The sequence below is a fragment of the Serratia sp. DD3 genome, assembly GCF_000496755.2.
This window is the reverse complement of sequence record NZ_AYKS02000123.1, coordinates 114,683-204,497: the sequence shown is the minus strand read 5'-3', so window position 1 is coordinate 204,497 and position 89,815 is coordinate 114,683. Positions and strand designations below refer to the sequence as shown.

The window sequence follows — 89,815 nt, the reverse complement described above, 5'->3', positions numbered from 1 at the left end:
CCCCCTCCATCAGGCAGTTTCCCAGACATTACTCACCCGTCCGCCGCTCGTCACCCAGGGAGCAAGCTCCCCTGTGCTACCGCTCGACTTGCATGTGTTAAGCCTGCCGCCAGCGTTCAATCTGAGCCATGATCAAACTCTTCAATTAAAAGCTTGATTTGCTAAGTTAATAGCGATGCTCAAAGATTACTGCATGAATTTTACTTACATGAGTCACTCTTTAAGACTTGATATTTTTTTGTTGCCGAAGCAACTGGATATCGTCTTTGTGAGTGCCCACACAGATTGTCTGATAAATTGTTAAAGAGCATGGTTACCAAAACTTCCTGGTAACGCGGGAGGCAGATAATACGCTTTCCCGCTGAAGAGTCAACCTTTTTCTCTACAAGAGACGGTGTTTTCACCGGGTTGCTTCTTCCTGCCTGGGCGACTTGTCAGCCGTTGTTCCCGAGCAGTGGAGGCGCATTATAGGGAGTTCTCAGTTCACCGCAACCCCTAAATTCAAAAAACATTTCAACCGCGTCTTTTTTCGGCAAAGCGCGCTTTTATTCATCTTTTTATCTCTTTTTATTCGGAAAATAGCCATAAACCAGGCTCGCTCTGACGTAAACTGACGGATAACGATGCAGTCAAAGGAAATAGTTGTCATGCAATTTAATATTCAACAACAGGCCGCACAGCGTAATCTTTCCTATTTGCTTGCGGAAAAGCTTGGCCGAAAAATTCTGGCTGGTGAATATCAGGCTGGCTCTATTCTTCCTGGCGAGATGGAGTTGGGAGAAAAATTTGGAGTTAGTCGCACCGCAGTACGTGAAGCGGTAAAAATACTGGCAGCCAAAGGGATGCTGTTGCCACGTCCACGAATTGGTACTCGCGTCATGCCACAAAACCAATGGAATTTTCTCGATCAAGATTTATTGACCTGGTGGATGACAAAGGAGAACTTCGACCAGATTATGCAGCATTTTCTTATCCTGCGGGCTTCTCTGGAACCCCAAGCATGCTCACTGGCCGCAACTCAAGCGACACCACATCAGAAAACGCAATTAACTCTCTTGATGGCAGAAATGAAAGCACTGCACATTAATTTTGACCGTGACCACTGGATTGATATCGATACCCGCTACCATCAGCTTATATACCAAGCCAGCGATAATCCGTTTCTGATTTCATTTGCCAACCTTTTCAGCTCGGTTTATCGAAACTATTTTCAAGCTATTACCGACAATGAAGTCATCAAGCTACAACAACATCAAGCCATTGTTGATGCCATCATAGCGGGTGACAGTATCTCGGCATTGACTGCCTGTCAGATATTGTTACAAGACAACACTTAAATGAAGATGGGGATAACCCTAGATGGCGGCGATGTTGAACCTTGCAAGGGGTTGGCTGGTCACTTAGTTTGACATCTGTTGAGTTAACGCTGACCAACGGAAGCTCGTTGCATCAATTCAGGTGTCAGCACCAGAAGTTGAGCATCACGCTCAGGATCCTGCAATCGATTGATTAATGCGTCGATCGCCAGTTCTCCCAAGGAGTCTTTCGGTTGATGAATAGTGCTTAGTGGGGGAACCAGATACTGTGCAAGCTCAATATCGTCATATCCAATGACTGCCATATCCCTCGGTACCACAAGCCCCGCCTGATATAGTGCCTGATAAACCCCCACAGCAATGGCATCATTCCCTGCAAATACCGCATGTGGCGGATTATCCAGTGCCAAGAGTTGTTTCATGGCGTTGACTCCACCAGCAAACTCAAAATCGCAATGTACTTCATAGCCTAGCAAAATTTCGAGCCCAGCACGTTGCATGGCACGGCGATAACCTTCCAAACGATGGCCCGCGGTCATTTTATCCTGCGGCCCAGCAATACACGCTATTTGGCGGTAGCCCCTGGCAATCAGATGATCGGTTGCCATTTCGCCCCCCAATAACGAGTTATCCTTAATAATATCGTTGGCTCCATCGAATGGGGACCAATCCATCATCACGATAGGTAAAGAGGGGTAACGGCTAAACGCATCTTGTGAAGTTCGATGATTCTCAGTACACATAACCAACAAACCATCAACACGCTTTTGCAGCAGTGTTTCAATACTGTGGTTCATTCGCTCCAGGTCTTCTTCGGTATTACACAAGATCAAGCTATAACCACGTTCGTAACAGCTTCGTTCAACACCACGGACTACTTCGGCATAGAAAGGGTTATTACTGGATGTCACCAACATACCAATAGTATGCGTGGTGTTAAGTTTCAGGCTGCGGGCCAAAGCGGAGGGAGCATAATTAAGTTGTTCTATCGCCACCATGACTTTGGCGCGCACACTATCACTGACAAAGCGATTATTATTAATCACATGTGACACTGTCGAGGTTGAAACACCCGCCAAGCGGGCGACATCTTTCATGGTAGCCAAAATTTACCCCTGGTGCTGCAGGAAGGTGTCTATCTCTTCTCGCCATGGTACTGAGGGTTGAGCGCCTGGGCGAGTAACCGCTATCGCTGCTGCCGCATGGGCAAATCGCACCGCCTCACTGATTGCTTTGCCTTCAAGTAAAGCGGTAACCAATGCACCATTGAACGTATCACCAGCCGCTATGGTGTCCACTGCTTTAACCTTAAAACCGGGAACCAGTTTGCCACCATCACCCTGTTCACTTAACCACACACCTCGGCTACCAAGGGTAATAATCACACGGCTAATGCCTTTATCATGTAATACCTTGGCAGCTCGGGCGGCATCGTCATCATTATTGATGGCAATACCCGTGAGTCGCTGTGCTTCTGTTTCATTTGGGGTGATCATATCGACCATCGCCAGCAAATCATCAGGTAATTCACAGGCAGGCGCGGGGTTAAGAATAACCTGAGTCTGGTGCTGTTTTGCCAGTTTGGCTGCGGCTATCACCGTTTCAAGTGGTGACTCAAGCTGCATCAATAGCGCATCAGCATCAATCACTGTTTGTTGATAGCGACGGAGATAATCAGGGGTCACGGCAGCATTGGCTCCCGCATCAATCCCAATAACATTTTCACCGTCTTCATTGACAAAAATCAGGGCGACACCAGTGGTGTTACCAGGAATAGCTTCTATTGGTTGGGTATCAATGCGATCAGTAACCAGTTGTTGGCGAATACGTTCACCAATATCATCAGCGCCAACACAGGCAATAAAGGTAATATCAGCCCCACTACGCCCAGCAGCGACCGCCTGATTAGCTCCTTTGCCACCAAAAGCAACTTTATACTGCTTGCCTATCACCGTTTCGCCCGGCAAAGGAAATTGTTTTACATTGAGGATATGGTCGGCGTTGATACTGCCTAACACCACCAACTTGCCAGTTTGCATCGCATTGATTCCAGAAAATTACGCGCCATCGTGATAACCACATTGATGGCGCAGAGATGACTTATTTAGTGATCAGTTTCAAGTCAACCGGAATAGTGGCTGGAACCTTCTCGCCTTTCAGTACTTTGTTGGCAGTTTCAACACCCATAGCACCAATCTGCTCTGGACGTTGCGCCACGGTTGCAGCCATTTTACCGCCCTCTACCGCTTTCACCCCATCATCAGTACCATCAAAACCCACTACCACAACATCCGTTTTACCGGCAGTTTGCAATGCACGTAATGCACCCAGCGCCATCTCATCGTTTTGAGCAAATACAGCCTGCACATCTGGATGAGCTGTTAGCAGGTTTTGCATAACGTTCAGGCCTTTAGTGCGATCAAAGTCTGCAGGTTGGCTAGCCAGTAACTTAAATTTGTGTTGCTCCAGTGCTTGTTTGAAACCTTCGCCACGCTCACGTGCTGCAGAAGTCCCTGCGATACCTTCCAATTGGATAACTTTGGCATCAGCACCCACTTTCTTAGCAATAAAATCACCTGCCATTTTACCGCCAGCACGGTTATCAGAGGCGATATGACTAACAACATCACCTTTAGATGCCATACGGTCCAATGTAATAACCGGGATCTTGTTCATATTAGCCATCTTGATGGCATTACCTACCGCATCAGAATCTGTCGGGTTAATCAGTAATAGTTTTGGGCTCTGTACCACCAGATCTTGTACGTTTCCCAGTTCTTTAGCAGGGTTGTTCTGAGAATCCAACACCACCAGGTTGTAGCCCAGTTTGTCAGCTTCTTTTTGTGCACCCTCTTTCATGGCAACAAAGAAGGGGTTATTAAGGGTAGACACTACCAGAGCAATAGTATCTTTTGCCAAAGCATTAACACTCAAGGTTGCAGTCAACGCAAAAGCTGAAACTAAAGTTGCCAGTTTTTTCATTTTCATGGTCGATATTCCTGTAATGGAGAGGTTACTTGCTACTTTTGTCATCTACCAAAACCGCCAGCAAAATAACCACTGCCTTGACGATCATTTGGTAGTAAGAAGAAACACCCAACAAATTCAAACCATTGCTCAAGAAGCCAAGGATCAGCGCCCCGATCAGTGTACCAACGATCCGCCCTTTACCACCCGCCAGGCTGGTTCCCCCCAAAACGACCGCAGCAATGGCATCCAGTTCATAACCGGTACCTGCCGTGGGTTGTGCCGAGGATAAGCGTGCTACTTCTATCACTCCCGCCAGGGCAGCTAACAACCCGCACAGTGAGTAAACGATGATTTTCACTCTATCGATATTAATGCCGGAAAGACGAGTTGCGGCTTCATTGCCCCCCAAAGCATAGATATAACGGCCCAGGCGGGTATGGTGCAGCATATACCATGCAGCAATAAACACGATAGCCATGATCCAAATTGGCGTAGGCACCCCCAACGGGCGGCCAATACCAAACCAGCCAAAGGCATCAGCAACATCAGTAAAACCGGTGTTGATCGGGCTGCCATTGGTGTACACCATGGTGACACCACGGAGTAACAGCATCATCACCAAGGTTGCAATAAATGCCTGAACTTTACCTTTGGCTACAATAAACCCGGTACCGGCGCCTACAAGAGCACCTAATGCCAGCGCAGCAGCAACCGCAGCGACGGCATTGATTTCAAGCCCTACCATAGAGGCAGCTATCGCACCAGTCAGCGCCAGTAATGAGCCTACTGAGAGATCAATACCAGAAGTGAGGATCACCAACGTCATCCCGACCGCCATAATGGCGTTCACTGATGTCTGCTGTAGGATATTGAACAGGTTATTGACAGTGAAAAAATTCGGGCTCATTGAAGAAACCACGGCAATCAGCACCAGCAGCGCTATCAGTGATTTTTGCTCCAACAGCCACTCTTTACTAAACCAGCGCTTAGCCGCGACAGTCTGTGAACTCATATCTGATTACTCCTGCTTTACGCCGTATTGCTTGCCGACAGCGGCAGCCATCAGCACTTCCTGGGTAGCCTGTTCAATTGGGAACTCTCCGGTGAGATGACCTTCATGCATAACCAAAATGCGATCACTCATTCCCAGTACTTCAGGCATTTCCGAAGAGACCAGAATGATGCTCAACCCTTCCTGCTTAAACTGATTAATTAACTGATAAATCTCTTTCTTCGCCCCGACATCGACACCACGAGTAGGTTCATCAAGGATCAACACTTTTGGCCGAGTCATCAAACCGCGAGCTATCGCCACCTTTTGCTGATTTCCGCCGGAAAGTAACCCAATAGGCTGTTCCATTGAAGGGGTTTTTATATTGAACAAACGGATAAAATCACTCACGGCGACTTGTTCATCTGAATGCTTCAAGCTACCACCAGCACGGCTGAAATAACGCAGGGCAGTAAGCGACATATTTTCCTTTACTGACATCCCCAGTACCAGGCCATCACGCTTACGGTCTTCAGAAATATAGACGATGCCGTTTGCCAGACCATCTTGGGGAGAGTGGGTGATCACATCATGACCATCCAGATTCACTGTGCCACTTTTGCGTGGTGCAGCGCCATATAGGATTTTCATTAACTCGGTACGGCCAGCACCCATCAAGCCAGCAACACCCAAAATCTCACCGCTGTACAGAGTAAAGCTGACATCATTAACACCCGGGCCGGAAACATGGCTAACTTGCAGACGTTTTTCACCTCGAGGCAAGTTCAGGCGTGGATATTGCTCTTCCAATTTGCGCCCAACCATCATTTCAATCAGCGTATCTTCCTGCAATTGAACAACCGGCTGTTCAGCAATAAACTGCCCATCACGGAAAATGGTCACATCGTCGCAGATTTCAAAGATCTCTTTCAGTCGATGGGAAATATAAACAATGCCACACCCTTCGGCTTTCAGCTCATTGATCACATTGAACAGAGAGGCAGTTTCAGTGTCGGTCAGCGCATCGGTAGGTTCATCCATGATGATAACTTTAGATTCAAAGCTCAACACTTTGGCGATTTCCACCATTTGCTGATCACCAATCGACAATTCCCCGACCAGACGGTGGCTGCTATAACGCAGGTTGAGGCGTGCCAGCAGTTTGTCCGCTTCGGCATACATACGTTTCCAGTCAATGCGGCCAAACCGATTGACAAATTCACGCCCCAAAAAGATATTTTCAGCAATGGTTAGCTGTGGGATCAGGTTCAGTTCCTGATGAATGATGCCGATGCCCGCCTCCTGCGAATCCTTCGGCCCATTGAAGGTCACTTCTTTACCAAGATAGTACTGACTGCCAGCATCTTTGCTGTAAATACCAGTAAGCACTTTCATCATGGTTGACTTTCCGGCACCGTTTTCCCCCACCAACGCCATTACCCTACCTGGGTAAACGCTGAGGGCAGCGCCAGAAAGTGCTTTCACGCCGGGAAAGGCTTTATCAATCCCTTTAAGTTCCAGTAAAGGTTGCATAAATGCCTCAGAATGTTACGCCGGCGCAGAGGATCACATTCGCATAAGGCGAACATTCTCCACTGCGTATCACCGCCCGGCTATGTTCAGTTTGCACTTTAAAAGCACTATGGCTGATATAGCTTACACTGATGGTGTTTCCCTGGAGTTGGCCAATTTGTTTTAGTTGAGCCAGTAACATTTCATGGAGCGACGGATTATTTTTAACAATCTCTTCCGCCAGAATAGCGCTTTCTACCTGCATTTCCTGCGTGACCACGCCGACAACCTGTAAGAATGTCGGCACACCTTGAGTCAGAGCCAAGTCAATACGCTGCGTTGTCGCCGGAATCGGCAGTCCCGCATCGCAAATCGTGATCTGATCAGTATGTCCGAGGCGAGATACAACCGCAGAAACATCACAATTCAGTAGTACGCCTTTTTTCATTTTTTAGATTAACTCCAACAGCGAAACGTTTCGCTCACCATAGAGTTTAGAAAAATTTCTGAGAAAGACAACTCAATAATCGAAAAAATGTGATCGCCATCGAAACGTTTCGCTTACCTGGTTAATTTCATTCAAGCTACCGTTTACCTACCTCTGTAACTTGAATGATTCGATGAGAAAATTTGATTTAATTAATAAATTCAGATTGTTATATCTCCACTTGGGTACCCAGTTCTAGAACTCGATTAGGTGGGATCTCAAACTGATCGGCAGCCCTCAGCGCGTTACGGCTTAATGCAATAAACAATTTCCCCCTCAGTAGCAAATACCAGGGGCGTTTACTCAGTATCAGTGACTCATGGGACATAAAAAACGATGTTTCCATCATTCGGCAAGGTAACCCTTCCAATCCGCAACGGTGAAAAATATCCTCAACATTAGGTCTTTCACGCCAACCATAGCGAGCGACAACACGCCAGAAAGTCGGCGATAACTGTTCAATTGTCACCCGTTGGACATTAGGCACATAGGGGGCATCTTCGGTACGCAAGGTAAGCAGGACAACACGTTCATGTAATACTTTGTTGTGCTTTAAGTTATGTAGTAACGCAAATGGAATGACATTAATCGCACGCGACATAAACACCGCCGTTCCAGGAACGCGAACCGGGGGAGATTTCTCCAATGAAGCTATCATTGCTTCAAGAGAGTTACCGTGTTCGTGCATCTGACGCAACAAGCGAAAACGTTCACTTTTCCAAGTTGTCATGATAATGAACATCATCAATGCCATCACCAGTGGCAGCCAACCGCCGGAAAAGAGTTTCATCGCATTGGCTAAGAACATAGGAACATCAATAATCAGCAATATCAGTAAAATACTCAGTACAAAATAGCGGTTCCAATGCCAATTTTTAATCGCAACGCAAGTAATAAGAATACTGGTCAACACCATGGTGCCAGTAACAGCGATACCGTAAGCCGCTGCCAGATTACTGGAGTGTTCAAAACCGACAATCACCAAGATGACAGCAAGATAGAGTGTCCAGTTAATCACCGGGATATAAATCTGGCCAGACTCCATCTCCGAGGTATGAATAATACGCATCGGCGACAAATACCCCAGACGCACCGCCTGACGAGTCAATGAAAACACGCCGGAAATGACTGCCTGAGAAGCGATAACAGTAGCCAATGTGGCAAGAATCAGCAAAGGAATCAGCGCCCAGTCAGGAGCAAGCAAGAAGAACGGGTTTTTGATGGCCTCGGGTGATTTCAGCAACAACGCCCCTTGACCGAAATAATTGAGTACCAATGAAGGTAACACCACCGCAAACCAAGCCAAACGGATTGGAAATTTACCAAAGTGGCCCATATCGGCATACAAGGCTTCCACTCCGGTAATTGCAAGAACCACCGCTCCCATGGCAAAAAAGGAGACTGTCTTATATTCAACAAAGAAGTTGAATGCCCACTTAGGGTTGAGGGCCTGCAACACTTCAGGATTAGCAATAATACTGCGCACACCGAGTAACGCCAACGCGATGAACCACAGCAACATTACTGGCGCAAAAAGTTTGCCGACGCTGCCGGTACCATGCTTTTGGATAGCAAATAATAGAGTCAAAACCAGAATGGACAAAGGAACGATATAGGGTTCGAGTGAAGGTGCGGCGATTCCCAACCCTTCAATTGCCGACATAACCGATATCGCCGGGGTAATTACCACCTCGCCATAAAAGAAGCTGCCACCAACCAAACCCAGAATAACCAATAATGACGTGGTACGTGCCGATGTATTGCGCCCGGCCAACGACATCAAGGTCAGAATACCCCCTTCACCCGCATTATCTGCACGCATAACGTAAGTGAGGTACTTCAAAGAAACGATAACAATCAACATCCAAAAAATAAGAGATAAAAACCCGAATACCACATCAGGACGGACCTCAAAACCATAGTGCCCAGAAAAACACTCTCTTAAGGTATAGAGCGGGCTGGTCCCTATATCACCATAAACCACCCCAATTGCTGCCAGAGTGACTGCCGATAACGGCTGCTTGTGTTCAGTATTCATAATTTTTTTTGCTAGCTCAACCAACTATCCCTACCAAAAAATACCCCAGTTGTTTCACGTTACGTAAAAATCCGCAAACACTAGGGACACACTGTATGCATCATTTAACCTGCATACCTATGCTTATCACTGATGATAAAAATAAACAAAATATGAATAACCCTGTGGGCTCCTACCTTGATGGAGCAGTTACCACTTTGAAGGTAAATACTGGATATAATACAAAGGCATCACCATGTTGGTTTGCTCTAATGGTGAAGAACCTTGCGTACCAGTTAATTTAAATGTTTTTCTTGGTGCGCACTTTTCTATATAGGAGGCCAGCGATTTAGCGCGTGTCCTTTTGCCGCTTTTTACTTCTATTGGGACAATATTGCCCTCATTATTTGAGATAATGAATTCGATTTCTGCGCGAGCATCATTCCACGAATAGCTAGGGTCAACGCCAATGGCAGCAAGCTCTTGTTGTACAAAATTTTCAGCTATATAACCTTTGTACTCATAGTGTTGCTGTTTAATTTCTTTATAACTGCTGCCCAACATATGGTTAAGCAAGCCCACATCAAACAGAAATAATTTAACCTTATTTTCTTTTTTGTAGGCAGCAAGTGGGGCTTTGGGCGTACCTTCAATGGGGTAGTTAGCCAGCGCCAAACGGCAGCATCTTAACCAATGGATAGCGGTTTCAAAATCGCTATAGCGATATTTACGGTTATGGACGTTTTTAAACTTAAAGCGTTTAACCGATTCATCTAAAACCAGGGAAAGCTGCGCGGGTATGCTATTGAACACTGACTCAATCAATGTTGCATCAACCTTACCGGCGTATTTAGCAAAATCACGTTGGTAGCCTGCGACTAAATCAGCATGAATTTTAGCGACCTTTGCAACGCGCTCTAAAATGCCCAACTCTTTGAATTGGTACCAAGCGACAACCGCTTCCGGCATGCCACCAGTAAAAAAGTAATCCGTCAGCTTATCCATCAATTTGCTATGCGCTGCGGGAGTACTAGCTTGCGTATCGAATGCCTTGATCAACGCCGATTCTTTTGAGGCATAAATAAATTCTTGGAAGGTAAGTGGGCGTAAATTGTATTGCTCGACCTTGCCAACAGGAAAGGCGTTAAGCGGTTTGCTAAAGTGGATAACGTATATCAGGAAGCCACTGTGCGATAGCGAACTGAATGAATACGAACCATTATCATCCGTTCTCATTACAAAATAGACAGGGTTGACATCCTCTCCGCCCTAAAGGGCGAAGACCCCTACAACATTCAGACTGAAGTCTGACTCGACTCGGCGGGTTCCTGCCTCATCGAGCGGCCTAAAGCTGCCCTCTCTCCACAGACTAACGCGGCGTGCCCCGCCGCTAAAATATTACGCGCGCCGTTTATATCAGCGTTTTCTGTATATCCACATTCCATACACCTGAACTGACTTTGTGACTGGCGGTTTTCTTTCCTTGTATGACCACAGCAAGCGCATTGCTGGCTGGTGTAGGCCGGATTAATCGCCAGCACATGACCACCCCACCAGCACTGCTTGTACTCAAGCTGGCGGCGCTGATACTTATAACAACCCTTCTACAGTTTCACGCACTTCTGGCGCCCATACACCGCACTGCACCTGACCAATATGTGGCAATTGCAGTAACAGCATCACCAGACGAGATTGCCCAATACCACCACCAATGGTCTGTGGCATTTCGCCACGCAATAATGATTGGTGCCATTCCAACTTCAGACGATCCAAATCGTCAGTCAAGGTCAGTTGACGTTGCAGGGCTTCAGCATCAACCCGGATCCCCATCGACGAAAGCTCAAATGCGTCTTGCAATACTGGGTTCCACACCAAAATATCGCCATTTAACCCAGCACCATTTTCACTATCTGCCGTGGTCCAGTCATCATAATCCGGTGCTCGTACATCATGGGATTTACCATGAGAAAGCTTACCACCAATACCAATCAGGAATACCGCGCCCAATTCTTTGGCAATAGCACGCTCACGGCCTTTGGCATCCAGTTCTGGATAACGTTGCAGTAGGGTTTCGCTGTGAACAAAGTGGATCTGCTCTGGCAGGAACGGTACTAAACCATATTTCTGGCTAACCGCGAGTTCCGTATCCTTTATTGCAGCATAGATCTGCTTAACCGTCTTTTTCAGATAAGCCAGGTCACGCTCACCATCACCCATGACGCGTTCCCAGTCCCATTGATCCACATACACTGAATGAATCGGGGTCAGACGATCTTCGTCCGGACGCAGCGCTTTCATATGGGTATACAGACCCTCACCAGCACTGAAATCGTAGCTACCCAGTGTTTTACGTTTCCATTTAGCCAATGAATGCACTACTTCAAACGTAGATGCAGGCAAGCTTTTCACCTTTACTTGAACCGCTTTCTCACTACCGGAAAGGTTGTCTTGAGTGCCATCACCGAGTCGACTGAGGATTGGAGCCTGAACTTCAATCAAACCAAGCTGTTGTTCCAGTTGGTTGGAAAAGAAGGATTTCACAAAGCTGATCTGTTGCTGTTTTTGAATATACTGCTTTTTCATTACGGTATCTCTTTAATAACCTGTTTAGTTGCCAACGATTAAGCAACAGAATGATACTTGAATTCAATATCCATCAATAAATATTGCCTTTTTCTTTTTAATCGTTCATTTTTAATCCGTAATAATTCAATAATCATCAATTAAAGAGGGTTTTAATGGCAGAAATTTATCAGATCGATAATCTCGATCGCGGCATTCTGAACGCCTTAATGGAAAATGCCAGAACACCTTATGCTGAACTGGCAAAAAACTTTAGTGTTAGCCCGGGCACCATTCATGTACGGGTTGAGAAAATGAAACAGGCGGGGATCATTACCGGTACCCGAGTTGATATCGATCCTAAACAACTGGGTTATGATGTCTGCTGCTTTATCGGCATTATCTTAAAGAGTGCCAAGGATTACCCTTCAGCCCTAAAAAAACTGGAAAATCTGGAAGAGGTGGTTGAAGCCTACTATACCACTGGCCACTATAGTGTATTCATCAAGGTTATGTGTCGTTCGATAGACGCATTGCAGCAGGTCCTTATCAATAAGATCCAGACTATCGACGAGATCCAGTCAACAGAAACCCTGATCTCGCTGCAGAATCCCATTATGCGTACCATCACACCTTAGTACTGATTCTATCCACATTTATCCAAGTTGCGTCCAACCCGCCTACAGCTTGGATAAATGCTAAAACATACACATATTATCCACTGCTAGATCCCAACTAATTCACAGCGTACAATAGCTCCTCTTCAGCAAGGTTAGGATCATTCATGGCAGACATTACTCTAATCAGTGGCAGTACGCTTGGCAGTGCAGAATATGTTGCAGAACACTTAGCCGAACAGCTCGAAGCAGCGGGTTTCTCAACCGAAATATTGCATGGTCCGGAATTGGATGAACTGACGTTATCTGGCTTATGGTTGGTGATATCTTCTACTCATGGAGCCGGCGATTTACCAGAAAACCTGCAATCCCTGGTGGAACAGATTAAACAACAACAACCGGATTTATCCTTGGTGAAGTTTGGCGCCGTGGGGTTAGGTAGTTCTGAGTACGATACTTTCTGCGGGGCGATCAAACAGCTTGATGAGCTTCTGCAAGAAAATGGCGCAAAAAGGATCGGTTCACGTCTTGAGATCGACGTCACCCAACATGAGATCCCCGAAGATCCCGCCGAAAAATGGCTCAGTGATTGGATTATTTTGCTCTAATTGATTAAATAATAAGCGAACGATTGTGTATAACTAGGCTTTAAAGCAGGGGAAAACCCGTAGTTATCCCTATAATAACTTAGGTACTCGGCTAGGCCTGTGTATAACATGCCTTTTAGATCCCAGCTTATACTGACCAGGATCACCGATCATTCACAGTAAATGATCCTCTTTAATTTAATGATATAAATAGAGAATGTTGAGTTATGCACAGAAGATCGTGATCCTAATAAGAGATCTAATAAAGAGATCTTTAAATAAAAAGATCTTCTTTTTATTACCCGTCGATCCTGACCACTTGGTCGATCGTCTAAACTTGAGTAGAATCCCTCCCCCAGGACAAACAATGATTGTTCGCCAGTTCTTTTGAGGTGCTGTTCCATGTTTTATCCAGAGCAATTTGACGTCATTATTATCGGTGGTGGCCATGCTGGCACTGAAGCAGCCATGGCTGCTGCGCGTATGGGGCGTCAAACGTTATTACTGACTCACAATATCGATACGCTTGGACAAATGTCCTGTAACCCGGCGATTGGTGGTATTGGTAAAGGGCATCTGGTTAAAGAAATTGATGCACTTGGCGGCTTAATGGCGACGGCGATCGATCAGGCTGGGATCCAGTTTAGAATACTAAACGCCAGTAAAGGACCGGCTGTCAGAGCCACCCGCGCTCAGGCAGATCGTGTGCTGTATCGCCAAGCAATTCGCACAGCGTTAGAAAACCAACCTAATTTGATGGTCTTTCAACAAGCGGTTGAAGACTTGATTGTCGAAAATGATCGTGTTGTTGGTGCGGTTACCCAGATGGGATTAAAATTCCGCGCCAAAGCGGTCGTCCTGACGGTGGGAACCTTCCTTGATGGCAAGATCCATATCGGGTTGGAAAACTACAGTGGTGGCCGAGCAGGAGATCCGCCATCGATCTCTTTATCACGACGTCTGCGTGAGCTGCCGTTGCGTGTCAATCGTCTAAAAACGGGCACACCACCCCGTATTGATGCGCGAACAATTGATTTTAATCTGTTAGAACCACAGTTTGGGGATACCCCACTCCCAGTGTTCTCTTTTTTAGGGAATGCTAACCAGCATCCGCAACAGCTACCTTGCTATATCACCTATACCAATGAAAAAACGCATGAAGTGATCCGTAGCAACCTTGATCGTAGTCCAATGTATGCCGGGATCATCGAAGGGATCGGGCCACGTTATTGCCCATCGATCGAAGACAAAGTCATGCGCTTTGCTGATCGTAATGCACACCAGATCTTCCTTGAACCGGAAGGTTTAACCAGTAACGAAATTTATCCCAACGGTATTTCTACCAGTCTGCCTTTTGACGTACAGATGCAAATTGTTCGTTCAATGAAAGGAATGCAGAATGCCCGTATTGTTCGCCCTGGTTATGCTATTGAATATGACTTCTTTGATCCTCGGGACTTAAAACCAACGTTGGAAAGCAAATTTATCCAGGGGCTGTTCTTTGCTGGCCAGATAAATGGGACCACCGGTTATGAAGAAGCTGCCGCACAAGGTTTGTTGGCTGGCTTGAATGCTGCACTCCATGCTACGGAACAGGAAGGGTGGTCACCACGCCGCGATCAGGCTTATCTTGGTGTGCTGGTGGATGATCTCAGTACATTAGGCACCAAAGAACCATACCGTATGTTTACCTCGCGCGCTGAGTATCGTCTGATGCTACGTGAAGATAACGCAGATTTGCGCCTGACAGAAAAAGGCCGTGAATTGGGATTGGTTGATGATGTACGTTGGCAGCGTTACTGTGAGAAGTTGGAGCGCATTGAGCAAGAACGTCAGCGCTTGCGTAATATCCTGGTCCATCCGCATTCAGAGCATGTGGAACTGGTTAATGTTCTGTTGAAATCGCCATTATCGCGAGAAACTAACGGCGAAGAGCTTTTGCGCCGCCCAGAGGTCGATTATCGCCTATTAACCTCCGTGGCTGTTTTCGCTCCGGCACTCACTGATTTACAAGCTGCCGAACAAGTAGAAATTCAGGTTAAATACGAAGGATATATTGCCCGTCAACAAGATGAGATCGAAAAACACCAGCGTCATGAGAATACCGTATTGCCGCTGGATCTTGATTATCGCCAGGTTTCAGGTTTATCGAATGAAGTGATTGCCAAACTTAACGATCATAAACCTAACTCGATCGGTCAGGCTTCTCGTATTTCAGGCATTACCCCGGCGGCGATCTCTATTTTATTGATCTGGTTAAAAAAACAAGGGTTATTGCGGCATAGTGCCTAATACTGTTCTATGGTCGTTTCGTTTCTACTGAGAAACGGCCACTGACATCTTTGCATGTCTGAATTATTATTGATTGTCTTAAGAGGCAGTTCCTGATTGGTCTGCTGTTCTGCATCTGTCAGAGGACATTAGTGGTGCAAAAAAAACTGGATTCATTGCTTTCTGCGGCAGGAATTGCGCTTCCCGATCAGCAAAAAAGCCAATTACTGGCTTATGTCGATATGCTCGACAAGTGGAATAAAGCTTACAATCTCACTTCAGTCCGTGATCCACAACAAATGCTGGTTCGCCATATCATGGATAGCATCGTGGTTAATTCCCATCTGACCGGTTCACGCTTTATCGATGTAGGTACTGGCCCTGGTTTGCCTGGTATTCCGTTGGCTATTGTACGGCCTGATGCGCATTTCACTCTGCTTGATAGCTTGGGCAAGCGTGTCCGTTTCTTACGCCAGGTGCAGCATGAACTGGGTCTGAAAAATATCGAGCCAGTACAAAGCCGTGTGGAGGAGTTCATTGCGGATCCGACATTTGATGGTGTAATCAGCCGTGCTTTTGCGTCATTACAAGATATGCTGGTTTGGTGTCACCACTTGCCAACACCAGGCCAAGGGCGTTTCTATGCATTGAAGGGAGTCTATCCCGAAAATGAACTGGCACCATTGCCAGCGGGCGTTTCTTTGGAGTCTGTGGTCCGTCTGCAGGTGCCAGAGTTGGCGGGGGAACGCCATTTAGTTGTACTATCAACCATTGAATAAATATTGGCATCGTTTAAAAGAGATATGCTGCTTGTTTTATAAAGGGATTCATTAATGAAAATATTACTGATCAGGCGAGAAAATATCGGTGACCTGATTTTGACCACCCCGCTTATCTCGATGCTAGCAAAAGATCACCAAGTTGATGTGTTGGTTAACTCTTATAACATGTCAGTACTCGATGGTAATCCTAATGTCGCCAACATTTATTACTACACCAAGTCGCACCATGAACGATCGCTCAAGGCTAAAATGGGTGCCTTTATGCATCGTTTGCAGACCACCTATCGTATCCGTCGAGCTGGTTATGATGCCGCTATCGTTGCTGGGCAGTGGAACAAACGGGCGGTGATGTGGGCAAAACTCTCTGGTGCTAAACGAATTATTACCATTGGTGACGATGCGCCTGATATTGTCACCGACAAAATTCCGTATGTACAAGGGACAAGTCATCATATCGTAGAAGAGTTATCGCTCCTGGCAAAACCGCTCGGTTGTTATCAAACCCCGGGGAAAGCAGAACTGTATGTAACAGCAGATGAGATAAAAAAAGCGGAAGAAAAAGTATCTAAAAATGACAAGATACCGCTATATGGTCTGCAGATCAGTTCTAGAAAAATCAATCAGAGATGGTCAGTTAACCATTTTATTGAACTTGCTCACCGATTAGCCGAGCGTGAACCCTGTAAAATCATGCTTTTTTGGTCCCCTGGTTCGAGTAATAATCCGACTCACCCTGGTGATGATGAAAAAGCAGATTTAGTGGTAGAGGGCTGCCGTGACATAGATTTGATCCCTTACAGAACCAACAACCTTCGTGAATTGATGGCAGGTATGGCTTTATGTGATCAAATTGTCACCAGTGATGGCGGCGCATTACATATCGCTGTGGGGGTAGGTAAACCGGTCGTTGCGTTGTTTGCAGGTCATGACTCCTCATTTTGGGGCCCTTGGCAAGTACCATCACGGGTTCTGGAGTCAATGGATAATGATGTGAAGAGCTTATCTGTCGACAGTGTCTATGATAAATTCGTGGATTTGAGAACTGATATTATTAAATTTCAATAAGTTGTAATTTTTTTGAAGGTAACTGCTGTCAGATAGTATGCGGTTTTTGATAAACCTATCTGGTCACACCTTTAACGACGTGTTTATGTTATTTGCCTGACCCCATTGTTACTCAAATGGTAATTGTTACTCAAATGGTAAACAGTGGGCAGCAACTTGAATTAACCTGGTTATAAATGTCAGTAAAATGTTTTTGCATGGTATTACGATTGTTTTTTAAAAGTTTACTTACAATACTTTGATTTGTAATCTTTTTTATAGCTCGATTAGCTAAAGACAATGGGCGTTAAATTGGATTATAAATTAGCGCTAAAATTTACTGTGATAGACAGCACATTTACTGATGCAATAGCCTAGTAACTAGGCCAGTAAGTGTGATAGAGCAAAGGGCGGTTTCTATTGAAATGTGTCTCAAAGGGGAAAATTTAAATAATTGTTCACCTTTTTGCTACTTATTGATTGAATTCGTTGGAGTGGCCCGTATAATTTGCACGGTTTTTGCTACTTGACTCATAGCATTGAAGGCTGTTTCATTACCCATGTTCATGCAAGTTGCAACTAGACGGCAATGACGCGGGTTTTACAGGAATATGCCACTCAGTTTACCCTTCGGGGTACGGAGAGAACAAACGTCATGTCTGTGTTCCTTTACAATGGAAGAGTAGCACGCAAATTGCTGTTTCTGCAGTTAATGACTTTTGTTCTGATCAGCATGGGTTTCGGGTTGAAAAGCCTGGAATGGGGTGTTTCAGCATTGGCCGGAGGCCTTGCTGCCTGGTTACCCAATGCTATGTTTATGCTGTTTGCCTTGCGCCATCAGGTGCAGACACCAGCACCTGGTCGGGTTGCTTGGTCGTTTGCTATTGGTGAGGGGTTGAAGGTCGTGATCACCATCATTTTGTTGATTGTGGCACTTGGGGTGTTCAAAGTGGCATTTATGCCGTTAGCCCTGACCTATTTAGCGGTGTTAGTGGTGCAGATAGTGGCACCTGCCGTGATTAACAGTTACCGAAATTAACTATACAAAGGGTAGAGGCATCATGTCTGCAGAAGTCTTAACTCCGCAGGAGTATATCAGTCACCACCTGACGCATCTTCAGGTCGGGACGGGTTTTTGGTCGATTAATGTCGACTCGATGTTTTTCTCTGTTGTCCTCGGGGTTGTTTTCTTGGCGATTTTCCGCAAAGTGGCTAAACATGCTACCAGTGGTGTCCCGGGTAAGTTGCAAACTGCGGTTGAGATGATCGTCGGTTTTGTCGATAACAACGTCAAGGATATGTACCACGGTAAGAGCAAGGTGATTGCACCGTTAGCGTTGACAGTATTTATCTGGGTATTTTTGATGAACCTGATGGATCTGCTTCCGGTCGATTTTCTGCCGCACATTGCGACAATGGCAGGCCTTCCTGCACTGCGTGTTGTGCCTACGGCAGATGTCAATATCACCTTATCGATGGCACTGGCCGTATTTATCCTGATTCTGTTCTATAGCATCAAAATGAAAGGTATTGGTGGATTCGCTAAAGAGTTGACCATGCAGCCATTCAACCATCCGGTGTTTATACCTATCAACCTGATCCTTGAAGGTGTCAGCCTGCTGTCCAAGCCTGTTTCTCTCGGGTTGCGACTGTTTGGCAACATGTATGCGGGTGAGTTGATCTTCATCCTTATTGCTGGTCTGTTGCCGTGGTGGTCACAGTGGGTTCTGAGCTTGCCTTGGGCAATCTTCCACATTCTGATCATTACGCTTCAAGCCTTTATTTTCATGGTTCTGACGATTGTCTATCTGTCGATGGCGTCTGAAGAGCACTGATTTTCTTAAAACACTTGCACTTTTATAAACTGAAATAAACTGGAGACTGTCATGGAAAACCTGAATATGGATCTGCTGTACATGGCTGCCGCTGTGATGATGGGTTTAGCGGCAATCGGTGCTGCGATCGGTATCGGCATCCTGGGGGGTAAATTCTTGGAAGGTGCTGCACGTCAGCCTGACTTGATCCCTTTACTGCGTACACAGTTCTTTATCGTTATGGGCTTGGTTGACGCCATCCCGATGATTGCTGTGGGTCTGGGTCTATACGTAATGTTTGCTGTTGCGTAAGCAGAGTTCACTCGCTGCGAAGAAACCACATTTTAAACTTTTATAGAGGCATTGTGCTGTGAATCTTAATGCTACAATCCTCGGCCAGGCTATCGCGTTCATCCTGTTTGTCTGGTTCTGCATGAAGTATGTATGGCCGCCAATTATGGCTGCCATCGAGAAGCGTCAGAAAGAAATTGCTGATGGCCTCGCTTCTGCAGAGCGTGGCAAAAAAGATTTGGACTTAGCGCAAGCCCATGCGACCGAGCAGTTGAAAACTGCCAAAGCGGAAGCCCAGAAAATCATTGAGCAGGCAAACAAACGCAAAGCTCAGATCGTGGACGACGCCAAAGCGGAAGCCGAGCTGGAACGCAACAAAATCGTGGCGCAGGCCCAGGCTGAGATCGATGCCGAACGTAAGCGCGCTCGTGAAGAGTTGCGTAAGCAGGTGGCGATGTTGGCCATTGCAGGCGCCGAGAAAATAATCGAACGTTCCGTGGATGAAGCTGCTAACAGCGACATCGTTGATAAACTGGTCGCTGAACTGTAAGGAGGGAGGGGCTGATGTCTGAATTTATTACTGTAGCTCGCCCCTACGCCAAAGCAGCTTTTGACTTTGCCGTTGAGAACCAAAGCATAGAACGCTGGCAGAAAATGCTGACGTTTGCTGCTGCTGTTACTGGTAATGAACAGATGGCAGAACTGCTTTCCGGTGATATCGCACCCGATACGCTATCTAAAACATTTATAGCGGTTTGTGGTGACGAGTTCGATGAGCATGGCCAGAACTTTATCCGTGTAATGGCCGAAAATAGGCGTTTACAGGTTCTTCCTGCGGTACTGCAACAGTTTATTGCATTACGTGCCACACTGGAATCAACCGTCGAAGTCGACGTGCTCTCTGCGAGCGCACTGAACGATGAACAGCAGGCCAAGATTGCCGCTGCGATGGAAAAACGTTTATCACGCAAAGTTAAGCTGAATTGCAAAATTGACAAGTCTGTACTGGCCGGTGTCATTATCCGTGCCGGTGATATGGTGATTGATGGCAGCGTTCGCGGTCGTCTTGAACGCCTGGCAGACGTCTTGCAGTCTTAAGGGGACTGGAGCATGCAACTGAATTCCACCGAAATCAGCGAACTGATCAAGCAGCGCATTGCTCAGTTTAATGTAGTGAGCGAAGCTCACAATGAAGGTACTATCGTTTCCGTCAGTGACGGGATCATCCGTGTACACGGTTTGGCCGAAGTTATGCAGGGCGAAATGATCGCACTGCCGGGTAACCGTTATGCCATTGCATTGAACCTGGAGCGCGACTCTGTGGGTGCGGTGGTCATGGGGCCATACACGGATCTGGCCGAAGGCATGAAAGTAAAATGTACCGGTCGTATCCTGGAAGTGCCAGTAGGTCGTGGTTTGCTGGGGCGTGTAGTTAACACCCTGGGCGAACCTATTGATGGTAAAGGCCCGGTTGATAATGATGGCTTCTCTCCCGTTGAAACCATTGCCCCTGGCGTTATCGAACGTCAGTCGGTTGATCAGCCGGTACAGACTGGTTATAAATCAGTCGATGCCATGATTCCAATTGGTCGCGGTCAGCGTGAGTTGGTGATCGGTGACCGTCAAACCGGTAAAACTGCACTGGCTATTGATGCCATCATCAACCAGCGCGATTCTGGTATCAAATGTGTTTACGTGGCGATTGGTCAGAAAGCATCTACCATTTCTAACGTGGTACGCAAACTGGAAGAGCACGGTGCACTGGCTAACACCATTGTGGTGGTTGCTACGGCATCTGAATCAGCCGCATTGCAATATTTGGCGCCGTATGCCGGTTGTGCAATGGGTGAGTATTTCCGTGACCGTGGTGAAGATGCACTGATTGTTTATGATGATTTGTCTAAACAAGCTGTTGCTTACCGCCAGATTTCCTTGTTGCTTCGTCGTCCACCTGGTCGTGAAGCATACCCTGGTGATGTTTTCTACCTCCACTCCCGTTTGTTGGAGCGTGCAGCTCGTGTTAATGCGGAATACGTTGAAGCTTTCACCAAAGGTGAAGTTAAAGGGAAAACCGGTTCACTGACTGCGCTGCCTATTATTGAAACTCAGGCGGGTGACGTTTCTGCATTCGTTCCGACTAACGTAATTTCGATTACCGATGGTCAGATCTTCCTGGAATCCAACCTGTTTAACTCCGGTATTCGTCCGGCAGTTAACCCGGGGATCTCAGTATCCCGTGTGGGTGGTGCAGCACAGACCAAGATCATTAAAAAACTGTCCGGTGGTATTCGTACCGCACTGGCACAGTATCGTGAACTGGCTGCGTTCTCTCAGTTTGCTTCCGATCTGGACGACGCAACACGCAAACAACTCAGCCATGGCCAGAAAGTTACTGAGTTGCTGAAGCAGAAACAGTATGCGCCAATGTCTGTTGCCCAGCAGTCTCTGGTGTTGTTTGCTGCCGAGCGTGGCTACCTGAACGATGTTGAAGTCGCGAAAGTTGTGAGCTTCGAAGAGGCTCTGGTTGCTTATGCTGATCGTGAGCATGCCGAACTACTGAACCACATCAACCAAACTGGTGCTTATAACGACGAAATCGAAGGAAAGCTGAAAGGCATCCTCGATACCTTTAAAGCAACCCAGTCCTGGTAACGCGTAGCAACCTGTCGTTGAATGATGGCAGGTTGCTGGCAATGAGGAGAATCAGAGATGGCCGGCGCAAAAGAGATACGTAGTAAGATCGGCAGCGTGCAAAACACGCAGAAGATCACCAAAGCGATGGAGATGGTCGCCGCCTCCAAAATGCGTAAATCGCAGGATCGCATGGCGGCCAGCCGTCCTTATGCAGAGACCATGCGTGCGGTGATTGGTCACCTGGCGTTAGGGAATCTGGAATATAAACACCCGTACCTGGATGAGCGTGATGTTAAGCGCGTAGGGTATCTGGTGGTGTCAACTGACCGTGGTTTGTGCGGCGGCTTGAATATTAACCTGTTCAAGAAGCTGCTGACAGAAATGAAAGGCTGGTCTGAAAAAGGCGTCGAAGCTGATTTGGCGTTAGTTGGCTCCAAAGCCACTTCTTTCTTCGGTTCTGTGGGCGGTAAGGTGGTTGCCCAGGTCACTGGCATGGGGGATAACCCGACATTGTCAGATTTGATCGGTCCAGTGAAAGTGATGCTGCAAGCCTACGACGAAGGTCGTTTAGACAAGCTGTATATTGTCAGCAACAAATTTGTTAATACGATGTCTCAGGAACCTCAAATTGTTCAACTACTCCCGTTACCGCCTTGCGAAGACGATGAGTTGAAGCGGAAATCCTGGGATTACCTGTATGAACCCGATCCTAAGGTGCTGCTTGATACGTTGCTGCGCCGCTATGTGGAATCACAGGTTTATCAGGGTGTCGTGGAAAACCTGGCCAGTGAGCAGGCCGCCCGAATGGTTGCAATGAAAGCCGCAACGGATAACGGCGGTAGCCTGATCAAAGAGCTGCAGTTGGTATACAACAAGGCGCGTCAGGCCAGCATCACTCAGGAACTCACCGAAATCGTTTCGGGAGCCTCCGCGGTTTAACCAGGTTTACGAATTACGTAGAGGATTCAAGATGGCTACTGGAAAGATTATCCAGGTAATCGGCGCCGTAGTGGACGTCGAATTCCCTCAGGATGCCGTACCAAAAGTGTACGATGCTCTTGAGGTTGAAAACGGTACCGAGAAACTGGTGCTGGAAGTTCAACAACAATTGGGTGGTGGTGTCGTCCGTTGTATCGCCATGGGAACCTCTGATGGTTTACGCCGTGGCCTTCAGGTCACTGACCTGCAACACCCGATTGAAGTCCCGGTAGGTAAAGCTACTTTGGGCCGTATCATGAACGTGTTAGGTCAGCCTATCGATATGAAGGGTGACATTGGTGAAGAAGAGCGTTGGGCTATCCATCGCCCGGCACCTAGCTACGAAGAGTTGTCCAACTCTCAGGAACTGCTGGAAACCGGTATCAAGGTTATGGACCTGATCTGCCCATTTGCTAAAGGCGGGAAAGTAGGTCTGTTCGGTGGTGCGGGTGTGGGTAAAACCGTAAACATGATGGAGCTGATTCGTAACATCGCCATCGAACACTCTGGTTATTCGGTGTTTGCGGGCGTGGGTGAACGTACTCGTGAGGGTAACGACTTCTACCACGAAATGACCGACTCCAACGTACTGGATAAAGTTTCTCTGGTTTACGGCCAGATGAACGAGCCACCAGGTAACCGTCTGCGCGTTGCGCTGACCGGGTTGACCATGGCGGAGAAGTTCCGTGATGAAGGCCGTGACGTACTGCTGTTCGTCGATAACATTTATCGTTATACCCTGGCCGGTACCGAAGTGTCTGCACTTCTGGGCCGTATGCCATCGGCGGTAGGTTATCAGCCAACACTGGCGGAAGAGATGGGTGTTCTGCAAGAACGTATCACCTCTACCAAGACCGGTTCTATCACTTCCGTACAGGCGGTTTACGTTCCTGCGGATGACTTGACTGACCCATCACCAGCCACCACGTTTGCTCACTTGGATGCGACTGTGGTACTGAGCCGTAACATTGCTTCTCTGGGTATCTACCCGGCTGTTGATCCGCTGGATTCTACCAGCCGTCAGCTTGATCCTTTGGTAGTAGGCCAAGAGCATTACGATGTTGCGCGTGGCGTGCAGTCTATATTGCAACGCTATCAGGAACTGAAAGATATTATCGCCATTCTGGGGATGGACGAGCTGTCAGAAGATGACAAGCTGGTGGTATCCCGTGCGCGTAAAATCCAACGTTTCCTTTCTCAGCCGTTCTTCGTGGCAGAAGTCTTCACCGGTTCACCGGGCAAGTTCGTATCGCTGAAAGATACCATTCGTGGTTTCAAAGGCATTATGGCTGGTGACTACGACCACCTGCCGGAGCAGGCGTTCTACATGGTTGGCACCATTGAAGAAGCAGTGGAAAAAGCCAAGAAACTGTAATGCCTTGAGAGGAGGTTGATATGGCTATGACTTACCATCTGGATGTGGTCAGTGCGGAAAGAGAGATGTTTTCCGGGCTGGTACAGAAAATCCAGGTGACTGGTAGCGAAGGTGAGCTGGGGATTTACCCTGGTCATGCGCCGCTGCTGACTGCCATCAAGCCTGGTATGGTGCGTATTGTTAAACAGTTCGGTGAAGAAGAGTTTATCTACTTATCTGGCGGTATCCTTGAGGTACAGCCAAGTATGGTCACCGTGCTGGTAGACACAGCCATCCGTGGATCGGATCTTGACGAAGCGAGAGCGCTGGAAGCTAAGCGCAGAGCTGAAGAGCACATCCGTACTTCTCATGGTGATGTCGACTATGCTCAGGCCTCCGCTGAACTGGCGAAAGCGATTGCAAAATTGCGTGTTATCGAGCTCACCAGAAAAGCGATGTAATGGTGTACACCACATCCAGAAATCAGAAAGCGGCCTTTATGGTCGCTTTTTTTTTGTATTAAAATAAGCGGCTCAATCAGGCTGATATTGCTATCTATCGCTACTTACAGAGGAATAAAAACGTCTCTGATCGCCGACAGTTTTTTCGTTGTAAAATAGGTTTGGTTTAATTAGCGTCAGGTCAGAGGCCTTCTGACAGCGTTCAGATTTTTGTAGAGAAATATGTAGTAATTCCGCCAGTAAACGGTTTTACTTTTGTCCATCGAAATGGAGTTATCAGGTTACTTATGTCTAACAGCGCAATGAGCGTGGTTATCCTTGCCGCAGGCAAAGGAACACGCATGTATTCTGACCTTCCCAAAGTATTACATCCGTTGGCGGGTAAACCTATGGTGCAGCATGTTATTGATGCTGCCATGAAGTTGGGCGCAAAAAACGTCCATCTGGTTTATGGCCACGGTGGTGAATTGCTGAAAAGCACCTTAAAAAACGATGCACTAAATTGGGTGTTACAAGCAGAACAGTTAGGAACTGGCCATGCCATGCAGCAAGCGGCACCGCATTTTGCTGATGATGAAGATGTGTTGATGTTGTATGGCGATGTACCGCTGATTGCAGTGGAAACCTTGACGCGCCTGTTGGCAGCCAAACCTCAAGGGGGGATTGGATTGCTGACCGTGAAGCTTGAGGATCCTAGCGGATATGGCCGTATCATGCGTGAAAATGGTGAAGTCGTTGGTATTGTTGAACATAAAGATGCCAGCGAACAACAACGTCAGATTAATGAAATTAACACCGGGATTCTGGTGGCTAGCGGTGGTGATCTTAAGCGCTGGTTGGGTATGTTGAATAACAACAATGCTCAGGGTGAGTTCTATATCACCGATATCATCGCTTTGGCGCATGCTGAGGGCAACAAAATTGAAGCGGTGCACCCTGCCCGCCTGAGTGAAGTAGAAGGGGTGAATAACCGTTTGCAATTGTCACAATTGGAACGTGTCTATCAAGCTGAGCAAGCGGAAAAACTGTTGCTGGCGGGTGTAATGCTGTTGGATCCCGCGCGTTTTGATCTGCGTGGTGAGTTGGAGCATGGCCGTGATATTACCATTGATACCAATGTGATTATTGAAGGTAAGGTCAAACTGGGTAATCGGGTAAAAATTGGTAGTGGTTGTGTGCTGAAAAACTGTGTTATCGATGATGATTGTGAAATCAGCCCTTACAGTGTGTTGGAAGATGCTGAGCTTAAAGCGGCTTGCACGGTTGGCCCATTTGCTCGACTGCGCCCAGGTGCACAATTGGCTGAAGGTGCTCATGTTGGCAACTTTGTGGAAATAAAAAAAGCACGCTTGGGTAAAGGTTCTAAAGCGGGTCATTTGAGCTATTTGGGCGATGCCGAAATCGGTGATGATGTGAATATTGGCGCCGGAACGATTACCTGTAATTACGACGGGGCTAACAAGCATAAAACTATCATTGGTGATGGTGTTTTTGTCGGGTCGGATACTCAACTGGTTGCGCCGGTTTGTGTGGGTAAAAGAGCCACTATTGCTGCAGGTACTACGGTTACTCGTGATATCGCCGATGATGAACTGGTCCTCAGCCGTGTCAAACAGGTGCATATTCAAGGGTGGCAACGCCCGGTGAAGAAAAAGTAATTTACCATTATTTTTCTGGCTACCTCGCGCCTGAATGCCAACCTTATATTGTTAGCATTCAGGCGAGTGTGACTGAGTGGATAAATCAGTACCGATTAACCAGTGTGTTTTGTATTGGGCTCTTCTACAGAGGTCAGTACAAAACATAATAACCCCACCATCTACAGGCTCGGGGCGCACGGTAAAAAACCGGCAAAATCAGGTCAAGGCATCGCAAGTGCCCTGAAAGGCACTTAATCAGGAATACAAAATATGTGTGGAATTGTAGGTGCAGTAGCGCAGCGCGATATAGCAGAAATTCTGTTAGAAGGTTTACGTCGTTTGGAATACCGTGGATATGACTCTGCTGGCTTGGCGGTAGTGGATAGCGAAGGTCATGTCAGCCGTTTGCGTCGTGTCGGCAAAGTACAAAAACTGGCGGAAGCAGCAAACCAACATCCTCTGCATGGGGGAACCGGTATTGCTCACACCCGTTGGGCTACCCACGGTGAACCATCAGAAGCGAATGCGCATCCTCATGTATCAGATTACATCACCGTAGTGCATAACGGCATTATTGAAAACCACGAACCGTTGCGTGAATTATTGATTGAGCGTGGTTACCATTTCAGCTCTGAAACCGATACTGAAGTGATTACTCACTTGGTTCATTGGGAGCAGAAACTGGGTGGGACACTATGTGAAGTGGTTCAGCGGGTGATCCCACAGTTGCGTGGTGCTTATGGCATGGTGGTGATGGATAGCCGTGACCCCAGCGAGTTGATTGCTGCCCGTTCTGGTAGCCCATTGGTCATTGGCCTTGGTGTTGGCGAGAACTTTATTGCTTCCGACCAACTGGCATTGCTACCGGTAACCCGCCGTTTTATCTTCCTGGAAGAGGGAGATGTAGTGGCTGTGACTCGCCGTACTGTCACTATTTTTGATAAACAAGGTGATGAAATTAAGCGCCCGGAGATTGAATCTCAGGTGCAATACGATGCCGGTGACAAAGGCATATATCGTCATTACATGCAGAAAGAGATTTTTGAGCAGCCAATGGCATTGAAAAACACCCTGGAAGGGCGTTTTAGCCATGGGCAGATCAATCTGAGTGAATTAGGGCCAAAGAGTGATGAATTGCTGGCAAAAGTACAGCATGTACAGATTATTGCCTGTGGCACTTCTTATCATTCGGGTATGGTAGCGCGTTATTGGTTCGAGTCGCTGGCCGGTGTCTCTTGCGATGTAGAGATCGCCTCCGAATTCCGCTACCGCAAATCTGCGGTGCGCCCAGGTAGCTTACTGATTACCCTGTCCCAATCCGGTGAAACCGCTGATACATTGGCGGCTCTACGCCTGTCTAAAGAACTGGGATATCTGGGTTCTTTGGCGGTGTGTAATGTGGCAGGTTCTTCTCTGGTTCGTGAATCCGATCTGGCGCTGATGACGAAAGCAGGCGTTGAAATCGGTGTGGCATCCACCAAAGCCTTTACCACCCAGCTTGCGGTGTTGTTGATGCTGGTGGCGCGTATTGGCCATCTGAAGGGGATGCCAGAGAGCGTAGAGCATGAGATTGTGCATGGTTTGCAAGCGTTGCCTGCGCGTATAGAACAGATGCTGTCGCTGGACAAAAAAATTGAGGCATTGGCAGAAGGTTTCTCTGACAAAAATCACGCCCTGTTTTTAGGCCGTGGTGATCAATACCCGATCGCCATGGAGGGTGCGCTTAAGCTGAAAGAGATCTCCTATATTCATGCGGAAGCCTATGCTGCCGGTGAACTGAAGCACGGTCCATTAGCGTTGATCGATGCGGATATGCCTGTGATTGTGGTGGCGCCAAACAATGAATTGCTGGAAAAACTCAAATCCAACATTGAAGAGGTCCGTGCGCGTGGCGGTCAGCTTTATGTGTTCGCCGATCAGGATGCCGGTTTTGTCAGTAGTGAAGGCATGACCATTATCCCATTGCCTCATGTTGAAGAAATTGTCGCGCCAATCTTCTACACGGTTCCGCTACAACTGTTGTCCTATCATGTGGCATTGATTAAAGGTACAGATGTGGATCAGCCGCGCAACCTGGCGAAATCGGTTACTGTTGAGTAATCATTTTAGTTGCAGGATGACCATAAAGTTGTGAACTGAATAAATCCGGTTATGCCCCAAAGGCAAACCGGATTTTTTTATGATTAAGCTCAAGTGATGTTTATCAGAACGCATTATTCTTCACTGATAATGCAATGAAAAAGGAGTTTTTTATGAGCTACATACTGCAAGTTGATTTTCCCTACCATGGCCCTTGGGGGCAGGAAATGGCGCAAGCGATGGAGGGGTTAGCCCACTCTATTGCCGAAGAACCGGGGTTGATTTGGAAGATCTGGACTGAAAACCAGGCCACCCAAGAAGCGGGTGGCATCTACTTGTTCGCCAATATTTCCAGTGCTGAGGCCTATCTGGCGATGCATAGCGAGCGGCTTCGCAATTTTGGTATTCCCCAGGTTAATGGAAAGATATTTGCCATTAACCAAGCTTTGACGCAGATCGATCGTGCTCCAATTTGAATAACAGTTGCGTGAACTTGAAGATTAAAACGTAGGGATCGCGCAGAATCTGGTAATCACTAACCCCAGCAGTTCGAATAACTGCTGGGGGATAAATCGCTATTGCGGTTTATTTACATCAATAACAGAAATAGTGTAGATAACCACAAACTCAGGTTTTTTAGATCCATCCGGAACTTTTATCGCTGAAGGTGGGATCGCGACCTGAATCTCTCCCCCTTTACGAATAAGTTTCACGCTATCACGCAGCAGTGGCGGTATATTATCTACTTTAAATACTTGGTACGAGTTATCAACTTTAGGGCCATCAACCACAGTGCCATCAATCAAGGTACCTTTAAAACTTAACTCAACAACATCGGTACTTTGCAGTGCTGGACCGCTCCCTTTATTGATTATCAAGTAAAGCAACCCTTGTTTGTTTTTCTTGACCCCTTCACGCTGTGCAAATTGCTCCATCCAGGTTTTATCTGCAGCAATTCTTTTATTATTTTTATCTTCTGCTAAGACGTTTATCTGCTCGTCAAGAATGAGTAACGTGTCGCGTACTTCTTTCTCACTCATTTTTTCCTGATTGTTGAAGGCATCAGCGACACCCGCTAACATTATATTTTTATCAAGCGTTATATGGAGTTCTTTTTGTTGAGCAATTTGCGCTTCAATATAGTGCCCTAATGCGATACCACTGGCATAAGCACGTTTTTGCTCTTCGCTATCTAATTTAAATTCTTTTGCTACTGTTGGCGTAGTCGTCACGGCCTCTTTTTTTTCTGCTGTCGCAATATTCTCAGACACGGATGTACTTTCTGCTGTTGCCGAACTCGCGCTAGTTGCAGCGGCTTCACCCGCTTGTATCTCTTTTTTATCCAACTCTTTTGGTTGCTCAGTTATGGATGGAAAGGCGGGTGATGGCTTTGCCGCAGGCGCTACATCGGGTGTTTTGGTGTCTTCTGTTGTTTCTGCTGTCGTTGTTTCGGTTGCTGTTGTTTCGGTTGGAACAGCCACTGTCTCTTTTTGTTGTGGCGTAGTTATATTTTCTGGTGAAGTTATATTTTTCGGCGTAGTGATATTTTCTGGCGTGGTCGTACTTTCTGGTGTCGCCGCATTCACATTAGTTGAAGTCGCCAGGTTCTCTTTTACCTCTTGTTTTGTCTCTTTTTCATCTGTCTCTTTTTCATTCGACATTTTAGGCTGTTCAGTTAGGCTTGGGCCTGTTGACGTGGGGGTGGCTGCGGGTTCTGCCTCTGCTGCTTTAGTGTTGTTTGTTGTTTGTGCAGAGGGAGCTCCGTCTGTCGATGCTGGCAGCGTTGCTGATGGTACTGAGGGAGGTGTTTGTACTGTGGTTGCCGGATCTTCTGCGTTGGCGGTGAGTACATAACCTGACATAATCAGCGAACTCGCAAACAGCACCTTTTGGGTCGTGAGACGAAAAGACATAGGAATACCTTTGGCTTGTCTAAATGAGTAATGATTAACAGAATAGCGGGTGAAAATTTTTTATAAAAGCACCGGGTAAAAATTAATCTTTGTTATCACAGAGAAACGTTAGGCAACAGCCGATTATTTAAGGCCTGTAGTTGTCTGTTGTTGCCTATGGTTAATAGATTCACCCAGCAATGCTTACAGGGTTCACTACTTAGCCAACGTTCAGTAGAGAATCAAAGCGAACAACCAGAGAACCCACAATAACGCCGTGATTAACATGGTGCGCTTGAGTTGGCATAACGCACCATGTTGACGTTGCGGGAATGTCAGTTGGGTTAACCGTTGCCGTTGCCAAATCAATGCCAGCGCTTTCCCGGCTTGTTGATTCTGCGCCTCGTTGAACTGTGTTAAATAACCGACATCCAACCATAGGCGCCAGCAGCCATAAATACATACACCACTCAGCAACGACACCCCTGCCCGCATCAATCCGGGTGATGCAGCAAAAATAACCCATAGTAATGGTGGTACCACCATCAACAGCAAAAAACGCCAGCTCAGCAGAGTTCGTTCAAGCAACACGGTGGTTAGTTGTTCGGTTGCTGTTATTTCCTGATGTTCATTCGCCATTGTTCTAACAGCTCCAGATGTTGAGCGTTTAAGACTACCTGCGGCCGCTTCTGCCGAATATAGGCGACGGCTTCCATTACCGTGAGTGACGGTTGTTTATAGAGTAGCCAGGCGGCTGCCACTAAAGCACTGCGTGACAAGCCTAATGCACAATGGATAAGCACGCTACCTTGTGTACGCTGCAACTGTTCCAGCATGAGAACCGCCTCACGGAGTTGGCTCGCTTGCGGGTTGACCAAATCCAACATCGGTACACAATAATAGGCGACTCCGGTTATGTTGCGCGCTCGGGGAAACTCACTGGTAACATCCAACACTGCCCGTTGTAATGGCTGGTTACGGGGGTAAGAGCCCAGGAACACCTCATCCGTGAGCGGGCTAACCGCAGGCAAACGGCGGGTGTAATAGCGTAGAGAAATAAACATCCCCAACCGCCAGGGCATCAGTAACCAGTAGGCGGCAGGGGTGAGTTTTCCTTGTTCATTTTTTTGCAACACGGTGACGCCAAACCCGGCATATCCCAGCGTGACAATCATCAACGCTATGGCTGGCCACCACAGCCACGGCAGATAAAAACTTGCTGCTATGGCTATGAGTGAACCGAACAAATAGCGTCTGGTTAATTTCCAGCGGCGGCTATCTGGGCGCTGCCAACGCCATTGCCCCTGTTCTGGTACCAGCCAGTCAATCACCATACCCGCGATCAACCCAGTGATAACGTCGATGAAATGGTGCTGCCAAGTCGTCACAACGGAGAGTGCGATAAGCAGAAACCATGCGGTAAAAATCCGGTGCCCGTGGCCGCCAAGGTGGCGGCTGAAGTGGCGCCAGAGTAACCAGCAAAAAATAATATGCAGAGAAGGTGATTGATTATAGGGTAAATCAAATTGCTCCAATTGTTCGAACAACCAACCGGCAGCACCAGAAATTGGCGGTCTGGTGAAGGAAAATTTCAGCGGAAAGAGTAAAAAACCGATACAGGCCACCAGAGGGGCTAATGCTAACCGGTAGACCAAGCGTCGCTGTTCACTGAGTGTTGTACAGATAAATAGCGACAACCCGTAGAATATATCAAGGCTCCAATAGGGAATTATGGTCAGCGGAATAAAGGGAATATGCTTCTCCCAGTCAAACACCAGGCTGCCCACATCACCCCTGCCAGCGGTAAACTGGTTTACCTGACCATAGGTGAGGAAAAAAAGGGGGGCCAGCAACAGCAGCCAGCCTATCCCGTGAATAATAATAGTACGGCGAGTTACAGAACTGCTCATGCTTAGCGACGCACCGCCAGTGAAACAGTAAAAATCCCCCACTGATCAATTAACTGGGCACATTTATCAAAACCGGCTTCTTGCACCAAGGCATCCATTTCCCCTTGGGTACGTACACGCATTACCCACGCCTTACCATCTTTATGGCTGGTGAGGGACCAGGCGATGGTTTTTAACTGCGGATGCCACGGTTGCCCGGTGTAGATCAATATCCCCCCGGGTTCAATGGCCTCTGCCAACCCAGCTAACGAATTACGTACCAGTGTATTTTCAGGAAATAGCTCGTAAAGCCCAGAAACGATACCCAGCGTTGGGCGTGGCGTTAATGCAGCCAGTTCATCGCGGTTAAAAGCGTCACCACGTTCAAAATGGGCCTTATCTTCCATGCCGCGTGAAGCGATCATTTCCTGTCCTTTCTCGACATTCAGTTCACTGTAATCACGCAGGAGAATATGACTGACGAGGGGTTCACTCGCCAACGCATCCAACACATAGCGACCATGCCCGGCGGCAACATCCACTACACGCACTGGCGTCCCTTGTGTGGCCAACTGCGCTACTGCTTGTTGGATAAGTTGCTGCAGATGAAGTTTACGCTGACGGATCCCTTGCCAACCAATGCTATTGAGGTAGTTCTTATCGATTTGCCGACCTAGCCAGTTACTTCCTTGTGGTTGGTTACGATAGACATAATCCAGGGTGCTACCGGAATCAAAACCAGTCTCAAACCCTAACTTCACGCCAGTTGACTGGGTACCCAGCATTTTCATGCCATAACGCATTGCGCGATAAGCCACATCATCGAGAGAATAGGGAACCGGGCCGCCACTGAGCATTCGCCAAGTATCAGCACTTGGGCTCCAGCGGTCTTCATTACTGTAATCGAAGCGTTGCGGTGGCAAGGCGTACAGGGTGTCGATAAAACTGCGCATTTTGTCGAATGCGATGTGGCGATCCCGCTCACCGAGCGTGTCATGATAAAAACCAGGGAGGATGTGCAATTCTTTTAATTGGCTGCGTAACCCCTGGTAGAAATCCAATTGCGGCTTGCGGTGGACAACATGGTCATTGCCGGAAATCAGTAACTGTACTGGTAGGGTAATTGCAGCGGCGTCGCGTACTACGCGTTCCGCAGTACGGTAGAGATCAAGCAATATATTGACGGCGATTGGCCGGGTAACTAAAGGATCATGATCAAAGCTGGCTACCCGCTCGGGGTCGTGTGTCAGGTATTTGCCTTTGACGTAAGAGTTGACGAAAAACAACCCGCGCAAACGGTGCAAAAGTGCCAGCCCGCTACGTGCAAACGGTACATACAACTTAACCTTAAACGCGGGTGATGCCAGCACCAAGCCGCGAATGGCTGGCGCATAGTCGTGTACCCAGGTCGCAGCCAGTACCGCCCCAACGCTTTGTGCTACCACGGTAATATTCTCCAGGGGCACATTATTTTCGGTAGCAACAAAGCGAACAAATTCATCCATATCCTGTACTGAGCGGGTCAGCGATGGGCTGTAACCGCGTTGACCTGGCGAACGCCCATGTCCCCGTGCATCCCAAGCATAGAATGCGCTATCCGGCATAGCTAATTCATCAACAATGTGTTGCATACGCCCAGAGTGCTCATGGCCGCGATGGAACAAAACGATGATTTTATTTATTTCGCCGTTTTCCTGCGCTGGCCAGTGGCGATAAAACAGTTCAGTCTGGTCGCTGGTCAGAAAACACTTTTCGTCTGGCGTACGGGTATTAATCATGGGATTCATTTCCTTGAGTCTCCTGCCGGAGTTGTAATAAACGCTGTAATAGCGCTTCCTTAAACTGGCTCTTATCCGGGTGAGAGTACAGTGGCTCACCTACATTGACATCAATAAACAACGGCAAAGGAATGCGGTTGCCTTTTGCCATAACCTGTTCTGTCCCTTTCAGCCAGATGGGGATAATCGGTACCTCCGGCAGACTTTGGCTAAGATGCCACAGCCCTGATTTTAGTGGTGCCAATTTTCCTGGTTCACCACGGCTACCTTCAGGAAACAAGATCAGAATCTTATTGTCGCGTAATGCTTGTTCACAAAGTGCCAGTGGATTGGTTTCCCCTCCTTGGCGCGAGACCGGGATAATATTGAGAATATTAAGCGTAAACCACGCCAACCAGCGGTTACGCAGAAAATAGTCTGCAGCGGCCACCGGGTGGACATTGTGTTGTTGATGAATTGAGAACAGTGATAACAGCGTAAACGCATCCATATGGCTGTTATGATTTGCCACGATAATCGCCGGCCCTTGTTTGGGCAGTCGTTGTGGGTGTTTTACTCGTAGCCCAAGCCATAACCAAATTACCGGCCAGACGATACAGAGTGAAAATAGTGTTTTGAGAAGTTTTTTCACCATAATGTCAGTAATAGAAGTAACGAATAAAGTGGAAGAAAACCGGGGCGGTGAAGATCAGGGAGTCCAAGCGGTCAAGAATACCGCCATGGCCAGGGAGCAGTGTTCCGCTATCTTTTACACCGATATCGCGTTTGATTGCTGACATCACAATATCACCGCAGAACCCCGTCACACCAATAATCAACCCGGCCAGCAGCGCCATATTCCAGCTTAATGGGGTGAGTAGCGGGCCAAGCAATACCGCCGCCAACGTGGTGCTGGCGATGCCACCGAGCAAGCCAGCCAGGGTTTTATTTGGGCTGACTTTCGGCGTGACTTTAATCCGCCCCAGAGATTTGCCCCACAGATACTGTGTAATGTCGTTAAATTCTGTCAGACCGACCAGAAATAGCACCAAAAGGGCCCCTGTTTGCTGGCCATTGGCAGGGAGAACCAGCAAAAAGGCCACATGACTGAAGGCAAAGACCGTAGTCATCAGGCCCCAGTGTAACTGCGACACACTGCTTAGAAAGCTATGCGTATCGCCAGAAATCACCATGCGAGCGGGAAGGAATAAAAAGACATAGACCGGAATAAACACAATGAACATGCCATACCAGTTAGCGCCAATCAGCCAATAGTTGATGGGAATGGCGATAAACATCCACAATATGGGCATCCGGTCAGAATATCGGGAGGGAATCAGGGTCAAATATTCCTTCAACGCTATAAAACTGACCAGCGCGAAAAAAGTCAATGCCAGCCAGTGGGGGCTGATCATCGCCAGGGAAAACAAGATGATAATGACCCACCAGGTACGGATGCGCAGCGTTAATTCACGCCAGTTTTTCTCTGGGCGCAACCAGACCAACAGCCCATTAATGAGGGTAGCGATCAGTAACAGGGCAAAAATAACGGCCAGGGATTTTTCCAGCAACATTATTGCGGCTCCTCTACCAAGGCGCTACGGCAGCGATTGATGACCGTCCAGACCAGTAATAACGTTGCTATGCCCCACACCAGATTGTTCCAGCTAACCAGTTGCGGCCAGATAGCCAGCACCAAACCCCAGGAACCAAACATCAACGCCCGGTCACTTTTACCCAGTGGCCCAGCATAGTTACGTGTCCCGTTAATGGTTTGTACCAGAATTCCACAAAATTCGGTTAACACCATGATGAATAACATCACCAGTACCAGCGGTGCGTTACTGTTTGCGAGAAAGATAAAAGGCAGATATAAGGCAACATCAGAAAGGACATCACCTATTTCATTCAGTATCGCCCCGAGGCGGCTTTTCTGGTTGCACTCCCGGGCTAACATGCCATCCAGTGCATTGAGCGCCATACGGATAAATAACACAATCGGAAGCAGATAAAACAGACCAGGTTGCGGAAATAGCATCAGTATTCCGCCAACCAGAAATGAGAGCACCATCGCGGCCAGTGTGACCTGGTTGGCTGTTACATGATGTTTTTCCAGACAATACATTATTGGACGTAACAAGGCCTGAAAGGCAGGCTTAATCCTATAGAGTGTCATTATCATTCCCTGGTATTGATACCCTTCATACTACTTGGGTGTTGGCTATAGTTACACGCCTCATTCAGGAGGCTTGTGCCCGTATCAGGGCAACTGAAAACAGCGTTCAAGTCTGCTTCAGGCGGACTTGAACGCACCAGTCACATAGTTATCTATCACATGGTTATCTATACTCTTTTTATCTTAAAACAGGGGAAATATGAAGTTAATTAGGGCTTGTTGATCTTTGCTGTTCATCATTCAGCCAACCCACATTGGCAGCCACATGAGGCAACAAGCCAAAGCTACTGTACTTGCGTAATTTCGGGCTAACTTATCGTATCTTGTGGCTACTGAGCGGTAATGCTTTAACCTGGCAAAGGCATTCTCTACAAGGTGGCGATATTTGTACAAACACCAGTCAATATCGCCATTCCCAATCTTTGAGTTCCGTTTGCGGGGTATGGTCGGTATTCCCCTTTTCTGCCGAACCTGCTCACGGATTTTCTCACTGTCATACCCCCGATCTGCAATAACATGCTCTGCATCTGGCAACCTATCAAGTAATTCCGGAGTAGCTTTACTGTCATGAACTTCACCGCCCGTGACAATGAAATCTATCGGTAAGCCACAACTATCAACAGCCATATGGATTTTCGTCGTGTTGCCACCACGGCTTTTTCCTATAGACTCTTTGCCCTCAGAGCAAGCGCCTGTCGCATGTTGATGGGCTTTAACAATGCTACCTTCTATAAATTCCCATTCTAAATCAGCCAATTGCCTAAGCTCGACAAAGAGTTGCATAAGAATGCCTTTCTTTGACCACAAGTTAAACCGCCGGTAGATGGCACTCCAATGTCCAAAAGCGGCTGGAACATCACGCCAAGGGCAGCCAACCCGCATTTGATACAAAATCCCTTCTAAAGTATTTCTATGTTCTGGCTTGTCATAGACGCGACCCGTTCTCAGCATTAAGCGGATTAGCTTTGACCAGTATTCATCTGTTAATATCGTTCTTGGCATGTTGGGCTGTCGTGGTTAGTTTTTGGCGAAAGTAATTATACCAGTCCTTCATGCCGCCTAATAATCCACCACGAAAGATCAACAGCCCCTAGTAGAACTCTTCTGTGATGTCGATGATTTTTGCAGGGTCTTCATCCCATTATGGGAACAGCAGTGCCTGGAGAACGGTAGTCGCAAACGGCGGCGTTCTTCCCGCATGAGTCCCAGCGAGATAATGACCATCCTTATTGCTTTTCATATGTCAAACCACAGGAATTTCAAGAGTTTTTATCTGGGGATCATTTGAATGTACCACCGTCAGGATTTTCCGGAACTCCTCAGTTACACCCGCTTTTTAGGCGTCATGTCATCGGTCATGGTGCCCTTATGTAGCTATTTTACATCGATTAAAGGACAACCGACGGGGATTGAATTTATCGACTCGACCAGCATCAAGGTTTGTCACAACATTCGTATCCCACGCAATAAGGTCTTCGATGGAGTAGCCAAACGGGGAAAAGGGACGATGGGTTGGTTTTACGGTTTCAAATTACACATTATTGTCAACTACTTAGGTGAAATGGTGGCCGCCAAGCTGACCACAGCCAACGTTGACGACCGGGTCCCTGTGAAGGAATTGGCGGAAGGCTTAACGGGCCAATTGTATGGAGACAAGGGCTATATTAGCCAGGCTTTGGCGGCAGAATTAGCTTCTGAAGGTGTAAATTTTATCACGGGTGTACGTAACAATATGAAAGCGAAAGCGCAATCCGCGTGGGATAAGGCAATGTTATCAAAGCGCTTTATCATTGAGACTATCAATGACCAACTAAAAAACATCTCACAAATAGAGCATACACGACACAGGAGTTTGCATGGTTTTATGCTGAATATGGTATGCGGACTGGTCGCGTACTGTTTCAAAGAAGATAAGCCATCAATCAAGTTGAGCCATCCCGAAATGATGGTGCTGATGACGGCTTAACCAGATCTCAGGTTAATTATACCAGTCCTTCATGCCGCCTAATAATCCACCACGAAAGATCAACAGCCCCTAGTTTTGGCACAGTTTATGTGTTTGTTTGCTCCTTGGGTTTAAAGCCCGTTCCCCGACTGATAGCTGATCAATTGAGCAACGCATTTGAACCCTGAACAGTTGTCCTGTCCGACCTCATTTCGTATAAGCAATGGGGTAATAATGAGTCTGCCAAATCCACTCTGTGTGGGAATTGATGTGTCTATATCCAAGTTCAATGAAGTTGCAGGTAGGAGGCAAACGAGAGAATCCCGATGATCTTACATGGGTAAGTGATTCGGGTGAACGAGTGTAGTCAACACCGCTGCAGCTTCATTGGCGACGGGTATAAAACCACGCTGGATGTTGCCATCGGTATGGAGATTTCCCTGTTTACTGTCGGTAACAACCTTGATGGTTTCGATGGCATTATGCTGGGGATGATATCGCTTACCGCCTACAATCAATTCGCATGATTTTGGGTATATTTATCATCAAACCAAAATTAATGCTCCAACGCCGAACACCTCACCACTGAGTAATTTGCATGACGCTACGACTCATTAATAATTTTTACCATTTGTTGTTTGTTGTCAGACAACGTAACTTAGACTGGCTTGCTTACATTAATGCAACAAACACTTAAATTTCTATGAACAGGAAGAGGAGTGACATGATGTCATACACAAATCAGGAGTTTATCAATCAGCTAAAAAATATTGTCGGTAGTTCTCAACTGCTCACCAGTGAAAACAGTACCGCTCGTTATCGCAGAGGATTCCGCACCGGCGAGGGCAAAGCTCTGGCAGTGGTATTTCCCAGCGGTTTGTTGCAACTCTGGCAGATTTTACAATTATGTGTTGCTGCCGATACAGTTGTGATTATGCAGGCAGCAAATACCGGCCTGACTGGCGGCTCAACACCGTTTGGCGATGATTATGATCGTGAAGTGGTGGTTATTAATACGCTGCGGCTCGACCATCTGCATCTATTGGATCATGGTAAGCAGGTTGTCTGCTTCCCTGGAAGTACACTTGCCGGGTTGGAAAAAAAACTCAAGCCTTACGATCGCGAACCTCATTCTGTGATCGGATCTTCATGCATCGGTGCTTCGGTGGTGGGTGGTATCTGTAACAGTTCAGGAGGTTCGTTAGTAAAACGTGGCCCAGCCTATACTGAAATGGCGTTGTACGCCAAGTTAGGCGCTGATGGTCAACTGCAGTTAGTCAATGAGTTAGGGATTAAACTAGGCAATACGCCGGAAGAAATCCTTACTCGATTAGAACAACAGAATTACCAACCAGAAGATATAGAGTATGGCACGCTAAGAGCGTCAGACAATGAATATGTTAGTCGGGTACGTGATGTTGATGCAGATACGCCTTCTCGTTTTAATGCAGACAAACGCCGTTTATATGGCGCCTCTGGTTGTGCTGGCAAACTGGCGGTATTTGCTGTGCGCTTAGATACTTTCGCCAAAGAGGGTATTGAACAGGTGTTCTATATCGGCACCAACAATACGGCGGTGTTCACCGAATTGCGGCGCCATATACTCAGTAAATTTGAAAACCTGCCAGTAGCGGGTGAGTATATGCACCGCGACATTTTTGATGTTGCTGAGCGTTATGGCAAAGATACATTTATGATGATAGATAAGTTTGGCACCGAACAGATGCCTCGTTTCTTTACCCTGAAAGGGCGTATGGATACCTATCTGAATAAAGTGCCATTTCTGCCCCGTAATCTTGTCGACCGCATGATGCAGAAAATAAGTGGTTTATCCCCCAACCATTTGCCAATAAGCCTAAAAGAGTACCGCGAACGCTTCGAACATCATCTTATGCTCAAAATGTCAGGCCCAGGGGTAGCAGAAGCACAGAATTATCTACAGCATTACTTTACCCAGGCTGACGGTGACTTCTTTGTTTGCACCGAAGAAGAAGGCAAAAAAGCATTTTTGCATCGCTTTGCTGCAGCGGGGGCTGCCGTGCGCTACCAGGCGGTGCATGCCGATCAGGTACAGGAGATTTTGGCGCTGGATATCGCGTTACGTCGCAACGATTCCGAATGGTTTGAAACCTTGCCACCAGAGATCGACAACAAGCTCCTTAAGAAACTATATTGCGGCCACTTTATGTGTCACGTTTTTCATAATGATTACCTGGTGAAAAAAGGAGTAGACAGCAAGGCATTAAAAGAAGAAATGTTGGCGCTCATTGACCAAAGAGGTGCGGAGTATCCTGCCGAGCACAATGTCGGGCATATGTATCAGGCCAAAGCCGATTTGCAAGTATTTTACCAAGAAGCCGATCCGACCAACAGTTTTAACCCTGGTATTGGTAAAACCAGTAAACAGAAATATTGGGGATAAAAACAAGATACTGTTCCATTACAGGAAAAGGGTTAAGTAGCAATGAATTGATTTTTAAGCAGTTCAAGGATGAACTGCTCTACTGGGAATATTCCTGGTGGCCAGACGACATGACTGCAGCTTGAATATCGACGTGTACAGAACTTGAGTGAGGATCGGTCAGGGCGGGAGCATACTTTGCTTGTTATTTAACCAAAGAATAACTGAGCCCGATAATTGTCATCCCAACCTGCCTTTTTTAGCTTGTTTCTCTGACTCGGCGCACCACAATTGCTCTACTTTATGATATTCAGAACAAACCGCCGGAATAGCGCCATATTCTCGACCGCATCCTCCATCGCTATTCTGGAGGCATCTTCATTGAACACCACATCAAGAATGTAATGCTGGCTGTTCTCGATCCGCCAGTGTTGACGAATATAGTGCCCGAGCAGCTTGTGTTTGGGGGATAACGAGCTGACATAGTAGGCGGTCTCTACCGTTCCTTTTCCGTTGGCGCTGCGGTGACGCTCAACGGCGATGATGCTGCGGATTGTCGGCCATTTCTCCGCCAGCTCGGGCGGTAATTTTGATTTTAATTGAAAGACATAGCGCTCTTCTTGGCGGCCATGACCATTCTCTTTGTGCTCGACGATTATCTTCTCTTTCTGTGCGTCAAAGAGTGCCTGAAATTGCGATTGAACGGCTTGATACAGCTTCGGTTGGTTCTTCTTTACCTGAACCACCACATGTGCCTTCTTCTCGCTGATTTTCTCCAGCGTCTCACGCTGACAATGCAAGGCATCAAGCGTCACAACGGCGCCTTTAAGCTCAAGAATTTCCAGCATTTCTTTGACCGTTTCGAGTTCCCCTTTCTTATTTGGGGTTGTTTTCTGGCTTAAAACCAAACCATTTTCGGTATCGTAGGCTGTGACCAGTTGCAGAGCTTCGGCGGCATTTCCGCGGTAGGAACCGCGCAACACCTTGCCGTCAAAGGCAATGATGGGTTTGCCCTGATGGGTGCGCTGTTCATTGACCCAGCAAAGCAACGCTTCAAGCAGGGTATCGATGACAATGCAGCGCAAAATGCGGGCAATGGTGTGACGGCGCGGGATGCCGTTGGCAAAAGGTCGATACTGACGGAGCCAATCGGCCTTTGAATTGCCATAGGTCTCTATGTCCCGCCAGCCTTCGGCACCACTCATGATGGCGCTGATGACAAGAAACATGACGTCAACAAGGTCATGTTTACGATTGATGTCAGAGCGGGTTTCTTCAACAAGGGTAAGGTGTTCAATCAACGTCATCGAGCGTGCCTCCTATATGGAGACGTGATTAGATCACAGACGATCTGCCCGTTCAAGCTTCATTAACAAAGTGCGATCCCGCCCTGGAGGATCGGTAGGGTTTTACTCAGCTGATATTTTGCATGATGTTTTTTAATATATTGATAATAAAACAAAAAACAAAAAATCCAATCATTGTCATATAACTGTAATATTTTATACATTTTACTGTCATGAAACTGTCCTATTTTCCTTCAATCAGCAATACTTTATTTGACTCAAACAGCCCGAAGTCGATTTTTAAATATCCCATTAGGAGGGATCATGAAACTGATGCGTACCACTGTCGCCAGCATTGTCGCAGCGACTATCTCCTTGGTCTCTGTATCTGCATTCGCTGCTGCGAGCTTGACCGGTGCAGGTGCGACATTTCCCGCTCCGGTTTATGCCAAGTGGGCAGATTCTTATCAGAAAGAGACTGGCAATAAAGTTAACTATCAGGGGATTGGTTCCTCTGGTGGTGTGAAGCAAATTATTGCTAACACCGTTGACTTTGGTGCTTCCGATGCTCCTCTGTCTGACGATAAGCTGGCTGCCGATGGCCTGTTTCAGTTCCCAACCGTGATTGGCGGTGTGGTACTGGCTGTCAACATCCCAGGCATCAAATCCGGTGAACTGACTCTCGATGGTCAAACCCTGGGTGATATCTACTTGGGTAATATCACAAAATGGAATGACCCAGCGATCACTAAACTGAACCCAGGCGTTAAGTTGCCAGATCAGAATATTGCCGTGGTACGCCGTGCAGACGGTTCTGGTACTTCTTTCGTCTTCACCAGCTATCTGTCTAAGGTTAATCCTCAGTGGAAAGAGAAAGTGGGTACCGGTTCAACGGTTAAGTGGCCAACCGGTTTAGGTGGTAAGGGCAATGACGGTATTGCTGCATTTGTCCAACGTTTACCTGGTTCTATCGGTTATGTAGAATACGCTTATGCCAAACAGAATAATCTGGCCTACACTAAATTAGTCTCTGCTGATGGTGAGCCAGTGAGCCCAACCAAAGAGAGCTTTAGCGCTGCAGCCAAAGGTGCCGACTGGAGTAAAACCTTCGCTCAGGACTTGACCAACCAAAAAGGTAATAATGCTTGGCCAATTACTTCCACTACCTTTATTCTGATGCACAAAGAGCAGAAGAAACCAGAGCAAGGTACAGAAGTACTGAAGTTCTTTGATTGGGCCTATAACCAGGGTGCTAAACAGGCTCTTGAACTGGACTACGCTATACTGCCAGATGAGGTAGTTGAGCAAGTCCGTGCAGCTTGGAAGACCAATATCAAAGACAGTTCTGGTAAAGCATTATTCTAAAAACACAAGAGGTGTGGTATACACCTTGCCTGATGTGTCGGGGCTCAGTAAGCTGAGCCCTTTAAGCTTTATAACAGAAGAGTAATCTATGGCTGGGCCTAAACCGACCATTAAAGCACCGAGTAAAAACGGTGACATTATCTTCAGCGCGCTGGTTAGACTGGCCGCGCTGATTACCTTATTGCTGCTGGGCGGCATTATTGTTTCGCTGATTATTGCCTCCTGGCCAAGTATGCAGGCGTTTGGTTTCGCTTTTCTGTGGACCAAAGAGTGGGATGCACCCGCTGAGCAGTTCGGTGCCTTAGTCCCTATTTACGGGACGTTAGTCACCTCTCTGATTGCCTTGATCATTGCGGTCCCGGTCAGTTTTGGTATTGCGCTGTTCCTGACGGAACTCGCCCCTAATTGGCTTAAGCGCCCGTTAGGTATCGCCATTGAACTGTTAGCGGCGATCCCAAGTATTGTTTACGGTATGTGGGGTCTGTTCGTGTTTGCTCCACTGTTCGCCCAATATTTCCAGACTCCGGTGGGCAATGTCCTTTCTGGTATTCCGATTGTTGGTGAATTATTTTCTGGCCCGGCTTTCGGTATCGGTATTCTGGCTGCCGGGGTGATCCTGGCTATTATGATTATTCCTTACATTGCCGCAGTTATGCGTGATGTATTCGAACAAACCCCGGTAATGATGAAAGAGTCCGCCTACGGTATTGGTTGTACTACCTGGGAAGTGATTTCGCGTATTGTCTTACCGTTTACTAAAAATGGGGTGATTGGCGGTATTATGCTGGGTCTGGGGCGAGCTTTGGGGGAAACCATGGCAGTCACCTTCATTATCGGTAACACCTACCAACTCGACAGTTTCTCACTGTTTATGCCTGGCAACAGTATTACCTCAGCATTGGCCAATGAATTCGCTGAAGCGGAGTCGGGGCTGCACACCTCAGCATTAATGCAACTGGGGCTGATCCTGTTTGTTATCACTTTTATCGTCCTTGCGCTGTCAAAACTGATGGTTATGCGCTTGGCTAAAAATGAGGGGCGTTAAAGTGACCATGTTGGATTCTGTAGAGCTGGCGGAAAGCCGCCGTAAAATGCAGGCTTGGCGCCGCCAGAAAAACCGCATTGCACTGTTCTTGTCACTGGCGACGATGGCCTTTGGTCTGTTCTGGTTGGTGTGGATTCTGTTTTCTACCATTACCAAGGGCATCGATGGTATGTCGCTGGCGTTATTCACCGAAATGACGCCACCACCCAATACGGCCGGCGGCGGTTTGGCTAACGCCATTGCCGGTAGTGGTTTGCTGATTCTGTGGGCGACCGTCTTCGGTACACCGTTGGGCATCATGGCAGGCGTTTATCTGGCGGAATATGGCCGTAAATCCTGGTTGGCTGAGGTGATCCGCTTTATTAACGATATTTTGCTGTCTGCGCCGTCAATCGTGGTGGGGTTGTTTGTTTACACCGTGGTGGTGGCTAAAATGGAGCACTTCTCTGGATGGGCGGGGATTATTGCCTTGGCTTTGCTGCAGATCCCGATTGTGATCCGCACCACCGAGAACATGCTCAGACTGGTGCCCGATACGTTGCGTGAGGCCGCTCATGCACTGGGAACACCCAAATGGCGTATTATTTCTGCCATTACCTTGAAAGCTTCTATCTCCGGTATCATTACCGGTGTATTACTGGCTATAGCACGTATTGCAGGTGAAACAGCGCCATTGCTGTTTACCTCGCTGTCAAATCAGTTCTGGAATACCGACCTGATGCAGCCGATTGCCAACCTGCCAGTGACCATCTTCAAGTTTGCCATGAGCCCGTTTGCCGAATGGCAGCAATTGGCTTGGGCAGGCGTATTGTTGATCACCCTGTGCGTACTGTTACTGAATATCCTGGCGCGTGTGATTTTTGCCAAGAAAAAGCATTCATAAAAATTTAAGCGCCGTTGGTTCGGCGCGGTGAAAAGAGAGAAGTCTTGATGAGTATGGTTACTGACGCTCCCAGCAGCAAAATTCAGGTACGCGATCTGAACTTTTACTATGGCAAATTCCATGCGCTGAAAAACATCACCCTGGATATTGCCGAGAATAAGGTAACGGCCTTTATCGGCCCATCGGGTTGCGGTAAATCAACGTTGTTACGTACTTTCAACAAGATGTATCAGCTATATCCAGAGCAACATGCCGAAGGCGATATTATATTGGATGGGCAAAATATTCTGACGGATAACCAGGATATCGCCTTACTGCGTGCCAAGGTGGGCATGGTGTTTCAAAAGCCAACACCGTTCCCGATGTCGATTTATGACAATATTGCTTTCGGTGTACGTCTGTTTGAAAAGCTGTCCCGTGCAGATATGGATGAGCGTGTTCAGTGGGCGCTGACCAAGGCGGCACTGTGGAATGAAACCAAGGATAAGTTGCACCAGAGCGGTTATAGCTTGTCTGGTGGTCAACAGCAGCGTTTGTGTATTGCGCGTGGTATTGCCATTCGGCCAGAAGTGTTATTGCTGGATGAGCCGTGTTCGGCACTTGACCCTATTTCAACTGGTAAAATTGAAGAGTTAATCAGTGAACTGAAGTCTGAGTATACCGTGGTTATTGTGACCCATAATATGCAGCAGGCGGCACGTTGTTCTGACTCCACCGCATTTATGTATCTGGGGGAGTTGATCGAGTTCAGTGATACTGACACCTTGTTTACTGCACCGCAGAAAAAGCAGACTGAAGATTACATTACTGGCCGTTATGGTTGATAAGGGTGCATCATGGACAATCTGAATTTAAACAAACATATTTCTGGCCAGTTCAACGCAGAGCTTGAGTATATCCGCACCCAGGTGTTGACGATGGGTGGGCTGGTTGAACAGCAACTGAGTGATGCTATCACGGCGATGCATAACCAGGATGGTGAGCTGGCTAAACGGGTGATCGAGGGTGATGCCAAGGTCAATATGATGGAAGTAGCCATTGATGAAGCCTGTGTGCGTATCATTGCCAAGCGCCAGCCAACCGCCAGCGATTTACGCTTGGTGATGGCGATTATCAAGACCATTTCTGAACTGGAACGTATCGGTGACGTTGCAGATAAAATCTGCCGTACGGCACTGGAGAAATTTTCTCACCAGCATCAACCGCTGTTGGTCAGCCTGGAGTCTTTGGGGCGCCATACCGTTCAGATGCTGCATGATGTGCTGGATGCCTTTGCGCGTATGGATCTGGATGAAGCGATCCGTATTTACCGTGAAGACAAGAAGGTCGATCAGGAGTATGAGGGTATCGTGCGCCAGTTGATGACCTACATGATGGAAGATTCGCGTACCATTCCCAGTGTATTGACGGCGTTATTCTGTGCCCGTTCTATCGAACGTATCGGTGATCGTTGCCAGAACATTTGTGAATTTATCTTCTATTTCGTCAAGGGCCAGGATTTCCGCCATATCGGTGGGGATGCACTGGACAAATTACTGGCAGAAAGTAAAGGCGAGAAAAAAGAGTAATTTTATTAAAAAATTACTGTTAATGGCGCTGGAAACAGCGCCTTTCTTTTGTTTATCGAATTCACAACAGTTTATCGAATTTACAGCAGTTGGCCGATATTGACGTATTTGGTTTCCTGATATTCATCCAGGCCGATATCCGCCCCTTCGCGCCCCAGGCCTGACTCTTTCACCCCACCAAAAGGGGCGACCTCAGTAGAAATAATCCCTTCATTAATACCTACCATGCCGCTTTCCAATGCTTTGGTAACACGCAAGGCGCGCGCCAAATCACGGGTATACAGATAAGCCGCTAACCCAAAGGGGGTTGCGTTAGCTCGGGTGATGACTTCATCCTCATCGGTAAAGCGGAAACAGGCAGCCAGCGGGCCAAAGGTCTCTTCCTGCGCTAACCGCATCTGCTCTGTGGCGTTAGCCAACACCGTAGGTTGGAAGAATGATCCCCCTAAGTCGGCGCGCTTACCGCCGCACATCAGCTTCGCACCTAACTTCAGGGCGTCCTGTAGGTGTGCCTCCACTTTTTCTACTGCTTTGATATGGATTAGCGGCCCTTGTTGTGCTCCTGGCGTCATACCTGAAGCAACCTTTAACGCTTTTGCGGCATCCGTCAGTTTCTGGACAAAGCGGTCATAAATACCGTCCTGAATGTAGAAACGGTTAACACATATGCAAGTCTGCCCGCTGTTGCGGAATTTGGCGGCCATTGCGCCGGCAATGGCTACATCAAGATCGGCATCATCAAACACGATAAAAGGTGCATTACCGCCCAGTTCCAGAGACAGCTTTTTCACTGTATCTGCTGCTTGGCGCATTAATAACTTACCCACCGGCGTTGAACCAGTGAAAGAAATTTTACGCACTAGCGGGCTCGCCATCAGTGTTTCACCAATGGCGACGGTATCGCCGGAAACCGCATTAATCACCCCGGCTGGAACCCCGGCTTGTTGGGCTAATACAATCAACGCGAAAGCGCTGAGCGGAGTTTCATTGGCTGGCTTAATCACCGCAGTACAACCAGCCGCCAGTGCCGGGCCCAATTTGCGTGTCAGCATGGCTAATGGAAAGTTCCATGGCGTAATGGCCGCAATAACACCCACCGGCTCTTTAAAGGTGAGGATCTGATTGCCATTTTTGGTTGCCGGGATGGTTTTGCCATAGGCACGTTTAGCCTCTTCGGAAAACCATTCAATAAAGCTGGCGGCGTAAGCCACTTCGCCGATGGCTTCGCTGAGGACTTTACCTTGTTCGGTCACCATCAACTCAGCCAGTGCTTGTTGATGCTGCATGATCAACTGGAACCAGCGTCGCAAAATTTCTGACCGTGCTTTGGCGGTTTGAGCACGCCAGGCCGGTAGCGCCGCCGCTGCTGCGGCAATGGCAGCTTCAGTTTCTGCACGGCCAGCCAGGGCAACATCAGCAATTTTTTCACCACTGGCGGGATTATCGACGGGATACGTTTGTGGGGTCGTTTGCCACTGGCCATTGCAATACCAACCGGTACGCAGTAAGGAGGCATAAGCTGTCATGCAATATTCCTTGTTTCTAGGTTATCCACTGCAAAAAAACCGCGTGCTGGGCGGCTGTCACGCAGAATACGCTTGCCCGCGGTGTAGTCATTAATGACATCGCAAGGGGTGTAATTACGCTCCAGCTCATGCTGTTCTTCGTCATTGAGCTGGGTATCTAGTGCGGCAATGGCACTGTTGATCTGTTGTATCGAGTCGGCACCAACTAACATACAATCTACACCTGGGTGGTTAAGTACCCAGGCTTGAGCGACCTGTGCTGGTGGTATACCTCGTTGCTCAGCCACCCGGCTAACCGACTGCGCTATGTTAAGCGAAGTCGCATCAGCATACATTTCTTGGGTAAAAAAATCGGTCTTGTTGCGCACAGAGTTGAAATCGCAACTTAATAGCCCGCGAGCCAATGGGCTGAAGACTGAAATACCCAACCCCTGATCACGGCAAAACGGTATCATTTCACGCTCTTCCTCACGGTAAGCACAGTTGAGTTGCAGTTGCATATTAATGGGTTTGGTATAGCCATTACGCTCGCAATACCATAGGATTTTGGCTAACTGCCAGGTATACATGGTCGATACCCCAACATAGCGAGCCTTGCCAGAATGGACGATATCATTCATCGCTGCCCAGGTTTCTTCAATGGGGGTATTCACATCGAAGTAATGCAACATATAGATATCGACGTAATCGGTGCCCAAACGCTGCAAACTGGCATCGATACTGGCCATGATATGTTTACGTGAATGTCCCTGGTTGTTGAACCCCGCGCCAATCGGGTAGCCTACTTTGGTGGTCAGCACCAGTTCATCACGATTGGCAATGCGCTTGATCACCCGGCCCACCACTTCTTCACCCGCACCACTGGAGTAAAAATCCGCTAGATCAATAAAGTTAATCCCGTTTTCCAAAGCATGGCGGATCAGCGGTTCACTTTGTGCCTCATCGAAAATCCACGGTTTCCACTGTTTACTGCCCATATTCATGGTACCCAAGCACAAACGAGAAACTTTCAAACCACATTGACCCAGATTAATGTACTGCATGCTTCCCTCCTCAGGCTTTTGGGGTGTAGAACGGATTGCCCAACTGTGGCAGGGCTTCAGTCAATTGGTGGCGGGTCGGCAGTTTTTCCATTGCCGCCTGAATAGCTTGGGTACAGGCGAGGTAGTTGTTGTGATAGACCTCGTCAATATTGTTGCAACTGGGGTTGACCCAGTTAGCGGTGACAATACACCATTCATCTTCAGCCTCTGCGGGTAGGGTTCCTGACAGTAGTGCTTCAGTCACCGCCTTAGCGATAGCGGCTTGTGAGGCTCCCCAAGTTGAATTGCCGTGTAATTCACCGCTAATTTCCGCTTTATTGACATACAGCGTCATGGGTTTAGCCGGTACGTTAGGTTTAATTACCACCATAAATGGGCAGTGACCCTGGCTGGGGGATGCCAAGCTGGAAGAGAAAGCCTGGCCGACGACACCATTACGCGGTCCGATCATGATATTGATATGCGAGGCATTTACGCCGTTACCTGCAAACCCTTCTCCGATATACATTTCCACTTAAAGATCTCCTGTTTTTAACATAATGTTATTTAGCCACTGTGGCTAACGTGTTCTCTGTTTGAGGTTGCGAGCCCTGGGCGGCATCCACCAGGGTCAGTCCCTTGGTTTCTGGTGCCCAGGCAATGGAAACAACGGCGCCAATCATCAAGATAAAGGCCAGAATGGCGGTAGTCGTCGGCATGCCGAAATGCACGATAGACAGAGGCAACAGGCCTGTGCCAATGGCGGAGCCTAATCGACTCATGGAGGTTGAAAACCCCACGCCCATGGAGCGGACTTCGGTAGGGAAGCTTTCAGCGGGGAAAACGCCTACCAGATTACTGACTGCTGACATGACTAATGTAAAGGCGGCAAAAATGGCGATCAGCCAGGTTGTTTGGCTACCAGGAAGAATACTTAGCATCACCAGGCAGGCTGCGAGGAAGATAAACGAACCAATCAGGAAACCACGGCGTGAGCAAATCACCGTCAGAACAATTCCCAGCAAGGCTCCGACGATCAACAAGCCGTTAAGCAGCAGGTCAGTGGAGAAGTTATTGTCTAGCCCCATCACCTGCAAAATAGAGGGCAAGAAGGTATAGATGGCAAAGTAAGGGATCACCAGACAAACAAAGAACAGGCTGTTGAACGCGGTACGGCGACGGTATTTAGGCCCAAATAGTGACAAAAAGCGTTGTTTTGATATCACGGGGGCTTCATCAATCAACAGGACATGGGGGCCGAAGTATTTATGTACTATCGCCATGGCTTGTTCCCGTTGTCCTTTCCCCATCAACCAGCGCGGTGACTCCGGTGTACCGATACGCATTAACAGAATTAGCAGGGCGGGTATGGCAGAAGAGGAGAGCAACCAGCGCCAGGCATCGGGCCCTAATGCCGTTAGAAAATGGCCAGCAAAGCCCGCGGCAACATAGCCAAAGGTCCAGATCACACTGAATGAACCGAGTAATACACCTCGATGCTTACGGGGGGCGAACTCGGCCAGCATGGTGTGTCCTACTGAAAAATCCCCTCCTAACCCAATGCCTACCATCACTCGTAACAGAAACAGTTGTTCCGGTGTGGTGGCGAAGAACTGCAGGGCAGAGGCCAGCGTGATAACCACAAAGCTGAAACTGAAGATTTTCTGGCGGCCAATATAATCAGAGATCCAGCCGAGGACCAAACTGCCGATAAATAGCCCAATCAGTGCAGAACTACCAAGCAACCCCTCCCAAAAAGGGGTGAGGCCCATTTGTGGTTTGATTTGTGCCAAGGCGAAGCCGATAACACCGAGTACATAGCCATCCGTAAAATGTGCACCAAAGGTTAGCCCGGCGATTTTGATATGGAACCGATTTAACGGCACATCATCCATACGGATGGATTGTTGGGTTAAAGTTTGCATTTACCTGTCCTCCTGTTGGGAACGGTACGGGTATACCGTTGGTCGGTATTGCTAATTGATTTTTCCTACTCCCATGCATTGACCTTTATGAGTGCCAAAGATGAGAGGAGCGAGTCATCAATTGGCAATGTGAAATGCCTTGATGTTATTTTTTTGTTTTTATTTGGTTGCTAATGTGAGCATAAAGGAAGCGATAGGCGAGTGCGTTTTAGTCATACCCCTCAGCAGAGAATGCATGTGACTCACCTCTGGTTTTATGGAAATAAACGCTGCAAGGGATAAAAACATGCATCAAATTAATAACATGTAATTAACAAAGCGATGTCTGTTGGCGAGGTAAATGGATTGTGAGAAAGCTCCCATCACTCAGCATGTTGCGTGTTTTTGAGGAAACTTGTCGGACATTAAGTTTCAGTAAGGCGGCTGAAGCACTATTCATTACTCAGAGTGCAGCCAGCCGACAAATGAAACAGTTTGAAGAGTTTCTCGGTAAGTTACTGTTTGTACGTAGTCATTACGGTTTGTCACTCACGCAGGATGCCATGTTGTTATTGCCCGTAGTGCGGCAAGCGCTGGATATTCTGGAAGAAGGGATATGTCATGTGCGATTACACAATCCATTGCAGCACTTAAGGTTACAAGTCGCGCCTACTTTTGCTACCCGTTGGTTGGCTCCACGGCTAGTCGAGTTGCGTCAACACAACACCCAGTTACAAATTGCGTTAATCAGTGAGGCTCGACAAAAATATTGTGATTTTGATTGTGCAGTGCGCTTTGGTCGATTGACCGACAGCATTAATGGGGAATGGTTATGCCATGAACAGTTAGTGCTGGTGGGAAGCCCATTATTGATGATCAATGGCGTGTTTCCGCCGCTCAATAGTCAGCCGCAATTACATATTCTTGATGGTGATAGCCGGATGGACACTTGGCAACGCTGGTTGGATGCAGCGGGTCGCAGTGAAGTACAAGATCGTGGGGGATTGGAGTTTAGTACACAGGATCAGGTCATCAACGCCTGTATCACCGGGGCTGGCTATGCCGTATTGGATAAAATGATGATCCATAATGAACTGCATGGTGGCTTGCTGATGTTGTTTTCACCATTGGCAGTTAAGAGTACCCATGGCTATTGGTTGGAGATCCCTCCTGGTAAGCGGGAATTACCACGGGTGGGTTATTTTCGCGATTGGCTATGGTCGGAAATTAGCCGGGCAGAACCGGCTAGAGCATTGGTCGTTAATGGGTAAGTTGCCAACCACGTTGTTGCCACAGAAGGGGTAACTGTGACAGATGGTCAAACATGGTCACCAGAGGATGGTCGATGGGTTTATTGTGTGGATCGGCACAGAAGTAGAACACCGGGATCCCTGCAGCAATACCCGCCTGTGCACCCGCGGCAGAATCGTCCACCAGAATGCAGCGCTCAACCGCCACCTGCATTTGCTGGGCAGCATGGAAAACGATGGCCGGATCGGGTTTCCAGCGTTGGATATCGTAACCGCTGAATAATCGGTCATCGAAATAGGAAAGCATCTGGGTCAGCCCCAGCGAATGTTGCATTTTGCTGACGGGCCCGTTGGATACAGTACATATAGGGGCTTTCATTTGTGCCAATAATGCTTGCGCACCGGCAATGGGTTGCAGCTCGGCATCGAACAGGCGTGCAACCTCTTGGCGATAGATCGGTTCTAATTGTGTTTGCGGCAGAGTCACGCCCTGTTCGGCACTGATTTTTTCGATGATTTCGTTGAGTTTTACCCCTTTGTATTTTTTAAATATTTCTTCTAGCGAAACCTCAATATCATAATGGGCAAACATATGCACATAAGCCTTACTGCACAACACTTCACTGTCTACTAGCGTGCCATCACAATCAAATAAAACACATTCAACCTGACTCATTGGAATATCTGCCTTCGGCTAACTGATGATGGCTGTCACTTTAACTGGATTATTTATCTCCGTCATCATGCAAGCTGAAGGGGAATGTTTTAGCGGTTGCCGCCCAGTGTCATTTACCGCTAACGGTTATGGCTGATGAATATGAATAAATACAATCTGTTGAATTTTTTAGCCGTACAGATGGCGAAAAAAAGCGATGGGTGAGATCAAAAACCCTATTTTTTGTTATAGGATAGCAACCGACACTTCATCCCCCTGTTCGGAATACTGATAATGAGCAAACAAGACATCAGCCTTGATGCTAATCAAGGCTTGCTTGAGCGCGTTTTTAAACTCAAGCAGCATGGAACCACGGTACGCACGGAAACGATTGCCGGAATCACCACTTTTTTAACCATGGTCTATATCGTGTTCGTCAACCCGCAGATCTTGGGGGCGGCGGGTATGGATACTCGAGCGGTATTTGTCACTACCTGCCTGATCGCTGCTTTTGGCAGCATTTTTATGGGTCTATTGGCTAACTTGCCGGTAGCTTTGGCACCAGCAATGGGCTTGAATGCTTTCTTCGCGTTTGTGGTGGTGGGTGCGATGGGCATTTCATGGCAGGTTGCGATGGGCGCTATTTTTTGGGGGGCTGTCGGTTTCTTTTTACTGACGGTATTCCGTATCCGTTACTGGATGGTAGCCAATATCCCACTTAGCCTGCGCGTGGGGATCACCAGTGGTATTGGCTTGTTCATTGCCATGATGGGGTTGAAAAATGCCGGTATCGTGGTCGCTAATCCTGATACGCTGGTGGCGGTAGGGAACCTGACTTCTCACAGTGTTCTGCTGGGTGCGCTGGGGTTTTTTATCATCGCCGTTCTGGCCTCGCGTAATATTCATGCCGCGGTGCTGGTTTCCATCGTGGTCACCACCTTGATCGGTTGGCTATTGGGTGATGTACAGTATGCTGGCATATTCTCTATGCCGCCAGATATCACTACCGTTGTCGGTCAGGTGAATATTACCGGGGCACTGGATCTTGGCTTGGCTGGGGTGATTTTTGCCTTTATGCTGGTTAACCTGTTTGACTCATCCGGTACCCTGATTGGGGTGACCGACAAGGCGGGGCTAACCGATGAAAACGGTAAATTCCCACGTATGAAGCAGGCGCTGTATGTTGATAGTATCAGCTCCGTAGCAGGGGCATTTATTGGTACTTCTTCAGTCACGGCTTATATTGAAAGTTCTTCTGGTGTCGCTATCGGTGGTCGCACCGGTCTGACCGCCGTGATAGTCGGGCTGTTGTTCCTGTTGGTGATTTTCCTGTCGCCATTAGCTTCGATGGTGCCGGCTTATGCTGCTGCGGGTGCTTTGATCTATGTTGGGGTTCTGATGACCTCCAGCTTGGCACGCGTAAAATGGGAAGATATGACTGAAGCGGTTCCTGCCTTTGTTACCGCCGCTATGATGCCTTTTAGCTTCTCGATTACTGAAGGGATTGCGCTGGGCTTTATCTCTTATTGTGTGATGAAGCTGGGTACTGGTCGTTGGCGTGAAATCAGCCCTTGTGTGATTGTCGTGGCGCTGTTGTTTGTGCTCAAAATCGTGTTTGTTGATGGGCATTGATCAAAAAGAATAAGCGGTGCTTGAGCACCGCTGGTTCAAGTCGTCAATCATTGCAGCAGTAAGTATCCCCGTTTTTCTATCAGGCTCCCGGTGATGCATCGGCGCTTTTGCCCATCACCCAACGCAATGGTTGCTGGAAGTGTAGCGGCCAGTTTCCTTGTGTATCTTCTCTCAGGTTAAAACTTGCCGTCTTGGTCAGATTCTGATTACTGAACAGGTTGGTAAAATGCAGAGCCAGAGCTTTGCCATTAAAGTTTTGATGGCCATAATAGGCGATCATAATGCGTTTATTCTCTGCTAATGAATATGATGCTGGCGGGATTTTCCCTTGTGGTGTAATCAGTAAAGCGCCGGCGTAAAATTGCGGGTATTTTGCCATCAGATTACCCGCGTGCAGCGCGCCTTGGCCGCGAGCGGTAAGGTAGACCTGATGAGGGTTAAGCTTCAGTTTAGGGGTGAGCTCCTGCAGGGTACGTTGAATCGCGCTATGGGTGCTCTCTTCGCTATCGATAGACCAGCGGAAGCTATTCTCGGCAAGCATTTGAGTACCGTTTAACTCAATATAGGCAACACCTGCTTCAGCAAAAAGCAATCGATCTTTAGGGGTGATATTAGCGGCTCTGCCATAAGGGTGCAGGTAGATAACGGTTGGCCAACCGGTGGCAGGAGGTGAGCCATTCGGGACAGAATACTGTGCTTTACCCTCAAACGGCGAAGCATATAGCTGATAGCGTGTTTTGGCCTCAGCGAGGATGGAACGATAAGTCTCACTTTGCTGAAGGCTATTGAATGCGTTGTTTTCCAGCAGATTATAGTAATACCACAATCCCCGTTTGGCACTGAGTTGCAAATAGTGTTCCGCCAGTTCTGTTTGGCCTTTTTGTGCAGAGGTAGCGGCCAATTGAAAAGGAACCCAGACATTGCGTTTATCTTCGTGTATCAGTGACAGATACAATGGCATCGTTTCTGCTTTTTTGTCCTCCAGGCTATGGACAGATCGCGGCAATGGCATCATCAGTGAGCTATTGGCTGGCAGGTTCAGCGGTTCTTCCCCGGGGGGATAGCGCATTTCGCTGGCAAGTAATGGACTGGTGATAAAAAATAGCAATAGAGTAAAAATAACAGCATGCATAATATTATTGCTTTGTTTATTAAGAACATTAATTCTAATAGTGATTAAAAATCGGCACATTGGGTTGATACTCCCCTTTATTCAGGCTGAGGTTGTCAGCCATCGAGCGAGATCCCCTAAAGGGTCGAGTTATGCAACCGACACTCACTTGCGGCTTGAATAATGACGGATATCGATAACTCCTACGTCAAGATTGTGCCATACCAATAGTAAATTTGTTTTGTAAAATTTGCCCAAAAAACAGTGCAAAATATCGACAGCTTGGTTAATTTATTGTTTTATAAAAACATATCATTGTAATAATAACCAAGCGAATGAGTAAAAATGTGATCGGGTGCGAACACCCATAGCGGCATAATTGGTTGGTAAGATTGAAGGTATTGGCAGGATAAATGTCAAAACCGAGAACGATGGAACCGATATTGATGTCGGTTCCATGGCTTGTTCAACCTAGGCAGTGTTATTTGTCTTTTTTAACGATTGCCTTGAGGGCCGCGATATTGGCAAGTGCGCCTTCGGCTTCTTTTAAACGGCGACGTTGTTCTGCAAAGCGGTCAAACTCCAATTTCGCCTTGTCATCAGCATCCTTTTTGGAGATTTTTCCCGCTCCGCTTAATACGTCCCGATCATTAAAATTTAAAAACTGATCCAGCTTATCGGCCCAATCTTGCAAGAACACTTGTTTGCGGCGTAGTGCTTGGTCCTCGGCAAAGTCGAGCCACATGTTGACGATGCGATTAAGCTCTTTGATTTCGTCTTCACGCAGATAGTTTTTCGCGATGGTGACATCGGTCTTACGCACTTCATCGCCTTTATAGCTGGTTAAGCCTATGTCCGGCTTATTGGCATCCACACGGCTCGCGATAAGCTCAGCGGCCGTCATATGCGTACAGGCATAATGCAACTTGTTCTGGATGATCTGGAAGAAGCGGTTGGTCTCTTGGTTGGATGGCTCGTAATCGGCAGCCATAGTAAAGATTTCTTTGACTCGCAGATAAACACGACGCTCACTCGCTCGGATATCGCGAATGCGTTCCAGCATTTCATCAAAGTAATCTGGTACCGCAGAATGACCAACGGGGGGATTTTTCAGGCGCTCGTCATCCATAGCGAATCCCTTTATTAGGTATTCTTTCAGGACTTGCGTTGCCCATTGGCGGAACTGCGTACCTCGTTGAGAACGAACCCTGTAGCCAACAGCCAAAATTGCATCGAGATTGTAGTGATCGATTTCGCGAGAAACTTGACGAGTTCCTTCCAATCGAACTATCCGGAATTTCCGGATAGTTGCGTTTTGTACAAGCTCACCCTCGTTGTAGATATTGATTAGATGTTCATTAATTGTGCGAACATCTTTATCATAAAGCTCAGCCATTGCAGCCTGAGAAAGCCACAATGTATCAGATTCAAATCGGCACTCGACGCGTGTTTGGCCGTCAGCAATTGTAAACAGGACAAATTCGCCATGCGGAGCTTGTGGGGTGTTATCTGTCATTGAATCACCTCTTAGTTGGGGTGTTCGCGGCACCTGATTGCTACTATCTCGAAGAGTATGAGCTAGTTCAAGTTATTCATTGTTTGTATCCCCATCACTGAGTGTGTCCGGGTTTTTCAGTGACTTTTTGTCCGCGGATGCTAATTGTCGTTCGACCTTTTTCACATCTTCTGAAGGTGGTAAATGTTCTGGTCGTATACCTCGGCTTAATAGTGTTTGGCGTACAGCATCGTTATTGGTTACATGCTCGATAGATATTTGCTGCTCGCGGGTCATCTGTTGTGTGCGACCAGATAGCAGGCGTAACGAGTAAGCATCACATCGTCGATTTCTCGTTGGCTGCCTGAACCTAGCTCGACCATTTTCCCGACGTCGGCAAAATGGTCTGCAATGGCATGACCGCTGATTTCACTAGCGGTTTTGGCCTTTGATATGACGCTAACTATCTGGTTAACTACCCGATTACCTGAATGTTTTATGTACATCCCAATGAATTACAGTAACTATTGAACGAGTAAAAAGTAGCAAAGGACACGTTAATCAGTAAGGGAAAGAGCACATGCAGATACCCACGTTAAAAACAGAACGTTTGCTGTTAAAGCCATTAGTTGCCGAAGATGCACCTCAGATTCAGGAGCTCTATCCACGCTGGGAAATTGTCCGCTATATGGTGTCATCGGTTCCCTGGCCCTATCCTGACGATGGTGCAGCCCATTACGTTAATAACGTCGCGCTGCCAGCTATGGCAAAAGGACTCGCCTGGGTTTGGACCATACGGCATCAGGATAATCCTGACAATTTAATCGGCGTTATCTGCCTAGACGATGCGGAAAATAATAATCGTGGTTTCTGGTTGGCACCTGAGTATCAGGGGCAGGGATTAATGCGCGAAGCCAGTATGGCGGCGACAGATTACTGGTTTAATACGTTGAACAGGCCAGTATTGCGTGCTCCGAAAGCGACTGAGAATACACGTTCTCTGCACATTTCAGCCAGTAGCGGCATGCGACTAATCAAAACGGAAAAGAGACAGTTTGTCAGCGGGCTTCTGGACTCACAGTTGTGGGAGATTACTCGTGATGAGTGGAATGCCTATCACTCAAGTTAACAGGATATGATGGCCGCTTTTCGTTCATAGTGGCCTAAAACTAAAGGTTCTCCATATAGTGGAACGCTTTCATCAGTTCTTGTTCAGTGAGTGGTGATACCAAACTTGCCCCGGAATCCTTCTCGACTTTTATCAAAAGCTGACGGCGGGTAATCCCCAACTTGTTCGCCACATGGTTAGCACAACTTCGTGCGTGGGAAGCTCGGTGTGCCAAGGGGCTTGTTGTATCCAAAACTTTTGCTCTTGATGATGAATGAGACATTGTTAATTCCTTTAGCAGATATTTTTGCTCATTCTGACACTTTCCGAAAGGCAGAATCATGGAGATTGACCTTCGGCTTCTAGCGGAAATGCGGCAGCCGTTATTATGTAATCCCTTTGAGTTTAAAGGCGAGTGACACCCAACCTTAATCCCCAATTTATTTTTCGGCAGCATTAGGAGAAAAACTGTTTTTTATCGGGATAGTGATCAGAACTCCGGTGAATCATACCTATTCATCGGGCTAGCAATCGTTAACTTTCTTTGCTGAACCTCTCTGCCTGTCGAGTCATGAGGTCCATGCGTTCATGAAAAATCGCTACGACCAATGCGGGCGCACTGCCGCGTGGCAGGCAGAAGACATAGTGATGTTCACAATGTGCCATCCGTAACTCAGGAAAGAGTTCACTCATATCTTTGAAAGCGCCGCGCCCGGCTGCTAGGTTGGCAATGCCATGTTCCAGCCTAGCGATATAGTTGCGTACCTGCGTGGTACCCCACTGCTTACGTGTGTAGCGGATGATGCCGCGTAGATCTGCTTCCGCCTCTACCGTGAGGAGGTAGGTTTTCAAGTATGATCCCCGTCAAGTTCTTCATCAAGAATTTCGCCGATGTCTTTGGTGGACACCTTCCCCGCTAGCCCGTCGTTGATGCGGTTTCCTAGCAGGTTTTTCAGTTCCTTCCATGCCTGATCAGCATCTGTATCGCCGGGGAACAAACGTTCGAGAGCGTATTGCTTGATGGTTTTACCTTGTAGGGCTGCCAGCGCCTTCAGGCTTTGGTGCTGTTGGTCTGTTATGTCTATTGTCAGGCGGCTCATAGGATCATCTCCTTTAAAATACACAAACCCACATTAGCACATATGTGGGTTTGTGGCTAATCACCTTACGTCCTTCCACAATCTGCGCATCAATAAAATCAGCTCAGTATGTTAGATCAGTCTGTTTGATCTTACCCACGAACAATGGACATAAAAATGGTGGATGTGTATGGATGTTTTAGGGGGTGGACAGTAATGCGTACTAACAGCCAGTTTTAGCCATGGCTTATTATACTGTTCCAGAAGTCATTCATGATCAGCTCAATCTCAGCCATATCGTCCACATCAGATTGTCGCGCGATAGCGTCAGTCAGACGTTCTCTATCGAGACTTATCAACTCTGCCAAAGATGAGTGCTCACTAATCGCCGCGATATCTTTGCCCAGCAGAACAGCTCCCATACGTACCGGATTCCAGTCCAAGTTTTCACCTTCAACGGCGGAGGAATAGATACGCTCATCTTCTATAGCGCTATATTCACGAATAATTTTATAGAGATCGGTTGCGTCTTTAGCACTACCATGCCCGCGATCGCGCCAGGCAAAAAGTTTTAACAGCGCTAACCCCGGCAGGGAGCAAAACGGCAGCTTTTCTCCATTCGTCAGTTGCACGGTTACAGTATGAGAAAATGCCTCACTAAATCCATCCACTGACATAATGATTTCACGTTTCAGCGGCCAATGCTCCTGCCGTGAACATGATGGAGCAGAATTTCACGCGCCGTCGCTCCCGCAATAAAAAACGGGATCTCCTGAGCTGCGCAAATTCGCTTTATCTGGGTGAACAGGGCTTCAGTAGCTGAAAAGATCGGATTCACTAAGGTGAAGATATTTGTCATTGATTATCCTTGCTGCTTCCCGGTTTCTATCATCGCCGCTTGCCAGTAGTTCGGCCACACACAACATCGCTTCTGCTTGATGGTTCAGGGTAAAGTTCCCCCAGAAACAGGAAATCAGTTGCAGTTTCCCACCAGGAACAGGTTTTAGTCCTAGTTCCTTTCGTCTTTGTAACAATGGGTGAGGCGTAAAAATCACGCCGTTTTCTGGTAGCAGGTATCCACCGCTCAGTTCTGCGGCTGCAATCTCGCCGCTCCAGTATTCATCGGCCGCAAGTGTTATCTTATCCCATGAAGCAGGCGTAGGTAGGGAAAGAAAATCCAGCTTCGGGCGCAGGGCGGTGGCATAGTCTTTTAGCCACAAAACCTGTAATTCGCCTTCATTCATTAAGCGGCGCCCCTGCTGTGATTTGCGGAAATAGCGACGCGCCTCAAGGAAATTGAAAGCTTTGCTGACCATTCCCAAAGAGATACCCGCTTTCTGCGCCAAGCTGCGGTAAGTATCGTTGAGGCTTTCCGGGCAGGATAACAGCACAAAAAGCAGCTTCATTACTCCTTCAGCAAAATGACTACTGACAGCTACAGGTTTCTTTTCATATCGACCATCAATAAACAGATATAACCCCGGAACCTGGATACGGGCATTCCCGGCGGTATCGATAAAATTAATCTGGTTATCCACGCAATATTCCACCAGTGCGGACGTCAGCCGGTTGCACACCAGTAATATAGGAAAACCCTCAGATAAGAGAGGGGACATTTTACGGATAGCGATCAGCGACTCTTTGCGATGGATATGCTTTACTTCCAGGGAAAAATTCGCCATCTCTCCTCCTAGCCCTATCAGCCTGCCCCAGCCGTCATGTATGTCATGTTTGTTGCCAATTTCATACTGCAATAGGAAGCCTTTTGGCAGGTTTTCTACAGCATCAGACAGAAGCTGTTCTTCTTTCATTTGTTCAGACCTTTATCTTGTTCATGAATCATGAACAAGATAATATTATGAACAATCGGGGAGGGAAGCAACGCAAGTTTAAAAAAAACACAAGTCAGGGATGTTACTCGATCAACCATTCGTACGGTGTTTTCTACTTCATCTGCCGCTCAACTGCTGAATCCCCTGGTATGCACTGATGGGGTGTAGTTGCAGATGTTCTAAACCCTATGTTTTCTGATAAGCATTGAGAATCTGTAATCAGCCCGTAAATTAGGCCCATTCCGGCATGCTTACTTTGCCAGCGTTTGGCGAACGCTTTTCCCGTTGTTGGGGCCATTTAGGAAGTGAGTAGGCAGTAAAAACCCGCATTAACAGGCAGTTAATGCGGGTTAGTGAACATTTATGGAGCAGTATGGATAAGTAATCACTTACCAATGCAAAAGCTGGAAAAGATACGCCCGAGCAGGTCATCAGAGGTAAATTCACCGGTGATTTCGCTTAATGCTCGTTGTGCCAGGCGCAGTTCTTCGGCAAGTAACTCCCCCGCGTAAGCACTCACTAACTGTTCTTTCCCCTGAGCGAGATGTTCGTCTGCTTGTTCCAATGCCTGCAAATGGCGGCGGCGGGCCAGGAAGCCACCTTCGGTATTGTTGGTAAAGCCCATGCTCTGCTTGAGGTGGTTACGTAACAGCTCGAGCCCTTCACCGGTACGGGCGGAAAGACGTATAAGTGAGTGACCATTCACTTCACTCATGCCCAGTTCTTCACCCGTAATATCCGCTTTGTTGCGCACCACGGTGATCGGCAAGCGGGTTGGCAGGCGTGCCATAAACTCAGGCCAAATCTCGCTAGGCTCGGTCGCGCTGGTGGTGGTGCCATCCACCATAAACAGCACGCGGTCTGCTTGCTCGATCTCATTCCACGCACGTTCGATACCAATACGCTCCACTTCGTCCATGGCATCCCGCAGGCCTGCAGTATCGATAATATGTAGTGGCATACCGTCGATATGAATATGTTCACGCAGTACATCACGGGTGGTACCGGCAATATCGGTCACAATGGCGGCTTCACGCCCTGCTAACGCATTCAACAGGCTGGATTTCCCGGCATTGGGCCGCCCGGCAATCACGACTTTCATCCCTTCACGCAATAAGCTGCCCTGGCGTGCTTCTGCCCGCACGTTATCCAGGTCGGCGATAACACGATTAAGCTGCGCTTCGATTTTGCCATCTGAAAGAAAGTCAATTTCCTCATCAGGAAAGTCGATTGCCGCTTCTACGTAGATACGCAGGTGAGTGAGTGCTTCCACCAGTTGGTGGATACGGCTAGAAAACGCCCCTTGTAACGAGTTCATCGCCGAGCGTGCCGCTTGCTCTGAGCTGGCATCGATCAAGTCGGCAATGGCCTCGGCCTGGGCCAGATCCAGTTTGTCATTGAGGAACGCGCGCTCTGAGAATTCACCCGGGCGGGCAATGCGTACACGGGGTAACGCCAGCACACGTTTTAGCAACAAATCGAGAATAACCGGCCCACCGTGCCCCTGAAGTTCCAGGACATCTTCACCGGTAAAGGAATTGGGGGCCGGGAACCACAGCGCAATACCCTGATCCAGGGTACTGCCATCGGCATCGCGGAATGGCAGATAATCGGCATGACGTGGTTTGGGCAGTTTGCCAAGCAGCGCCAGAGCCACCTCTTTGGCGTCATGGCCTGAGATGCGCAGAATGCCTACACCGCCACGCCCAGGTGGTGTGGCAATGGCCGTGATGGTATCAGAGTTGTTCATTGCCGGTTATCTCTCAATAATATGCATGTAAAAAGGCGGCCTAGATGACCGCCTTACATTGGCTTGTTATGCCCTTCGTCAATAAAGCTGCAGCGGTGTTACTGGCTACAGCTTGGATGAACTCAGGGATAAAGCTGTATTATGCCTTTTTGTTATCGCGGCTATGCAGGCCACGTTTTTCCAGCCCGCGATAAATCAACTGCTGCTGGATGATGGTCACCAAGTTACTGACGGTATAGTACAGCACCAGACCAGACGGGAACCACAGGAAGAACACTGTGAAGATCACCGGCATAAAGGTCATGATTTTCTGCTGCATTGGGTCAGTCACAGTAGTAGGCGACATCTTCTGGATGAAGAACATCGTCACACCCATCAGCAACGGCAGGATGTAGTACGGATCCTGTGCTGATAAGTCATGAATCCACAAGATAAACGGCGCATGGCGCAGTTCAACCGAGCTCATCAGCATGTAGTACAGCGCCAGGAAGATTGGCATCTGGATGAGCAGCGGCAAGCAACCCCCCAGAGGGTTTACTTTTTCCGCTTTGTACAGCGCCATCATCTCTTGGCTCATACGCTGCTTGTCATCACCAATACGCTCACGCATTGCCTGCAGTTTTGGCTGCAGCATGCGCATTTTGGCCATCGATGTGTACTGCGCTTTGGTTAGCGGGTACATGATGCCACGTACGATAAAGGTGATGATGATGATTGAGAAACCCCAGTTGCCGATAAATCCGTTGATGAACTTCAGCAATTTGAACAGTGGTTGAGACAAAAACCACAACCAGCCGTAATCCACCGTCAAATCCAGATGGGGTGCCAGCGTGGCCATTTTATCTTGCAGTTCCGGGCCTACCCATAAGGTGGCATTCAGTTGTTTCTCAGCACCTGGCGCTACCACAACCGGCGTTGCTTTGAAGCCGATGGTAGACAGATTATCGCCTGGTTTGGCGGTATAGAAGGTATTTTGACCTTCCGTCTGAGGTATCCAGGCTGTAGCAAAATATTGCTGCAACATGGCAACCCAACCACCCTGGGTGGTGATATTCAGGTTCTCTTCTTTATCAAACGCATACTTTTGGTATTTGTTGTCACTGGAAGAGTAAGCCGCGCCACGGAAGGTGTGCAGTGCAAAATTACTGCTGCCAGTATCGCGGTGTTGCGGCAACTGTGTGGTTTGCTTCAGTTGACCAAATAGCGTCAATTCAAGTGGAGACGCACTTTTGTTAACAATGGAGTAATCCACACCAATGGCATAATGGTTACGCTTGAGCACAAAGGTTTTGGTGAACAACGAGCCGTCTTTACCGGTAAAGGTCAGTGGGATCCGCAGCTCATCCTGACCATCAGCTAAGGTGAAAGTATCTTGTGCGGCTGTGAAGAGAGGACGCTCACCGTTGGCAGGATTATCTGGCCCGTCTCTGCCGGTCAGGCCACTTTGCGCCTGATAAACAAATCCTGGCGTAGTTTCCAGCAATTCGAATGGCGTCACTGACCCCAGGGACTCTGGGTAGGCCAGCAGTTTAGCCTGCTCAATGTCACCACCACGAGTATTGATGGTCAACGACAGCACATCTGTATTAACGGTAATCAATTTACCTTGGCCACTGGCTGGCACAGCCTGGCTTGCGGTATCACCGCTTGTAGGGTTCGTTGTCTGTTGCGTGGTCTGGGGTGCTGGCTGCGGACTGTTATCCTTTTGCCAAGCATCCCAAATCAGAAAAGACACGAACAGAAAAGCGATGAGAAGAAGATTGCGTTGCGAATCCATCGTTAGTGTTCTCTGTTATCGTTGGTTTTCGGTGGTACGGGATCATCGCCACCTGGGTTCAAAGGATGGCATTTTAATACGCGTTTCAATGTCAACCAACTGCCTTTTAACATCCCAAACCTGCTTAATGCCTCAATTGCGTAATGAGAACATGTCGGCTGGAAGCGACAGCGTGGCCCAAGCAGTGGGCTCAATACGAGTTGATAACCCCGTACCACCCCAATCAAGATGCGGGAGCCAAGCGACAATGGCGACGCCATAATTTTTCCAAAACTTCCGTCAGTGCACGGTTATCCAACTCAGCTATCCCCTTTTTGGCAACCACGACAAAATCCATCGCTGGTAATTGGTGCTGGCGTAAACGGAAACTTTCGCGTGTCAGGCGTTTGATCCGGTTACGTTCATGCGCACGCTTGACGTGTTTTTTGGCGACAGTAAGACCGATGCGGGGATGCCCCAGCAGGTTTTGGCGGCCGAGGATGGTGATTTGCGGCGTGCCAGCTCTTTGTGGCTGCTGGAAGACGAAAGTGAAATGAGTGGGAGTTAACAAACGTAACTCCCTGGGAAAAGCGAGCTTAACCACTCAGGGGGTTAGCTTTTATTACTTAGAAACAGTCAGACGAGTACGGCCTTTTGCACGACGGCGGGCCAGAACTTGACGACCATTTTTAGTGGCCATACGAGCACGGAAACCGTGGCTACGGTTACGCTTCAGTACGGACGGTTGGAAAGTGCGTTTCATAGCGATTTCTACCTAAACTTAAATGAATTACTAATATAGTCATCATACTTCAAGTGACCGGGGTGTTGGCTTGTGTCCACTAGCCTCAGTCGCATCATTTTCTATGCTTCTGGCGACTCTCGACCTTGCTGCCTACATCCCACTCGAATTATGTAGAGTATAAGTCAAATGCGTTTGACTACTCGGCGTGAAGATGACCGACGCCTCAATCGCAATATAAAGAGGCGGGATTGTAATAATTGTACAGCCCTGAGTCAATTCACATCGCGCCCCTTTCATCTTTCAGGCCGCAGTTTTGCTGCCTGTCATTTGAAATTGATGGGGGTAGTCTACTTGGTTGTTAGCCAAGTAAAGCACGGTCTTGGCCCATAATCACCGCAGGATCCTGTCTGGTAAATAACCCGACCAATCAGAACCAAGTATCACACGTGGGCGAAGATTATACGGACTCAAGGGTAAATCACAAGGATCTCCGTGCGATCCTCGGCATTTTTCGCCAGGATCCTGGTGGATAACCCAGTACAACGGGCTTATGGTGTGAAAAAGAAGGCGATCGACTACCGTGATTGCAGCGGTTGCTTTCTGTTGGTTAAAATATCACCACACGCTCTTGGCTGTGGATAAAATGGATCTAATCTGTGATGAAGGAGAGGATCTCTTGCTCGGATTGCGCTATGATCCGTCATTCGGATCCCGATCCTAAACAGGGATCATCAGGTTATGCTACCAAGGTGTTCCACATGCTTCTAGCGGTTTTCAGCCGATGAAGGCCTGTGGGCATCATCATGAGTGATAAAAAAGTAACCTGATCCTTTTCTTTTTATTTTTGATCTTGTTCGAGTGGAGTCCGCCGTGTCACTTTCGCTTTGGCAGCAGTGCCTTGCCCGATTGCAGGATGAGTTACCAGCCACAGAATTTAGTATGTGGATACGCCCATTACAGGCGGAACTGAGTGACAATACTCTGGCGCTGTATGCGCCCAATCGTTTTGTGCTGGATTGGGTGCGCGATAAGTACTTAAACAATATCAATGGGCTGCTTAATGATTTTTGTGGGACTGATGTGCCACTATTGCGTTTTGAGGTGGGCAGTAAACCTCTGACACGAACGATAAGTCAGGCGGCTACGGCCAGCGTCAACAATGCACCGGCAGCCCCAGTGGCCCGTACTGCGGCACCTTCTCGTCACAGTTGGGATAATGCCGCACCGCCACCCGAGCTTTCTTACCGTTCCAATGTTAACCCCAAACATACTTTCGATAACTTCGTTGAAGGTAAGTCGAACCAACTGGCGCGCGCTGCGGCTCGGCAAGTGGCAGATAACCCTGGTGGGGCTTATAACCCACTCTTCCTGTATGGTGGAACCGGCTTGGGTAAAACTCACCTGTTGCATGCGGTGGGCAATGGCATCATGGCGCGTAAAGCCAATGCCAAAGTGGTTTATATGCACTCGGAACGTTTTGTGCAGGATATGGTTAAGGCGTTGCAGAATAACGCGATTGAAGAATTCAAGCGCTACTACCGTTCGGTGGATGCGTTGCTGATCGATGACATTCAGTTTTTTGCCAATAAAGAGCGTTCGCAGGAAGAGTTTTTCCATACTTTTAACGCGTTGTTGGAAGGCAACCAACAGATCATCCTCACTTCTGACCGTTATCCTAAAGAGATTAACGGGGTGGAAGATCGTTTGAAGTCTCGCTTTGGTTGGGGCCTGACGGTGGCAATTGAACCACCAGAGCTGGAAACCCGCGTGGCGATCCTGATGAAAAAGGCAGATGAAAACAATATTCGTTTGCCGGGTGAAGTGGCGTTCTTTATCGCTAAACGTCTACGTTCCAACGTGCGTGAACTGGAAGGGGCGTTGAACCGGGTGATTGCCAATGCTAATTTTACTGGCCGCGCCATTACCATTGATTTCGTGCGTGAAGCGTTGCGCGATCTACTGGCGTTGCAGGAAAAGCTGGTCACTATCGATAATATTCAAAAGACGGTGGCAGAGTATTATAAAATAAAAGTAGCGGATCTGCTGTCGAAGCGGCGTTCCCGTTCCGTTGCTCGCCCGCGCCAGATGGCGATGGCATTGTCAAAGGAACTCACCAACCACAGCTTGCCAGAAATCGGCGATGCGTTTGGTGGCCGCGACCATACCACGGTGTTGCACGCCTGCCGGAAAATTGAGCAGCTGCGTGAAGAAAGTCACGACATCAAAGAAGATTTTTCCAATTTAATCAGAACATTGTCGTCATAGCGCATATGAAATTTATCGTTGAACGTGAGCATCTGCTAAAACCGCTGCAACAGGTGAGTAGCCCACTGGGTGGCCGCCCAACGTTGCCAATTCTGGGTAACCTGTTATTGCAGGTAACGGAAGGTTCTCTATTGTTGACGGGAACCGATCTGGAAATGGAGATGGTGGCACGCGTCTCTCTCTCCCAGCCCTATGAAGTGGGGGCGACCACCGTCCCTGCACGTAAATTTTTTGATATCTGCCGGGGTTTACCGGAAGGTGCCGAGATTACCGTCACGCTTGAAAGTGAGCGCATGTTGGTGCGTTCTGGCCGTAGTCGTTTTTCATTATCCACGCTACCGGCGGTAGACTTTCCGAATCTGGATGATTGGCAGAGTGAAGTGGAGTTCACGCTACCGCAGGCGACCTTAAAGCGCCTGATCGATGCGACCCAGTTCTCGATGGCGCATCAGGATGTGCGCTATTACCTCAACGGCATGTTGTTTGAGACCGAAGGGGAAGAGCTCCGCACTGTGGCGACTGATGGTCACCGTCTGGCGGTATGCGCCATGCCGATTGGTCAATCCTTACCGACACATTCGGTGATTGTGCCACGTAAAGGGGTGATGGAGCTGGTGCGTCTGCTGGATGCTGGTGATACGCCACTCCGTGTACAGATCGGCAGCAATAATATTCGCGCCCATGTGGGGGATTTTATCTTTACCTCCAAGTTGGTTGATGGCCGTTTCCCTGATTATCGTCGTGTATTGCCGAAGAACCCTGACAAGACCTTAGAAGCCGGGTGTGACTTGCTTAAGCAGGCCTTTGCCCGTGCGGCCATTTTGTCGAATGAGAAGTTTCGCGGTGTCCGCCTGTACGTCAGTCAAAATCAACTCAAGATCACTGCCAATAATCCGGAGCAGGAAGAGGCAGAAGAGATCCTTGATGTCAGCTATGATGGCAGCGAGATGGAAATTGGGTTTAACGTCAGCTACGTGCTGGATGTATTAAACTCGCTCAAGTGCGAGGATGTGCGTCTACTGCTGACTGATTCGGTCTCCAGCGTGCAGATTGAGGACGCGGCCAGTCAGGCGGCGGCCTATGTTGTTATGCCAATGCGTTTGTAGAAATTATCGGGCTATCTTACTTGCTCCTTTGTGATTGGGCCGTACTCGCAATCCTGACGTACTCTGTGTACGCATCGGTTGCTGGGGGTTTTACGGCACGCAAATGGCTTGCGACGATAACGCCCAGGGTTGTTCGATGATTAAGATAACTGCCGCATGGCGTTAACGCGTTTACTGATTAAAGATTTCCGCAATATTGAAGCGGCGGATCTGGCTCCCGCACCTGGGTTTAACTTCCTGGTTGGGGCCAATGGCAGTGGTAAAACCAGCGTATTAGAGGCGGTTTATACCCTTGGTCATGGGCGTGCTTTTCGCAGCTTGCAGGCTGGCCGAGTGATCCGTCATGATCAGCCGGAATTTGTACTGCATGGCCGGATTGAAGGGGCGGAACGTGAGTTATCAGTAGGACTAAGCCGAAGCCGGCAAGGTGACAGCAAAGTACGTATTGATGGCAGCGATGGTCATAAAGTGGCGGAACTCGCCCAACTATTGCCCATGCAGTTGATTACTCCCGAAGGTTTTACTCTGCTCAATGGCGGGCCAAAATATCGGCGCGCGTTTGTGGATTGGGGATGCTTCCATGATGTACCCGGTTTTTTCACCGCCTGGAGCAACCTGAAACGGTTACTGAAGCAACGTAATGCTGGCTTGCGCCAAGTCAGTCGTTATGCGCAATTGCGCGCCTGGGATCAGCAGTTGGTTCCACTGGCTGAACGCATCAGCGAGTGGCGGGCGGCATACAGTGAGGCCATTGCCGCCGATATTACTGCGACCTGTGCACAATTTTTGCCTGAATTTGCGTTAAATTTCTCTTTTCAGCGCGGTTGGGATAAAGAGAGTGACTATGGAGAGCTGTTGGAGCGGCAGTTTGAGCGCGACAGGGCATTAACCTATACCTCGGTTGGGCCACATAAAGCAGATTTCCGTATTCGTGCCGAAGGCACACCGGTAGAAGATTTATTATCACGCGGTCAGCTTAAATTGCTGATGTGTGCATTGCGCTTGGCGCAGGGTGAGTTTCTCACCCGGCAGAGCGGGCGGCGTTGCCTGTATCTGATTGATGATTTTGCCTCCGAGCTGGACACTGGCCGTCGCCGGTTGCTGGCTGAACGTCTGAAAGCCACTCAGGCTCAGGTTTTTGTCAGCGCGGTAAGTGCTGAACAAGTTACTGACATGATCGGTGAAAAGGGCAGGATGTTCCGTGTGGAACAGGGTAAAATAGAAGTTCAACCACAGGATTAAAATAAGCGAGAAACGTTGATGTCGAATTCTTATGACTCTTCAAGTATCAAGGTATTAAAAGGGCTGGATGCTGTGCGTAAGCGTCCAGGCATGTATATCGGCGATACTGATGACGGCACCGGTCTGCACCACATGGTGTTTGAGGTTGTGGATAACGCTATCGACGAAGCCCTCGCTGGCCACTGTAATGACATTCAGGTGACCATCCATGCTGACAACTCGGTGTCGGTGCAGGATGATGGCCGCGGTATTCCCACCGGTATTCACGAAGAAGAAGGGGTTTCTGCGGCACAGGTCATCATGACTGTTCTTCATGCCGGCGGTAAGTTTGACGATAACTCCTATAAAGTTTCCGGTGGCTTGCATGGCGTGGGGGTTTCCGTCGTTAACGCCTTGTCAGAGAAACTTGAGCTGGTGATCCGCCGTGAAGGCAAAGTGCACGAGCAAACCTATAAACACGGTGAGCCACAAGGGCCACTGAAAGTGGTGGGTGAGACCACCCAAACCGGCACCACAGTACGTTTTTGGCCGAGTTACCAGACTTTTACCAATAACATCGAATTTGAATACGATATTCTGGCCAAGCGCCTGCGGGAACTGTCGTTCCTTAACTCGGGTGTTTCTATTCGTCTGAAAGATAAACGTAACGACAAAGAAGACCACTTCCACTATGAGGGCGGGATCAAGGCGTTCGTTGAGTATCTGAACAAGAACAAAACGCCAATCCATCCAACGGTGTTCTACTTCTCAACGGTAAAAGATGAAATCGGTGTGGAAGTGGCACTACAGTGGAACGATGGTTTCCAGGAAAATATCTACTGTTTTACCAACAACATCCCACAGCGTGATGGGGGGACTCACCTGGTCGGTTTTCGTGCCGCGATGACGCGTACCCTTAACAGCTATATGGATAAAGAAGGCTACAGTAAAAAATCCAAGATCAGTGCCACCGGTGATGATGCCCGTGAAGGTTTGATTGCCGTCGTTTCGGTGAAAGTGCCGGATCCGAAGTTCTCTTCACAGACCAAAGATAAACTGGTCTCTTCGGAAGTGAAAACGGCAGTTGAGTCACTGATGAACGAGAAGCTGGTGGATTACCTGATGGAAAACCCATCAGACGCCAAAATCGTTGTTGGTAAAATCATTGATGCGGCCCGAGCGCGTGAAGCAGCACGTAAAGCGCGTGAAATGACACGCCGTAAAGGTGCACTGGATTTGGCTGGCTTGCCAGGCAAATTGGCGGACTGCCAAGAGCGCGATCCGGCGTTGTCTGAACTGTACCTGGTGGAAGGGGACTCTGCGGGGGGCTCGGCAAAACAGGGGCGTAACCGCAAAAACCAGGCGATTTTGCCACTGAAAGGTAAAATCCTTAACGTTGAGAAAGCGCGTTTTGACAAGATGCTCTCTTCGCAGGAAGTGGCTACCTTGATCACTGCGCTGGGCTGTGGCATTGGCCGCGACGAATACAACCCAGATAAACTTCGTTATCACAGCATCATCATCATGACCGATGCTGACGTCGATGGTTCGCATATCCGTACATTGTTACTGACTTTCTTTTATCGCCAGATGCCGGAAATCATCGAGCGTGGTCATGTGTTTATTGCACAACCGCCGCTATACAAGGTGAAGAAAGGCAAGCAGGAACAGTATATTAAAGACGACGAGGCCATGGACCAGTACCTGATTTCCATTGCGCTTGATGGGGCAACCTTGCATACCAATGAGGTCGCACCGCCATTGGCCGGGGAACCGTTGGAGAAACTGGTGGCTGAGCATTACAGCGTACAAAAGCTGATTGGCCGAATGGAGCGTCGTTATCCGCGTGCCTTACTCAACAACCTAATCTATCAACCTACCTTGAGCGAAGATGATCTGAGTGACCAAGCTAAAGTGAAAACCTGGATCGAGTCACTGGTGAAATTGCTCAACGATAACGAACAGCATGGCAGCAGCTATGATTTTGTCATGGTTGACAACCCAGAACGTCAGATGTTGGAGCCAGTGCTGCGCGTTCGTACTCACGGCGTCGATACTGATTATCCTCTGGACTTCGATTTCATCCACGGTGGTGAATATCGCAAGATCTGTACATTGGGTGAAAAACTGCGTGGTTTGCTGGAAGAGGATGCATTTATTGAACGTGGCGAACGTCGTCAGCCGGTAAATGGTTTCGAGCAAGCGTTGGAATGGCTGGTGAAAGAATCTCGCCGTGGTCTGTCGGTGCAGCGTTATAAGGGCTTGGGTGAAATGAACCCAGACCAATTGTGGGAAACCACCATGGACCCAGAACAACGCCGTATGCTGCGAGTGACGGTGAAAGATGCTATTGCCGCAGATCAACTGTTCACCACCCTGATGGGCGATGCAGTTGAACCACGCCGTGCCTTTATCGAAGAGAACGCCCTGAAAGCGGCGAACATCGATATTTAATGCGTTAATCAGCAACAGAAAATCCGCGCCGGTGCTCCCGCGCGGATTTTTTATCGCTGCGTTTTAGTCTCGCTGAATTCTAGCCAGGCTAGGTTATCGTCTACCAACACCTTGCACCAACCTGATACCTACCAAGGAAACTTACCAAGAGAAATTCGTATGGCGATTGAACTGATAGCAATTGATATGGATGGCACGTTACTCAACCCTCAACACCAGATCACGCCAGCGGTGAAGCAAGCGATTAGTGCGGCGCGCGCTCAAGGGGTGAAGGTGGTGCTGGCTACAGGGCGGCCCTATGTGGGGGTGCAGGATTATCTATGTCAGTTGGATATGCAAGGCGCTGATGATTTCTGTATTACCTATAACGGTGCATTGGTGCTTAAAGCCGCCGATGGAACCTGCATTCTGCAAGAAACCCTCAGTTTTGACGATTATCTCTATTTTGAGCAGTTAGCGCGGCAGCTTGGGGTGCATTATCACGCATTTGATTTCGATACCCTGTATACCCCGAATAAAAACATTGGCAAATATACCATTCGTGAAGCGGGAATTACCGGTATTCCGTTGAAATACCGTAGCGTAGAGGAGATGGATCGTACCCTACGTTTCCCGAAAGTGATGATGATTGATGAGCCTGAATTGTTAGAGCATGCCATCGCTCATTTGCCAGCGGAAGCCGGCGAGCGTTACACCATTATGAAAAGCGCCCCCTTTTACCTGGAAATCTTGCACCAGCGGGTTGATAAAGGCGCTGGGGTGAAAATGCTGGCGGATCATCTGGGTATCAAACAGCAAAACGTGATGGCGCTGGGGGATCAGGGTAACGATATTGCGATGATTGAATATGCTGGTGTTGGCGTAGCGATGGGCAATGCGATCGCGGAACTGAAAGAGATTGCCCAGTTTGTAACGAGTACCAACACCGAAGACGGCGTGGCACGCGCTATTGAGAAGTTCGTATTATAGTTTTGCCAGAATTCCTTTCACAATCTGAGCATCCTGAATGGCTAACCCGGTGAGGTCGGCCAAGGTGATCTGTTGTTCATTCTTTCTAACCCGCTCGCCACGAGCCAGTATTTCTCCGAACTCAACCACAGCTACTGACGCCAGTAAATTTTGCTGATAGGCACGAGCAATTTCACCATACTGACTGCATTGACTGAGTGCATCCACCAGGATGGTGTCAGCTTTGGCGACCAACGCCGTTGCTAACTCCTGTTTTCCCTCAGCGTCTGACCCTACGGCGGTGATATGTGTTCCTGGGCGGATATCCTCTGCTTGCAGCAGGGGTTCACGGCTTGGCGTGGTGGTCACAATCAGATTGCAATGTGCCGCCAGTTCAGCGGCATTTTGGGTGGTATTTACCTGAAAACCTTCCGCTTCAGCCCGTTGACAATAGTCAGCAAGGTGATGTGGGCTGCGACCCCAAAGCCACACTTGGCGACAGTCGGTGACCGTTTTAAGGTGTTGCAATTGTAGCCATGCCTGCATTCCTGTGCCCACGATACCAATGGCCTGCACGTTTTGCGGTGCGCATAATTCCGCAGCGATGCGCCCAGCCAGGGCAGTACGTAATGCTGTCAGCCAGCCTTCATCCAACAGTAGCACCTGTGGTTTGCCAGTTTGCGCAGAAAAGGCCATCATTAAGCCTTGGTTGCTAGGCAGCCCTTGTTGTGGATTGTGGTAAAACCCAGAAGACACTTTCACCACAAAGTATTCTTCCCTTTCCAGCCATGCGGATTTAATACAACAGTCACCTGCCGCAGCTTCAAACCGAAAGTGTTGCACTGGTGGCATCTGTACCTGGCGCGCAGAGTAGGCGATAAAACCGGTTTTTAGCAGTTGGGTGATGCTGTCGGCATCAAAAGCAGCAAGAATTTGTGTTTTATTAATGACTTTCATGGCTGACTGCCTGCAAATATTTTTCCAGCACAATATTTTTACCACATAACACCACGGCCACTTTTTTGCCTAGCAACTCGGGTGCCAATTTGCAGGCTGCGGCTAAGGCCACGCCGGCAGCACCTTCGATAATCCAACGGTCGCTACTGGCAACCAGGCGCATTGCCTGTTTGATTTCCTCTTCGCTGACCAATACTTTACGGTCAATGACCTGTTGGCACAGGGGGAAGGTGATAGCACCCGGTTCCACTCCCCCCGCAGTACCGTCAGAGAGAGTCTCTTGTTCTTCCACTGGGTAGATATGCCCCGCCTCCAGTGCGCTGTACATGCTGGTGGCATTTTCTGGCCAGCAGGCAATAAGTTGTGTTTTTGGCGACAATTTTTTTAGAACGGTACCCATTCCCGCAATATAGCCGCCGCCACCCACCGCAACAAATACCGCATCCAGTTCTGGCTGCTGTTCGATGATTTCCATCCCACAGGTGCCTTGGCCTGCAATTACGTCGGCATCGTTATAAGGGGAAATATAGGTTTTATGCTGTTGGCGTGCGGCCTTTTCCGCAGCCAACTCGGCATTCAATGGGTCACCCGGGACCAATTCCACCTTGCCACCTAAGGCACGGATGGTATCGAGCTTGATGGTAGCGGCACTTTCAGGTGCATAGACGGTGACATTGACGCCCATTAATTTACCCGCGAGTGCAACGGCTTGACCATGGTTACCGGTTGATGCGGTAATCACGCCTTGTTGACGTTGTTGTTCACTCAGTAACCGTAGTTTGTTGCTGGCGCCACGAAACTTAAATGAGCCGGTATGTTGTAAATGATCGCACTTGAGATAGAGCTCGCAGCCTAATTGCTGTGAAAGCAGCACGCTGTGTTCCAACGGGGTGACGCGGACTTGTGGGCGCAATTGTTGATGGGCGGAAACAATGTCATCAAATAGGCTCATACTGTTCTCTTTAGGATTTTAAATGGCATGGAACTATTTCTGGGTCTTCGGGGGGGGTGGCGTTGGCATCCCCTGCCCTAGATTACCGCTCTCAGACAGATTTTTTGCCTCGTCACGTTCGATACGTGCTTTGGGGGACAGGGTGGTTTTATCATCATCCGAACGGAGGTAATCATAAGGTAGCAAAATGGTATCCATCACTGCCGAGAAGGGTAGATCGATGGCTAACAGGGGCATCATGGCCCAACTGGTGTCCTCTTTTTTCATCGTATCTATGCTGGCACGGGTGCCAGGATAGTAACCCTGATCGCCACCGGTGTGGCTCATCACGCTGGAGCAGCCACTGATGAGTAAGCACAGGCCGCTGGTGGTTAGTCTCTTTACTGATTTCATTGACTCATCCTGAGGTGGATTTCTGCCGAAATTTGCTGATTTATGATTAAGTTAAATCAATTTTTACCAGCTCACGAATAGATTGAAAGATATAAAATTTAGCTCTGTGGCGGTTATCTCACTTTATTGTATGTGATGGGCAAATTATCGTCTTTATGTTTGACGATTTTTTTAACCCGGTGAGTTGAAATAAGTGAACCCAGCCCCATTTTCTTGGTAACGCCAATTTAAGAGTTCGCTGAAAAGGGACTCTGGCGTTGAGCTTGTCCACATTTGAGTCTGTCCATAATGGAAGACGTTATTACCCACCTCGCTGAAGTGTTTTAGGAGGCAGTTTTATGAGCAATTTTGATCTTTCCCCACTATACCGTTCTGCTATTGGTTTTGATCGCCTGTTTAATGCTCTGCAAACCGGGCAAAATCAAGGTAATGGTGGCTATCCGCCGTATAACGTTGAGCTGGTTGATGAGAATAATTATCGTATCGCCATCGCGGTGGCCGGGTTTGCCGAGCCGGAACTGGAGATTATCACCCAGGACAATCTGCTGATTGTGCGTGGTGCTCGCCATAATCAGGCCGTTGAAAAAACCTATTTATACCAAGGTATTGCCGAGCGTAATTTTGAACGTAAATTTCAGTTGGCCGAACATATTCAAATTAAAGGGGCTAAGCTGGAAAACGGTTTGCTGTATATCGATCTGCAGCGCATCGTGCCGGAAACATTAAAACCGCGTCGGATCGAAATTAAATAATTCCGTTTCACTGTGGGTGAAACACCACCTTGCCTGCTGATAGTTCGGGGGCAAATTAATACCTATCTCGCTTCTTGGAAGGAGTTAATACCATGCGTAACTACGATTTATCCCCACTTTTGCGTCAATGGATCGGTTTTGACAAGCTGGCCAGCTCAATGGGTGGGCAGGAACCCCAAGGGTTTCCCCCCTACAACATAGAGAAGAGTGACGATAACCACTACCGCATTTCTCTGGCGTTGGCCGGGTTCAAACAGAGTGAGTTGGATATTGAAGTGGAAGGTCCACGTTTATCGATACGCGGTAAACCCACGCCACCAGAAAAACAGGTGGAATATCTGCATCAAGGATGGGAGTGCAAAGAATTCACTTTGACTTTTACCTTGGCGGAACACATGCAGGTTTCCGAGGCCAAATTTGAAAATGGCCTGCTGCATATTGAGCTGGTGCGCCATGTATCGGAAGCCTTACAGCCACAACGGATCAGCATCAGTAGCACTCCAGAGCTAGAAGTCAAGTAACTGGCTGAATAAAAAGAAAATCATGGTGGGGAGGTCTGAATGGCCTCCCCTGTCACATTAATGTGGAATACCCCACATTACCCCCTCAAAGTTTATGCCAGAATCCCTCTAACCTAGTTAGGTTGCGTTTTAAATTGTGATTTTTACCACATATTGGTTATTAAACTTTTGTTAAGGATGTGACGTATGAGTGATATCGCCCTGACCGTCAGTATGCTGGCGTTAGTGGCTATTCTCGGGTTATGGATTGGCAACTGGAAAGTGTATGGCGTGGGTTTAGGGATAGGTGGCGTCTTGTTTGGCGGTATCATTGTCGGGCACTTTGCACAGACTTATCAGATAGACCTCAACGGCGATATGTTGCACTTTATTCAGGAGTTTGGGCTGATCCTGTTTGTTTACACCATCGGTATCCAGGTTGGGCCTGGTTTCTTCTCTTCCCTGCGCGTCTCTGGTCTCCGGTTAAATGGCTTTGCCATTTTGCTGGTGCTTATGGGCGGGGTGGTCGCAGCGGCAGTCCACAAACTGTTTGCGGTACCATTACCGATTATTCTTGGGGTGTTCTCGGGTGCGGTGACCAATACGCCAGCACTGGGTGCCGGGCAACAGATACTGACCGATTTAGGGTCGGATCCAGCACTGGTTGATCGTATGGGGATGGGGTATGCCATGGCCTATCCATTTGGTATCTGTGGCATTCTACTGGTGATGTGGCTTATCCGGCTGTTCTTTCGTATCAATATTGAACAAGAAGCGAAAGAGTTTGAAAACAGCATGGGCAACAATCGCGAACTGCTGCAGACCATGAATGTGGCGGTACGTAACCCTAACCTGCAAGGTCTGGCCATCAAAAATGTGCCATTACTTAACAGCGATGACATCATCTGCTCGCGCCTGAAGCGGGGCGACCTGTTGATGGTGCCATCACCGCAAGAAATGTTGGAGTTAGGGGATTTTCTTCACCTGGTGGGTAAGCGTGAAGAGTTGGAGAACGCGCGCTTGGTGATCGGTGAGGAAGTGGATGTGTCACTTTCTACCAAGGGTACTGCTCTGCAGGTGGTTCGTGCCGTGGTGACCAACGAAAAGGTCTTGGGTAAAAAAGTTCGCGATCTGAATTTTAAGCAGAAATATGACGTGGTGATTTCGCGCCTTAACCGTGCTGGTGTTGAGCTGGTGGCAGGCAGTAATGTCACGCTGCAGTTCGGGGATATTCTCAACCTGGTAGGGCGGCCAGAATCTATCGAGGTCGTGGCGGCGATTGTTGGTAACGCCAAGCAGAAGTTGCAACAGGTACAAATGTTGCCAGTGTTTATTGGCATCGGGTTAGGGGTGCTGCTGGGTTCTATTCCGTTGTTTATTCCTGGCTTCCCGGCGGCGTTGCGGTTGGGGTTGGCTGGCGGGCCACTGGTGGTGGCTTTGATCCTGGGGCGTATTGGCAGTATCGGCAAACTTTACTGGTTTATGCCCCCCAGTGCTAACCTGGCGTTGCGTGAGTTGGGTATTGTATTGTTCCTGGCGGTGGTGGGGTTGAAGTCGGGCGGTAACTTTATTAACACCCTGATCCATGGTGAAGGGTTAGCCTGGATTGGCTATGGTGCGTTGATCACTGCCATTCCCTTAATCACCGTGGGTATATTAGCCCGGGTGATGGGCAAAATGAACTACCTGACACTATCTGGCATGTTGGCAGGGTCGATGACTGATCCACCTGCCCTGGCCTTTGCCAATGGCCTGCATCCCACCAGTGGTGCAGCGGCACTCTCTTATGCCACGGTTTATCCGTTGGCAATGTTCCTGCGTATTATGTCTCCGCAATTGTTGGCCGTGCTGTTTTGGGCCATGTAATGGTGTTTTTCAAGATCATGTAGTGATGTTTTTCAAGGTGGTAGATTCAGGGGCTCTTCAGAGCCCCTTGGTTCTTTAACCCGCTTCTTGATGTGCTCGTTCAACCTCTTCTGCCAAGATCATCACACCCTGTTCAATGCTTGCTGGGTCAGGGATATAGTTCATACGCATACATTGGTGGGTATGTGGCCATTCCTGTTCCAGTCCTGGGAAGAAATAGTGGCCTGGCACCATCAGGACCCCACGTTTCTTCAGGCGTTGGTAGAGTAATTCTGTGGTGATGGGCAGATCCTTAAACCATAACCAGAGAAAAATAGCCCCTTCCGGTTTGTGGATCAGGCAACGTTCTGGTGACAGATAACGGCGAATAATGCCAATGGTCTGTTCAACACGCTGTTTGTAGAACGGGCCGATCACTTCATTAGACAGACGTAACAGATCACCACGCTCAATCATTTCTGCCGCCAGCGCTGGGCCGATGCTTCCTGGCGACAGGCTGATAATGCCATTCATATTGGTCAGGGCGGTAATTACCCGTTCATTGGCTATAACGATGCCACAACGTGAACCTGGCAGGCCGAGTTTAGACAGGCTCATGCACAGAATGATATTGGGGTTCCATAATGGCGTTGCGTCGCTGAAAATAATGCCCGGGAAAGGTACGCCATAAGCGTTATCAATCACCAAAGGTATATCGTGCTGCTGTGCCAATAGATCGAGTTTGTTCAGTTCCTCGTCGGTGATCACATTACCTGTCGGGTTGGTCGGGCGTGAAACGCAGATCATGCCAATATCGTCACCGATCGTTAAATGCTCAAAATCGATGTGATATTTAAATTGGCCGTCTGGCAGGAACTCTATATTGGGTTTGGCGGAGACAAATACCCCTTCATCCAACCCGGCATCAGCATAACCGATGTACTCGGGAGCCAGTGGGAATAACACGCGGCGGCGTTTCCCTTCTGCGTAGCGGCCTGCGAACAAATTGAATAAGTAGAAAAATGCGCTTTGACTGCCGTTTGTTAGCGCAATATTTTGTGGCCCGATGGGCCAATCAAACTCTTTCTGTAGCAGATTAGCCAGTGCTGACAGTAAGAGGTCTTTGCCTTGTGGGCCATCGTAGTTACATAGTGCTTCAGTCAATTTGCCATTTTCGAGCATATCTTGGCACAGTTGCTTGAAGTAACTTTCCATTTCTGGAATTTTTGCAGGGTTTCCACCGCCGAGCATGATGGCGCCTGGGGTGCGCAGACCATCATTCAGGTCGTCCATTAAGCGGGTGATACCGGCATAACGGGTAAATTTATCGCCGAAAAGAGAAAAAGTCATAGGTGCCGCAGAATTGTTATTGGTCAGTAGGGCTCCACCATACCGCCAGATAAAAGCAGGTGCAATTAAGCAGATATTTTATCTGGCGACGTGAAGTATCATGATATGTACTTTTTATAGCATAAAACGCTAATTAATTTTTACAGCTAAAAGAGTAACACGGGTATCTATCACCTTTGTAGTGAATAGAGGTCAAGTCGTTAATAGGGGTTAATCAGTAAATGGGGATTAACGCAATTTTTTGTTACCTGGCCTGTGAGTGCGGCAATCAGGTTATCCACAGCACATTCAGCCATGCCATAGCGGGTTTCATGAGTGGCAGAACCGATATGGGGCACAGCAACCACATTGGGCAATTGCAGTAGTGGTGAATTCACCGATAACGGTTCTTGCTCAAAAACATCCAACCCGGCAGCGTGAATAGTACCGTTCTGCAAGGCCTCGATAAGCGCTTGCTCATCAACCACCGGCCCTCGCCCTGCATTGATCAAAATGCTGCTTTTCTTCATTTTCGCCAACTGTTCATGGCCGATCATATGGAAGGTTTCGCTAGTTAACGGGAGTGTGATGCAGAGAAAATCTGACTCAGCCAGCAGAGTATCAAGATCGCAACGGCGGGCGTTGAAATTTTGTTCGGCCTGTTGATGGGTGCGGCGGGCGTTATATAACACTGGCATGTTAAAGCCTAAGTGTGCCCGTTGTGCCAATGCCAGCCCGATGCGCCCCATACCGAGGATGCCAATAGTTTTATGATGAACATCAACACCATACCACTCGGGCCCAATGTTATTTTGCCACTCACCCGCTTTCACTCGCTCGGCGACTTCAACCACGCGACGTGCCGTGGCCAACATCAAGGCCATGATGGTATCGGCCACGGTTTCTGTTAATACGCTCGGGGTATGCATCAATAATACTTGGTGGGCATTAAGCGCTTCGAGGTCAAAGTTATCGTAACCTACTGTAATCGTTGAAGCAGCACGTAGTTTAGGTGCCCGTTGCAGAAAGGCTTCATCAATTTTGCCGCCAGAACCGATAATCCCTTCAGCTTGTTGTAATGCAGTCTCAAACGCAGGGGTATTATCTGGGGGTAAATCATCGAAAGCATGTACCGTGAAGTGCTTGTCCAGCCGCTGATGCAGGTCGGCAGGAATACTCCGATACAATATGACTGAAGGCTTCATTAAAAACTCCAACGAGAGAACGATATAGCTATAATAAATCAATTAATTAGTGTGAACCAGGGTACCCGGGTACCGTTGCGACTTGAATGGCGATGAATATATAGGGGGAGCGGAGTGGCGACTGATAACATCATTCAGTTTAGCTTTTACTATCATTGCTTAGGAGCAAAAAAACTGATCCCGATTAAAGGATCAGGTGCCAAATTGGCCAACACCAGGGAAAATGATTAAACACTGTTGTAACTTACAGATTGCCTGTGAGTTTTTGAGATTAAGCTGGAAATATTGCCACTGTTATCAGTATCGCCACCATAAATGGAACCGATCCCATTAAAAAGTGACAGAAGAGAAAAATATGATATCAATCACAAAACGGGAAGAATAGCGGGTTGTTTTACGGGAGTGATCAACCTCTGCCAGCTCAGTTCATTCAAGTTCATCCTATCCTAATCGATCAATCTACGGACCGACCCATGCCAGTTTATTGAAATTAAGTAGCAGGCCAATTCATGATCAGCGTATGGGCTTGAGTTTCTTGGTTAAACAGACGCTGCATTTCGCGGAACCCTTGTTTGTAGTAGAAGGCGCAAGCTCGTTGGTTATCCTCATACACTTCCAGGCTAAGCCAACGATAATGATGTTGTACGCAGGCCATTAATGCTGCCCCCACCCCTTTGCCATGAAAGTGATGGTCAACAAACAGAGCGCCAATAAAGCGCTCATCCAATATGCTGATAAAAGCGACAATTTGCTGGTTATGCAGATACACCCAAGTTTTAGCCCGGGGCAAATAGTTATCCCGTACCAGTTGAGCACTTTGCTGCCAATAGTCAGATGGCACAAAGGGATGAGCACGGGTGGTGCTTTCTAGCCAGAGCACCATCAGCACGTCAAGGTCGGCGGACGTTGCGGTGCGTATCATCTTTGGTATTCTCCGGGTGGCAAAAACAACCAGTAACATGGTCGTTTACCAAGCCGCAGGCCTGCATAAAGGCATAGCAGATGGTTGAACCGATAAATTTGAAGCCGCGCTTTTTCAATGCCTTGGACATGGCAACAGAAATCTCTGTTTGAGCGGGCACTTCGTTTAGGGCTTGCCAGTGGTTCAGTTGCGGTTTACCTCCGACAAATTGCCAGATAAAGGTAGAAAAATTTTCCCCCGCTAGTTCCATGGCTTGATAAGCTTTGGCATTGGCAATGATGGCTTCAATCTTGCCGCGATGGCGGATAATCCCGCTGTCTTGCAGCAATAACGCCACATCTTGTTCGTTCATGGCAGCGATACGTGTTGGGTCAAAATTGTGGAAAGCACGGCGGTAGTTTTCACGTTTTTTCAGCACCGTGATCCAAGAGAGGCCAGCCTGTTGCCCTTCCAGACACAACATTTCGAACAGTTCGCGTGCATCCGTGGTTGGGGTGCCCCATTCTTTATCGTGGTACTCAAGATATAATGGGTCAGCGGTAACCCAACCGCAACGTTGATTATCCATGCCGATACTCCTTATTCTTATTTCGTTTTTTACTGACGCAGTGACCCGAGTATATAGCGTTAGTGCACCATTTCTGATGATTGGCTTAGCGGGAAGGCACCATAGATAAGGACTACCTGGTAGTTTGAAGTCGGCATAGGGTGCCACAAACGCTGGTACGGTGCCTGATGCGGGCCTGTTACCGAAAAAGTATAGTGGGTGACTGTACTTTAGTATAACTATCATTCAGTAACAAAAAACTTTATCGTTAGTGCGTAACAACAATAACAAGAATTTTAAGCAAAAAAAACTGATCCCGATTAAAGGATCAGGTGCCAAATTGGCCAACACCAGGGAAAATTCTTAAACATTATTGTAAATCATAGAGTGCCTGTCAACAGTTTCTCTCACCCAATCAAAGAAGGGGTGAGAGTATATTTTTATGCATTTTACCCTCTTCCTTTTTATTTTTTTTAGTCAAATGGTTTTTGAGCAATTTTATCTGAAAGTTTGGCTACATTAGCGAACCGACCTGATTAGCTGCAATTCAACACTGAGCCTTATGGCATGCTTGGCATTGTTAACGCCTAACTTTTTAACTGCATTTCCAATATGAAATTTTACTGTGGTGAGTTTAATTCCTAAGATAAGTGCAATTTCCTGATAGGATTTCCCCATGCTTGCCCAATAAATAATTTCATTCTCGCGAGGGGAAAAGAAATTTCTCTGGTTTATTTTCTCAAAGTAGTTAGCATTATTCAGTTCTTGAGAAGTGTTAATGAGTTTTTCATGCGTTTTCATCAACAATAGCTGTAAACTATCTTGCTTATCTCTAATCAGCGGTTCAACACTATTATCACAATGGCTATCTATGATAATAGATAAAACCGCCAGATGATGAAGATGGTCATGCAACACGAAGGTATAACCATGAGTAACATCATAACTTTTCGCCATATTAAATATTTTTGGCAGTTTAATTCCCGAGTTAATCATGATGTTTTTATCCCAAAAAAATGGGGTAACTCGATGTGATGCAGTCACTAAAACCGGGTCGATATACTGAAAGTTGTTATTGACATAAAAATCAAACCATTCAGTTCTATTTGAAATCACTGAAAAATCAGCAGGGTTCTTTTTATTCATTATGGCATAAGCGTACTTTATATTATTAAACTCTTTTAGTTTTTTTTCTAGATAGCTTTTGATAGATGAATTAATGAGTTCGTTAGGTTTACTCTCTGATAATAAATGACAATCTTTATCAAGGCCTTCTATCATACTTAGCTGTCCATAATGAATTTTAAAATGTTTGACACATTATCCTTGAAGTTACTTGTGTTGGCTACGCTATATCACTTCACTTATAGCGTGGGCTATGCTCCCAAAAACGCTGAGTTTAAAGTGCCGCATTTTGCAAACTCCCTTGATGCCTCGTCAACCTTGAACCTGTTGCTGTCGCTATTCGGGCCTCATGGGGTAAGCTGAATGAACTAGGGTATCGTGCTGAACCGGCTTTTTGCATATCACACCACGGTTTTTATCGGGGGATTGTGACTTGTTGCTGGATTCTGGCTGTATATCTTACGGTCAACAGGTATACTGAGCCCCTCTATTAAATCCACTTGTATCGCGTGCGAATTCAACATGCAAAAGTTTGATACCAAGACCTTTCAGGGTCTGATCCTGACACTGCAGGACTATTGGGCGCGCCAGGGTTGCACTATTGTTCAACCTTTGGACATGGAAGTTGGCGCAGGAACATCTCACCCGATGACCTGCTTGCGTGCTCTTGGCCCGGAGCCAATGGCTGCGGCCTATGTGCAACCTTCACGTCGCCCGACCGATGGCCGTTATGGGGAAAACCCCAACCGCCTGCAACACTATTATCAATTCCAGGTAGTGATTAAACCCTCACCGGAAAATATTCAGGAACTGTACCTGGGTTCATTGAAAGAACTGGGGTTGGATCCTGCTATTCACGATATCCGTTTTGTTGAAGATAACTGGGAAAACCCGACACTAGGGGCCTGGGGATTAGGTTGGGAAGTGTGGTTGAACGGGATGGAAGTGACCCAGTTCACCTATTTTCAACAGGTTGGTGGTTTGGAATGTAAACCGGTCACCGGCGAGATCACTTACGGTCTGGAACGCCTGGCGATGTATATCCAGGGTGTGGATAGCGTCTACGATTTGATTTGGAGCAACGGGCCATTGGGTATCACCACCTATGGCGATGTGTTCCATCAAAACGAAGTGGAGCAATCCACCTACAACTTTGAGTATGCGGATGTAGATTTCCTGTTTTCCTGTTTTGAGCAATACGAAAAGGAAGCGCAAACCCTATTGGCGTTGGAAAACCCCCTGCCATTACCTGCGTATGAACGTATTCTCAAAGCGGCCCATACCTTCAATTTGCTGGATGCGCGTAAGGCGATCTCGGTCACCGAACGTCAACGTTATATTTTGCGTATCCGCACGCTGACCAAAGCCGTTGCCGAGGCCTACTACGCTTCCCGCGAAGCGTTAGGCTTCCCGATGTGTAATAAGAAGTAAGAGGCAGCTATGACTCAACAGACTTTCCTGGTGGAAATCGGCACCGAAGAGCTGCCGCCGAAGGCTCTTCGCTCACTGGCAGAAGCTTTTGCTGCAGATTTTACGGCTGAACTTGATAATGCCGGCTTGGCACATGGCGAAGTGAGCTGGTTTGCTGCTCCGCGTCGCCTAGCATTAAAAGTGGCTAAACTCAGCGCGGCACAGGCTGACCGTGAAATTGAAAAACGTGGCCCGGCCATCGCTCAGGCATTCGATGCCAGCGGTCAGCCCAGTAAGGCCGCTGAGGGCTGGGCGCGTGGTTGCGGCATTACCGTTGATCAAGCTGAACGCCTGGTGACCGATAAAGGTGAATGGTTACTGTATCGCGCCCATGTTAAAGGCCAATCCGCACAGCAACTGTTGGCCGGTATGGTGAGCACGGCACTGTCAAAGCTGCCGATTCCCAAATTGATGCGTTGGGGTGATAAAGAAACCCAGTTCGTGCGTCCGGTACATACGGTGACCATGCTGCTAGGGGCAGAACTGATCCCAGGCACCGTGCTGGGCATCGATTCGGCTCGCACCATTCGTGGTCACCGTTTTATGGGTGAGCCAGAGTTTACTATTGAGAACGCCGATCAGTATCCGCAAATCCTGCAGGAGCGCGGTAAAGTGATCGCCGATTACGCAACCCGCAAGGCGTTGATTAAACGTGATGCTGAACTGGCAGCACAGAAGATTGGTGGAAAAGCCGATCTGAGTGAGAGCCTGCTGGAGGAAGTGACTTCATTGGTTGAGTGGCCGGTGGTGCTGACGGCAAAATTTGAAGAGAAATTCCTGGCAGTGCCTGCTGAAGCGTTGGTTTATACCATGAAGGGTGACCAGAAATATTTTCCGGTCTACGATGCCGCTGGCAAACTGTTACCGAATTTTATCTTCGTCGCCAATATTGAGTCCCGAGACCCGCAGCAAATCATCTCTGGTAATGAGAAAGTGGTGCGTCCTCGTTTGGCGGATGCTGAATTCTTCTTTAATACTGACCGCAAGAAGCGTCTGGAAGATCATTTACCGCGCCTGGAAACGGTACTGTTTCAGCAGCAGTTGGGTACCCTGCGTGATAAGACTGACCGTATTCAAGCCATGGCCGGCTGGATTGCGGGCCAGATTGGTGCTGATGTTAATCACGCAACGCGTGCCGGGCTGCTGTCGAAGTGCGACCTGATGACCAATATGGTGTTCGAATTCACCGATACTCAGGGTGTGATGGGGATGCACTACGCACGCCATGATGGTGAAGCCGAGGACGTAGCTGTTGCGCTTAACGAGCAGTATCAGCCACGCTTTGCGGGTGATGAACTGCCTCAATCGCTGGTGGCTTGCTCGTTGGCAATCGCTGACAAAATGGACACGCTGGTCGGTATTTTTGGTATTGGCCAGCATCCAAAAGGTGATAAAGACCCGTTTGCTTTACGCCGTGCTGCGTTGGGCGTGCTGCGTATCATCGTTGAGAAAAACCTGTCACTGGATTTGCAAACCCTGACCGAAGAGGCTGCGCGCCTGTATGGCAGCAAGCTGACCAATGCCAAGGTGGTGGATGATGTCATCGACTTTATGTTGGGGCGTTTCCGTACCTGGTATCAGGAAGCAGGCCATGCAGTGGATACTATCCAGGCGGTATTGGCGCGTCGCCCAACCCGGCCGGCAGACTTTGATGCACGGGTGAAGGCGGTAACACATTTCCGTACCTTGGCTGAGGCCACCGCGTTGGCTGCGGCTAACAAGCGTGTTTCCAATATCTTAGCCAAATCCAACGATGTATTGCTGGATCAGGTTCAAGCCTCGGTATTGAAAGAGCCGACAGAGCTGAAATTAGCCACTCATCTGGTGGTGTTGCGTGACAAGCTGGAACCTTTGTTTGCTGCAGGTCGTTATCAGGAAGCATTGGTTGAACTGGCGGCGTTGCGTGAGACGGTTGATGCGTTCTTCGACAGTGTGATGGTGATGGCTGAAGATGATGCGGTGCGGGTGAATCGCTTGACGTTGCTGAGTAAGTTGCGTGAGCTGTTCCTGCAAGTAGCGGATATTTCGGTGTTGCAGTAAGGGTAAAGTATTAATGAAAAGGCGCCTGAGGGCGCTTTTTCATCATCATGAGAATCCGTCGGTTATTCTGGGCTGAACGTTGAATCACGTATCCTATAGCAGGGAGTTGATCTATTCTTATCTGCAACGGAGTGCAACATAAGGCATGGAGCCAGATAAAAGAGACATTAATAACGGGAGTTATGTCACATGGCGGTAGGGATCCAAAGCAGAGGCTTTTCGCGTTGGTTGGCACCGGTATTTGCATTGTTGGTCGTGATGCAACTGACCGCCTGCGGCGATAAAGAGCCAGAACAGCGTAAAGCGTTTATTGATTATTTACATAATACGGTGATGCGTAGCGGTGTACACATTCCAACGTTGAGTGAAGACCAAAAACAGAAATTTGGCACTTATGTGAGTGATTACGCCATTCTGGTGGGTTTTTCTCAGCAATTGTCGAAATCGGTTGAGGCAAGTCTGACACCAGCACTGGAACAGATTAATCAAATTCGCACCGCACAAGACTATATCGCTAAGCGCGATACCTTGCAGCAATCGTTGGGTGCATTGAACCTGTTGGGTCAACAGATACAGTCAGCGAAGTTACAGGCGGATAGCGCCCGTGCCGCGTTGAAGCAACCTGATGATTTGAAAGCGGTGTATAGCCAGGTGTATGACAAGATTGTTACCACACCAAGCAATAGCTTGATGCCAGTGATCCCAACCACCAGCAGTTTTGTTCAGGAACTGGTGCTAGTTGGGGATTTCTTGCAGGCTCAGGGTAATCAGGTGAGTTTCAATAATGGCGGTGTACAGTTCCGTACTCAGCAGCAGGTGGCGCAGTACAACACCATGATGTCCAATCTGGTGGCTAAGCAGCAGGATTGGCTCAATGCACAGAAAACGGTGCAGGCAGTGATGCAGTAAGCAAAACTATCCAGGTACATTCGAGCGGCTTTCAGGCTGTAGTTTGAATGTACCTGAGTATGGGTTCCCCTTTTTTCAACGCCTTGTCATCCTTCCGTACCCTGATCTCTATACTACACTTCAGTTATCGGGCCGAAAACGCGTGGTCGAAGCATAACTATGGCCAAGTTCAATTAACTTGCAGGATAAAACATCTGGCTTTTTGAATACCCCGGCGACTTGTTTGACGATGGGTATATTCAACAGCGCCGTAAAATACGGGAACAGAGCCATTCGGTCAGTTGGAGGTCATTATCGTGCCCAGTACTCAACGTGAACAACAGCTTTTAAGGCGCTCAATTTATGGTGCTCTTGGGATATCTTGTTTGAGTATCACCTTCGGTTTTATTACCGGCTCAAGATCGATCATGTTTGATGGTATGTACGCCATATTGGATGCGACCCTATCCGGCTTGGCGTTATTCGTATTACGGCTAATCGGGCAAAACCCGAGCAGTCGCCGTTTTCAATACGGTTTTTGGCACGTAGAACCCTTGGTTCTGGTATTTAACGGCAGCCTACTGTTGTTACTCTGTCTGTATGCTTTTATTAACGCGATTCAAAGTCTTTTGGGAGGGGGAAATCATTTTGAGTTAGGGTGGGCGATAGCCTATGCCTTTAGTATCACCGTCATTTGTTTTGCGATATTTTTGAAACAAAAAAACGCTAACAAAGGGATATCTTCCCCACTGGTCGAGTTGGACGTGCGGGGCTGGATGATCTCCACAGCGATCAGTGCCGCGATCTTTGTCGCTTTTATCCTCGCCTGGTTTTTACAAGACACGCGCTTTGCCTATCTGGTCCCCTATGTGGATTCGATGATACTGGCAGTCCTGATCCTGTTTGTCATGCCAATGCCGGCCAAAATAATCTTTAATGCCATAAAAGAAGTTCTGATGATGACACCTGCAGCATTGGATAAAAAGGTGGAAGAGTTAATGCAACAACTTAGCCGTGAATACGGCTTCATCAAATATTCCCACTATGAAACACGTATAGGTCGCGGATTATTCTTGGAGATCTATGTCGTTCTGCCAGAAAGCATGGAACATATCGGCATCAGCCAGTTGGATTTGATTCGTGAGCGTATTGTCCAGGTTATAAAGGATCCAGAATTGGATTTGTGGATCAGTGTTTCTTTTTGCCGGCATGAAAAATGGCTTTGAGTGTCAGCCAGAGATGTGGGTCGCTGAGTTTGCCTGGTCAGCTCTCTGGCAGAGTGGGTGCCGCAGGGAAGATCCCATTCAAGAGCGCGGTTCGCTTGTGGTGCGTAAAATAAATCGTGATCAATGTATCAATTTAAGAACAAACCCTTCGGCCAATAACGTGATTTTAATCACGTTATTGGCTGGCGGTG

Annotated in this window: 83 protein-coding genes, 1 rRNA gene and 3 pseudogenes (1 of these 87 only partly in view); 42 read left to right on the top strand and 45 right to left on the bottom strand. The window is 48.0% G+C overall.

Going from position 1 to position 89,815, the window contains the following annotated elements:
• A 16S ribosomal RNA gene (locus IO95_RS23385) occupies positions 1–148 on the bottom strand; the annotation flags it as partial.
• A 499-nt stretch (positions 149–647) separates the two neighbouring features.
• Between IO95_RS23385 and IO95_RS23380 the strand changes: the two genes are divergently transcribed.
• Complete coding sequence (locus IO95_RS23380; protein WP_023489581.1) at positions 648–1,337, top strand: FadR/GntR family transcriptional regulator; 690 nt, start codon at positions 648–650, stop codon at positions 1,335–1,337.
• An 83-nt stretch (positions 1,338–1,420) separates the two neighbouring features.
• Here IO95_RS23380 and rbsR read toward each other — a convergent pair whose 3' ends face one another.
• The 10 genes and pseudogenes from rbsR to asnA all read right to left on the bottom strand — a co-directional run bounded on the left by rbsR (position 1,421) and on the right by asnA (position 11,876).
• On the bottom strand, positions 1,421–2,422 hold the full coding sequence (gene rbsR, locus IO95_RS23375) for a ribose operon transcriptional repressor RbsR (protein ID WP_037384916.1): 1,002 nt from the start codon (positions 2,420–2,422) through the stop codon (positions 1,421–1,423).
• Positions 2,423–2,425: 3 nt separating this feature from the next.
• Positions 2,426–3,355: a ribokinase gene (gene rbsK, locus IO95_RS23370; protein WP_023489579.1), complete on the bottom strand. Its 930-nt coding sequence runs from the start codon at positions 3,353–3,355 to the stop codon at positions 2,426–2,428.
• Positions 3,356–3,416: 61 nt separating this feature from the next.
• On the bottom strand, positions 3,417–4,304 hold the full coding sequence (rbsB, locus tag IO95_RS23365) for a ribose ABC transporter substrate-binding protein RbsB (RefSeq protein WP_037384913.1): 888 nt from the start codon (positions 4,302–4,304) through the stop codon (positions 3,417–3,419).
• Positions 4,305–4,329: 25 nt separating this feature from the next.
• A complete protein-coding gene (rbsC, locus tag IO95_RS23360; RefSeq protein ID WP_023490701.1) occupies positions 4,330–5,298 on the bottom strand; it encodes a ribose ABC transporter permease in 969 nt (322 codons plus the stop codon).
• Between the two features lie 6 nt (positions 5,299–5,304).
• Positions 5,305–6,810: a ribose ABC transporter ATP-binding protein RbsA gene (rbsA, locus tag IO95_RS23355; RefSeq protein ID WP_023490700.1), complete on the bottom strand. Its 1,506-nt coding sequence runs from the start codon at positions 6,808–6,810 to the stop codon at positions 5,305–5,307.
• Between the two features lie 7 nt (positions 6,811–6,817).
• Entirely contained in the window at positions 6,818–7,237 is a 420-nt protein-coding gene (rbsD, locus tag IO95_RS23350; protein WP_023490699.1) for a D-ribose pyranase, read from the bottom strand.
• Positions 7,238–7,445: 208 nt separating this feature from the next.
• Positions 7,446–9,314: a low affinity potassium transporter Kup gene (gene kup / locus IO95_RS23345; protein WP_037384911.1), complete on the bottom strand. Its 1,869-nt coding sequence runs from the start codon at positions 9,312–9,314 to the stop codon at positions 7,446–7,448.
• Positions 9,315–9,503: 189 nt separating this feature from the next.
• A complete protein-coding gene (locus IO95_RS23340; protein WP_023492807.1) occupies positions 9,504–10,529 on the bottom strand; it encodes an ATP-binding protein in 1,026 nt (341 codons plus the stop codon).
• 59 nt (positions 10,530–10,588) lie between these two features.
• Positions 10,589–10,879: pseudogene (locus IO95_RS24600) on the bottom strand (zinc ribbon domain-containing protein); the annotation flags it as partial.
• Positions 10,880–10,883: 4 nt separating this feature from the next.
• A complete protein-coding gene (gene asnA, locus IO95_RS23335) occupies positions 10,884–11,876 on the bottom strand; it encodes an aspartate--ammonia ligase (protein WP_037384909.1) in 993 nt (330 codons plus the stop codon).
• Between the two features lie 155 nt (positions 11,877–12,031).
• Here asnA and asnC point away from each other — a divergent pair, with 155 nt between their 5' ends.
• The 17 genes from asnC to IO95_RS23250 all read left to right on the top strand — a co-directional run bounded on the left by asnC (position 12,032) and on the right by IO95_RS23250 (position 28,883).
• On the top strand, positions 12,032–12,493 hold the full coding sequence (gene asnC, locus IO95_RS23330) for a transcriptional regulator AsnC (protein ID WP_037384906.1): 462 nt from the start codon (positions 12,032–12,034) through the stop codon (positions 12,491–12,493).
• 146 nt (positions 12,494–12,639) lie between these two features.
• On the top strand, positions 12,640–13,080 hold the full coding sequence (gene mioC / locus IO95_RS23325) for an FMN-binding protein MioC (RefSeq protein WP_037384903.1): 441 nt from the start codon (positions 12,640–12,642) through the stop codon (positions 13,078–13,080).
• Between the two features lie 381 nt (positions 13,081–13,461).
• A complete protein-coding gene (mnmG, locus tag IO95_RS23320) occupies positions 13,462–15,351 on the top strand; it encodes a tRNA uridine-5-carboxymethylaminomethyl(34) synthesis enzyme MnmG (protein ID WP_037384900.1) in 1,890 nt (629 codons plus the stop codon).
• 134 nt (positions 15,352–15,485) lie between these two features.
• On the top strand, positions 15,486–16,109 hold the full coding sequence (gene rsmG / locus IO95_RS23315; RefSeq protein WP_037385004.1) for a 16S rRNA (guanine(527)-N(7))-methyltransferase RsmG: 624 nt from the start codon (positions 15,486–15,488) through the stop codon (positions 16,107–16,109).
• A 120-nt stretch (positions 16,110–16,229) separates the two neighbouring features.
• Complete coding sequence (locus IO95_RS23310) at positions 16,230–17,177, top strand: glycosyltransferase family 9 protein (protein WP_235186757.1); 948 nt, start codon at positions 16,230–16,232, stop codon at positions 17,175–17,177.
• 634 nt (positions 17,178–17,811) lie between these two features.
• Positions 17,812–18,195 (top strand): F0F1 ATP synthase subunit I, encoded by a 384-nt coding sequence (atpI, locus tag IO95_RS23305; protein ID WP_037384896.1) that lies wholly within the window; start codon positions 17,812–17,814, stop codon positions 18,193–18,195.
• A 22-nt stretch (positions 18,196–18,217) separates the two neighbouring features.
• Positions 18,218–18,991 carry a F0F1 ATP synthase subunit A gene (gene atpB / locus IO95_RS23300; RefSeq protein ID WP_037384894.1) on the top strand — a complete coding sequence of 258 codons (774 nt, stop codon included), beginning with the start codon at positions 18,218–18,220 and terminating at the stop codon, positions 18,989–18,991.
• A gap of 51 nt (positions 18,992–19,042) precedes the next feature.
• Complete coding sequence (atpE, locus tag IO95_RS23295; RefSeq protein ID WP_000429386.1) at positions 19,043–19,282, top strand: F0F1 ATP synthase subunit C; 240 nt, start codon at positions 19,043–19,045, stop codon at positions 19,280–19,282.
• 58 nt (positions 19,283–19,340) lie between these two features.
• Positions 19,341–19,811, top strand: coding sequence for a F0F1 ATP synthase subunit B (gene atpF, locus IO95_RS23290; protein WP_023488956.1), 471 nt, complete (start codon positions 19,341–19,343; stop codon positions 19,809–19,811).
• 14 nt (positions 19,812–19,825) lie between these two features.
• On the top strand, positions 19,826–20,359 hold the full coding sequence (gene atpH / locus IO95_RS23285) for a F0F1 ATP synthase subunit delta (protein ID WP_023488957.1): 534 nt from the start codon (positions 19,826–19,828) through the stop codon (positions 20,357–20,359).
• Between the two features lie 12 nt (positions 20,360–20,371).
• The gene (gene atpA / locus IO95_RS23280; protein WP_023488958.1) at positions 20,372–21,913 is read left to right on the top strand and encodes a F0F1 ATP synthase subunit alpha; all 1,542 of its coding nucleotides are present in this window, start codon (positions 20,372–20,374) and stop codon (positions 21,911–21,913) included.
• 57 nt (positions 21,914–21,970) lie between these two features.
• On the top strand, positions 21,971–22,834 hold the full coding sequence (gene atpG, locus IO95_RS23275; RefSeq protein WP_023488959.1) for a F0F1 ATP synthase subunit gamma: 864 nt from the start codon (positions 21,971–21,973) through the stop codon (positions 22,832–22,834).
• Between the two features lie 31 nt (positions 22,835–22,865).
• Positions 22,866–24,248, top strand: coding sequence for a F0F1 ATP synthase subunit beta (gene atpD / locus IO95_RS23270; RefSeq protein ID WP_023488960.1), 1,383 nt, complete (start codon positions 22,866–22,868; stop codon positions 24,246–24,248).
• Between the two features lie 20 nt (positions 24,249–24,268).
• Complete coding sequence (locus IO95_RS23265) at positions 24,269–24,688, top strand: F0F1 ATP synthase subunit epsilon (RefSeq protein ID WP_023488961.1); 420 nt, start codon at positions 24,269–24,271, stop codon at positions 24,686–24,688.
• Positions 24,689–24,975: 287 nt separating this feature from the next.
• Positions 24,976–26,346, top strand: coding sequence for a bifunctional UDP-N-acetylglucosamine diphosphorylase/glucosamine-1-phosphate N-acetyltransferase GlmU (gene glmU / locus IO95_RS23260; protein ID WP_037384881.1), 1,371 nt, complete (start codon positions 24,976–24,978; stop codon positions 26,344–26,346).
• A gap of 252 nt (positions 26,347–26,598) precedes the next feature.
• Positions 26,599–28,428 (top strand): glutamine--fructose-6-phosphate transaminase (isomerizing), encoded by a 1,830-nt coding sequence (glmS, locus tag IO95_RS23255; protein ID WP_023492579.1) that lies wholly within the window; start codon positions 26,599–26,601, stop codon positions 28,426–28,428.
• Between the two features lie 152 nt (positions 28,429–28,580).
• Positions 28,581–28,883, top strand: coding sequence for a monooxygenase (locus IO95_RS23250; protein WP_023492580.1), 303 nt, complete (start codon positions 28,581–28,583; stop codon positions 28,881–28,883).
• A gap of 99 nt (positions 28,884–28,982) precedes the next feature.
• Here the strand turns inward: IO95_RS23250 and IO95_RS23245 are convergent, their stop codons facing one another.
• The 8 genes from IO95_RS23245 to IO95_RS23210 form a co-directional block, all read right to left on the bottom strand.
• Positions 28,983–30,320 carry an FKBP-type peptidyl-prolyl cis-trans isomerase N-terminal domain-containing protein gene (locus IO95_RS23245; protein WP_037384878.1) on the bottom strand — a complete coding sequence of 446 codons (1,338 nt, stop codon included), beginning with the start codon at positions 30,318–30,320 and terminating at the stop codon, positions 28,983–28,985.
• A 210-nt stretch (positions 30,321–30,530) separates the two neighbouring features.
• Positions 30,531–30,938, bottom strand: a complete 408-nt coding sequence (locus IO95_RS23240) for a hypothetical protein (protein ID WP_037384875.1) — start codon at positions 30,936–30,938, stop codon at positions 30,531–30,533.
• Entirely contained in the window at positions 30,914–32,209 is a 1,296-nt protein-coding gene (locus IO95_RS23235; protein WP_023491144.1) for a phosphatase PAP2/dual specificity phosphatase family protein, read from the bottom strand. The genes IO95_RS23240 and IO95_RS23235 overlap by 25 nt, the downstream gene beginning before the upstream one ends.
• Positions 32,210–32,211: 2 nt before the next feature.
• On the bottom strand, positions 32,212–33,966 hold the full coding sequence (locus IO95_RS23230; RefSeq protein WP_037384872.1) for a bifunctional alpha/beta hydrolase/class I SAM-dependent methyltransferase: 1,755 nt from the start codon (positions 33,964–33,966) through the stop codon (positions 32,212–32,214).
• Positions 33,959–34,600: a 1-acyl-sn-glycerol-3-phosphate acyltransferase gene (locus IO95_RS23225; RefSeq protein WP_023491146.1), complete on the bottom strand. Its 642-nt coding sequence runs from the start codon at positions 34,598–34,600 to the stop codon at positions 33,959–33,961. The genes IO95_RS23230 and IO95_RS23225 overlap by 8 nt, the downstream gene beginning before the upstream one ends.
• Positions 34,601–34,604: 4 nt before the next feature.
• Positions 34,605–35,519: a phosphatidate cytidylyltransferase gene (locus IO95_RS23220; RefSeq protein ID WP_023491147.1), complete on the bottom strand. Its 915-nt coding sequence runs from the start codon at positions 35,517–35,519 to the stop codon at positions 34,605–34,607.
• On the bottom strand, positions 35,519–36,121 hold the full coding sequence (locus tag IO95_RS23215; protein ID WP_023491148.1) for a CDP-alcohol phosphatidyltransferase family protein: 603 nt from the start codon (positions 36,119–36,121) through the stop codon (positions 35,519–35,521). Before IO95_RS23215 ends, IO95_RS23220 begins: the two co-directional genes overlap by 1 nt.
• 240 nt (positions 36,122–36,361) lie before the next feature.
• Positions 36,362–37,123 (bottom strand): IS5 family transposase, encoded by a 762-nt coding sequence (locus IO95_RS23210; RefSeq protein ID WP_037384869.1) that lies wholly within the window; start codon positions 37,121–37,123, stop codon positions 36,362–36,364.
• A gap of 133 nt (positions 37,124–37,256) precedes the next feature.
• Between IO95_RS23210 and IO95_RS23205 the strand changes: the two are divergent.
• From IO95_RS23205 to dld, 3 genes and pseudogenes are all read left to right on the top strand, one after another.
• A pseudogene (locus IO95_RS23205) lies at positions 37,257–38,087 on the top strand (IS982 family transposase).
• A 332-nt stretch (positions 38,088–38,419) separates the two neighbouring features.
• Positions 38,420–38,593: a hypothetical protein gene (locus IO95_RS25760; protein ID WP_160165614.1), complete on the top strand. Its 174-nt coding sequence runs from the start codon at positions 38,420–38,422 to the stop codon at positions 38,591–38,593.
• A 200-nt stretch (positions 38,594–38,793) separates the two neighbouring features.
• On the top strand, positions 38,794–40,488 hold the full coding sequence (gene dld / locus IO95_RS23200) for a D-lactate dehydrogenase (RefSeq protein ID WP_037384866.1): 1,695 nt from the start codon (positions 38,794–38,796) through the stop codon (positions 40,486–40,488).
• 188 nt (positions 40,489–40,676) lie between these two features.
• Here the strand turns inward: dld and IO95_RS23195 are convergent.
• Positions 40,677–41,774, bottom strand: a pseudogene (locus IO95_RS23195) (ISAs1 family transposase).
• Between the two features lie 303 nt (positions 41,775–42,077).
• Between IO95_RS23195 and pstS the strand changes: the two are divergent.
• The 5 genes from pstS (at position 42,078) to phoU (ending at position 46,614) form a co-directional block, all read left to right on the top strand.
• Positions 42,078–43,118 carry a phosphate ABC transporter substrate-binding protein PstS gene (gene pstS, locus IO95_RS23190; RefSeq protein ID WP_023490509.1) on the top strand — a complete coding sequence of 347 codons (1,041 nt, stop codon included), beginning with the start codon at positions 42,078–42,080 and terminating at the stop codon, positions 43,116–43,118.
• 88 nt (positions 43,119–43,206) lie between these two features.
• Entirely contained in the window at positions 43,207–44,163 is a 957-nt protein-coding gene (gene pstC / locus IO95_RS23185; protein WP_023490510.1) for a phosphate ABC transporter permease PstC, read from the top strand.
• 7 nt (positions 44,164–44,170) lie between these two features.
• The gene (pstA, locus tag IO95_RS23180; protein WP_037385002.1) at positions 44,171–45,046 is read left to right on the top strand and encodes a phosphate ABC transporter permease PstA; all 876 of its coding nucleotides are present in this window, start codon (positions 44,171–44,173) and stop codon (positions 45,044–45,046) included.
• A 53-nt stretch (positions 45,047–45,099) separates the two neighbouring features.
• Positions 45,100–45,870: a phosphate ABC transporter ATP-binding protein PstB gene (pstB, locus tag IO95_RS23175; protein ID WP_369794340.1), complete on the top strand. Its 771-nt coding sequence runs from the start codon at positions 45,100–45,102 to the stop codon at positions 45,868–45,870.
• A 12-nt stretch (positions 45,871–45,882) separates the two neighbouring features.
• The gene (gene phoU, locus IO95_RS23170; RefSeq protein WP_023491302.1) at positions 45,883–46,614 is read left to right on the top strand and encodes a phosphate signaling complex protein PhoU; all 732 of its coding nucleotides are present in this window, start codon (positions 45,883–45,885) and stop codon (positions 46,612–46,614) included.
• 80 nt (positions 46,615–46,694) lie between these two features.
• Here the strand turns inward: phoU and IO95_RS23165 are convergent, their stop codons facing one another.
• The 4 genes from IO95_RS23165 to IO95_RS23150 are packed head-to-tail and all read right to left on the bottom strand — an operon-like array spanning position 46,695 to position 51,087.
• Positions 46,695–48,140, bottom strand: a complete 1,446-nt coding sequence (locus IO95_RS23165; protein ID WP_023491300.1) for an NAD-dependent succinate-semialdehyde dehydrogenase — start codon at positions 48,138–48,140, stop codon at positions 46,695–46,697.
• On the bottom strand, positions 48,137–49,183 hold the full coding sequence (locus IO95_RS23160) for an aldo/keto reductase (protein WP_023491298.1): 1,047 nt from the start codon (positions 49,181–49,183) through the stop codon (positions 48,137–48,139). Before IO95_RS23160 ends, IO95_RS23165 begins: the two co-directional genes overlap by 4 nt.
• 10 nt (positions 49,184–49,193) lie before the next feature.
• Entirely contained in the window at positions 49,194–49,697 is a 504-nt protein-coding gene (gene fae, locus IO95_RS23155; RefSeq protein ID WP_023491297.1) for a formaldehyde-activating enzyme, read from the bottom strand.
• Between the two features lie 28 nt (positions 49,698–49,725).
• Positions 49,726–51,087 carry an MFS transporter gene (locus tag IO95_RS23150; RefSeq protein ID WP_023491296.1) on the bottom strand — a complete coding sequence of 454 codons (1,362 nt, stop codon included), beginning with the start codon at positions 51,085–51,087 and terminating at the stop codon, positions 49,726–49,728.
• A 347-nt stretch (positions 51,088–51,434) separates the two neighbouring features.
• Here IO95_RS23150 and IO95_RS23145 point away from each other — a divergent pair, with 347 nt between their 5' ends.
• On the top strand, positions 51,435–52,337 hold the full coding sequence (locus tag IO95_RS23145) for a LysR substrate-binding domain-containing protein (RefSeq protein ID WP_023489084.1): 903 nt from the start codon (positions 51,435–51,437) through the stop codon (positions 52,335–52,337).
• Here IO95_RS23145 and yieH read toward each other — a convergent pair.
• Entirely contained in the window at positions 52,327–52,992 is a 666-nt protein-coding gene (gene yieH / locus IO95_RS23140; protein WP_023489083.1) for a 6-phosphogluconate phosphatase, read from the bottom strand. The two genes, IO95_RS23145 and yieH, sit on opposite strands and share 11 nt — an antisense overlap.
• Before the next feature lie 273 nt (positions 52,993–53,265).
• Between yieH and IO95_RS23135 the strand changes: the two genes are divergently transcribed.
• Positions 53,266–54,603 (top strand): NCS2 family permease, encoded by a 1,338-nt coding sequence (locus tag IO95_RS23135; RefSeq protein WP_023489082.1) that lies wholly within the window; start codon positions 53,266–53,268, stop codon positions 54,601–54,603.
• A 79-nt stretch (positions 54,604–54,682) separates the two neighbouring features.
• On the opposite strand, the gene IO95_RS23130 is transcribed toward IO95_RS23135, so the two are convergent.
• The 3 genes from IO95_RS23130 to IO95_RS26280 form a co-directional block, all read right to left on the bottom strand.
• A complete protein-coding gene (locus IO95_RS23130) occupies positions 54,683–55,735 on the bottom strand; it encodes a hypothetical protein (protein WP_037384997.1) in 1,053 nt (350 codons plus the stop codon).
• Between the two features lie 460 nt (positions 55,736–56,195).
• Positions 56,196–57,230 carry a virulence RhuM family protein gene (locus IO95_RS23125; protein WP_023489080.1) on the bottom strand — a complete coding sequence of 345 codons (1,035 nt, stop codon included), beginning with the start codon at positions 57,228–57,230 and terminating at the stop codon, positions 56,196–56,198.
• Positions 57,231–57,502: 272 nt separating this feature from the next.
• Positions 57,503–57,715, bottom strand: a complete 213-nt coding sequence (locus tag IO95_RS26280; RefSeq protein ID WP_235186756.1) for a hypothetical protein — start codon at positions 57,713–57,715, stop codon at positions 57,503–57,505.
• A gap of 74 nt (positions 57,716–57,789) precedes the next feature.
• On the opposite strand from IO95_RS26280, the gene IO95_RS23120 reads away from it, so the two are divergent.
• On the top strand, positions 57,790–58,338 hold the full coding sequence (locus IO95_RS23120) for a GNAT family N-acetyltransferase (protein WP_023491416.1): 549 nt from the start codon (positions 57,790–57,792) through the stop codon (positions 58,336–58,338).
• A gap of 513 nt (positions 58,339–58,851) precedes the next feature.
• Here IO95_RS23120 and IO95_RS23115 read toward each other — a convergent pair.
• From IO95_RS23115 to rpmH, 9 genes are all read right to left on the bottom strand, one after another.
• On the bottom strand, positions 58,852–59,169 hold the full coding sequence (locus tag IO95_RS23115) for a type II toxin-antitoxin system RelE/ParE family toxin (protein WP_023491418.1): 318 nt from the start codon (positions 59,167–59,169) through the stop codon (positions 58,852–58,854).
• Positions 59,166–59,417: an antitoxin ParD gene (locus IO95_RS23110; protein ID WP_023491419.1), complete on the bottom strand. Its 252-nt coding sequence runs from the start codon at positions 59,415–59,417 to the stop codon at positions 59,166–59,168. The genes IO95_RS23115 and IO95_RS23110 overlap by 4 nt, the downstream gene beginning before the upstream one ends.
• Before the next feature lie 215 nt (positions 59,418–59,632).
• Entirely contained in the window at positions 59,633–60,073 is a 441-nt protein-coding gene (locus IO95_RS24590; protein WP_235186755.1) for a hypothetical protein, read from the bottom strand.
• Between the two features lie 135 nt (positions 60,074–60,208).
• Positions 60,209–61,207 (bottom strand): type IV toxin-antitoxin system AbiEi family antitoxin, encoded by a 999-nt coding sequence (locus IO95_RS23095; protein WP_023492507.1) that lies wholly within the window; start codon positions 61,205–61,207, stop codon positions 60,209–60,211.
• 406 nt (positions 61,208–61,613) lie between these two features.
• Complete coding sequence (gene mnmE / locus IO95_RS23090; protein WP_023492506.1) at positions 61,614–62,978, bottom strand: tRNA uridine-5-carboxymethylaminomethyl(34) synthesis GTPase MnmE; 1,365 nt, start codon at positions 62,976–62,978, stop codon at positions 61,614–61,616.
• 139 nt (positions 62,979–63,117) lie between these two features.
• Positions 63,118–64,755 carry a membrane protein insertase YidC gene (gene yidC, locus IO95_RS23085; protein ID WP_023492505.1) on the bottom strand — a complete coding sequence of 546 codons (1,638 nt, stop codon included), beginning with the start codon at positions 64,753–64,755 and terminating at the stop codon, positions 63,118–63,120.
• Positions 64,756–64,757: 2 nt separating this feature from the next.
• Positions 64,758–65,015 (bottom strand): membrane protein insertion efficiency factor YidD, encoded by a 258-nt coding sequence (gene yidD, locus IO95_RS24585; RefSeq protein ID WP_023492504.1) that lies wholly within the window; start codon positions 65,013–65,015, stop codon positions 64,758–64,760.
• A complete protein-coding gene (gene rnpA / locus IO95_RS23080; RefSeq protein ID WP_072011659.1) occupies positions 64,979–65,338 on the bottom strand; it encodes a ribonuclease P protein component in 360 nt (119 codons plus the stop codon). Before rnpA ends, yidD begins: the two co-directional genes overlap by 37 nt.
• An 18-nt stretch (positions 65,339–65,356) precedes the next feature.
• Positions 65,357–65,497, bottom strand: a complete 141-nt coding sequence (rpmH, locus tag IO95_RS23075; protein ID WP_004093983.1) for a 50S ribosomal protein L34 — start codon at positions 65,495–65,497, stop codon at positions 65,357–65,359.
• 852 nt (positions 65,498–66,349) lie between these two features.
• Between rpmH and dnaA the strand changes: the two genes are divergently transcribed.
• The 5 genes from dnaA (at position 66,350) to yidA (ending at position 73,494) form a co-directional block, all read left to right on the top strand.
• The gene (gene dnaA / locus IO95_RS23070; RefSeq protein WP_023489198.1) at positions 66,350–67,744 is read left to right on the top strand and encodes a chromosomal replication initiator protein DnaA; all 1,395 of its coding nucleotides are present in this window, start codon (positions 66,350–66,352) and stop codon (positions 67,742–67,744) included.
• Positions 67,745–67,749: 5 nt separating this feature from the next.
• Positions 67,750–68,850, top strand: coding sequence for a DNA polymerase III subunit beta (dnaN, locus tag IO95_RS23065; protein WP_023489197.1), 1,101 nt, complete (start codon positions 67,750–67,752; stop codon positions 68,848–68,850).
• A 156-nt stretch (positions 68,851–69,006) separates the two neighbouring features.
• Positions 69,007–70,092 carry a DNA replication/repair protein RecF gene (recF, locus tag IO95_RS23060; RefSeq protein ID WP_023489196.1) on the top strand — a complete coding sequence of 362 codons (1,086 nt, stop codon included), beginning with the start codon at positions 69,007–69,009 and terminating at the stop codon, positions 70,090–70,092.
• Between the two features lie 18 nt (positions 70,093–70,110).
• Complete coding sequence (gyrB, locus tag IO95_RS23055) at positions 70,111–72,525, top strand: DNA topoisomerase (ATP-hydrolyzing) subunit B (RefSeq protein WP_023489195.1); 2,415 nt, start codon at positions 70,111–70,113, stop codon at positions 72,523–72,525.
• A gap of 159 nt (positions 72,526–72,684) precedes the next feature.
• A complete protein-coding gene (yidA, locus tag IO95_RS23050) occupies positions 72,685–73,494 on the top strand; it encodes a sugar-phosphatase (protein ID WP_023489194.1) in 810 nt (269 codons plus the stop codon).
• Here yidA and IO95_RS23045 read toward each other — a convergent pair.
• The 3 genes from IO95_RS23045 to IO95_RS23035 are packed head-to-tail and all read right to left on the bottom strand — an operon-like array spanning position 73,489 to position 75,775.
• Positions 73,489–74,430 carry an ornithine cyclodeaminase family protein gene (locus tag IO95_RS23045; protein WP_023489193.1) on the bottom strand — a complete coding sequence of 314 codons (942 nt, stop codon included), beginning with the start codon at positions 74,428–74,430 and terminating at the stop codon, positions 73,489–73,491. The genes yidA and IO95_RS23045 overlap by 6 nt on opposite strands.
• Positions 74,417–75,382: a threonine/serine dehydratase gene (locus tag IO95_RS23040; RefSeq protein WP_023489192.1), complete on the bottom strand. Its 966-nt coding sequence runs from the start codon at positions 75,380–75,382 to the stop codon at positions 74,417–74,419. Before IO95_RS23040 ends, IO95_RS23045 begins: the two co-directional genes overlap by 14 nt.
• Before the next feature lie 33 nt (positions 75,383–75,415).
• A complete protein-coding gene (locus IO95_RS23035; protein WP_023489191.1) occupies positions 75,416–75,775 on the bottom strand; it encodes a YceK/YidQ family lipoprotein in 360 nt (119 codons plus the stop codon).
• Between the two features lie 338 nt (positions 75,776–76,113).
• Between IO95_RS23035 and ibpA the strand changes: the two genes are divergently transcribed.
• The 3 genes from ibpA (at position 76,114) to IO95_RS23020 (ending at position 78,893) form a co-directional block, all read left to right on the top strand.
• Positions 76,114–76,527 carry a small heat shock chaperone IbpA gene (gene ibpA, locus IO95_RS23030; RefSeq protein WP_023489190.1) on the top strand — a complete coding sequence of 138 codons (414 nt, stop codon included), beginning with the start codon at positions 76,114–76,116 and terminating at the stop codon, positions 76,525–76,527.
• Between the two features lie 92 nt (positions 76,528–76,619).
• Positions 76,620–77,048, top strand: coding sequence for a small heat shock chaperone IbpB (gene ibpB, locus IO95_RS23025; RefSeq protein ID WP_023489189.1), 429 nt, complete (start codon positions 76,620–76,622; stop codon positions 77,046–77,048).
• A gap of 186 nt (positions 77,049–77,234) precedes the next feature.
• Positions 77,235–78,893 (top strand): putative transporter, encoded by a 1,659-nt coding sequence (locus IO95_RS23020; protein WP_023489188.1) that lies wholly within the window; start codon positions 77,235–77,237, stop codon positions 78,891–78,893.
• A gap of 75 nt (positions 78,894–78,968) precedes the next feature.
• Here the strand turns inward: IO95_RS23020 and IO95_RS23015 are convergent, their stop codons facing one another.
• The 5 genes from IO95_RS23015 to IO95_RS22995 form a co-directional block, all read right to left on the bottom strand.
• The gene (locus tag IO95_RS23015; protein WP_023489187.1) at positions 78,969–80,222 is read right to left on the bottom strand and encodes a valine--pyruvate transaminase; all 1,254 of its coding nucleotides are present in this window, start codon (positions 80,220–80,222) and stop codon (positions 78,969–78,971) included.
• Positions 80,223–80,422: 200 nt separating this feature from the next.
• Positions 80,423–81,406, bottom strand: a complete 984-nt coding sequence (gene ghrB / locus IO95_RS23010; protein ID WP_023489186.1) for a glyoxylate/hydroxypyruvate reductase GhrB — start codon at positions 81,404–81,406, stop codon at positions 80,423–80,425.
• 490 nt (positions 81,407–81,896) lie between these two features.
• Positions 81,897–82,328, bottom strand: a complete 432-nt coding sequence (locus IO95_RS23005) for an N-acetyltransferase (protein ID WP_037384854.1) — start codon at positions 82,326–82,328, stop codon at positions 81,897–81,899.
• Entirely contained in the window at positions 82,297–82,896 is a 600-nt protein-coding gene (locus IO95_RS23000) for a DNA-3-methyladenine glycosylase I (protein ID WP_023492868.1), read from the bottom strand. The genes IO95_RS23005 and IO95_RS23000 overlap by 32 nt, the downstream gene beginning before the upstream one ends.
• A gap of 498 nt (positions 82,897–83,394) precedes the next feature.
• On the bottom strand, positions 83,395–84,156 hold the full coding sequence (locus IO95_RS22995) for a LuxR family transcriptional regulator (protein ID WP_051791159.1): 762 nt from the start codon (positions 84,154–84,156) through the stop codon (positions 83,395–83,397).
• 366 nt (positions 84,157–84,522) lie between these two features.
• Here IO95_RS22995 and glyQ point away from each other — a divergent pair, with 366 nt between their 5' ends.
• The 5 genes from glyQ to IO95_RS22965 form a co-directional block, all read left to right on the top strand.
• A complete protein-coding gene (gene glyQ / locus IO95_RS22985) occupies positions 84,523–85,431 on the top strand; it encodes a glycine--tRNA ligase subunit alpha (protein WP_023491270.1) in 909 nt (302 codons plus the stop codon).
• Between the two features lie 9 nt (positions 85,432–85,440).
• The gene (gene glyS, locus IO95_RS22980; protein WP_023491269.1) at positions 85,441–87,510 is read left to right on the top strand and encodes a glycine--tRNA ligase subunit beta; all 2,070 of its coding nucleotides are present in this window, start codon (positions 85,441–85,443) and stop codon (positions 87,508–87,510) included.
• Between the two features lie 189 nt (positions 87,511–87,699).
• Positions 87,700–88,419, top strand: coding sequence for a DUF3053 domain-containing protein (locus IO95_RS22975; protein WP_037384849.1), 720 nt, complete (start codon positions 87,700–87,702; stop codon positions 88,417–88,419).
• A gap of 293 nt (positions 88,420–88,712) precedes the next feature.
• The gene (locus IO95_RS22970; protein WP_037384984.1) at positions 88,713–89,624 is read left to right on the top strand and encodes a cation transporter; all 912 of its coding nucleotides are present in this window, start codon (positions 88,713–88,715) and stop codon (positions 89,622–89,624) included.
• Positions 89,608–89,815, top strand: the 5' portion of a protein-coding gene (locus tag IO95_RS22965) for a hypothetical protein (RefSeq protein ID WP_037384846.1). Its footprint extends 59 nt past the window's final position; only the first 208 of its 267 coding nucleotides appear in the window; its start codon is at positions 89,608–89,610; its stop codon lies beyond the right edge, outside the window. Before IO95_RS22970 ends, IO95_RS22965 begins: the two co-directional genes overlap by 17 nt.

What these genes read in the sequence shown, in the direction of transcription:
- atpG (WP_023488959.1), top strand. Translation starts at nt 21,971, where the DNA reads ATGGCCGGCGCAAAAGAGATACGTAGTAAGATCGGCAGCGTGCAAAAC.
- IO95_RS22975 (WP_037384849.1), top strand. Translation starts at nt 87,700, where the DNA reads ATGGCGGTAGGGATCCAAAGCAGAGGCTTTTCGCGTTGGTTGGCACCG.
- IO95_RS23125 (WP_023489080.1), bottom strand. Translation starts at nt 57,230, where the DNA reads ATGACAGATAACACCCCACAAGCTCCGCATGGCGAATTTGTCCTGTTT.
- rbsA (WP_023490700.1), bottom strand. Translation starts at nt 6,810, where the DNA reads ATGCAACCTTTACTGGAACTTAAAGGGATTGATAAAGCCTTTCCCGGC.
- IO95_RS23245 (WP_037384878.1), bottom strand. Translation starts at nt 30,320, where the DNA reads ATGTCTTTTCGTCTCACGACCCAAAAGGTGCTGTTTGCGAGTTCGCTG.
- phoU (WP_023491302.1), top strand. Translation starts at nt 45,883, where the DNA reads ATGGACAATCTGAATTTAAACAAACATATTTCTGGCCAGTTCAACGCA.
- pstA (WP_037385002.1), top strand. Translation starts at nt 44,171, where the DNA reads ATGTTGGATTCTGTAGAGCTGGCGGAAAGCCGCCGTAAAATGCAGGCT.
- IO95_RS23380 (WP_023489581.1), top strand. Translation starts at nt 648, where the DNA reads ATGCAATTTAATATTCAACAACAGGCCGCACAGCGTAATCTTTCCTAT.
- IO95_RS23150 (WP_023491296.1), bottom strand. Translation starts at nt 51,087, where the DNA reads ATGCAAACTTTAACCCAACAATCCATCCGTATGGATGATGTGCCGTTA.
- IO95_RS23005 (WP_037384854.1), bottom strand. Translation starts at nt 82,328, where the DNA reads ATGATACGCACCGCAACGTCCGCCGACCTTGACGTGCTGATGGTGCTC.
- IO95_RS23095 (WP_023492507.1), bottom strand. Translation starts at nt 61,207, where the DNA reads ATGAAAGAAGAACAGCTTCTGTCTGATGCTGTAGAAAACCTGCCAAAA.
- dnaN (WP_023489197.1), top strand. Translation starts at nt 67,750, where the DNA reads ATGAAATTTATCGTTGAACGTGAGCATCTGCTAAAACCGCTGCAACAG.
- mnmE (WP_023492506.1), bottom strand. Translation starts at nt 62,978, where the DNA reads ATGAACAACTCTGATACCATCACGGCCATTGCCACACCACCTGGGCGT.
- ghrB (WP_023489186.1), bottom strand. Translation starts at nt 81,406, where the DNA reads ATGAAGCCTTCAGTCATATTGTATCGGAGTATTCCTGCCGACCTGCAT.
- glmS (WP_023492579.1), top strand. Translation starts at nt 26,599, where the DNA reads ATGTGTGGAATTGTAGGTGCAGTAGCGCAGCGCGATATAGCAGAAATT.
- yidA (WP_023489194.1), top strand. Translation starts at nt 72,685, where the DNA reads ATGGCGATTGAACTGATAGCAATTGATATGGATGGCACGTTACTCAAC.
- IO95_RS23160 (WP_023491298.1), bottom strand. Translation starts at nt 49,183, where the DNA reads ATGCAGTACATTAATCTGGGTCAATGTGGTTTGAAAGTTTCTCGTTTG.
- IO95_RS23120 (WP_023491416.1), top strand. Translation starts at nt 57,790, where the DNA reads ATGCAGATACCCACGTTAAAAACAGAACGTTTGCTGTTAAAGCCATTA.
- atpD (WP_023488960.1), top strand. Translation starts at nt 22,866, where the DNA reads ATGGCTACTGGAAAGATTATCCAGGTAATCGGCGCCGTAGTGGACGTC.
- IO95_RS23015 (WP_023489187.1), bottom strand. Translation starts at nt 80,222, where the DNA reads ATGACTTTTTCTCTTTTCGGCGATAAATTTACCCGTTATGCCGGTATC.
- recF (WP_023489196.1), top strand. Translation starts at nt 69,007, where the DNA reads ATGGCGTTAACGCGTTTACTGATTAAAGATTTCCGCAATATTGAAGCG.
- IO95_RS23215 (WP_023491148.1), bottom strand. Translation starts at nt 36,121, where the DNA reads ATGACACTCTATAGGATTAAGCCTGCCTTTCAGGCCTTGTTACGTCCA.
- IO95_RS23235 (WP_023491144.1), bottom strand. Translation starts at nt 32,209, where the DNA reads ATGAGCAGTTCTGTAACTCGCCGTACTATTATTATTCACGGGATAGGC.
- IO95_RS23340 (WP_023492807.1), bottom strand. Translation starts at nt 10,529, where the DNA reads ATGAGAACGGATGATAATGGTTCGTATTCATTCAGTTCGCTATCGCAC.
- atpB (WP_037384894.1), top strand. Translation starts at nt 18,218, where the DNA reads ATGTCTGCAGAAGTCTTAACTCCGCAGGAGTATATCAGTCACCACCTG.
- IO95_RS23220 (WP_023491147.1), bottom strand. Translation starts at nt 35,519, where the DNA reads ATGTTGCTGGAAAAATCCCTGGCCGTTATTTTTGCCCTGTTACTGATC.
- IO95_RS23035 (WP_023489191.1), bottom strand. Translation starts at nt 75,775, where the DNA reads ATGAAATCAGTAAAGAGACTAACCACCAGCGGCCTGTGCTTACTCATC.
- IO95_RS23045 (WP_023489193.1), bottom strand. Translation starts at nt 74,430, where the DNA reads ATGAAAGTCATTAATAAAACACAAATTCTTGCTGCTTTTGATGCCGAC.
- gyrB (WP_023489195.1), top strand. Translation starts at nt 70,111, where the DNA reads ATGTCGAATTCTTATGACTCTTCAAGTATCAAGGTATTAAAAGGGCTG.
- pstS (WP_023490509.1), top strand. Translation starts at nt 42,078, where the DNA reads ATGAAACTGATGCGTACCACTGTCGCCAGCATTGTCGCAGCGACTATC.
- glyQ (WP_023491270.1), top strand. Translation starts at nt 84,523, where the DNA reads ATGCAAAAGTTTGATACCAAGACCTTTCAGGGTCTGATCCTGACACTG.
- IO95_RS23310 (WP_235186757.1), top strand. Translation starts at nt 16,230, where the DNA reads ATGCTAGCAAAAGATCACCAAGTTGATGTGTTGGTTAACTCTTATAAC.
- yidD (WP_023492504.1), bottom strand. Translation starts at nt 65,015, where the DNA reads ATGGCGTCGCCATTGTCGCTTGGCTCCCGCATCTTGATTGGGGTGGTA.
- atpE (WP_000429386.1), top strand. Translation starts at nt 19,043, where the DNA reads ATGGAAAACCTGAATATGGATCTGCTGTACATGGCTGCCGCTGTGATG.
- asnA (WP_037384909.1), bottom strand. Translation starts at nt 11,876, where the DNA reads ATGAAAAAGCAGTATATTCAAAAACAGCAACAGATCAGCTTTGTGAAA.
- IO95_RS24590 (WP_235186755.1), bottom strand. Translation starts at nt 60,073, where the DNA reads ATGTCAGTGGATGGATTTAGTGAGGCATTTTCTCATACTGTAACCGTG.
- IO95_RS23225 (WP_023491146.1), bottom strand. Translation starts at nt 34,600, where the DNA reads ATGGTGAAAAAACTTCTCAAAACACTATTTTCACTCTGTATCGTCTGG.
- atpI (WP_037384896.1), top strand. Translation starts at nt 17,812, where the DNA reads ATGTCTGTGTTCCTTTACAATGGAAGAGTAGCACGCAAATTGCTGTTT.
- rbsC (WP_023490701.1), bottom strand. Translation starts at nt 5,298, where the DNA reads ATGAGTTCACAGACTGTCGCGGCTAAGCGCTGGTTTAGTAAAGAGTGG.
- IO95_RS23000 (WP_023492868.1), bottom strand. Translation starts at nt 82,896, where the DNA reads ATGGATAATCAACGTTGCGGTTGGGTTACCGCTGACCCATTATATCTT.
- IO95_RS23110 (WP_023491419.1), bottom strand. Translation starts at nt 59,417, where the DNA reads ATGAGCCGCCTGACAATAGACATAACAGACCAACAGCACCAAAGCCTG.
- IO95_RS23250 (WP_023492580.1), top strand. Translation starts at nt 28,581, where the DNA reads ATGAGCTACATACTGCAAGTTGATTTTCCCTACCATGGCCCTTGGGGG.
- IO95_RS23135 (WP_023489082.1), top strand. Translation starts at nt 53,266, where the DNA reads ATGAGCAAACAAGACATCAGCCTTGATGCTAATCAAGGCTTGCTTGAG.
- rbsB (WP_037384913.1), bottom strand. Translation starts at nt 4,304, where the DNA reads ATGAAAATGAAAAAACTGGCAACTTTAGTTTCAGCTTTTGCGTTGACT.
- IO95_RS23020 (WP_023489188.1), top strand. Translation starts at nt 77,235, where the DNA reads ATGAGTGATATCGCCCTGACCGTCAGTATGCTGGCGTTAGTGGCTATT.
- rbsK (WP_023489579.1), bottom strand. Translation starts at nt 3,355, where the DNA reads ATGCAAACTGGCAAGTTGGTGGTGTTAGGCAGTATCAACGCCGACCAT.
- glyS (WP_023491269.1), top strand. Translation starts at nt 85,441, where the DNA reads ATGACTCAACAGACTTTCCTGGTGGAAATCGGCACCGAAGAGCTGCCG.
- dld (WP_037384866.1), top strand. Translation starts at nt 38,794, where the DNA reads ATGTCATACACAAATCAGGAGTTTATCAATCAGCTAAAAAATATTGTC.
- atpA (WP_023488958.1), top strand. Translation starts at nt 20,372, where the DNA reads ATGCAACTGAATTCCACCGAAATCAGCGAACTGATCAAGCAGCGCATT.
- IO95_RS26280 (WP_235186756.1), bottom strand. Translation starts at nt 57,715, where the DNA reads ATGTACATAAAACATTCAGGTAATCGGGTAGTTAACCAGATAGTTAGC.
- ibpB (WP_023489189.1), top strand. Translation starts at nt 76,620, where the DNA reads ATGCGTAACTACGATTTATCCCCACTTTTGCGTCAATGGATCGGTTTT.
- IO95_RS23240 (WP_037384875.1), bottom strand. Translation starts at nt 30,938, where the DNA reads ATGGCGAATGAACATCAGGAAATAACAGCAACCGAACAACTAACCACC.
- rpmH (WP_004093983.1), bottom strand. Translation starts at nt 65,497, where the DNA reads ATGAAACGCACTTTCCAACCGTCCGTACTGAAGCGTAACCGTAGCCAC.
- IO95_RS23040 (WP_023489192.1), bottom strand. Translation starts at nt 75,382, where the DNA reads ATGAGCCTATTTGATGACATTGTTTCCGCCCATCAACAATTGCGCCCA.
- yidC (WP_023492505.1), bottom strand. Translation starts at nt 64,755, where the DNA reads ATGGATTCGCAACGCAATCTTCTTCTCATCGCTTTTCTGTTCGTGTCT.
- pstB (WP_369794340.1), top strand. Translation starts at nt 45,100, where the DNA reads ATGGTTACTGACGCTCCCAGCAGCAAAATTCAGGTACGCGATCTGAAC.
- pstC (WP_023490510.1), top strand. Translation starts at nt 43,207, where the DNA reads ATGGCTGGGCCTAAACCGACCATTAAAGCACCGAGTAAAAACGGTGAC.
- IO95_RS23165 (WP_023491300.1), bottom strand. Translation starts at nt 48,140, where the DNA reads ATGACAGCTTATGCCTCCTTACTGCGTACCGGTTGGTATTGCAATGGC.
- rbsD (WP_023490699.1), bottom strand. Translation starts at nt 7,237, where the DNA reads ATGAAAAAAGGCGTACTACTGAATTGTGATGTTTCTGCGGTTGTATCT.
- ibpA (WP_023489190.1), top strand. Translation starts at nt 76,114, where the DNA reads ATGAGCAATTTTGATCTTTCCCCACTATACCGTTCTGCTATTGGTTTT.
- asnC (WP_037384906.1), top strand. Translation starts at nt 12,032, where the DNA reads ATGGCAGAAATTTATCAGATCGATAATCTCGATCGCGGCATTCTGAAC.
- kup (WP_037384911.1), bottom strand. Translation starts at nt 9,314, where the DNA reads ATGAATACTGAACACAAGCAGCCGTTATCGGCAGTCACTCTGGCAGCA.
- IO95_RS23210 (WP_037384869.1), bottom strand. Translation starts at nt 37,123, where the DNA reads ATGCCAAGAACGATATTAACAGATGAATACTGGTCAAAGCTAATCCGC.
- IO95_RS23130 (WP_037384997.1), bottom strand. Translation starts at nt 55,735, where the DNA reads ATGCATGCTGTTATTTTTACTCTATTGCTATTTTTTATCACCAGTCCA.
- atpH (WP_023488957.1), top strand. Translation starts at nt 19,826, where the DNA reads ATGTCTGAATTTATTACTGTAGCTCGCCCCTACGCCAAAGCAGCTTTT.
- IO95_RS23265 (WP_023488961.1), top strand. Translation starts at nt 24,269, where the DNA reads ATGGCTATGACTTACCATCTGGATGTGGTCAGTGCGGAAAGAGAGATG.
- yieH (WP_023489083.1), bottom strand. Translation starts at nt 52,992, where the DNA reads ATGAGTCAGGTTGAATGTGTTTTATTTGATTGTGATGGCACGCTAGTA.
- glmU (WP_037384881.1), top strand. Translation starts at nt 24,976, where the DNA reads ATGTCTAACAGCGCAATGAGCGTGGTTATCCTTGCCGCAGGCAAAGGA.
- mioC (WP_037384903.1), top strand. Translation starts at nt 12,640, where the DNA reads ATGGCAGACATTACTCTAATCAGTGGCAGTACGCTTGGCAGTGCAGAA.
- mnmG (WP_037384900.1), top strand. Translation starts at nt 13,462, where the DNA reads ATGTTTTATCCAGAGCAATTTGACGTCATTATTATCGGTGGTGGCCAT.
- IO95_RS22995 (WP_051791159.1), bottom strand. Translation starts at nt 84,156, where the DNA reads ATGATAGAAGGCCTTGATAAAGATTGTCATTTATTATCAGAGAGTAAA.
- IO95_RS23230 (WP_037384872.1), bottom strand. Translation starts at nt 33,966, where the DNA reads ATGATTAATACCCGTACGCCAGACGAAAAGTGTTTTCTGACCAGCGAC.